The sequence below is a fragment of the Polynucleobacter sp. AP-Sanab-80-C2 genome (assembly GCF_035012965.1).
GTDB lineage: Bacteria > Pseudomonadota > Gammaproteobacteria > Burkholderiales > Burkholderiaceae > Polynucleobacter.
This window is the reverse complement of the sequence record NZ_JAYGQS010000004.1, coordinates 1-115,343: the sequence shown is the minus strand read 5'-3', so window position 1 is coordinate 115,343 and position 115,343 is coordinate 1. Positions and strand designations below refer to the sequence as shown.

Here is a 115,343-nt window from a genome sequence, read left to right as displayed (position 1 = left end):
ACTGCAAATATCTTTAAATCAAACTAATATTGATAAACCCTGGACCTTTGATAAAAACATCCTAACCCACTGGCTATGACCCGGCTCAAAGAACTCCCCCTCACCGCCCTCCAGTTTTATGCAACTGCACCTTATCCATGCAGTTATCTGCCCAATAAAACTGCGCGCTCCCAAGTAGCCACGCCCTCACACTTGATTCATGCAGATGTCTATAACGAACTATTAAATGCAGGCTTTCGTCGCAGCGGCTTATACACCTATCGCCCTTATTGCGATGAATGCAAAGCCTGTATCGCCACCCGTATCTTAGTGAATCCATTTACACCAACACGCAGTCAACGGCGTGCTTGGAAAAAGCATGCAGGGCTACAAGCGTTTGTTTTGAACCTAGGTTATCAAGAGGAGCATTACCAACTCTATCAACGCTATCAAAATGAACGCCATGCTGGTGGTGATATGGATAACGATGACCAAGATCAATACATGCAATTTTTATTGCAAAGTCGAGTCAACTCTCGCATCGTTGAATTTAGAGATGGCCCTCACGATCCACACCCCGGACGTCTGCGCATGGTGAGCATGATTGACATCTTGGAACAAGGCATCTCCTCGGTATATACCTTCTACGATACTGCCGATAGCTCTGCTAGCTTTGGTAATTACAGCATTCTGTGGCAAATCGAACAGGCTCGGATACTCAACCTACCTTATCTTTATCTTGGCTACTACATTCACGATAGTGAGAAGATGTCCTATAAGGCGAAGTACCAACCCATGGAAGGCTTAATTGACGATCATTGGCAAGCCCTGACTGGTTCATAATATCTATTCATGATCGATCGCTATTCATTCTTGCGCCCCTGGCTCTTTTGCCTTGACCCAGAACAAGCCCACAATCTCACGCTGATGAATTTAGACCGTGCTCAACGCTGGGGTCTGCTAGAAAAGTTTCTGACTCAACCGCTTGCAGATCCACGTACATTGTGCGGTATTACCTTTCCCAATCCAGTGGGACTTGCTGCAGGCTTAGATAAAGATGGCAAGCATATTGATGCACTCGCTGCCCTAGGTTTTGGTTTTCTGGAGATCGGCACAGTGACTCCCCGCCCTCAGCCAGGAAATCCAAAACCGCGCATGTTTCGCTTGACGCAAGCTCAGGCCATTATTAATCGTATGGGCTTTAACAATGATGGTGTTGAGGCTTGCGTAGCAAGAGTTCGTCGCTCACGCTTTTGGCAAAGCGGTGGCGTTTTAGGTTTGAACATTGGCAAGAATGCCATTACACCGATTGAAGATGCAGCTAGCGACTACGTATTAGCGATGGATGCCGTTTATGAAATTGCTACCTACATCACCGTGAATATCTCTTCGCCAAACACGCAAAATCTGCGTGCCCTGCAAGGCGAAGAAATGTTACGCACCTTACTTGGCAGCCTGGATGAGGCTCGCAAGCGCTTGAGTGATCGCTTTGGTGTGCGTAAGCCACTCTTTTTGAAAATCGCACCCGATCTGGATCATGGCGATATCAATCTCATTGCTGACCTCTTAATGGAGTTTGGTATAGATGCCGTTATTGCTACCAACACCACCATTGCTCGCGATGCTGTGCAAGGAATGGAGCATGGTCAAGAAATCGGTGGCTTATCCGGTGCGCCAGTTCGCACGGCATCCAACATCGTCATCAAAGCACTCAAGGCAAGACTGGGTAATCATGTGCCCATTATTGGTGTTGGCGGCATTTTGAGTGGTGCCGATGCTAAGGAAAAGATAGCGGCTGGGGCTAGTTTGGTTCAGGTCTATAGCGGCTTGATTTATCGTGGCCCGGACCTTGTCAATGAGTGCGCTAAAGCTTTAAGAAACCACTAAGCAGTCTTAGATGAATGATGGTTACCCGATATAGGGGTTATCGCCTTGATCCTTCATATAATCTCATTTCATAATATGCAATATGGCATGAAATCGCTACAATCATTCCTATGAGCACAAGCAAAACTATCAAAACCTCTAAAAATACCGGGGAAGTTGCTAAAACAGCGATCCAGGTGGTGGAGCGCATGATGAATTTGCTCGATGCCCTAGCGGTTCATGAAGAATCTAGCAGCCTTAAAAACTTGGCTGCGGAAACGGGCTTACACCCCTCCACAGCCCACCGCATCTTAAATGACATGGTTGCCTGCCGATTGGTTGAGCGTGGCGATGGTGGCACCTATCGCCTTGGCTTAAAGCTCTTGGAGCTGGGTAATCTGGTGAAAGCAAGATTATCGGTTCGTGAAGCCGCTCAAGTACCGATGCGCACGCTACACAAACTCACTGGCGAAACAGTCAATCTCTCAGTTCGCCAAGGCGATGAGATTGTTTATATTGATCGCGCCTACAGCGAGCGTTCAGGCATGCAGGTGGTTCGTGCCATTGGTGGACGCGCCCCTCTCCATCTCACCTCAGTTGGCAAACTATTCCTAGCCAGTGATGACGCCAATCAAGTACGGGCCTACGTCACTCGCACTGGTCTCTCAGGTCACACTCGCAACAGCATCACGGATTTAGCTAAACTCGAGTCCGAACTCAATCACGTTCGCAGAGTGGGCAGCGCAAGGGATGATGAAGAATTAGAGCTTGGCGTGAGCTGTCTTGCTGCCGCCATTCTGGATGACACTGGTAAATTGGTTGCCGGTTTATCACTCAGCGCCCCAACCGATCGTATTCAAGCAGATTGGCTCAGATCATTACAAGACACTGCTCTACAAATCTCCAAGGGCATGGGCTTTAAGCCTAAGTCTGCCGAGCCAGGCTCATCTGCCTAGTCAACTCAACTTACATTAAGCGACGAATGGGTTGCGTGCCAGAAGGCATGCGCTCATACCAGTCACGCACACGCACTGCATCAGCAAAACGGGATTGTGTTCCTACAGAATCCAGGAACACCAATAATAGCGGGGTGTTGTTCACACGCGCTTGCATCACTAAACATTTTCCAGCGGCATTAATGAAACCTGTTTTTTGCAAACCAATATCCATGTCGCCAGAACGCACTAGTCGATTCGTATTTAAGAACTTTTGGGGGCGCTTTGCGATCACCATGGTTAAATCTGGCCAAGTGGAATATTCACGAATTAACTTATATTGATATGCTGCATTGAGCATGCGAGTTAAATCTTCAGCAGTCGCAACGTTCTCACTAAGCAAGCCTGTGGGATCGGCAAAATAAGAATGCTCCATGCCCAGCTCTCTAGACTTCCGATTCATGGCATCTACAAAGGCTGTGATACCGCCTGGGTAATTTCTACCCAAGGTATAGGCAGCGCGGTTTTCAGAGGACATCAACGCTAACAACAAGGCTTCTTGACGTGTCAAAACGGTGCCTGCAGCTAGACGTGAAGTGCGATAGATATGCACATCATCTGCATTAATCACCAGGGTTTCATCAAGAGGCAACTTGGAGTCGAGTACCACCATGGCGGTCATCAACTTCGTGATGGATGCAATTGGCAAGCTCACGGTAGGATTCTTTTCGAAGTAGACCTCTTTGGTATCTTGATTGACTACCATAGCTACGCTGGACTTCAGGCTGAGATCATCATGCTGACCACGCAAACCTAGCGCGGTAGCCAGTGATGGGGGCCCAGCAACTGCTGGTGCAGTAGAACGCGTCACAGTAACGCGAACAGTCTTAGGCCTCTTAGGAGACTTCACCACCACTTTAGTAGTTTTAGTTTGGGCTTGAGTTTGCTTTTCTTTGTCTTTACTGGCGGCAATAGCTGGCGCAACACCAAGTGCCCCATAACCGAAAATCAAGGTTAAGACAAAGAGCCAAAAACGATTTAAATGCATCCCAAAAATACCTTCCAAAACTTTCAACATACGGAATGATAATTAATTTCTAAAAGGGAGTCGGATTTCTGCGCCCCATCTTGGTTAACCCCCCAATCTACCCCTCTTGAGCCCCTACTCTGCAATAGTCGCTACCGTGTTCGCCTGACGCTGATTCACCAGCACTACGCCAGTCATTGTCAAACAGAGGCCCAGAGCCATCAGGAGTGTGAATGGCTCATCAAACAAGAGCCACGCCATCAATGCAGTTGTCGGGGGGGTTAGATAGAGCAAACTCGTGACTTTGGTTGCCGCCCCTTTACGGATCATCATGAATAACAAGCTAATGGAGCCAATCGATACAGGAAAAATGGCCCATAACAAAGCGCCCACTACAGAGGCATTCCAAACCATGACGCCTGTTTCAAAGAAATACATACAAAAGAAACATAGCACGGCTGAAACACCAAACTGAATAGAAGACCCAGCGCGAAGATCAAATACTGGGCAGTATTTTTTCTGATAAAGAGTTCCAAAGGTGATCGAGAGTAATGCTGTAAACGCTAGCAGATAGCTAGCCAAAGGGATATGGGCAAAGCCAATCTTTTCAGCCACGACCAAGGCAACGCCTGCAAAACCAAAGCAGAGACCAATCCATTGGCGTGGCGTCACCGTCTCCGAAATCCAAGCAGCAAACCAGGCGGTCAAAATCGGTTGCAGACCAACGATGATTGCCGCCAAACCTGCAGTCATTCCAAGGCGGACTGCAAACCAGACGCCTAATAGATAGCCGAACTGTAAAAGTATTCCTGCGATAGCGATATGCTTGATTTGCGACCAGCTAGGCCAAGAGATGCGCCACACAAGGCTCAAAGCAGCCATTGCGGCAATCACACCCACAAAGCGCCAAAATAGGAAGGTGGCAGGCTCTACATAAGGCATAGCCAAACGTGCAATCACAAACCCCGTACTCCAAATTAATACAAAAATGGGTGCAATGACGTTGTCTAAACCAAGCTTCATGGATAACTTACTGAAAATATTGAGATTTTTGTCTAATCCACGATTTTAGGCTTTTTCTAAAAGCCATCAGCGGTTCTCAAGGAAGCTAAATCCTTGGGTTATGATGCTTTTCACTATTTAAGCCATTTAATTAAGCAAAAATCAGCTATTGACCCTTCAGGTCAGCAAGATCATAGTAGTAAGAGTGCACCCAAAGAAAGAGGCAAAGATGAACTTAACGCCAGAACAAATCGCAGCGGCACAAAAAGCCAATTTAGAAACCTTGACTGGCCTCACAAATCAAGCCCTCCAAAGTATCGAGAAATTAGTTGAGCTCAATTTAGCCATTGCTAAACAAAGCTTGAGTGATAGCGTGAACAATGCCAAGAAAGCATTAGAAGTAAAAGATATTCAGCAACTGCTTGCCCATCAAGCTGAAACCGTTCAGCCGATCGCAGAAAAAATTATTTCTTATAGTCACCATTTATATAAGTTAGCTCATGAAACTCAAGATAACTTCACCAAGTCTGCGGAAAAAGAATTTTCTGCTGGCCAAAAGAGAATGGATGCTTTAGTTGAAGAGTGGGCTAAAAATACACCCGCAGGTTCTGATGCTGCCGTTCAAACAATCAAACAAGCCATTGCTTCTGCAAATCAGGTTTTTGAAACTAGTCATAAAGCGGTAAAGCATGCTGTTGATGTTGCACAAGCGAATCTCAATACTGCTGCCGATACCGTAACAAAAACTGTAAGCTCTGCTGGTAAGACATCGAAGAAAAAATAATTACTGTTTGCACTCTTGTAATACGCCCTCTTAATTTATCAGACACTAACACGCTTCATCAACTCTGCTCGATCTTCAGGTTTCTGGGAATTACCTTCCAAAACTACTTTTCCTCGCTCGACAACATAGTGTCTATTGCACAAGTGAATAGCCTTATGAATATTTTGCTCAATCAACAGAATGGCAACTCCTTGGGCTTTGAGTTCCTCCATCAATCTAAAGATTTCAGTAACAATCATGGGTGCCAGCCCCTCTGTTGGTTCATCAATCAGTAATAATTTGGGATTACCCACTAGTACCCTTCCCATTGCTAGCATTTGTTGCTCACCACCAGATAAAGTATTCCCAGGTTGAGATCGCCTCTCCCCTAATCGCGGAAATCTTTTTAAAACTAATTCAAGTCGCTCTTCAGCTTTCTGTCGTTCAGATGGTGGAACTTGCATGAGTCCAAGCTGCAGATTACCCTCCACACTTAAACCAGGAAATATCCTACGATCCTCAGGAACCAAGCCAATACCAAGTCGAGTAATTTCGTTGGGCGGAAGACTGTTGATAGATTGATTTTCGAAGTAGATCTCGCCCAATGTAGGCTTATACCACCCAGCGATGGTCTTCACTATCGTAGTCTTACCGACGCCATTTCTTCCGAATAGGCCCACAGTCTCTCCGGGTTGAATAGAAAGATTGACTCCTTGTAAGACATGCGACAACCCAAGACTGACATGAACATCATGCATTTTTAGAATCATGCTGTCTCCTCACCAAAGTATGCGGCTTGTACAAGCGGATTAGAGCGAACCTCCTGAGGGCTCCCTTCTGCTAATTTTTTCCCCTGTGCCATCACAATTACCGTCTTCGATAAATCCATCACCAAATCAACATCATGTTCAATTAAGAGGACGGTAATTTTTGATCCCAATTGCTTGATAAGCTCAGCTGTTTCTTGGGTATCCCCTTGAGACATCCCTTGAGTAGGCTCATCTAATAGCAACAGTTTCGGTCTAGTAGCGAGCGTTACCGCAATTTCTAATCGTCTTTGTTGACCATGCGAGAGAGCTCCCGCCAATTGATTACGGGAATCTAGTAAACCAAACTCTACTAACAACTCATCGGCCCTTGCCAATGCAAGCTCGCATTTACTCAAAGGTAAATATAAATAGGATCGCGGATGCAATGTTTGGCTAGCAAGGCGTAGATTATCTATAACTGTGAGATCAAAAAAGAGATTGGTGATCTGAAAAGATCTGGCCATGCCTGAAAATAATCTCTCTTCTGGATTCATGCCAGTCACGTTTTGATCATTCAGAAGTACTGAGCCAGAATCTGGCCTAAAAGTACCACTGAGCAGATTAAATAAGGTGCTCTTACCAGCACCATTTGGGCCAATGATTGAAGTAACCCCAAAAGGCACCACTTCAAAACTGATGTTATCAACAGCAACAAGACCTCCAAATCGTTTACTTAAATTGTTGGCTTTAAGAATAGCTTCAGACTTATTCATCAGACCCCCTTTTGCCAAAATATTTTGTGAATAGACCGGCTAGCCCCTTGGGTGCCGCAATCACAATGACAACAAAGATGAATCCGATCACGATGTGATGATGTGCAGTCCAAGTACCGATAACGGACTTAAATGAAGTGAGCAGAACACTGCCCATGATTGGGCCAATTAAAGTACCGACACCCCCCAGAACAACCGTCACTACAGCATTTCCGGAAACACTAAAGAACATCAATTCGGGAGAAACGAAGCCCCTCAGCATTGGATAAAGTGCACCAGAGACTGCAGCAACCACCGTAGCCAACACAAAGGCAACTTGTTTTGGACCTTTCGATTCATAACCGACGTATGCCAAACGATCCTCGTTCGAATGAATAGCGTGCCAAAGAGATCCCATTGGCGTTGTTAAGAAATACTTCAAGATCACATAGAGGGCGCCAATGGTCAGAAAGGTAATCACAAAAAATGTTCCTGGATCAGCGGCATCCAGAGATCCAAATGGAGTCCAAATACTTAAAATGGGCACTCCCATCATGCCGTCTGAGGCCCCAAGGCTTCGAGTGTTGTAGACCACTTTGGCTGCTACCTGAGCTAGTCCAAAAGTAATTAAGGCGAAGTAGACTCCCTTAGACCTTAATGCAATGAAACTAGCAATCCACCCAAGTAAAGTAGAGCACAAAATCACAACGCAAATTGCCAATGAGAAAGATGGAGAAATTTCTTTCAGAACCAATGCAGATAAATAAGCGCCAAAACCAAAATAGAGAGCTTGACCAAGCGATAACAATCCAACGATTCCAAGCAAGAGGTCCACAGACATTGCTAATCCACCAAAAATTAATGCTTCTGTTGCCAATCTGAGAAAAAAAGTATCGCCTAACAGGGTGCCAACTACAAACAAAATGAGGGATGAGGTTAGTAAAAGCCACTCAATGCAACGAATTGCCCTTACTTGCGGATTAAGCATTTTTCATGCCTCCGTATAAACCACTTGGCTTAAACATTAAAACCAAAACCATCACCGTAAATACCAATGGGTCAGACCAAACAGGTGATATAAACAGGGAAGAAAGCGATTGCAATTGGGTCAGCAAAAGACCGGCAATCACAGCACCTTTAATACTACCAAGCCCACCAACAATCACAACACTGAATGCCAACAAGATGAAATCTCGGCCCATTGTCGGAAATACCGAGTAAATTGGGGCAAGCAATACACCTGCCAAGCCTGCTAGAGCAACTCCGAATGCAAATGTCAGTGCATAAACTCGCATAACAGGTATACCTAATGATGAGCTCATATCCTTGTCATAGGCGGCTGCCCTCACGATTGCACCTATCTGAGTTTTATAGATGAGCATCCAAACGGAGAAAATAAGCACCGCCCCAAATGCCATCAAAAATAGACGATAGTTTGGAAACATCACCCCCAATAATTCGCTTGCACCTGATATTGGCGCACTAGGCTTGATCGGGTTTGCCCCCCAAATGATCTTGTATCCATCCTCCAGAACCATAGCGACGCCAAACGTCAGCAGTAGGGTCAGAATGTGGCGATCTTTGTAATGAAATACTTTTTGAATCAGCAGTCTTTCCATGGCAAAACCAATAGGCACCAAGAGTATCGGGACGATTACTAAACATAGCCAAAATGAAACACCGATTGCCATCAGACTTACGCTGATAAATGCGCCAGCTGCATAAAACTCACCATGGGACATATTAATGACATCGAGTAAGCCGAAAATAATCGTCAAACCCAAAGCCATCAAGATCACAGCGACACCAATTGACAGTCCATTGACTATCTGAGGCGCATAAATATATTGCAAGCTTTCTAACATGAGAAAAGCATTCCTTAAATTAAAATCAGAATTCATTACAACCCTGCACCCCTTTTAAGGGTGCAGGGTTATTCGTTGATTCATTAAAAACGTGTACAAACATCAGGGCCAATAGCCTGATCAGAGGGAACACGTCCAACGATATTGAACTCACCATTTTCTACGCGTACTGCAAACATATCCTGCATAGCCTGATGATCGCCCGCACGCATCTTTTTTGTACCTTGAGGGGTCTGCCAACTGAGATCGTTCATTGCCGCCCGCACTTTATCGGTCTCAGTAGACTTGGCCTTCTCTACAGCAGTCTTATAGAAATATAAGAGGCCATAGGAATCTGCACCATAAAGATCTGGGAGCTTGTTATAGGCCTTTTGGAAATCTGCTACAAACTTTTTATTTGCTGGATTATCTAATTTAGGGGAATAACCAACGCCGGTTACAAATCCATTTGCAGACTTACCAATGGCGCCCATATTTTGTGAGGTAACAGTACCTGATGCGCCCACAATCGTCACGCCCTTGTTAACTCCATACTCATCCATCTGAGTAAATAAGCGAACAGTGTCATTGCCAGCTACTGAGGTATAAATCACATTGGGCTTTGCAGATCTTACTTGGCCAAAATAAGGTGAGTAGTCCTTATTATCCAATGGGGCAAACACTTCGCCAACATCTTTAGCACCTTTTTCAGTAGAAGCCTTTTTAAAGGCGGAAACCGTGCTACGTCCCATTTCATAGTCAGGGCCAATGAAGAAAATATTAGCTTTTGGAATCTCTTTATCGACCCATGCAGCCAAAGCAGCAGATTGCATACCTGCACGAGCATTCACACGAAATACATTTGGTGAGCACTTATCACCAGTAATAGAATCAGCAAATGAAACAGTAGTAGCTATCAGCTTATTATTTCGCTCGGCTAACTGTCCAACTGCCAAAGTTGATCCTGAATTAACCGTTCCCGTTAGAAACTCAACCTTTTCTACCTGAAAAAGCTTCTCTGCTTTTTGGGTCGCAACTGCTGGATTCGCTTCCTCGTCTTCATAAATAAGATCAATCTTACGTCCATTAATACCACCTGCAGCATTAATTTCTTTGGCGGCTAAATCCAATCCCATCTTGACCTGCTCACCAATTGGCGTATAAGTTCCCGACAAAGGCGTGACTACCCCAATCTTAATAGGGCCAGACTGAGCTAAAGCTAAAGAACTGCCCAGACTCAATGCGACTGCAATAGCGATTTGCTTTGTTTTAAATTGATTTTTCATCATTTACCTCTCCTGTAAAAATTAACGCCCAACAAAATTAGGCTGGCGCTTTCCATGAAAAGCTTCAACCCCTTCTTTAAAATCTTCTGAATTACGTAGACGGCTATAACAATGGCCCTCAACTTCGATTGCAGTAGTTAATAAACAATCTTCAGTTTCATTGAGCATCTTCTTTGCTGTTCTTTGTGCCATCGGAGAAAATGCCCGTAATTCCTCCACTAGATTGGCAACTGCATTTGGGAGTTCTGCATCTGGAACACACTCTGTAGCTACGCCCCATTCATATGCTTGTTGTCCTTTGATGCGCCTAGAACGCATAACGATATCCTTAGTTCTTGTAATGCCGACCATTTTTTGCAAGCGCGCAGAACCACCCGAACCAGGAATTTGGCCTAATTTCTGCTCTGGTAAAGCATACAAAGTAGATTCGGCAGCGATCCGGAAGTCACATGCAAGCGATAGTTCAAAGCCGACGCCAAAACAATAACCATGATTTGCAGCAATGACTGGTTTTGTACATCGAGCCGGCGCAGCAATATTCCAGGCTAATTTAGAAACATGTTCAGGTGTCGCCTCAAGAAAGCCCTTAATGTCTCCACCACTAGAAAAATGCTCGCCTTCCGCTCGCAATACGATAATGCGAACACGATTATCCGAGTCAAGCGCTTCAAATGTAGCCCGTAGCTGATCTCGTTGGGGCATTTGAATGACGTTAAACGGCGGTCTCTTGAGAACAATATCAGCCCTTTGATGAGCCTCATCAATCTCCACATAGAAACCATCTAAGTTATCTAGAATATTACTAAAAGGATGCTTCAAAATAGTTGCCATACAGTCTTTCTAGTTAAAAAATTACGCTCTTTCATATTCACCAGCGACTAACATTCGTCGCAATACTTTTCCCACTGGCGACTTGGGAATCTCTTTTACAAAAACATATTCACGTGGACGTTTGAAGTTGATTAAATCCGAGCCACGGCAATATTGATCCAATGCATCTGAATCTACCGAACCAGAGGCTCTGATAAATGCCACTACTTTTTGTCCAAGACGCTCATCTTTTAGGCCAGCTACAGCGACCTCTCCAACTGATGGATGCAGCGATAAAATAGATTCAATCTCAACGGGGGAAATATTTTCCCCGCCAGAAATAATCATGTCATCGACGCGACCGGTAACAAATAAATCGCCATCAACATCGTAGTAACCAGTATCACCAGTAAAGTACCAGCCCTCGCGGATCGTCTTTTGATCAGCATCTGGACGCTTCCAATAACCCTCGAATGCTTCATCTCCAGAAAGGTCGCAAATGATTTGACCCTCCTCCCCAGAAACGACCAACTCTGTTGGCTTAGTTTGTTGTGAGCCCTGATCTAATTTCACTACTCTGATGCGAGCGTTTAGACCTGCCTTGCCAGCACAGCCTGGTTTTTTTACTGCATCCTGGTTGATGGTGTAGGTGTAAATTTCACTAGAACCATAATGATTCACAAATAATAAGGGCCTGAAGGATTCATTCAGTTTTAATAAAAGCGCATCGTGCATCGGTGCTCCTGCGAATCCTAGCTTTCTAACTGACCTTACTCGATTTGAATGAAAGTTTTTAGACTGCAACATATCGTGATAAAGCGTCGGAACTAAGTATAGGTGCGTTACCCCTTCAGACTCAATAAAATCCAATGCCTTATCGACTTCCCAACGTGGGACAGCAACATAGGTTCCATTCACAATACATAATGAGAGTAAGGTGCGCACTCCCATCGTGTGATAAAGCGGCATTACACCAAGAGTTACTTCGCCCATCGCGTATTGGTTTTGTGCTACGTGGGCTATACCTGCAGCCCGCTCTGCACGTTGCTTTCTGGGAACGCCTTTGGGCTTACCGGTAGTGCCGGATGTATATAGCATGACCGAAATATCTTCGGTATGCCCATTTGCATGAGGATCTGTTTCTGCACGAACAATCTGATCAAAATAAATATGGCGTGAAGATGCACTATGATCAGAACATAAGATTACTGGGACTGCTTTGCTAGTCTCAGACTCTAGATAGTTTTCTAGCGATATCTCTTCTACAAATGCTAACTTAACATCAGCATTTTGAGCACAATAATCAATCTCCTCAGACTTCGATCTCCAGTTCAAGGGGACTATAGCTATTCCTGCCATTTGACATGCCCAATGAATGGTTGCTGCCTCATAGCGATTTTGCAAAATCGTCAGAATTCGATCACCTCGACTTAAGCCCCGCTCATAAAAAAACTGTTGGATTGCGCCAATGTGGTGAGACCATTCCCGATATGAATATCGCTTTTGACCATCAACTATTGCTAGCCTGGATGGCTCGCGCTCAACTGCCTGTAAAAATGTTCTACCTAGATCAAGCATGCTGACCTCCATTTGCTTGCGCCCTGAATGATGCAACCTCTAAAACAGCTTCAACAATTCCCACGTATCCAGTACAACGGCATAAATTACCGGACAAGCCTTCGCGTACCTCCTGCTCCGTTGGACGCGGATTTTTCCTTAGCAAATCTTCTGCAGACATCAAAAATCCTGGAGTACAAAAGCCACACTGCAATGCATGATGCTTTCTAAAGGCAATTTGCAAATCAGACATGCCCTCGTTATTGGCAATACCTTCAACTGTTTTAATGGTTGTACCCTCTGCTTGGCATGCAAACATGAGGCAAGAGCGCACAATTTGACCATTCACCTCCACGGTACAGGCGCCACAGACTCCGTGCTCACATCCTGAATGTGTCCCTGTAGCCCCAAGGTCATGGCGAATGAAATCTAATAATGTCGTCCGTGAGTCACAGCTAGCCTCACGAGTCATTCCATTTAAGGTTAATTTGATTAAATGATCTTTCATACCATCACATCATTTCTAAATTCAAAAGCTTGTTGACATGAACTTCTACCTAAAGTCCTCATGAGATGTCGGCGCAAACCCGACGTTGCAGTTGGATCCTCCCTAACCTCAAGAGTCGAAGCAAGTTGATCGATTGCCTGGCATGCATCATCTAATGAATCAGCAGAAAAACGATGAACCTTAACCATGTCATCTATGCCACCAAATCCTACAGTCCAATGACTTCCCTCTTTGATCGAGGCTACGGCTACAACGGCAAAGTCCCCATGACGATAGCCAAACTCAGAGAATCCATAGCCAACCCTATTGGTCTTGATTGGAAACTGAACTGATGTAATCAATTCATCAGAATGGCGATTCGTCTGAAGAGCGCCCAAGAAAAAATCATTTGCTTTTACGGTTCGCTTTCTTTGCTTACTTGCTAGATGGACCGAACCACCCAGGGTGGCTAGAGCCAATACCAATTCAGCGCTAGGATCGGCATGAGCTATCGATCCACAAATAGTCCCACGATTACGGATCGGAGTGTGTGCAATCCATGGAAACATCATTTTCAATAAGGGCTGCACCTCTGAAAGATCGCCCCAATCTTCTAGCTCTGACTGTCTCACACCAGCACCCACATGAAGAGCTCCATTAATAACGTGATAACGCTTAAACTCTTCAATTTGATTGATGTCAATTAGATGCTTTGGATTGGCAACTCGCATTGCCAATACTGGCACTAAGGTTTGTCCACCAGCTAGAATCCGAGCGTCCTCTCCGTGCAGATCTAGAAGCTTGAGAACTTCATCCTGTGATTGCGCAAAGTGCATTTGAAAAGGAGCCGGCTTCATTTACGAACTCCAAATAAACTTCTGAAGAAATTTTGTACGTATGACAAAAATCTCTCCGGTTTAGCGCCCGCTTCTTTTGCAAGTGCTCGGAATAGCTGATCTAACACCAAGCGAATTGCCCCCTCCAGTAGGCGGCTTCCAATAGCCGCTAACTTACCTGAAACCTGCGCTTGGTAGTCATACTTCAATATTGTCATTCCAGCTTCACTGCTCAGTACAACCTGACCCATACCGAGTGCCATCCCTAGTGGACCCCGACCCTCTCCGCCAAGCGAAAAACTGGTAGGCTTTTTGATATTAGTTATATCTACAAGGGCATTAAATTTTGCTTTCGCCACCCCAATTCGAACCACGGCAATACAGTCAAAACGTATACCATCGGCAATAGCCGATTCAGTAATGGACTCGCAACCTGGTATCACCTTTTGCAAACGAGTACGGTTCAGCAAGACATTAAATATTTCATCTGGTGCAACATTCAGCTTTACCTCACCTTGAGCCTTTAGCGGGTAATCAGAGTTCGCTTCTAAGGAAGAGGTTCTGAGGACAATCCTATCTTGTGGAAGATCACCCTTTGATACCAGAAGCGCATGGATGCGACTAGGAGTTGCAGGCAATACGATATCTTCAATATCTAAAGCATCTGAGATTGCATTGGCTATGCAAACTGGGGTACTCATGCTATTTCCCTCGCCGATTCCCTTAGATCCTAGTGGTGTAAACGGACTAGGCGATTCTTGGTGGTAAATTTTTGGGGCAACAATATCACTCGCAGTAGGCAAACGATAGTCTGCAAATGTACCTGATAAGAAATTACCATCACTGCTGTAGACAAACTCTTCTAAAAGGGCTGCCCCAACAGCCTGCGCAAATGCCCCATAAACTTGGCCGTCTGCGAGCGCTGGATTGAGAATTTTTCCAGCATCATGAACTGAAATATATCCATCAATTTTAGGTGAGCAACTAATCGGATCGATCTCAATGCCACAAGCATCCAAAGCAAATCCATAGGCAGCAGATGTATTAATGCGATCATGTTCATCAGGCGCCTGCAATACATCAGCACTCCAGAACTCAGTTTCTTGAAGTGCTAGTAAAACATCTTTACCAAGTGCCTCCTGAACTAAGCCAGGAGACCAATGAAAATTCCCACAGATTCTGGTAAATGGAATTGCATCATTTTCTCGACCAATGACTGAGATATGGCCATTGGCAAATATCAATTGATCAGGCTTGACCTTGAGAACGTGTGCAGCGTAAGCCGCAATCCGTACTTTCAGTTTTTCTGCCGCCAAAAAAACGGTTCCCGCAACTGCCCCAGCAAACCGGCTCGAATAATTACCAGCTGCAATAGACCAGGCATCTTTTGCAGTATCAAAATCAACATTGACTTGGATTTGGGATGGAGAGACTCCAAATACATCAGCCAGTAATTGGGCTATGACCGTTTGATGGCCCTGCCCAGCAGGTGCAGAAGCAATATTAGCGGAGATACTTCCAGAAGGATCTACACTCACTGTTGCTGAAGTAATGGCACCATTTTTTGGTCCTGCCTTTACTCTCTGCTCAGGCGTTAACACTGTAGTGATGTACCCCATATTGGATACCGATGGCTCTACGATAGACGCAATGCCAATACCATACATACGCCCTTCTTTGCGAGCCTGTTCCCTGCGACTTAGAAGCCTTTTGAATTCTGGCGAAGCTTGAAGAGTGTCGAGAGCTTTTTGATAATCTCCGGAATCCAATAGCGCACCGGCTGCTGCTCGATATGGAAATTGATCTTTTTGCACATAATTTAATGAAGCGATTTCTTGATGAGTTTTGCCCAACTGCTTTGCAATCTTATGTACTAAACGTTCAAGCGCAAAATATACTTGCGGGCCACCAAAACCACGAACCAATCCAGTTGGCGTCTTATTAATTAGCACTACGCGATTACGAATTTTTAAATTGCTAATCTGATATGGGCCAGTTACACAGCCGTGCATACGATAAAGCGTTGCAGGCTCTGGAGCGCGTAGATAAGCACCACAATCCTCAATCTGGTCATAATCTAAGGCTAATATTTTTCCATTAGCATCTACAGCGGCTCGCAGATGAGTATGCCTTGATGTTGCTGAGGTGGCAGCCTGCAAATGTTCGAGTCGATCTTCAATAAACTTCACTGGAGCACCTACCTTGCGAGATGCTAGGCAGCAAAGAATGACGTATGGAAGGACTGATTGTTTGACGCCGAAACTTCCACCCGAATCAGGGGGGACATGATGGCGCAATTTTGTTCCCGGCACCTTCAGAGCGGCTGCCATCACTACGTGGAGTGAAAAGGGTCCCATAAAATTTGAAGTTACCTCATAACTTCCATCTGCTGGACGCCACTGAGCCACCACACCACCAGTCTCTAGTGGAGTGCAAGAGTTGCGAGGGTAACGAATATCAACCTCAATAACTTTTGATGCAGCCTGAAAAGCGCTATCCGGATCGCCATATGAAAATGAACGATCTGAGACGCAATTATTTACAATATCTTTATGCAAAATGACGGAGTCACTTTTGAGAGCCTCATCTACATTAACTACTGCTGGTAGTGGCTGGATATTGAGGACAACTCCTTCAGCGCCGTCTTCTGCAAGGGCTCTAGATTCTGCAATGACGATTGCAATTGGTTCACCCACATAGCGCACAAACTCATGAGCTAAAACCCATAGGCGCATTGGCGATTTGACAGCAACCACTAAAGGGTTAGACCATGCTTGCACATCATCAATAGTCAAAACTCCACGCACCCCCTTAATCTTCAACGCAGGAGATACATCAATAGATAAGATCTTTCCATGTGCAATTGGAGATCGCACGATAGCTGCGTACAACGTACCGACCGGCAAAGGAAGGTCATCGAGAAAGCGGCCACCTCCAGTTAGCAATGCAGAATCTTCTACACGCTGGCTGGCTTTTCCTAAATAATGTGTTGTTTGTTCCAAGGGTTTCTTTTCAGCAAAATATGAAGCAACAAAAGCTGAAGGAAGCTTAATAAGCCCTTGAATAGAATGCTTACCCGAGAGTCCTACGACTTACCTTAGAGTCTGATTTTGTACATCAGGTAAACCCTAGGAGTCCAGTTTTGGCGCCTTTTCAACCTGCTGACGATAGAGGCTTGGAGTAACCCCTTGATGCTGCTTAAAGAAACGAGTGAAATGGCCTTGAGCAGAAAATCCCAATTCATCGCCAATGTGAATCAAGCTCTCATCCTTATCTGCAAGAGCATCAAATGCGAATTCCATTCTCAGTACATTGGCAAATACTACTGGTGACAAGCCAGTACAACGCCGAAACAGCTCGAAAAAATGTGATCTTGATAGATTAACGCTCTGGGCAACGGTTGAAATATCGGTAAAGCCTTGCGGGGACGTTCGCATGAGGTGAATCGCCTTACGAATGCGAGGATCCATAAAGGCCAGGGTATTACCAGTATTACGTAAATCCCCAGAAGTAATCACATCGGCGTTCTCCATAAAGCTTAACGTTAACTCTAGCAACATAGATTCAAGCTGGTCATGGGTGATTTGATCTGACCACCACAACTCCATGGAAATCTTCTCTAAAGCTTGTTTTTGATGTGCGCCCAATGTAGAAAGGTTACTCATAAAAAAACGAGGGTGACTACTTGCCAAGAATTTTTTACTAAAGGAGGCCAACCACTTTGGCTCCAGATAAAGGGCCAACAGAACCGGATTACTTCCACCCACTGGGAGATGGAGATAGGAATGCTCTTCCCAGGCATTAATTAATACTGCGTTATTGTCAGTTAGAGGACAATTTTTTCCCCTCACCTGAAAAGCAGTATCTGGACCGCCCACTTTGCACAAAATATGGCAATGATGATGTGCATGGGTTACCAGAGGCGCATCCATTTCCAGAAGCGCCACGCGACCAAACTCACCGTGAAGAAGTCGAATTACCTTAGACATGTTTCAAATCATCTCACAGACCAGGATATTCAGAGAGAGCCCAATTTTATTGCAGCGCAAAAGAACTAGATTTAAAGGATCTTTATTCAGCAGTAGCCCCAGACTGCTTAACCAGAAGCTCCCAGTAAGGAATTTCCTTCTTAATGAATGCGGCAAATTGCTCGGGAGATTGCTCACCGTTTAAAGAGCCCATTTTAGAAAGGCTTTCCGCCACCTCCGCTGAAGCTAATACTTTATTGATTTCTTTATTCAGGGTATTGACTAAGGGAGTTGGCGTTTTTGCTGGGACAAAGATGCCGTACCAATTCTCAACAACAAATTTAGGGTACCCAAGCTCCTTCATTGTAGGTACGTCTGGTAAGTTTTTCGCCCTGACCGCTCCAGTCGTTGCAAGCGCCCTAACCTTGCCACTATTAAGATGAGGAACCATGGCTCCCGTTGACTCAAATGCCATTGGCACCTGTCCAGCCAAGACGTCGGCAATGGCCGGTCCGGATCCTCTATAGGGAATGTGCGTCATATCCAGCTTTTGCTCAAGCTTAAGCAACTCACCTAAGAGATGGTGAGTACTCCCGCTACCAGGAGATGCAAAGCTGTATTTACCCGGTTCCTTTTTAATCAAAGCAATCAGCTCAGAAACTGAATTAGCAGACACAGAAGAATTGACATACAAAACCATAGGCACGGCAGCTACCTCGGCTACAGGTCTTAAACTCACAATCGGGTCATTACGCAGTTTATATAAATTCCGATTAATGACAACACCCGTGCTGTTTCCCAGTAATAAAGTACAGCCATCGCCAGTAGCACTACTCACAAACTCAGTGCCAATGTTGCCGCTAGCACCAGTTTTATTTTCCACAATCACACTGACGTTTAATTGTTTAGATAGTCCAGGAACTAACATTCTTGCGAGAACGTCACTGGCTCCTCCTGGCGGATAAGGAGAAATGATTTTGATCACAGGGCATGGATACTGGGCATAGGTTAAAGGGGCACTGAATCCAAAGCAGATCAAGCCAACAATTTGTATTAAGTTTCTTTTAGCAATATATATAGTGTTCATATCAAGTCTCACTTTTTAACATCTGCTCATAATTAAATTGCTGATCAACTTCAATAATCGACTGCCCTGATCTTAGTGCTTCGACCATTGCCAACTCTTTCATAGCAATAGCATCCGCCTCATCTAATACAGTATTGAGCTTAGCTGCAGGGATTGCTACGAGGCCATTAACATCCGCCACAATCACGTCACCAGGTAAAACAGATATGTTTCCAACTCTAATGGGGATATTCCAAGCCTCTTGAACAATGCGACCTCGGGCAGTAATCGGAACTGTACCTCGGGCATGAACCGGAAAGCCAAATTCTTCACACGTATCGACATCACGGACTGCGCCATCAACTACTACACCAGAGATCTTTTTTTGCAGCGCTCCCATTGAGAGAATCTCACCCCAGCAGTTGTTGTTTAGATCCCCACGGTTGTCAATCACAATGACATCCCCAGGCGATGCCGAAAAGATGGCATCAACCCCGAGATGCGCCTTACTTTGTGCAGCACCTGCAGAAATCATACGGATCGTAATTGCCCTACCGATTACTTTGGTCTTACCCCATTGAGGAACAATGCCAATTACCGCAGCTGCAATTCCCAACTTATCCATTGCATCACTTAAATTTGAGGTTGCTAATTTTTCTAGCCGTCCCCTGTATAGTCGATCAAACTCCTCGGATGTCATCATATCCTCACTTATTTTGAAATTCTGTTATTGATTCTGGAAAATACCTGACGTGCATTACCTTCAAAAATCATTTCCTTCTCTTGATTGCTCAAGCCATCAACCGCATTGAGGTAACGACGGGTATCGTCAAAATAAAATCCGGTATCTGGATCAATATCTTTCACGGCTCCAAATGTTTCGGATGCAAATAGAATATTTTTGACTGGGATGACTTCAGTCAGAAGGTTGATCCCTGGCTGGTGATACACACAAGTATCAAAATAAATATTATTTAGCAGTTTTTGATTGATGTCAGGGATATCCATATCTTTCGCCAGCCCTCGAAAGCGTCCCCAATGATAGGGAACCGCGCCACCTCCATGGGGAATTAAGAAACGCAACTGCGGAAACTGTGCAAACAAATCTGAAGTCAGGCATTGCATAAAAGCGGTTGTATCAGCATTCAAGTAATGTGCACCAGTGGTATGAAAGCAATCGTTACAACTGGTGCTGACATGAATCATTGCTGGTACATCTAAGGCAATCATTTCTTGATAGATTGGATGCCAATAGGGGTGACTTAAGGGCGGATCTCGCCAATGACCACCAGAAGGATCGGGGTTGAGATTAATACCCACAAATCCATATTCATTAACGCACTTGCGCATCTCCGGCAAGCAAGTACTGATATCCACTCCTGGCGACTGCGGCAACATTGCGGCACCTACAAAGTGCTTCGGGAAAAGCTGCGTCACTCGATAACAAAGTTCATTGCAAAGGGCTGCCCATGTTGCCGAGGTATTAAAGTCACCAATATGGTGAGTCATAAAGCTCGCTTGGGGTGAGAAGATCGTGACATCAATGCCCCGCTCTCGCATTCGAGCGAGTTGATTTTCTTCGATAGACTCCCGAATTTCATCATCACTTATTTTTAAATCAGATACCTTGGGACCCAAATGCGGTGTACTTAAATTAGCGACTTGGGCATCTCGCCAAGCCTTTAATGCTTTTGGTGCCGTAGTGTAGTGGCCATGACAATCAATAATCATTTATTGCTTCCCTTTGTAGAGTAACGGGTCGTTAGTTCGGAGCCAAGCCTTGAATGCCTGACTGTTGAATAAATAAATTGAGCCTACCAGTAGAGATCATTTGATCTATAAAATGATTCAAGTATTGAGCAGTTTCTTGACGTGCCAATGGTGTGCCCAAGGCCAGGTTTTCATATCCGATAACATCGGGCAATACTCTTGACCCCGAAACAGAGGAAGCTATTTCAAATAGAATTGCTTTATTGGTAGAGAAACCATCAATCTTCCCGCTTTTTAACCATTCAATTGCCTGTGTAGTTGAGCTTGTCTGTACCAAACTGGCATTAGGAATCAGCGATGGGAGCTCCGCTTGAGAATTGCTTCCAACACTGAAGCCAATGTTGATGTTTGACCGATTGATATCTGCTAGAGAGCGGATGCTACTGTGGGGACCCACCAAATACCCTTTCTCAATCCGAATGACTGTTTTGGAAAACTGAATATATTTGGCACGATCTTGGCTAGCATTCGTGAAGATCAAATCTAGCTCATTATTTTTTACAGCCAAAAGAACATCCGCATTCTTCTCAAACACCACCGGGGTGTAATTGACACCTAATTGAGTAGCAAGACTCTGCCCCAATTCATAGCCAATACCTCGGACCTGATTCGAACTATTGGCTGGCAGAATCGAGGTTGGTGAGCCTTTATATAAGCCCATTCGCAGACTTCCCTGCGGCGCAAGAATGTCCTTGGACGATGAAGCGCAAGCAAGCAGCACCAAGCAAAACAGTGATGAGAGAATCAGCCTGCAACTTCGCCCAAATTTCATTATTTGACCCTGAATTAATCTGGCTGAATATTAGCTTCACGCACCAATTTTTCGTAACGCTTTCGTTCTGAATTTAAATAAGCAATCAATTGAGCAGTGGTTCCTGGGCTGACCTCTCCTCCAACAGAACCTAATCGCTCTGTCATCTCTTTAGATTGCAATGCTTTTTCCACTTGGCTATGGAGCGTCTTCACAATACTGGCTGGAGTCTTAGCGGGCGCAATTAAGCTGTACCAAACGGAAGCTTCAAAACCTGGGAAACCCAATTCTGCCACCGTAGGTATCTCCAGAAATAATGGGGAACGCTTTGCGCTCATAACAGCAACAATCTTGAGTTTGCCACTTTTGACATGAGGGGCCACTTCCAACATATTGACTGCAACCAAATCCAATTGACCTCCAATCAAATCAGTAATCGCAGGAGCGCCACCTTTATAGGGCACGTGCTTTAAAGAAATCCCAGCGGCTTGCTCGAAAAATTTCATGGCCATATGAGGTGTTGCGCCATTACCTGGTGTTCCGTACGTAATGAAATCTGGATTCGCTTTTGCAGCCTTAATCAAATCAGATATTTTTTGATACTTACTATCAGCAGAAGTGGCAATGACTACGGGCACACGTCCGATCATGGCAATCGGCGTAATGTCTTTATCGATATCAAAGGGTTGTGGCTTATACAAGGACATATTGGCTGCCAAAGCATTGGCAGCAACCATCAAGGTATAGCCATCAGCTGGACTATCAATCAATTGCTTAACAGCGATATTAGTGCCAGCACCAGGTTTATTTTCGATAACGATCGATTGCCCCATGGAAGCTGACAAATTTTGTCCTAGAGTTCTAGCAACTAAATCAACGGCACCTCCAGGAGCATATCCAACTAAAACCTTGATGGGCTTATTGGGGTAGTCATGAGCTAGCAGATTGCTAGCAAACAGCAGATTGCTTACAGCGAAAAAGCTGAGAATGATTTTTCTCATAGACATTACTCTTTAGGAGCCCCCGACATTTTCACAATTCCTTCGTAACGCTTAATCTCAGACTGTGAGAACTTTGTAAATTCTGCTACTGAGCCACCATCTACCTGGGCACCAATTCCTTGAAGACTTTTCCGCACTTCAGGATCTTTTAAGACTTTATTAAATGCTGCATTGAGTTTTTCTGTAACATCTTTAGGCGCGCCAGCAGGCAACATTACGCCATACCAAGCATTGGCAACCATCGGTACCCCAGCCTCTTTCATGGTGGGTACATTCGGCAATTCAGGGATGCGTTTATCAGCAGCAACACCAAGGGCTTTTAACTTGCCAGCTTTGATGTTATTCAATGAACCTGTATCAAGCATCATATCGATATGTCCAGCCATCAAATCTATCGCAGCTGGACCGCTACCTTTATAGGGGACATGGCGTATATCTAAACCAGTGACCGTTTTAAATTGTGCACCCGCTAAATGTTGAGACGCGCCAATACCGGCAGAGCCATAAGTAAACTTCCCCGGGTTTTGCTTAGCATCAGAGATGAGGTCTTTCATGCTATTCCAAGGAGATGCTTCAGGTACAACCATGATATTTGGAATGGTGCACACCAATACTACTGGAGTGAAGTCTTTGGCAGCGTCAAATCCTTGATTAGAAAATAAGTGAGGGCCTGCCGCATTCGTTGAGCTTGTTGCCATCAACATCGAGTAGCCATCAGCTTTATCTTGCAGAAAAGCTTGAGTTCCTATATTGCCACCTGCCCCACCTTTATTCTCAACAAATACTGAAACACCGAGCTCCTTGGTCAGAGGTAATGCAAGAATGCGCGCAACTTGATCAGTTGCACCACCCGGCGGCCAAGGCACGAGAAATTTAATCGATTTATCGGGATATGCGGCTAGCGAATTGAGCGCCGCTGCAGTTAATAAACTTGCAAAAATAAAGCGAAGCTTCATAAGACGCCTTTTTGTTTTAAGCTGGCATCCACCCAAGCATCATCATATTTGCCATCATGAATCGATTGGATTGTTTTACGCTCGGTAGTCTCTTTTTCCTTACCCAAGCGAGCGGCCTCAAGCACCAACTCAGGAGCTAAGGCAATAATTCCATCGCCATCACCCAAAATCACATCGCCAGAATGAACTACCATCCCCCCGATCGACACTGGGACGTTGATACTGCCGGGACCATCCTTGTAAGGGCCCCGCATATTGACACCAAGCGCCCAACATGGAAAACGATGTTTCTCAAAGGCTTCCACATCCCGAATCGCAGCATCAAAGACTACACCAATAGCCCCTCTGGATTTGGCAACCGTCATCATGATTTCACCAAACAAAGCGCGGGAGACATCGCCACCCCCATCAACCACCAATACATCACCAGGTTGAAGTATTTGTAAGGCTTTGTGAATCATCAAGTTATCACCAGACCGCACACTTACTGTGACAGCATTGCCACATACAGAAACTGGCGACTTGTTTACAGGCAATATATTGACTGCGCCAATCGTCCTACCCAATACATCACTAACAACAGAAGTTGCCAATCCTGTTAGAGCTACGATCCCCTCTTTAAAGGCTTCTTTTCTAGGGCGAATTTCATAACCATTATTCATGTTGCATTCCTTGTAAAGTGTTTAATCGACTGTTGCGCCTGTGCGCTTCACCAAAGACTCCCAGTAAGGAATCTCTCTGTTAATAAATTGTGTAAATTGTTCTGGCGTACCCGCCACATCACTAGAACCCATCTTATTAAGACTGGCTGCTACTTCCGGCTCTTTCATTGTCGCGTTAATTGCTTTATTCAGTCTTGAAATTAAAACGGATGGCGTTTTGGCTGCCACAAACACACCGTACCAATTTTCAATCACAAAGCTGCTGTAGCCAAGCTCTTTCATGGTGGGTACGTTAGGAAAGTTCTTTGGCCTAACAGCTCCCGTTGTTGCCAATACCCGGATGCGCCCGGATGATATCTGTGCAGCAATCGTGGTGGTTGTCTCAAAGGCAATCGGCACTTGTCCAGCAAGTACATCAGCCATTGCTGGCCCCTGCCCTCTGTAGGGTATGTGCGTCAGATCCAATTGTTTTTCAAGTTTGAGCATTTCTGCCATCAAATGTTGTGGACTACCGCTCCCACCAGATGCATAGCTGTATTTACCTGGATTATTTTTAATCAGCTCCACCAGTTCACCAAGAGTATTTGCAGGTACCGAAGCATTCACATAGAGAACCAAAGGTACTGATGCTACTTCTGCAACTGCTGCCAAATCCTTGGAAGGATTGATTCTTAACTTATATAAATTCTGATTAATGACTACCCCAGTATTATTTCCAAGCAATAAAGTACAACCATCTGAGGCTGAATTCGCCACATACTCTGTTCCAATATTGCTACTAGCTCCACCTTTGTTTTCGACTATGACATTTGTCCCGAGCTGTTTAGCAATTCCTGGCGCAAGCATTCTTGCCAAGATGTCAGTTGTCCCCCCGGGTGGATATGGCGAGACAAATTTAATGGTTGGGCACGGATATGAACTCTGAGCTTTTACATTGAGCACTGATAGCAATAAGCAAAGGCTAATCCCCAGAAATAACTGTCTCTTCATTTTTTATATTCCCTCTTTCTTTGCCTAGCTAAATAAGGCATAGGCTAAGATCTATTCTTTAGTAAAAATATACCTTACATACCCCTCACTCAGCGCATTTCTATATAAAAAGCCTTGAAATGACCAAAAGCCTCAATCGAGAAGAATTATTATTCATTGCCCAGAGTTTTGATCCTGGGGATAAATGTTCTGACTGTCAGTCGCTCAACTGCCAAGGCTGGGAAAGCATCCCGGGTGGATTCATCACTAATTCTCTAGAGTGCATAGGAACCCTGAGGATCGAGAATGCGCCAGAGTGCTGGGAGGAAGATCATCCCAAAGGAACCACGATCTGGTCTAAAGCTGCCCCCATCTCCATCTCCTTTCATCCTTACAACAAGTCTGACGTTTACGAATGTAAGCATTGTCGATCTAAATATCTTCGATATACGGAATGTGGTGGCTACTATGTGGATGAGCGTATTCGAGAACTTAGAGCAGAATTCATTTCATAAGATTCCTGTTCACTGGTGTCACAAATGTAAAAGCCCCGATCTCTCAGGGCTTTTTTGGATACTGCTTCAGAGTGGCTTCTATTTTTAAGCCTTCTTCTTCACTGGGGGTAGGTCCGTGCAATGACCATGCGCCGCCTCAGCAGCCAAGCCGACTGACTCGCCCAGGGTTGGGTGTGGATGAATGGTTTTACCAATATCTACAGCATCAGCGCCCATCTCAATGGCAAGACAAACTTCACCAATCAAATCACCGGCATGAGTGCCTACAATACCGCCACCAATAATGCGATGCGTATTAGCGTCAAAGATGAGCTTCGTAAAACCTTCATCACGACCGTTAGCAATCGCACGGCCACTAGCTGCCCATGGGAATAAACCTTTCTCATAGGCGATGCCCTGTGCCTTGCATTGCTCTTCAGTCAAACCAGCCCAAGCTACTTCAGGATCGGTGTAAGCAACCGATGGAATTTGTTTAGCATCAAAGTAAGACTTCTCACCTGCTGCAGCTTCTGCGGCAACGTGACCTTCATGCACAGCCTTGTGAGCCAACATCGGCTGACCCACTAAGTCACCAATCGCAAAAATATTGGCAACATTGGTGCGCATTTGTTTATCGACCGGAATAAAGCCTCGCTCATCCACTTGAACGCCTGCCTTATCTGCAGCAATCTTCTTACCGTTTGGCGTACGTCCCACGGCAACGAGCACTAAGTCATAAGTCTGAGGCTGCGCAGGTGCGTTCTCACCCTCGAAGCTCACTTGAATTCCATCGGGCTTCACTTCAGCTTTAGCAGCGCGCGTCTTGAGCATGATCTTTTCAAAACGTCCGGTATTGAACTTCTCCCAGACCTTCTCCAAATCACGGTCAGCTCCAGCCATCAGGCCATCCATCATTTCTGCAATATCGATGCGTGAGCCCAGAGTACTATAAACAGTCGCCATCTCTAAACCGATAATGCCGCCACCAATTACCAACATTCTTTTTGGAATGCTAGTCAGTAACAGCGCACCCGTACTATCGACAATGCGTGGATCCTCTGGCAAGAAAGGCAACTTCACTGGCTGACTACCTGCAGCGATGATCGCCTTCTGAAAACGCACGACTTCCTTTTGACCAGTGAGATCTTGGCCAGCACCATTTGTTAACTCCACTTCAACATGGTTTGCATCCAAGAAACGGCCTAAACCACGCACTACTTTTACTTTGCGGGCCTTAGCCATACCAGCTAATCCACCAGTCAACTTCGCGATGACAGATTCTTTATAACCACGCAATTGATCAATCTCAATCTTAGGCGCACCAAATGTGATGCCATGCTTTGCCATGGTTTTTACTTCATCCATCACGGAGGTTGTATGGAGTAATGCTTTAGATGGAATACAGCCTACGTTTAAGCACACACCACCTAAAGTAGCGTAACGCTCAATCAACAGAGTGTTCATGCTCAGGTCCGCACTTCGAAATGCCGCACTGTAACCACCAGGCCCGGCACCGAGCACTAGCACCTCGCATTCGTGATCAACCTTGCCGTTGTATTGACCCGCTTTTGGGGCAGGAGCAATGGCTGCTGTTGCCGCAGCAGGTGCTGGTGCCAAAGGAGTTGGTTTTACAGCAGGCACTGCTGCAGCACTTGCTTCAATCTCAGCAATTACAGTACCTTTGCTCACTTTATCGCCCAGCTTCACTGAGATACTAGTCACTGTTCCAGCAGCGTCTGCAGGCACTTCCATAGTTGCTTTATCGGATTCAAGTACAAGCAATGGCTGCTCTTTCTCAATCACATCACCCACTTTTACTAATACTTCAATCACCGGCACATCTGAGTAATCACCAATATCCGGAACGAGGATCATTTGCTTAGCCATAGATCCTCCTTACAGCGTAGCGCGACGGAAGTCGGCTAGTAGTTGAGCAATATAGACAGTAAAGCGTGTTGCCAACGCTCCATCGATCACACGATGATCTGCAGAAAGTGACAAGGGGCAAATAAGACGTGGCACAAACTGCTTACCATCCCATACTGGTTTCATTGCCGCTTTGCTCACACCCAAAATCGCCACTTCAGGAGCATTCACAATAGGTGAGAAAGAAGTTCCGCCGATGCCGCCTAAGGAGGAAATCGTAAAACTCGCTCCTTGCATTTGATCTGGCTTCAACTTCCCTTCACGGGCAAGTGCTGCTAATTCAGAAGTTTCTTTGGCAAGCTCAAAGATTCCTTTCTTATCAGCGTCTTTGATGACTGGCACCACCAAACCCGTTGGAGTATCTGCAGCAAAACCAATATTGAAATACTTTTTGAGGATCAAATCATCGCCATCGAGCGAGCTATTGAACTCAGGATGTTTTTTCAACGCAGCGACCGCAGCCTTCATTAAGAAAGCTAGCATGGTGATCTTGACGCCCTTCTTCTCGTTGTCTTTATTAGTCATGACGCGGAAGGCCTCTAGATCAGTGATATCTGCGTCCTCGTGATAAGTCACAGCAGGAATCATGACCCAGTTACGTGCCAAATTAGCTGCAGTGAGTTTCTTAATACGATTGAGTGGTTGACGTTCAATCTCACCAAATTTTGTGAAATCCACTTTCGGCCATGGAATCAAATTCAGACCACCCAAGCTTCCACCACTTAAGGCTGCAGCTGCACTAGAACTTCCAGCACCACCACTCATCGCCGCTTTGACAAAAGCTTGAACATCTTCTTGAGTGATGCGTCCTTTGGGACCGGAACCTTTTACCTGGGTAATCGTTACGCCAAGCTCACGTGCAAACTTACGTACTGAAGGGCTAGCGTGACTCATGGCTCCATCCACAGGGGGCGGCGGATTACTCTTCGGAGGGGGCGCTGGCGCCCTTGCAATCGGTGGTTCAACCGCCTTTATAGGTGGCGCTGCTGCTGCAGATACTGCAGCTACAGGTGCCGTAACAGCACCTGATCCACCTTCCAGAATAAGTACCACTGAGCCTTCAGAGAGGTTATCACCTACCTTGATCTTCACTTCTTTAACAATGCCGGCTTGTGATGATGGCACATCCATCGTCGCTTTATCAGACTCGAGCACAACTATAGATTGTTCCTTCTCAATCCGATCGCCTGCCTTCACTAACACTTCGATGACAGGCACGTCTTTATAGTCACCAATGTCAGGCACTTTGATTTCAATTGGAGCACTACTTCCACTGCTACTTGCGCTTACTGGTGCAGACGCAGTTTTACTAGCTGCTGCAGGAGCAGGAGTAGAAGCGGGTACCGAGACCGCTGCACCCTCTTCCAAGGTCATGACGATTGCGCCCTCAGAGAGGCTATCACCCACTTTGACCTTCACCTCTTTCACTACACCAGAGTGAGACGATGGCACATCCATCGTGGCTTTATCAGACTCAAGCACAACTATAGATTGTTCTTTCTCAACCTTGTCACCTGCTTTAACCAGGACCTCGATGACCGGCACATCCTTGTAATCACCAATGTCCGGTACTTTGATTTCAATAATTTGACTCATGAATTAATCTCGTATTAAACCGTCATTGGGTTTGGTTTAGCAGTGTCAATGCCGTATTTTTTGATGGCCTCAGCTAATTTTTGACGATCAAGCTGACCAGCATCAACCAAAGATCGCAAAGCAGTGATCACTACCCAGCGACGATCGACCTCAAAGAAGTCACGGAGTTTTTCACGGGTATCGGAGCGACCAAAACCGTCTGTACCCAATACTTCATAACGGCGATCCATATGCTGAATGGCCGGACGAATTTGCTCAGCAAACATACGCACATAGTCTGTAGCAGCAATGACGGGCCCCGTGGTATCTTTTAAACACTTCTCAACGTGTGAGAGTGCTGGTGCTGCGGTCGGGTTCAAGAGATTGGCACGGTGAACCGTATTCCAATCGCGACCTAATTCCGTAAAGCTTGGGCAACCCCACAAGTCAGATGACACTCCCCAATCTTTGTGCAAGATTTCAGCTGCTTCAATCACTTCACGGAAGATGGTTCCTGAACCGAGCAGTTGCACACGTAATTTTGCCTTAGCGTCACCAACCGACTTGAGCTTATACATGCCCTTAATGATGTCTTTTTCTGCGCCTTTTGGCATTGCTGGATGAGTGTAGTTCTCATTCATCAAGGTGACGTAGTAATAGACGTCCTCCTGAACCTCGAGCATACGACGCATACCATCTTGAATCACTACTGCTAACTCAAACGCAAAAGTTGGGTCATAGCTAATGCAGTTTGGAACTGCAGCACTCCACAGATGACTATGACCATCTTCGTGTTGCAAGCCTTCGCCATTCAAGGTGGTTCTACCTGCAGTGCCACCGAGCAAGAAGCCACGGCTGCGCATATCGCCTGCAGCCCATGCTAAGTCGCCAATCCGCTGGAAACCAAACATGGAGTAGAAAATATAAAACGGCAACATGGGAACACCATGGGTAGAGTAAGAAGTTGCGGCGGCAATCCAATCGCACATACCGCCCGCCTCATTAATACCCTCTTGCAAGATCTGACCAGTCTTATCCTCTTTGTAGAACATCAATTGATCATGATCTTCTGGCGTATATAGCTGACCCAGTTGATTCCAAATACCCAATTGACGGAACATACCTTCCATACCAAAAGTCCGTGACTCATCGGGAACGATAGGCACAACGCGCTTGCCAATCGTCTTATCCCGCACCACCGTATTGAGCATCCGAACAAAAGCCATCGTGGTAGAAATCTCACGGCCTTCAGCGGTTGCTTCTAGTAAGGGTGTAAATGCATCCAATTTAGGTACCGGCAAGCTTTCGGCTTTCGCACGACGTTGCGGCAAATAACCACCCAACTCTTGGCGACGGGCTTTCATATACTCGAGCTCAGGGCTACCTTCAGCAAACTTGACCAAGGGCATCTCGTCGAGTTGCTCATCCTTCACCGGGATCTCAAAGCGATCACGGAAGCGACGCACATCGTCATCGTTCATTTTCTTGGCTTGGTGTGCAATGTTCATCGCCTCACCGGAGCCGCCCATACCGTAGCCTTTAATGGTGTGAGCCAAAATGACCGTTGGCTGATCTTTATGATTTACCGCTGCATGAAATGCTGCATACACTTTATGGGGATCATGGCCGCCACGATTCAGTTGCCAAATCTCATCATCACTCCAGTCGCTGACTAGCGCTTTGAGTTCTGGGGTATTAAATACGATCTCACGGACATAAGCACCATTCTTAGCCTTCATCGTCTGATATTGGCCGTCAACGATCTCGCCGAGACGTTGCATCAAAATACCCTTCTTATCGCGGGCAAACAAAGCATCCCACTGACCACCCCACACGACTTTGATGACATTCCAGCCAGAGCCGCGGAATTCACTCTCGAGTTCTTGAATAATTTTTCCGTTACCACGCACTGGTCCATCTAAGCGCTGCAAGTTACAGTTCACTACAAAAATCAAGTTATCTAACTTCTCACGACCAGCCATACCGATGGCGCCTAAAGATTCTGGTTCATCCGTTTCACCATCACCTAAGAAAGCCCAAACCTTACGACCTTGCTCTTGAATAAAGCCACGGTCTCTTAAATATTTCATGAAGCGTGCTTGATATATCGCCATGATTGGACCAAGACCCATCGACACCGTTGGGAACTGCCAAAAGTCTGGCATCAACCATGGGTGCGGGTAACTAGAGATGCCTTTACCGCCAACCTCTTGACGGAAGTTATCCAGTTGACCGTCTGATAAACGACCCAACATATAAGCACGGGCATAAACGCCAGGGGCGGAGTGTCCCTGGACAAAGATCAGATCGCCACCATGCTCTAGTGATGGGGCATGCCAGAAATGGTTGTATCCAACGTCATATAAAGTAGCGGCAGACTGGAAGGAAGAAATATGTCCACCGACATTGGTGTCTTTATTTGCGCGCAGCACCATGGCCATCGCATTCCAACGGGTATAGGATCGAATCCGGTGTTCAACATTTTGATCGCCAGGCAAGCGGGCTTGATTCTCAACGGGAATCGTATTGATGTAAGGCGTCTCTGCATGGAAGGGTTGATCTACACCATTGACTCGTGCATGAGAAATTTGTTGATCGATGAGATAAGCAGCACGCTGCGGACCTTCGTTATGGATGACACCATCTAAGGCCTGCAACCACTCTTGTGTCTCGCCAGGATCAGCATCCTGAAGATTTTGTTTGCCTAACACTTGCTCAGGAACTGCAGCCATAACTTATCTCCAATAGTTATTTCGTTTAATTCATTCAAATCAACAATAGTTATTTACTTTATAGACAACATTTTAGGAAGGTATATGGGTGTAAACAAGCAATTTTCCACATAATGATAATATTTCTCATAATATGAGATTTTATTGCATTGCAAATAGAATCACAAAGGATCGGCTAAATTCCTATTTAGGCATCCTCATAGGGCAAAATGGGTTAATTCCTATGAAATATCCTGCTTTTCTAAGATTGCTCCTCGCCCCTGTTAACTGGTTACGCAAAATCCGGGGATTTAGGCTCGTTTACACCCCCCTGCTAGCAATCGTGCTGTTTACCGCAGTAATGGGCATTATTTTGGGTACGCTCCATTTGCAGGAAAAAGGACAACAAGAATCTGCCCTATTTAGAGAGCTCTCTTTTGCCAAACAACGTATTCAATTACGCTTTGTAAACAATGCTGACTCTTTAAATACGATTAATCGTGAAATTGCTGCGAGTAGCGAAGATGCAAAGTTAAAACAACTAGTGCGCGAGCAATCCGATGATTTAGTGCTCAATAATCATGAGATTATCAAAATCATTTGGCTTAATGCTGATAACTCTTATCAATGGACCGCCCCAGCAAACAACCCTAAAACTGACTGGATTAGCAAAACACAAAATGAGCGGGCAGTAAATGAGGGCCTCACAAATGCAATAGAGCTTAGCCGAGTGACGAGCAGGACTGCTTTTAGTCAGTTCATTTCACTTAACTTACCGAGCGAGGAATCTCTCGCCAAGGATAGAAGAACCGTCTTCTGGCAAGTGGCTCCTAATATTGTTGGTGGTCAAGCCATCGGTTTCTTAGCCGCACTGTATACCACCCAGGGCATTTTAGATGTCATCCCCAATGAGCTCAAAGCACACTATCGCTTCACCTTGCTGACAGATAACGACAGGGTCTTATCCATCTCCTCTGATCGAGATACACCCAAAAGAGCTTTTAGCAATCAAACGAGTTTAGACATCGGCGTATTAAGTCCAAACCTAGTCTTACGAATTGACACCTATCCTCCACCGACCAATCTGACTTTCCGAATGTTAATCGGTGTGGTCTTAGGTCTTTCTGCTTTCGTTATTTGGAGTTTGTGGTCTGTGCTTAAGCAGATGCAAGTGCGTCAAGAAGCTGAGGCTAATTTACGGACTGAAACCAGCTTTCGTAATGCCATGGAAAATTCCACACCAGTCGGCATCCGTGCGCACGATATGGAAAAGCGCATTACCTATGTGAACCGAGCCTTTTGTGAGATGACTGGCTGGTCGTCAAAAGAACTGATTGGCCTGATGCCGCCCTTCCCCTTCTGGCCCGACTCTAGACGCGATGAGCTCGTAGAAAAAATGAATCGCGCCCTGAAAATGGAATCGGGGATGAAAACTGGTATTGAGGGAGTCGTTTTGCACCGTGATGGCTCTCTGATTGAGACTCGCACTTTTATTGCTCCCCTCATTAATGAAAAAGGAACGCAAACGGGTTGGGTTACTTCCTTAATTGATATTTCTGAACCGAAGAAGATTCGAGAAGAGTTAGCTGCATCACAGGAACGCTTTGTTACTGTGCTTGAGGGTTTGGATGCTGCCGTTTCTGTGGTTGATCTTGAAAACGATCATCTCTTATTTGCCAATCGCTTCTACCGAGAAAATTTTGGGGATGACTCAAAGGGTCACTTTCAGTTAGCAGGTAATGCGAATAATCTGGAGACTTTGCACGATGTCGCGGAAGATTTACAAGACTCCCCTCCAGGCATTCCGACCTCCTTTTTATATCAAGAGTCTGAGTCGGAAGAAATTCAATTAAGTGACGGCAGTAATAAATGGTACGAAGTCAGAAGGCGCTTTATTCCCTGGGTTGATGGGCGCCTTGCGCAACTCTTGATTGCTACCGATATTACGATGCGTAAAGAGGCAGATGATTTAGCACGCCAGCAAGAAGAGCGTATGCAGTTTACGAGCCGCCTAACTACGATGGGTGAGATGGCATCCTCTCTCGCGCATGAGTTAAACCAACCACTCTCAGCGATCTCCAACTATTGCATGGGGGTCGCTAAACGTTTAGAAGGTAATCTAGATCCCGTACTCACCAAAGATATCCTGCCAGCACTTGAGAAAGCATCTGAACAGGCTCATCGCGCAGGCACCATCATTCAGCGCATTCGAGGATTTGTAAAACGCAGCGAGCCGCAAAGTAAATTGACTGCCATTAGCGAAATTATTAACGATGCTGTTGGGCTAGTCGAAATTGAGGCGCATCGCCATCGCCTAACCATTATTTCTCAAATCAGTGAAAACCTTCCTGCGGTAGATGTTGATCCCGTCTTAATCCTGCAGGTTTTAGTCAACCTACTGAAAAATGGCCTAGATAGCACGAGGGAGGCTTATCCCCTTTCTTCTCGTTGGTCCGCTGCTCCCGTCAAAATCAGCGCTGATCTGGATACCAGTATTTTTCCAGCAATGCTGCGTATTCAGGTGAGTGATGGCGGGGCTGGAATCCCAGAATCAGTCTCCCAACGCATGTTTGAGCCCTTTTTTAGCACTAAATCCGATGGCATGGGCATGGGTCTCAATATTTGCCGCTCTATTATTGAATCCCACCATGGCCGACTTTGGGCGGTCAACATCATGGATGCGGAACATACCAAGCTGGCTGGCTGCACCTTTACAATACTTCTACCCCTGGAATCTCCTGAAACTTCGGGTAATGTTTAATCATTGCACTAATTGAATCACCTTGCGAGACCCGATATGAACCTTAGTACCAGCACCAAACCAACCCAGGCAGAAGTTGTCTACGTTGTCGACGATGACGAAGCAGTGCGTGATTCTCTGACCTGGCTTCTGGAAAGCAATGGTTATATAGTGCGTTGTCATGCCAGTGCTGAACGTTTCTTGCAATCGTTACAGAGTACTGATAAGTCCACTATCTCCTGCGCTATTTTGGATGTGCGCATGCCCGGTATGTCTGGCCTCGAATTACAAGAGCGTCTCATTAGTGAAAATTTACCGATGCCAGTTGCCTTCATCACAGGTCATGGCGATGTCTCTATGGCGGTCTCGACTATGAAACGTGGTGCAGTAGATTTTATTGAAAAGCCATTTAAAGAAAATGATCTCTGCAGCTTAGTCGATCGCATGCTCGCTAAAGCACGCGTGGATTACTCACAAGCAAGCCAGCGCAAGATTACCCAAAGTTTACTTAGCAAGCTGACGGGGCGTGAGCGTCAAGTGTTAGAGCGTATTGTTGCTGGGCGCCTGAATAAGCAGATTGCAGATGACCTTGGCATCTCCATTAAGACTGTTGAAGCACACCGCGCCAACATTATGGAAAAGCTGAACGTCAATACGGTTGCCGATCTATTGCGCCTTGCCCTGTCCGACCCACAGCCGAATTAATGCATACAACCTTACTTTAATATTTACCTGTAATGCCTGCTCAATTACTCGACGGAAACGCCCTCTCTAAAAAACTGCGCGCAGAAATTGCTGCCCGTGGTGCGATCGTTACTGCTAAAGGTGTTCGCCCTGGTTTAGCCGTGATCGTCGTAGGTGACAATCCAGCTAGCCAGGTCTATGTCCGTAATAAAGTGAAGGCCTGTGAAGATGTAGGTTTTCATTCTGTATTAGAGCGCTACTCCGCCGAATTAGGCGAAGAAGAATTACTGGCTCGTATTGCTACCTTAAATGCTGACCCTGCGATTCATGGCATCTTGGTGCAACTACCACTACCGGAACACATTGCCTCTGAGCGTGTACTAGAAGCTATTGCTCCAGAAAAAGATGTGGACGGCTTCCATGTAGCCAATGCTGGCGCTTTAATGGTTGGCCAACCTGCATTCAAACCCTGCACTCCTTATGGTTGCATGAAGATTCTGGAGAGTATTGATTACCCTATTCGGGGGGCACGGGCAGTGATCGTTGGCGCCTCCAATATCGTCGGCAAACCCATGGCGATGTTGTTATTACAAGCCGGTGCAACCGTGACTATTTGTAATAGCAAAACACGGGATTTGGCTCATCACACTAAAGATGCCGACATCCTGGTAGTAGCTACCGGAAAATCCAAAATGGTTTCTGGAGATATGGTCAAAACCGGTGCCGTAGTAATTGACGTTGGCATCAATCGCCTGCCCGATGGGAAGCTTTGCGGCGACGTGGATTTCGATGCGGCCAAATATATCGCCGGCTGGATTACCCCCGTTCCTGGTGGCGTTGGCCCTATGACAATCACCATGCTCTTAATGAACACTTTAGAGGCGGCTGAAAAAGCAGCCAAGCCCTAGATCCATTAAGCTAGAGGGATGAATACATCCCTCTCTGCACCTCTGCCCCCTGCATTACAAAATAATCCGCTCCTGACTTTTGGTCGGGGTATTGCCGCTTACTCTGAAATTAAGCCTGAACACATCACGCCAGCGATTGAGTTTCTACTCAAACACGCTCAAGATGCAGTGGATATTGCCACTAATCCCAATACACTTGCAACCTGGGATGATCTTGCTGAACCATTAGAGGATGCAACAGAATCTTTGGGAAGATCTTGGAGCGTGATCTCTCACCTCAATAGTGTGGCGGATACTCCTGAGTTAAGAGCTGCCTACGGAGCAATGCTTCCAGACGTGACTGCATTTTTTTCTAGCCTCGGACAGAACTTAGCGCTGTATCAAAAATTTAAAGAGCTCAGCAAAGGTCCTGAGTTTACTAAACTTAATCGCGCGCAAAAGAAAGTGATTGAGAACTCTTTAAGAGACTTTCGGCTTGGTGGCGCTGAACTCAATGATGCCGATAAACCCCGCTTTGCTCAAATCCAAGATGAGCAAGCTATTTTAGGAAAAGCGTTTTCAGATCACGTCTTAGATGCAACCGATGGTTTCGTTCATCTTGTCAGCAATACATCTGATCTCATCGGCTTACCAGAAGATGTTAAAGCAGCAGCGGCCGATACCGCCCAACAAAAGGGCTTGAAGGGGTGGGCCTTTACCCTACACTTCCCTTCCTATTACCCAATCATGCAGTACTCCGAAAATCGTGAGCTACGCCGCTTAATGTATGAAGCTTATGTCACCCGCTCTTCTGAGCTTGGTCCGCAATACGCCCAGGGCAATATTGCTTGGGACAATACTCAGAATATGCTTGATCAATTGCGCCTGCGTGATGAAGAAGCGCGCATGCTCGGCTTTGCTAATTTCGCCGCGCTGAGCTTAGCTCCCAAAATGGCTAATACGGTTGATGAAGTAGATCTCTTCTTAACAAACTTTGCCAATAAATCAAAACCGTATGCCCAACGGGATTGGGATGAGCTTTGTGCATTTGCGAAAACTGAACTGGGTCTCATTGATGGTGTTCAGCCTTGGGATACGGCATTTGCAGCTGAACGCTTGAAACAAGAGCGCTATTCATTTTCTGAAAACGAGCTTAAGCAATACTTCCCACTGCCTAAAGTATTGGATGGATTATTTGGCGTGATTCAAACGCTCTTCGGTGTCAAGATTGAGGCGGCTGACTTGCCAACCTGGCATGCAGATGTCCAATCATTCTCCGTGAAGAATGCCAAAGGCAATATCGTGGCTTATTTTTACCTTGATCCTTATGCACGCTCTGGTAAACGTGGTGGCGCCTGGATGGATGATGCCCGCGGCCGCAGAGAACTACCCAATGGTGAAATTCAAATACCGGTTGCGTATTTAGTGTGCAACTTTGCACCGCCAGTGAAGGTCGATGGCGTATTGCGTCAACCCACGATTACCCATGATGATGTGATTACCCTATTCCACGAGAGTGGTCATGGTCTACACCATCTGTTAACTCAAGTGAGCGCTCTAGGCGTCTCAGGAATCAATGGCGTTGAATGGGATGCCGTGGAATTGCCTAGTCAATTTATGGAGAACTTCTGCTGGGAATGGGAAGTCCTGGAGAAAATGACTGCGCATGTTGAAACAGGCAAACCATTGCCCCGTGAATTATTTGAAAAGATTTTAGCTGCCAAGAATTTTCAAAATGGCTTAATGACCTTACGTCAAATTGTGATGTCATTAACCGATTGGCGCTTACATTCTCACTTTGATGCAAAGAGTGTGCAGGGACAGGCTGTGCTTGAACTCTCCCGCAAGATTGCCGCTGACTTTAATGTGATCCCACAGCCTGAGATCTCTCGGTGGATTAATACTTTCAGCCATATCTTTGCTGGTGGCTATGCAGCTGGCTACTACAGCTATAAATGGGCTGAGGTTCTATCTGCTGATGCCTACTCCGCTTTTGAAGAGGCGGCCAAACTCACGGGCTCAGTACTTGATCCTAAGACAGGGTCACGTTATCGCGAAGAAATTTTAGAAGTCGGCGGTAGCCGTCCTGCAGCTGAATCCTTCAAAGCCTTTCGCGGACGTGAGCCAAGTATCGATGCCTTATTGCGTCATGGTGGTTTAGCTTAATGACAAGGCAAGCACTAGGTAAATGAAAAACACCTAAGGGTGGTTTTAATAGGTAAGCTTATAGGAGCTGAAATTATTACTTTGGACTTAGTTGCGGGCATGCATTTTCTAATGGCTTACCTGCAATGCGGTCCTTCACCCAAGCAAGATACATTGGCGCTGAAACACCGGGAGTTGTAAAGTGAGATTGCTCCCCAGGTAACTGGTTTCTTCCTACATTCGCACCCATGGCGCACATCTGCTTTTGATAGAGCTCATGCATGATAGGTGGAACAGCGGTATCTTTTGTGCCCCAATAAATCACCACTGGTGCTACCGGCTTCACGGGCTTCACACTTCCATCAATAAATGCTTTTATCCATGCTAAGGAGTTACTAGCCGTAGGCTTCAAGAGGGACTTGTATTGATCTCCATAAGCAAAGTTGAAGGTATCAGCCATCACATGAACACATTTATTGCTGGCCAACCGATTAACTACTTTTGCACCTTCATCAGTCAAAATATCTGTTAATTTCAGATTAGGATTGGCGGCTTGGGCACCCCACAAGCCCATTACATAATGCGCAAATAAAAACACATTCGGAATATTGGCCTGAGTAAATTCATTCATCAGCTTATTAGCACTCGACTCATCAGCCGGCAATTTTGGAAGCATTACTGCTATATCATCTGGCGCCAATGCAACAAACCCAAGGTATTGCAAATTATCTGCAGCAGTACCCTTCAGAGCCTGATAGTCCGGCAGACTTGCAGCCGCAATTGTTGCTCCACCGCCTTGTGACCAGCCATAAATAATCGTCTTCTTACCAGCGCCAACTTCTTTCATAGAGCTAGCCGCTCTTGCAGAGTTGATGGCATCTCTACCATTAGTTCCAGCAACAGCATACTGGTGTTTACCGCCGCCACCTTGACCTTGATAGTCGGTAGCAACTATGACGTAGCCTTCTTTAATAAATTCCTCTACGTTTGGAATACCATAATCAGTCCAAGAGTTCCCATCCATTAAGAAATACTCATTCAAAGGAGAGGTGGGATTGGTAATTTGTGATGGGCCACAATTTTGAGCTGACCCTGTTGTGCCGTGAGCCCACGCCAAGATCGGCCTTCCCTCTTTGGGAGCTTGACCAATAGGGGCTACTATCAAACCCGTTGCGATCGTCTTACGTTCTGCAATATCAGAGGAAATATAGGCAATCCTCCAAGCGTGCGCACCCTTCACCGATGTTTTGATCCTTTCCTTCTTCAGGATTTGTCCCAGCTTACCCTGAGGACTCATTTTGATCACTTCCTCATAAAACGGGGGAACTGGAGGATCGGCGCATACGGTTAAAGAAAGTAATCCCAACAAGGTAGCAAGGACTAAAGAGGTAATTGATGTTTTCATAAATGCCTTATCACTACATTTTTCTATTAATAGGATGAATGCCTGTAACTATACTAAAACCTTCGCTTGATTAAGCTAAGTCTTCTTGATCTCTGAATCAATCCAAGCTGAATGCTTCTCCATCACAGCATTAAATAAGTCTGATTGAATGTGATCGTGTAACCATTTTTTGGTATTGGGAAATGGCATTTCCTCAAAGCTTTTTGGGTTGACCATAGAAAATTGTCTGATAAACGGAAAGATAGCTATATCTACCCAAGTCATTCGGTTGCCTAACAAGTATTGATCTGACCGTAGTGCATCCTCCATAGGTTTTAACATTAAGTCCATTACTTCACTAAGAACTTCTCCTTGATCAAGCTCAGGATATCGATTCGGATATTTATATTGGTCCAATCGTTTTTTAAAGGGGCCATCATTTTTCTCAATCCAAGATTGCGCAGCCTGCTCATTCACAGTCTTCCAGCCATCTGGATCTGATTGATCCAAGGCCCATTTCATGATATCCAAACTTTGATCAATCACTAAGTCGTTCACACAAAAAACGGGTACGGTAGCTTTAGGCGATAACAGCAGCATTGATTTGGGCTTATCTCTTAAAACAATCTCTCTGTGCTCAAACTGAATGCCAGAGTATTTCAAGGCCATACGTGCCCTCATAGCATAAGGACATCGTCGATAAGAATACAAAATAGGCATCATGGGTTCATCACCATTCAACTTGCTTTGGATAAGATGAATTCAGCTCTTACGCTTTTTTGATCTCAGCAATCACTGGGGCATGGTCTGAAGGCTGCTCCCAGGTTCTAGGCTCTTTATCAACGACGCTGGCACTACACTTTTCTTTGAGACCATCGCTTAGTAAAATATGATCGATACGCATGCCAGCATTTCTTCTAAAGCCCATCATGCGATAGTCCCACCAGCTAAATGTTTTAGGCGCCTGCTCAAACATTCTGAAGGAATCGCTCATGCCAAGCTTCAAGAGCTCCTGAAAAGCATAACGCTCTGGAGGGGACACCAGATTTTGCCCTTCCCATGCTTTAGGGTCATGCACATCTTCATCTGCTGGAGCGATGTTGAAGTCACCCAAGAGAGCCAAACGCGTATTCTGTTGCAGCTCCTGAGTAAGCCAGGTCTGTAATGAGTGCAGCCAACTCAATTTGTAGGCAAACTTATCGCTATCTGGCGACTGTCCGTTTGGAAAGTAAGCTGAGACCAGTCTGATGGGCTGCATTCCAGCAAATGGAATGGTTGCAGCTAAGATGCGCTGTTGCTCATCTTCGTAATTGGGAATATTTCTGGTGGGCTTTAAAAATGTAGTGACTGCATCAGAAGCAATCGAGGCCAAAGCAGCCTTGCGCACAATAATGGCAACACCGTTGTAAGTCTTTTGACCCGCAACGAGACTCAGATAGCCCGCTGCCGCTAGCTCTTGATGGGGATACTTATCATCCGTGAGTTTGAGCTCTTGCAAACACAAGCCATCTATCGGCTGTTTCTTTTTTTCCTGATCTTGTAACCAACGAAGTACGTGTGGCAGGCGAACTTTTAAGGAATTCACATTCCACGCCGCAATTCGGATTGAATCAGTCATCTATCCCCAGTTCCTGCAATTTTCTGGTAATGGTATTACGTCCAATGCCCAGACGCTGTGCGGCTTCAACCCGACGACCCCGCGTGACCTCCAAGGCAGCCATCAACACCGCTTTCTCAAAACGTGAGCATAGTGCATCGTAAACCTCTTTATCACCATCCTGTAGCATTTTGACCGCCAAGCGACCAAGAGCACTCTCCCAATCACCAGAACTAGATTTAGCTGTTGCAGGACTGCTTGGCGACGATTCACCATGCAAGACCAGAGGCTGCTCGCTAGCCTGGGCAACAATATCTGCAGGAAGATCACCTACACCAATGACGCTGGCTGGGGTCATCACAGTTAACCAGTGACAGAGATTCTCAAGCTGACGCACATTGCCTGGAAAAGGCATCGCACTCATTTCTTTCAGAACTTCATCTGACAGTTTTTTAGGCTCGACTCCTAAAGACTTTGCACAAGTGAGCATGAAGTGTCTTGCCAAAATCGGAATATCTTCACTACGCTCACGTAAGGATGGCATACGCAAACGAATGACATTAAGACGATGCATCAAATCTTCGCGAAAGAATCCTGCTGCAACTCGCTGCTCAAGATTCTGATGGGTAGATGCAATGATGCGAACATTCGCTTTAATCGGATCTTGGCCACCGAGGCGATAGAAATGACCATCGGTCAAAACACGCAAGAGTCTGGTTTGTAAGTCGAATGGTAGATCTCCAATCTCGCCTAAGAACAATGTGCCACCGTCTGCTTGCTCGAAGCGACCCCGACGCAAGGTCTGCGCCCCTGGGAAAGCGCCGCGCTCATGACCAAATAACTCTGATTCAAGCAGGTCTTTTGGAACAGCAGAAGTACTTAAGGATATAAAAGGACCTTTTGCTCTAGGGCTGTGCTTATGTAAAGCGTGGGCTACCAGCTCTTTACCTGCACCAGACTCACCGGTGATTAAGACCGTTGCATGGGATTGCGCCAAACGACCAATCGCACGGAAGATCTCTTGCATTGCAGGTGCTTGACCAATAATCTCGGTGGATTCTTGTCTCCAAGCGCCAAGTTCCTTGTTGCCTGACTCACTGCGAATGCCCTGCTCTACTGCACGATGAATCAGCTCGACTGCTTTCTCGATATCAAACGGTTTGGTGAGATATTCAAATGCACCGCCTTGGAATGAAGATACCGCAGAATCTAAGTCCGAATAAGCCGTCATGATAATGACGGGCAAGTTGGGATGACTCGCTTTGACATGTTGCAATAAATCCAAGCCATTACCGCGCGGCATGCGAATGTCAGAAATCAACACCTGTGGGGTCTCTTTCTCTAGGGCATTGAGCACATCATTTGGGTTAGAGAAGCTCTTATGCGGAATGTTCTCTCGCGCTAAGGCTTTTTCTAAAACCCAACGAATTGATTGGTCATCGTCGACGATCCAAATTGGTTTCATGATGTTTTCTCCTGCCTACGGTATGGAATTTGAATATGAAAATCGGTACGTCCAGGGCGACTTTCGCAAGCGATAAAGCCCCGGTGTTGTTGAACAAAGGTTTGCGCTAAAGTTAAACCTAAACCACTACCCCCTTCTCGCCCAGAAACTAATGGGAAGAAGATGCGTTCAATAATTTCTTCTGGAATACCAGGGCCGTTATCAATCACGTGCAGATCCATCGCTAACTTATAGCGTTGCTTCGCAATCGTGACGGAACGAGCGACCCGGGTTTTTAATTCGATTTGTGCAACACCCTGGGTAATTTCTTCAGAAAGGGCTTGGGCTGCGTTATGCACAATATTAAGTACTGCCTGAATCAATTGCTCACGATCCCCCATAACATCAGGCAAGCTAGTGTCATAGTTACGAATAATCCTTAAGCCCTTAGGGAACTCTGCCAACACCAAGCTCCGCACTCGCTCCAGTGCTTCGTGGACATTAAAGGCCTCCATAACATGAGCCTTACGGTGCGGTGCTAAAAGACGATCTACTAAAGTTTGTAGACGATCAGACTCTTTGATAATGACCTGCGTGTATTCATGCAAACCTTTTTCAGACAACTCAAACTCCAAGAGCTGAGCTGCCCCACGAATACCACCTAATGGGTTTTTAATCTCATGTGCCAAATTGCGCATGAGCTGTTTATTAGCTTCGACTTGCTGCGTCACACGCTCATCGCGTTCACTACGCAGCTGCTGATCAATGGGGAACCATTCCATCATGATCAAAACGGGATCTTCTAAGGCCGCGATTACCACGTGAGCTGGAATAGAATCTTGGTGAATACTTCCTGGCAAGGAATGCAAGACCATCTCTTGGCGTTGAGCCGATACATGGCCGAGCTTCACTTCGGTAATCATGCTATTCAGAGCCGTGTTATCACCAAATAAGTCGAACACAGATTGACCCTCAAGTGATTTACGCGAGAGATCCAAAGCTGACTCGGCAGCCGGATTCACATAAACCAATTGTTGGTTCTCCGCCTCAAAAACCACGATGGCATTGGGCATCTGATCGAGCAATGTCGGAAAAAAAGGAGCAGCCGAAGCTGCTCCCTTGAACGAATTGCGCAACAAACCTGCGCTCAAGTTCTTTCCTTCGCTTACAGGGAGTAATACATATCAAATTCGATTGGATGGGTAGTCATACGGAAACGTGTGACATCTTCCATCTTCAAATTGATATAGGCATCAATCATAGACTCTGTAAATACACCACCGCGGGTCAAGAACTCATGATCTTTTTCGAGTGCTGCCAAAGCTTCTTCCAAGCTTGCGCAAACGGTTGGGATCTTTGCATCTTCTTCTGGTGGCAAGTCATACAAGTTCTTGTCAGCAGCTTCACCTGGGTGAATCTTATTCTGGACGCCGTCCAAACCAGCCATCAACAAGGCCGAGAATGCCAAGTATGGGTTTGCCAATGGATCTGGGAAACGGGTTTCGATACGACGACCCTTAGGACTTGGAACGTGTGGAATACGAATAGAAGCAGAACGGTTGCGTGCTGAGTATGCCAACTTTACGGGGGCTTCAAAGCCTGGAACCAAACGCTTGTATGAGTTTGTACCTGGGTTGGTAATAGCGTTCAATGCTTTAGCGTGCTTAATGATGCCGCCGATGTAGTAGAGGGCAAACTCTGACAAACCTGCGTAACCATTACCAGCAAACAAGTTTTCGCCATTCTTCCAAACAGATTGGTGCACGTGCATACCAGAACCGTTATCGCCAACTACTGGCTTAGGCATGAAGGTTGCAGTCTTGCCATATGCATGCGCAACATTTTGTACTACATACTTTTGCCAGATAGTCCAGTCAGCACGTTGAGTCAATGTGCTGAACTTAGTACCCAATTCGTTTTGACCTTGACCAGCAACTTCATGGTGGTGAACTTCAACCGGTATGCCCAATGATTCGAGAATCAAACACATTTCAGAACGCATATCTTGGAATGTATCTACTGGAGCAACCGGGAAGTAGCCACCTTTTTTACCTGGACGGTGACCAGTGTTACCACCTTCAACTTCAAGGCCTGATGACCATGGCGCTTCTTCGGAATCAATCTTCACGAAGCAGCCCTGCATGTCAGCGCCCCAACGCACGCCATCAAAAATAAAGAACTCTGGCTCTGGACCAAAGTAAGCTGCATCACCTAAACCAGAGCTCTTCAAATAGGCTTCAGCACGCTTTGCAATAGAACGTGGATCACGGTCATAGCCTTTGCCATCTGAAGGCTCGATCACATCACATGTGATTACCAAGGTAGGCTCTTCATAGAATGGGTCGATATAGCAAGCAGTTGGATCTGGCATCAACAACATATCAGAAGCTTCAATGCCCTTCCAACCTGCGATAGAGGAGCCGTCAAAGGCATGACCACTCTCAAATTTATCTTCGTTAAAAGCAGAGATAGGAACACTCGTATGTTGCTCTTTACCCTTTGTATCTACAAAGCGGAAATCAACGAAAGTACATTCTTTCTCTTTAACTAACTTCATCACATCAGCGACGGTCTTCGTCATGCAAATCTCCTCTATAAACAAAACTCGGAATTCAAACCTAAGGCATACACCCTTGTTCATTCCAGGCATCAACATGCCTATTGGATGTATCTAATTTACTGAAGCAAACAACGGGGAATCCTCATTATTGCACTAATTAAGTGCTTGATTAGCTCTTTGATCGCCTCTAAAAAGGATATTTGCACTACTTTAGTGCAAAATTGACTTAAGAAATTTCATGAATCTCATAGCCCAGCTCTTGGGTGCCCGCTCTTAGGGCAATCCACGCATTTTCTAATAAATTGGCATTGCCCTTGATACCCAATTCAATATGCCGCTGGGCATATACACCGCCCTTAGTAGCATCACCCACAGACGGCAGGCTAAAGACCTTCACGCCTGGGAAGTTAGCTTCTATGCGTTCCATCAGCGGGGTTAAGGTGGACTCAATACCTTTGGGCACAATGAAACTTTGTTCTGCCCAGTTTTCTTGATGAAAGAGATCTTGGTAATGGGTATCCAGACACCAAGCCATCATGGGAGCGGCCATCACTGGAAAGCCCGGAACAAAATGATGTTCCCGAATCCGAAAGCCAGGGATCTGGTTATAGGGATTTGGGATGATGTCACTACCCAGTGGAAACTCACCCATCTTGAAGCGGTGTTGATTTTCTGGAGTATTCAAATCGGCTTTGATTGGATCACCCTCTGCCATCGAGTGAATGCGACCAGCAATGAGCTCTTGCGCCTTAGGATGCAATGCGGTTTTTGTACCTAGTGCTAACGCAGCACATTGGCGCGTATGATCGTCTGGAGTCGCACCAATACCGCCCGTACTAAACACCACATCGCCGCTGGCAAAACTTTGCTTGAGGGTTGCTGTAATTTGCTCTGAATCATCGGCAACATACTTTGCCCACGAAAGACTCAAGCCCCGTTCATTGAGGAGTTCAATGAGCTTACTCATGTGCTTATCTTGACGACGACCTGACAAGATCTCGTCGCCGATCACGATTAAGCCAAATCGTCTTGTGACCCCCTCTGTCGAGGCATCCACTGCTACTGTTTTGATGACATCATCCATGGTATGGAAGTTCCGAATCTACTAAGCGGGTTTCTACTGTTAATGATTTTTCTAATTCTTCTTGTCTCAGCGTTTGCAGCGCATCTAATAGAAAATGGCTAAACCATAAAGCAGCAAACACAAAAATGAGAGAGTACACCCAAAGGGCTACAAAACTCACTACTGGAAACAATACCAAGGCTAACGCAGAAGTAGCCCAGAAGAATGTGGGTACAGCGCCGAGCATGCCCGAGATCACACCCATAGTGAGTAATGACCATCGATATTTTTCTATTAGAAGATCGCGCTCTTCGGTGCTGGCATGCTTAGCTAAGACATCATATGACATGAGGCGCATTGTCAACCAACCCCATAAGAGCGGTGGTAACACTGCTACGAGCGGAGGAACCCACCATACTGGCAAGGTCAGCATCACTAACACTAAACAGATCAGCGCAGACCATAAGGTGTACACCAAGCTACCAAAAAGTCCGCCGCCACGCTTTGCTTCCAAACCATGATATGCAGATTGTCGAGCTACGATCCTAACAATTGCTGGTACGGTTGAGAAGGCAATAAACACTAAGAGGCTGATCGTGATCAGAGGAATGATCAACATAACAAAAAATAGTGGCGCGATCCAAGCTCTGGCATTTTCAAAGCCAGCCCAAATCAGACCTTCCTGGATCCAGCTCGTGAACATGGAAGTCGTGAGGAAAATACTCAATGCTTCCAGCGCTGGGGTCCAAGCAAGCCAAATGAGACTACCCCATACAACAGAAACAATCAGAAATGGTCGCAGACTGAGCCACAGCATGCGTGGATGCATCGTTCCCACCAGTGCAAGTCCAAACGATTTAAATACTTGCTGCAATCCAACCATAAAACTCCTATGACATACCTTGGGTATGTTTACTTTGGTAATAACTCTCTGAATGCGTGTACCAAACACTGCCACTGCTGAGTAATGACATTTTGCGAAACCGTTAAGTTTCGCACGCCTGTGGGATAAACCGTCTTAGGAAAAATCGCCGTCCTAAATAACATATCCCACCAGGGAAAAAGAATGCCAAAGTTACAGCCGCCCAGTACTCCAGGCTTACCAATGGCCTCATGACCATAGCCCACGGCATGATGCATGCGGTGATACATCGGTGAAATCAAGAGATAGCGCGCAGGCCCTAAGTGAATCTTGATATTGGCATGCTGCCAACTTTGAATAAATTGGCTCAGGGCCACGAGTGCAATAAATTGACCAGGAGATACTCCAAACAAGAGTGCAAAAAATGCCATAAATACTGCACGCATGATGTCGTCTAACAGATGATTACGATTATCAGACCAAGCCGTCATTACTGTTTGACTGTGATGCAAGGCATGCAACTGCCACCACCAGTTAAACGAGTGGGCTGCACGATGGTAAAGATAATCGACAAAGTCAAGCAAGATCAGATAAAGCAGAAAGCTCACCACTGGTATCGAGGTAACTCCAGGCCACCAAGACTCTACATTGAAACGATCAAACCGAAAATCGTGCAAGATCGAATCGACCTCAAAGAAAAATCCAGATAAGGTAATGAAGATCAAGCCATGAAAAATCCCCAGCCGATGAAACAAGGTGTAGAAAACATCCGCCTTGCTTGAAATAGCAAAGCGATCTTGCGCTTCTGCAGGATGAAAGCGCTCCCAAGTGCGGAGCACAACCATGATAAGAAAGATTTGAATACAGCCAAACAGAAACCAATCCATGCCATCAAATACATCCTCAGCCCACGACATCAGATCCAATTGATACAACAATGGCCCTACCAGGGTCGAAAAAATCCACTCTTGTAGACTGCCATAGGCGTTTGAGATTGCAGAGGTGATAAAGTTTAAATCCATGCTTTATTTTGACTGATCTGCAGATTTTTTGTGCGCCGCAGGCAATAGACCAAAACAAAAGCCGCGTTGCTTCAGATTAATGATCAATTGCTCTAGCACTGCGGGTGCCCAGGGATCTTTTCTGGACCAAATACCAAGGTGCGCCATCGTGATGTCGCCATCCTGAATATCACGACTCGCCTTCTGCAAGAGTCCAGCGTTAGGGTACTTATCAGAAGGAAGCTCATCCCCCAAGAAACCAGCGGGGGCCCAGCCAATGTGTTGATAGCCACACATCTCCCCCATCCGAATCAAAGTTGGTGAGGTTTTACCTCCAGGAGCACGCCAGATTTTTTGCAATGGTTGATTCGTCATCTCTTGGAAGCGATGATCTACTCTGCGAATTTCCTTGCACATCGCGGCTTCGTTATAAAGCACCGTCACGCCAGCTTTAGGTCCAAATTGTGGCTTTTCAAAAACCTCACCTTTGGGGCCGTCTTTCACGAAATATAGATGGTCGTATGTGTGACTACCAAAGTGATGACCTTCTTTGGCCAGTTCTTGCCAGTAGGGTTTCCAGGCATCGTCTAATGCAAAATCACCACGATAGGTTTTTTCATTCGCCAGAAAAAAAGTGGCTTTGATATTTTGACGCTTCAAAATCTCATCAACCTGATGCGCAACTGACATATTGCCAGTATCAAATGTTAAATAGACTGTCTTGTTGCAACTGGATGTCTGTGCGCTAGAGCCGAATGAAAAACAGCCGAGCAAGAGCGCGGCTGTTAGATAAACGATGTGGTAAACGATGTGATTACGTTTCATCAAAGAACTCCCCTTACTCCCATGGAGCCCTAGGGTAGAAAAATACACCGTGAGGAGATCTTCCCACTGGGATGACGCTCACCAACTTCATCGTGGGTATATCAATTACCCCCGCTTTTTTTGCAAAACGGAATGTCACCCACAGGCTTTTGCCGTCAGGAGTAATTTCCATATCATCTGGACCAGACGGAAGACCAGTAATATCACTCTCCTTCTCGAGAGTTTGCATATTGATCAAGCTGATCGTAGAGGCAATGCGGTTGCTTACAAAGACATACTTTTTATCCCCTAAAGGACGGAAGTTATGTGCACCCTTGCCGGTATAGATTCGCTTAACTTCCTTGCGAGCTTTCCAGTCAATCACTTGTACGAAATCTTCGCCGGTAATACCAACTAAAAGATATTGGTCGCCAGGCGTCATCCATAAACCTGCAGGCACTTTGCCAGTAGACATCACCCACAATACATTTTGAGTTTCAAGATCAATCGCTGCCAGTTCATTAGAGTCTTGTAATGTGATGAAGGCAATTTTGCTATCGGCAGTGAACGCAATATGACTTGGAGTCTTTCCCAACTTTACGGTCTTGGATAATTTCAGATCAGCGCCATTCGCTGCATATATATCAACGCGATCTAATCGATTGCCATTAGCTACAAACCATTTGTGGTTTGGAGAATAGCCAATTTGGTATGGGTCAATAATATTGGGCATACGCCCAGTGATCTCACCGCTTACAGGATTCATCAACACGACATCGTTACCTGCGGCATTGGCAACCAATAAAGTTTTTTGATCAGGCGTCATCATCAAGTGATGCGGCTCTTTGCCAATATAGGTGGTTTTAATAACACGGCGACTTGGCATATCTATCAAACTCACCGTAGCTTCACCTGAATTGAGCACCACTGCTAGTTTAGGTTGTGCCGGTAATGCTGGCACCACTCCAGTTGCGGACATTTCAGCAAATACTGGATAGGGTATTGAAGCAAAGGCAACTGAAACGGCAATAGTGCGAAAAGCTCTAATCTTGATAAATTTGTGCATAAACCACATTGTAAGCAATGGAGAGAGTCAAAAGACCCCTAATAAGCAGTGGAATTGATCTAGCGCAAGCTCGCCAAAACTTTTTCTAAGCGCTTTAGGGACATGGGGGTCGGTGTTTTGAGCTCCTGGGCATATAAGGCCACCCTGAGCTCCTCTAATTGCCAACGAAAATCAGCTAAAGCCTGATCTTCACTCATAGCATATGCAGCTGTACCTTTACTCCCCTGAAGGAGTTTTTGCCATGGTCTTGCCACTGATTCCCAGTCTTTTTGACATTGAGCATCCCTAGAGGGATTGGCACGCATCTTATCAATGCGCATTGCAATCGCTTTTAAATATCGTGGCAAATGGACTAATTGCGCATAGGGAATGTCAGCTACAAATTTGGGAAAGATGAGAGCCTGTACTTGCGACTGAATATCAGCATAAGCACTGGATGATGCTGCTTTGGCTTGCGCCATCTTCTTTTGCAAATCTGCATAAGCTTGCAAAGCAGCCAAAGTATGACGAGAAATCTCTTGGGCAATCAGTGCCAGTCTGGGTTTACCTGCTTGCATTCGGTCGGCAAACTGTTCAGCATTATTTGGCAGAGGCTCAGTCATGAACGCGCGCTCAATCGCCAGATTAAGTATCTGATCGATCAAACCTTCAACTGATCCAACATTGATAAACAGCAATCCGAGCTCGCGAATACCGGGCAACTGTTTTTGCAATGCTTTCAGCGTATCTTTATTGCCCAGGGCAAATAGACGACGTAATCCTTGTATATGTTGCTTTCGAGCCTCCAGCAAATCATCGAATACCTCGAGATCGCAGTATTCGCCACGATCAATCAGCGCGGGATATCCAAATAAAGTTTTATTGCCTTTTTGAATCTCTAAGGTTTCAGGCAACTCTCCAAACTCCCAGCTTCGATAGCCACTCTGCTCGACCTTCCTAGCTCCATCTGGTTGAATGCTTGCTTTAGACTTAGCGCTGGCTTGGGACAACGGCTCAATCCCCAGTTCTGCTTGAGCTACTTCCTGAGCAACTGCCTGAAAGGCATCGCGGGCAGTCTGTCCATATTCTGATCGTAAGCGCGCTAAGTTACGCTCTACTTCTAACTGACGTCCATGCTCATCAATTAAACGAAAGTTCATCGATGAATGTAGCGGCAAGGCCTCGGGTCTGAAATCAGTTCTTTTGATTTCTAGACCACGCTCTTTGCGAATGTCATCGATGAGTTGATCGAGAAAATCACCCACTCCAAATTGCTGTACCTCAAGCTTTCGCTCTAAATACGATTTTGCATAGTCTGGTAATGGCACACAATGACGTCGAATTTTTTGTGGCAAGGTTTTTAGTAAGAGCAGAATTTTTTCCTCGCACATACCGGGCACTAACCATTCACAACGACGACCATCCACTTGGTTGAGTTGTGCCAAGGGAACTACTAAGGTCACTCCATCTTTGGGGCTACCGGGCTCAAAGTGATAAGTTAAATTGAGCTCTGCTCCACCGACCTTCATCACTTTGGGATAGCGGTCTACGGTAATCCCTGCTGCTTCATGGCGCATGAGGTCAGCTTTTTCTAAACGAAGCTGTGTATCGAGGTCAGGAGTCTTTTTGAGATAGGCCCTGAGATCTTCTCGATTACAAATGCCTTTAGGGATACGGGATTCATAAAAGGCAAAGAGCAAATCGTCATCTACCAAAACATCGGGGCGACGTGAGCGGTGCTCAAGCGCTTCGATTTCTTTAATCAGACGCCGGTTATGCCAAAAAAACCCAAACGTACCAGGATATTTTTTCTTAGCGTCTGCTTCGGTCTCGCGTTGCAGTGCTGGCGTATCCATGCGCCCAAACATTTCTTCTTGGACAAGCGCTTGGAGAATAAATAATTCACGGGCTTCTGCAAAATTATGTGGCTCATAGCGTACCCGGCGTCCGTGATAGATCGGCAAGCCATACAAGGTGCCACGCTCAAATGCCAATACCTCACCTTGGCGGTTATCCCAAAAGGGGTCACTCAAGGATTTAATGAGTCGATGAGCTGCCACTTTTTCTACCCATTGCGGCTCTATCTTGGCAATGGTGCGAGCATACATGCGAGTGGTCTCTTGCAACTCACCAGCCAAGATCCAAGCACCGGCTTTTTTACCGATGGTTGAACCAGGCCAAATGAAGGGGCGAATACCTCTAGCCCCAACATAGCCACCTGTCTTGCTATTACGGTCTTGTGATTTTTCATCTTCCTCTTTTTTAGCTACATAGCCTAATAAGCCAGTAAGTAAAGAGAGATGAACTTGTTCATAGGCTGCAGCGAGGCTATTGTCTTTCCAGCCCTTTTCGCCGAGCATGGTATGCAACTGACCATGAACATCACGCCATTCACGCAAGCGACGAGGCGATAGAAATTTACTGCGACACAGATTTTCTAACTGTCGATTGCTATGTTTATGCTGTAAGGCGTCCTGATACCAATCCCAGAGTTTCACAAAACTCAAAAACTCAGAGCGTTCATCCGCAAACTGCAAGTGCGCCTGATCTGCTGCAGCCCCTTGATCCATAGGGCGTTCACGTGGATCTTGTGTAGCCAAGGCAGAGGCAATGATGGTGACTTCTCTCAAGGCATTCTGCTCTTTAGCAGCCAAGAGCATTCTGCCAATACGAGGATCTAGCGGCAAATCAGCTAACTGTTTACCAATCTGCGTTAGCTTAAAACTATGATTGACATCCTTACCATCGCCAACTTGAGCATCATCAAACTCTATTGCGCCGAGCTCATCTAGAAGTTGTACGCCATCAGCAATCGCTCTACCCAATGGCTTATCAATGAATGGAAAGTGTTGAATTTTGGATAAGCGTAGTGAGCTCATCCGCAGCAATACTGCAGCTAGTGAACTGCGTAAAATTTCAGGATCAGTAAATTTGGGACGACTTTGATAATCCTGCTCGCTATAGAGGCGTACACAGATACCATCCGATACACGGCCACAACGCCCCGCTCTCTGATTAGCCGCCGCTTGTGAAATAGGCTCAATCTGCAACTGCTCTACTTTATTGCGATAGGAATAACGCTTCACTCTTGCTAAACCACTATCAATCACGTAACGAATATTAGGAACAGTCAGAGAAGTCTCAGCAACGTTGGTTGTCAAAATAATGCGACGACCGTTTCCAGGGCTAAAGACTCTCTCTTGCTCGGCCACAGATTGACGTGCAAACAAGCTCAGCACTTCTGGATGAAAGCGTTGCTGCAAGACATGGTCTTTACGCAGTGTTTCAGCACAATCTCGTATCTCACGCTCGCCTGGCAAAAAAACTAAAACGTCTCCTGCGCCTGCAGCACCCTCTCGCCAGACCTTGGTAATTTCTTCGGCGACTGCATCTGGAATTTCTTTTGCTGTCTTGGATTCTTTCTTGCCATCAGGTTTTGAATCTGGTTCGAGCGGTGAATATCTTTGCTCTACCGGAAACAACCTGCCGCTCACCTCAATCACCGGTGCAACTTTGCCATTGATGGCAAAGTGCTCAGAAAATCGCTGGGCATCAATCGTGGCTGAGGTAATGATGAGTTTGAGATCGGGCCGCTTGGGCAATAACTGCCTTAAATAGCCTAATAAGAAATCAATATTCAAGCTACGTTCATGTGCCTCATCGATGATGAGCGTGTCATAAGCTTTGAGTTGTGGGTCGCGCTGCGTCTCGGCCAACAAGATGCCATCTGTCATCAGCTTAATGGAAGCGGTGTTGCTGGTCTTATCAGCAAAGCGCACTTGGTAACCCACATCTTGACCAATGGGCGAAGCAAGCTCTTGGGCGATCCGCTTGGCAGTAGCGGTGGCAGCAATCCGTCGTGGCTGGGTATGGCCAATGAGTTTGCCACCGTTGATCGTGCCACGCCCTAGGTCTAAGCAGATCTTTGGTAGCTGGGTGGTCTTGCCTGAGCCTGTCTCGCCGCACACAATGACCACCTGATGGCTTTGCAAGGCATCCTTGATGATCTGACGTTGACCAGAGACCGGCAATTCTTCCGGAAAGCGGATTTCAAGCTTGCGTCCGGTGTTGGAAGCAGGCACAGGCTTGGAGCTGGGTTTGGGTTTTTGTTGGTTTATAGGCTCTTGCACCCTATAATTTTCTCACTATGCCGACAAATGCACCAAACCAGGCCTCAACCGCCGAAGAATCTACCTCCAACTTCCCCTTCGTAGGGTGGTTGCGCGATGTTGCACCCTACATTCATAGCTTCCGCGAAAAGACCTTTGTGATAGCCTTCGCTGGCGAGCTTGTTCAAGAAATTGGTCTTGAGAATCTCATCGAAGATATTGCGATGTTGCATGCCATGGGTATGCGAATCGTTTTGGTTCACGGCATTCGTCCACAGATTGAAGAGCAGCTCATGCTGCGCAAAATTAAGAGTAAGTTTGGCAAGAGCGCCATGAATAGCTATCGAATTACCGATGCTGCTGCTCTAGAGTGCGTGAAAGAAGCTGCCGGAGAATTGCGTCTCGATATTGAAGCGGCATTTAGCCGTGGTTTACCAAACACTCCGATGGCAGGCTCTCGTATCTCTGTTATCTCTGGTAACTTTATTACAGCGATGCCAGTGGGCGTTGTCGAAGGGGTTGATTACATCCATACCGGCTTAGTGCGTAAAGTGGATTCCACTTCAATTAAGTTATCACTCGATAGCAACAAGATTGTGTTGCTCTCTCCGTTAGGCTTCTCACCTACAGGTCAAGCCTTTAACTTAGCTTACGAAGATGTAGCAGCTTCTACTGCTGCAGCGCTCAAAGCGGATAAGTTGATTTTCTTAAGTCCATATGAAGGTCTACACGATGCTGAAGGTGATCTGATTACAGAACTCTCCTTGCCTCAGTTGCAAGACTATATGGTAGAGAACAAAAATCTCGACGTTGGCATGAAGAGTTTGCTCAATATCTCTGGTAGAGCGATTCGTGCCGGGGTGAGTCGGGTTCACTTCTTGCCCTGCAACCAGGATGGCGCCTTATTGGAAGAGCTCTTTACCCACGACGGTATTGGCATGATGCTGGCCTCTTCTGATATTGAGAATTTACGCGAAGCCAATCAAGATGATGTCGGTGGTATCTTGCAACTCACTATGCCGCTAGAAGAAGAAGGGATCTTGGCTGCCCGCGGTCAAGACGTGATTGAGCGTGACATTCAGCGCTTCTCAGTGATTGAGCATGACCGCGTACTCTTCGGCTGTGCTGCCCTGTTCCCATTCCCCAATGGTGTTGGTGAATTAGCCTGTCTTGCAGTAGATCCTGATGTGCAAGGCTCTGGTGATGGCGAGCGTTTGCTAAAACGGGTTGAGATGCGCGCTAAACAAGAGGGTATTAAAAAATTATTTGTTCTGACGACGAGAACAGAGCATTGGTTTCTGAAACGGGGCTTTAAAAGGGCCACAGTGGATGACCTGCCAGAAGAAAGAAAACAAATTTATAACTGGGACCGTAAGTCCATGGTTTTAACTAAAGATCTATAAGAACAAAGAGATATATAAGAAAGGCACTACAGATGGCACGGATGGTTGAATGCATCAAACTCAATAAAGAGGCAGAAGGCTTGGATTTCGCTCCACTTCCTGGTGACTTAGGCAAAAAGATTTGGAATCAAGTTTCTAAAGAAGCTTGGGCTGCTTGGTTAAAGCATCAAACTATGCTCATTAATGAAAATCGCCTCAATATGGCAGATCCACGTGCACGCCAGTACCTCTTAAAGCAAGTAGAAAAATACTTCTTTGAAGGTGGTGCAGATATGGCACAAGGCTATGTACCGCCTGCCGAATAAGTATTGCAATACAGCAAAAATAAATTTCTATAAATACAGTCTCTGTTGTTGACACAGTAAAAGTACAGGCATAGGATGTAATCGTAGTGAGGCAGATATAGTGTCTTGCTACATTGGCGAAAGCCACTTCAAAATGAGCGCATCTATGCGCTCATAGGCTAAGGAACTAAATACCTTCCGAGTGCCTGCGCCATGCAAACCATGGCAAACAACCCGATGGGGATGCCCCGTCGGGTTTTTTTATTTCCTCTTTACGGATTAGAGTGCGATGCGGCTAACACCAGACGCGTTGCTGACCAGCAAGACATTGGCTTTCTCTTTAGCAAATAAGCCGACCGTAATCACGCCAGCAATTTGATTAATCTGAGACTCCATAGTGATGGGATCAGCAATGTGCAAACCAGCGACATCCAAAATCCAAGCGCTGTTATCGGTCACAAAGGGCTCGCTTGGAGTTTGATTGAGGTCAGAGCGAGTATGTTTAGCTAAGCGCAAAGTCACCTTGCCGCCAAGCTTTTCCAGCTCTCTACTGACAATACCTTTGGCTAGCGGAATGATTTCGACTGGGAGAGCAAAATTACCAAGTACCGGAACCTGTTTAGAAGAGTCGCAAATGCAAATAAATTGCTTTGCCATGGAGGCAATAATTTTTTCGCGAGTCAGCGCACCGCCCCCACCTTTAATCATATGGCCAGCAGGATCAATTTCATCGGCACCATCGACATAGGCTGGCAGACTGAGTACATCATTAGGGTCGAGTACCTTAAAACCATGCTTTAGCAATCGCTCAGTCGTAGCATTGGAGCTAGAAACGGTTCCAGAAAAGTGATCCTTATGTGGAGCTAAGGCATCAATAAAGCAATTAGCGGTCGAACCTGTTCCTACACCCAAGATTTGTCCAGCGGGTAGCTTTAGCACCTCGTCTCGAGCAGCTTCGCCCACCATTTGCTTGAGTTGATCCTGATTCATATATCCACCAAACACCTTTACTGGAACTGAGTAATTAATCCATCTATCATATGATATTCACAAGAAATCTACTAAAGCAGACCCCTTAAATAGAGCCATCCAGCCATGAATAGCGCCTCTTCCGCTCCCAGCCAACTCGAGCAACTCAAAAAATTCACTACTGTCGTGGCCGATACGGGCGATTTTGAGCGTATGCAAGTGTTTCAACCTCAAGATGCCACTACTAACCCCTCCCTCATTCTGAAGGCAGCCCAGCAAAGTAATTACCAGTCTTTGGTGAGTGCGGTGAAGGCAGCTCACCCAAGCTTAAGCGTTACTGATTTGGTGGATAACATCTTGGTTGCCTTTGGCTTGGAGATTTTAAAAATTGTGCCTGGTCGTGTCTCAACCGAAGTGGATGCGCGTTTATCGTTTGATACCAAGGCCACAGTTGCTAAAGCAAAACACTTAATTGCCCTATATGAATCTCAGGGCATTGATCGCAAGCGCATTCTGATCAAGCTCGCTGGAACTTGGGAGGGTATTGCTGCTGCTAAACAATTAGAGGCAGATGGCATTCATTGCAATATGACTCTACTCTTCTCGCTGATTCAGGCGGCGGCCTGTGGCGCAGCCAATGCAAAACTGATTTCACCGTTTGTTGGTCGAATTACGGATTGGCATAAGGCGAAACTCGGAAGCAATTGGAGTGATACCTACAATGGTGGTGCGAATGATCCCGGTGTGACTTCAGTAAAGCGGATTTTTCATTATTACAAGCACTTTGGTATTCCAACCGAGATTATGGGCGCTAGCTTTCGCAATACCAGTCAAATCCTAGAGCTTGCCGGCTGCGATCTTTTAACGATTAGCCCTGAGTTATTGGCTGAGTTGAGTGCAGGTACTGCCACAGTAAGTAAGAAATTGGATGGCACCAATGCCCACGCTGCATTAAGTGCTGAGAATATAACGCCACTTAAACTAGATGAATCTAGCTTTAGGCTGCAATTGAATAATGATGCGATGGCAACAGAAAAACTTGCAGAAGGTATACGCAATTTCTGTATCGATACCGAAAAGCTGGAAGCACTGCTAGCAAAGTAATTCGCTAGCAGTAGCTTTGCTTATGTTTAATTTACTTCTTAGCCGTATTGATACCGACCAAAGTATAAGCCCCGCAATAACCAAAGATCCCTGTTAGTAAAGGGATGATTCCAATCCAAGCCCACGGGCCAGTGATACCAAAACCTGCTAAACCCATGAGGGTGACGCCAACAGTCATACGCAAAACACGGTCAGTGTGACCAATATTGCATTTCATATAAGCCCCTTTGTTATTGAAAAAACAACTATTTGGCAGCTTTGTTATTTAATTTGGCAAGGCGCTGTCTTAATGCCTCATACAAGCATACGCCACTTGCTACCGAAACATTCAAACTGGAGACCACACCCTGCATTGGGATACGGACGAGCTCATCGCAGGTTTCTTTTGTAAGACGGCGCATGCCCTCACCTTCAGCACCCATCACGATAGCAATAGAGCCAGTAAGGTCGATGTCATAGATCGACTTTTGAGCTTCATCATCCGTACCAATCAACCAAACACCCGCTTCTTGCATCTCTTTCATACTGCGAACCAGGTTGGTGACAGTAATCACTGGCATGACTTCAGAAGCACCGCTTGATACCTTGCTCACGGTAGCATTTATCGAAGCCGAACGATCTTTCGGAATGACTACCGCATCTACCCCTGCACCATCAGCAACACGTAAACAGGCGCCAAAGTTATGGGGATCTGTCACGCCATCGAGCACTAAAAACAATGGTTTAGCTTGGGTGCCCTCGACATCTTCAATCACTTCGGTAATGGTGCGCGCTATGGTCATTTTTTCAGCTAAAGCAACCACACCCTGATGACGGTCGTGGCCAGTCAACTTTTGAAGACGCTCAGCATCTGCTGCATGCAATCGTTCGCCCAAAATCTCTTCAGCTTGCTTCAAAAAATCTCCCATGCGTCGGTCGCGACGACTAGGATCGAAGTACACCGACTTTAGGCTATCGGGGTCAACACGCAAACGCGCTTGCACCGCATGAAATCCCACTAATATTTGTTTCATCTCTGTGCTTGTTCTTTATATGCTGATTATTTACGTCTGGCCTTGGTATTACGTACTGGCGGTTTTGTGCCTGCAGGCTTGCCGACTGATCTACCGGGTTTACTTGCCTTACCGTTTTTACGACTCGCTTTACTTTTGGACTGGGTTGCGCCCAAGGTACCAGCGGATTTTGCAGCATTAACGTTGATCCCACTGGGCTTTTGAGGCGCTTTATGAGCAGGTCTACTCTTATTAGGTGCCGCCTTTTTATTAGGCCGACCAGTATCGGCAGCCAATAATAATTGACGGCGATTAGAAGATCCACCACTTTCAGCACCGGAGCTCTTAACGAGACTGAATTCGATCTTGCGAGCATCTAAGTCAACACGGCTCACCAATACATGTAAACGATCACCTAAGCGATAACGAATGCCAGTCCGTTCACCACGCAATTCTTGACGGGCTTCATCGTATTGGAAGTAATCGCCACCCAGTTCAGTAACGTGAACCATACCTTCAACAAAAAGATTCTCCAGCTGAATAAATAATCCAAAGTTAGCAACCCCCGTTACGGTACCTGCATACTCTTGACCAAGATGATCTCGCATGTAATAACACTTGAGCCATGCCTCGACGTCACGCGAGGCTTCATCAGCGCGGCGCTCATTAGAGGAGCAGTGAACCCCTAGCTGACCCCAAATTGGTAATGCTGTGTTAGCCCCTTTTGGCGCTCTAGCGCCTCTCGCTGCAATATCTTTCGCATCGCTTTGGGATTTTTTGGCATTGACTGCATTCTCTCTTCCCTTGCCCTTACGCGGTAAGGTCAAATTGAGTGGTACTTTTGGAGGCAATACCGGCGTGTATGGCTTCTTCTGCAAAATTGACTTGATAACTCGATGGGTCAATAAGTCTGGGTAGCGACGAATCGGGCTGGTGAAGTGCGAGTAAGCTGGATATGCCAAACCAAAGTGACCTTCGTTATCTGGTTGATACATCGCTTGTTGCATTGATCGCAATACAACTGACTGCAGCATATTGGCATCAGGTCGATCTTTAATCTCCCGCATCAGCTTTGCATAATCACGAGGTTTTGGTTTTTCACCACCATCCAAAGATAGCCCTGAGGTTCTTAATACTTGACGCAAGGTCATCAACTTCTCTTCAGAAGGTTCGCCGTGAACACGGTACAAGCTGAGATGTTTATTTTTATCAATGAAGTCTGCGGCACACACGTTGGCAGTCAACATACACTCTTCGATTAATCGATGAGCATCATTACGCAGGCGCGGCTCGATTCGCAAAATCTTACCAAGCTCATTGCTAATGATTTGCGTTTCCGTAGTTTCAAATTCGATTGCGCCACGCTTCTCACGGGCTGACAACAGAATCTTAAATAAAGAGTAGAGATTGCTTAAGAGCGGACGGAACTGGGTAAAGCGTGCTGCTTCCGGACCTTTGCTATTAGACAGAATTTCCCAAACAATGTCATAGGTAAAACGTTGTGCAGAATGCATGACTGCTGGGTAAAACTGGTAGGCTAATACAATGCCATTGTTATCCACCACCGAGTCACACACCATACAGAGGCGATCAACATTGGGGTTGAGTGAGCAAAGACCATTCGAGATCTTCTCTGGCAACATCGGAATGACCCGTCTTGGGAAGTACACAGAGGTTGCCCGCAGCAAGCCTTCGTCATCCAAGGGGTGTCCCGGTTTGACGTAATGCGAAACGTCAGCAATCGCGACGATGAGACGCCAAGCTTTAGTCTTGCCGTACATTACTGGCTCACAATAGACAGCATCGTCAAAGTCTCTGGCATCAGCACCATCAATGGTGACTAATGGCACATCACGTAAATCGACGCGACCTTCTAAATCTTCTTGCTGAACTGCATCAGGTAATGCAGCGGCTTCTTTCATGGCAGCGGCGGAGAACTCGTGGGGTACACCGTACTTACGCACCGCAATTTCGATTTCCATACCAGGATCATCAATCTCACCCAAGACCTCAACAACCCGCCCTACTGCCTGACGATAGCTATCTGGATAATCAATAATTTCAACACTAACGACTTGGCCTAACTTGGCCTGTCCTTGACCCTTGGGTGGAATCAAAATGTCATGACCGATACGCTTATCTTCAGGCGCAACAATCAAAACACCATTTTCATTTAAGAGGCGGCCGATTACGACCTTATTGGCATGCAGAACGACTTCAACAATCTGTCCTTCTGGGCGACCACGACGATCCGTTCCCAATACTCTGACATTGACTCTATCGCCGTGCATGACACGGGACATCTCTCTTTCGGAGAGGAAAATATCTTCACCACCATCATCGGGAATAACAAATCCGAATCCATCTCGATGCCCTTGAACTGTCCCTAAACGATCAGCCTCGCGGGGCACCAAGTCTTTTGCTTTACGCATTTAATTCCTTCGGCAATACATGCCCTATCTATATATCTACTGATATCTATTTTTGTTATGAATAAGGCTACTGTATCAAACCATCAAGTCTGAAGGGAAAAAGCCAAAATGGGGTTGAAATAGCCCAAAAACACCCATCCCTCTATAATAGAGGCATGCCCAGGTGGCGAAATTGGTAGACGCACCAGCTTCAGGTGCTGGCGATCGTAAGGTTGTGGGGGTTCGAGTCCCTTCCTGGGCACCAAACACTCCTTCTAGTCCTGATAGCTCTTATATGGGGACGAATCAGCCTAAATTCAATAGCGCTTAGATTCCCATGTTTCTATGGAGAATCTTCCCCTTCATTTCTTCCCAAAGACTTTCAAAATCGTCTGTTTTTTCCTCGGAGAGTTTTACAGGATCGTAGATCTGGCCAAAGACAATGGATTTCCTTTTCACTAGGGTCTTCTCAAACTCTGTCAAACCAATAGGCTTATCTTCCATGTCGCGGGTGAGTTCTGCAGAGCAAACAATCGCCTCTTCATCATCCTTATCCACTACGGCAAATTCGATGAATTGCTGGGTCTTATCTACGATGACTAAGGTACCGCGAGCATAAGTCACTGCATCATGTTGCTGGACGATATACGCCAGGAATTGATCTTCCTCTGCTCTTTCCATTTGTAGGTCGTCGATGAAGAATAGATATTGATCACCATCGCTATTGACTAAGGTAAAGACCTTAGGCGTAACGCCATGACCTAAAACTAGGTTACGGTAATAAGTGGAGACTTCTACTGCCAGGTTTTCTGAAAAGAGATGCATGACAAATTCATTAAAGTTTTTAAATTAAGGTTTTTCAATTAAGCCAAGTTCTTTTTTAAGAATGCCATGGTTCTTTCCCAAGCTAAGTTTGCTGCAGCCTCGTTATATTGCAATGGTGGCATACCGCGACTATCTGCCTTTGGATTAGCAAAGGCATGCTTAGCATCGTAGCGATAGAACTCATGCTGGATATTCGCCTCAGTTAACTTTGTATCTAGTTGATCAACGCCCGAGATGGCAAAGAAATCATCATGGCTAGCCCAGTGCGCCATCATTGGCTTTGTGATCGCTTTGGCATCTACATATTCCAGCGGAGGGTAACCATACCAGACCACCGTGCCATCAAGCTCAGGAACATGACAGGCGGATAGTACGGTTAATGCACCGCCCATACAAAAGCCAGTGACTGCTACTTTTTTGCTACCAGTAGCCTTGAGATACTGAACGGCACCACGAATATCTTGACCCGCTGCATCACTAAAGTTCAGATCTCCCATGAGGTGCTCTGCTTCTTTAGCTTCTAGAGCGAGTTTGCCGCGATATAAATCAGGCACTAGTGCACGATACCCTGACTTAGCCAAGCGATCGGCTACAGCCTTCACCTCACTATCAAGCCCCCACCACTCCTGAATAACGACCACCCCTGGAGTATGAGATTGATCTGTTGGCTCTGCCAAGTATCCATTGACTGATTGCCCATCGGGTCTTTTGTATTCGATCATGTGTGCTCCTTTATTTATTTCTGACTATTGGATTCATTACGCGTTCTTCGTTTTGGTATCCGAATGAATATATCCTACCAGCCAGAACGTGAGCAAGCCACAGGCTACCGCCCCATATCCAACCAGGTTGTAGTGCTCCATCTTACCGTCTGCCGTGATGGTTACGACTACCCCAGCCAGTACCGAGGCAATGCCTGAGGCAAGCATCTGAACCGAACCTACCAGGCTCATAAAAGTCCCCCGAATCTTGGGCTCGACTAACTGACTCACCATTGCCATAGCCGGAATCATGCGACCAGAGATGAGGATAAAGAAAGATGTGGAATTAATTAACACCACCCATAAAGGGACGGGGACTAAATTGGTCGTCACGATCAGCGGTATCAAACTGACTATTGCTAGGATTCTGAATACGCGTACTTTGCCATACTTATCTGCCATATGACCAATCAAGCGGGAGCTCATTAAGGTTGCGACCCCACCGCATAAATAGATCAGAGAAATATAGGACTCAGCCACACCCACATTGGCAGTGAGATATAGCGCGATATACGGAATCACTGAGAATCCCGTCAACATAATTAGGCCCATGAACACAAAAGCACGCAAGTGGTGATGGGCAATCAAGATGTCATAGATTTGTCTAAAACGACCTCCCTCATGAACATGATGAAGATGCCCAGAAATCTTAGGAATATTGCCATAACCAATATACAAAACGAGAGTGGAGATCAAACCAATAAACATAAATGGCGCACGCCAACCTAAAGAGTCGATGTGATTGGCTAAAAATAAACTCAAGGGAACGCCGGCAACAGTCGAGACCGAAAATGCTGCCATCACAGTACCCAAGGCTTTACCACGACGTTCAAACGGAATAGAGTCAGCCACGATAGTTTGAACAAGTGAACCCAAGATCCCACCGAAGGCCCCTGCACAAGCACGCGCAATAAATAGTAAATGGTAGTTCGGTGCAAAACCACAGGCTATTGTTGCAATGATGAAGCAAACATATAAACGTAGGAGTAACTGCCGTCTCTCAAAGCGGTCGACATAGTAAGTTGCAAATATTCCCGCAATTGCTGCCGCAAAAGTATAGGAAGATAACAATAAGCCAAACTGATGAGTATTGATTGAAAACGCTTTAATGAACTGAGGCCCTAAAGGCATCATGATCATAAAATCCAAGATATGCGTGAACTGAATTCCGGCTAATGCAAAGAGAAAAAAACGCTCTCGCTTAGGGGATTCAAAAAGATTAGATGGCTGGTTCAAGGTCTGCTTTACACGCGCTGGTCAATATGCCATTATCCCCCTTGAATCCCAATCCTGCCGACCCCTTACCTGCCTAGATCATGACTACATTTGCCGAACCAGTTCTACAAACAGCCGTACTAGGCATCCCCGTGATACCGCTTATCACGGATGTTTTCTTTGGAGTCTTGGGCCTGATTGCGATTCTGGTCTTTCATGGTAGCTGCATTAATCACATCATCATGCGCTTTGATAGAAGGACCGAAAAAAATCAAAGTCAGGGGCAATATAACCGAGTGTTTATACACTTTTATGCCTCATTTATTTTGATTGCCTGCGTGCACATTTGTGAAATTGTGATTTGGTCTGTTTACTTAATTGCGCTCAATTTGATTCCGAATGGAATCGAGGCTTTGATATTTGCAGGTAGTTGCTATACCACCGTAGGATTTGCAGCTGATTCCTTACCTGCAGGTTGGAAAAGCTTGGCTTTCTTTATTGCATTTTCTGGTCTCTTTTCAATCGCCTGGACCACCTCGGTCATGATCGGAATGACTGAAGCCTACAAAAAAGCCTGGGGACAAAAGTACAGCCGGAGTCGCATTAAATCTTCTTGATGTAATACCCATATACACAACGATTGCCACCTCTAGATGGGTTATGAGTATCGAAAATCACACCATTAATCACAGTCGTGAGGTGCTTGGAGACCTTAACGATCAAAGTGCCTAATGGAAGCTCTTCGGTCCTGAGGTGAACCTGGCAACCAGCTCCTACTTTCATGGTGGGAACCCATTCAAAGCCATGACTCAAAATGTAATCATGAAACACATTGCGATGATTACCATTTCGCGGTGATGAACCCCTGCGGACAAGATGTCTTGATAGCTTATTATCTCGCTCGTTAGCGTATCGTTCATTAGCCTCACCCAGATCTTGATAGACTTGTAGATAAGGAAGATTCGCTGCAATCGCAATCGATCTTACAACGCAGTCGCCAGCGCTACCTTTAAAGCCAGCTTCACCTCTGCCACCATCATGATATTGAAATGGAAAGGCTTGGCTTGAGCGTTTGAGAAGAGAGAAAGGATTTAAGAAACTAAACATACTTATTTATGCAATTGGTAAATAAAAAATGGACTTGCCTTGCGACAAATCCATCTCTTTTTACGGGCAAATGCGAATTACTTCGCTTGCGCCTGCTTCACTTTCAAACGCCATGCATGCAAGAGTGGCTCAGTGTAGCCATTAGGCTGCTCTAGACCTTTGAAGATCAAATCACTAGCAGCTTTAAAGGCATAAGAGTCTTTGTAGTTTGGCATCATTGGTTTGTACAAAGGGTCGCCTGCATTTTGCATATCAACAATGCTAGCCATGCGTTGCATTGCTTCCTCTACTTCTGCCTTAGTGACGTATTTGTGTAGCAACCAATTGGCAATGTGCTGACTAGAAATACGCAAAGTTGCGCGATCTTCCATTAAGCCTACGTTGTAAATATCAGGCACCTTAGAGCAACCTACACCTTGGTCAATCCAGCGCACTACATAACCCAAGATACCTTGGCAATTATTATTGAGGGCTTCGCGAATCTCCTCTTTAGTCCAATCAGGATAGAGCGCAATTGGCACAGTCAAGAGATCGTCAGTTAAAGCCTCATACTCAGCCGCAGTATCTTCTTTCTCCATCTCTTCTTGAATCTTGGCCACATTAACTTGGTGATAGTGCATAGCATGCAAAGTGGCAGCGGTAGGCGATGGTACCCAAGCCGTATTGGCTCCGGCTAGAGGATGCGCCCCTTTTTGTTCTACCATCTCCTTCATCAGATCTGGCGCAGGCCACATACCCTTACCAATCTGTGCACGGCCACGTAGACCACAATCCAATCCTGCCAATACGTTACGGCGCTCATACGCTCCGAACCATTTGGCAATCTTCATTCTGCCTTTGCGAACCATGGCACCACCATACATACCGGTATGCATTTCATCACCGGTGCGATCTAAGAACCCAGTATTAATAAACGCAACGCGAGCACCAGCTGCAGCAATAGCAGCTTTAATATTGACGCTCATACGGCGCTCTTCATCCATGATGCCTAATTTGACAGTGTTCTCGGGTAAACCCAGTAATTTCTCAACACGGCCGAAGAGCTCGCTAGCAAACGCCACTTCTTCTGCGCTGTGCATTTTTGGCTTCACAATGTAGACAGAGCCCTTGCGTGTATTGCCAATGGCCTGAGTTGCTGGGCGATTGATGTCATACAAAGCAATTAATACGGTAACTACGGCATCTAAGATACCTTCGTAGATTTCCTTACCTTCGCTAGTAATGATGGCTGGGTTAGTCATCAAGTGGCCAACGTTGCGAAGGAATAAGAGTGAGCGGCCATGCAGCGTCACAATGCCATCTTTTGCATTGGTTGCGCCTATACCTGCTTTATATTGACGATCTGGGTTCAGTTTGCGGGTAAATGTTTTACCACCCTTACTGACTTCTTCAACCAAGGTGCCTTTGAGTATACCCAACCAGTTCTCATAAGCAAGTACTTTGTCATCGCCATCAACTACAGCTACTGAGTCTTCTAAGTCCAAGATGGTTGAGAGTGCTGCCTCGAGCACCACATCATTGACTCCAGCTGGATCAGCAGCACCAATAGTTTTAGTCCTATCGATTTCAATATCAATATGAATGCCATGATTGCGCAACAAAATGGATGATGGTGCAGAAGCATCGCCCTGATAGCCCACGAACTGTTTTTCATCAACCAAGCTAGTAGTGCTACCGTCTTTTAATTTAACGGACAGTTTTTTATCTACAACGCTATAGGCCACTACATCGCGATATAAAGCCCCAGCCAAAGGAGCGGATTCATCTAAAAACTGACGAGCAAAGGCAACTACCTTTGCACCTCGAATCGGGTTGTAAGCGCCATCCTTAGTGGCACCTTCTGCTTCAGAGATCACGTCTGTGCCATATAAAGCATCATACAAAGATCCCCAACGGGCATTAGCAGCATTCAAGGCATAGCGCGCATTGAGAACTGGAACAACAAGCTGAGGGCCAGCTTGGAGAGCTAGCTCATCATCCACATTCTGAGTGGTAGCCTTAATCGTGGCAGGAACATCCTCGATATAACCAATTTCTTTTAAATATTTGCGATACGCAGGCATATCTTTAATTGGGCCTGGATTGGCTTTGTGCCATTTATCTAGATCAAGCTGTAAACGATCGCGCTTTGCCAGTAAAGCTTCATTTTTTGGAGTTAAGTCTGTAACGATTTCATCAAAACCCTTCCAAAAATCAGCACTCTTAATGCCAGTTCCAGGAAGCACTTTGTCTTCAATAAAACGATACAAGGGGGTTGCTACTTGAAGGCCATTACAGGTAGTACGCGCAGTCATGTGATTCATTTCTTATGCAAAAGTTAAAAATTGGGTTTACTTAGTTTCTTACTTCGTTTTTTACTTCATTTCTCACTTCCTTACTGAATCAAATATTTTCCATCAATCCTGAAAGGGATGTTGGAGAAGAATGGTTTCATCACGCTCTGGTCCTGTAGAAACCATTGCGATTGGCTTACCAGCCACTTCTTCAATACGGCGCAGGAAATTTTGCGCCTCTACAGGTAGCCTACCCCACTCCCGAATCCCAAAAGTGGTGCCTTTCCAGCCTGGGAAATCTTCATAGATTGGCTCACATCGAGCTACTGACTCTGCGCCCCGCGGCAATACATCTAACTTCTTGCCATCGAGCTTGTAGCCCACGCACAAGCGAATGGTTTCGAGGCCATCGAGCACATCCAACTTGGTAATGCACAGACCTGACAAACCATTGATCTGAATCGAGCGCTTCAAAGCAGCAGCATCTAACCAGCCAGTGCGACGGGGACGACCGGTAACAGAACCAAATTCCTTACCAACTTCAGCAAGACGAATACCAATAGGATCTTGTCTTGCTGGATTGTCATGATCATAGAGCTCGCTTGGGAATGGGCCCGCACCAACACGCGTGCAATAGGCCTTCGTAATACCCAAGATATATTGCAGTGAATCAGGGCCAACACCAGAACCCGCCGCGGCATTGCCCGCTACGCAGTTACTAGAAGTGACGTATGGATAAGTGCCGTGATCGATATCGAGTAAGGTACCTTGCGCACCTTCAAATAAGAGATTTTGACCGGCTTGCTCGGCAGCATATAAAGCGCTAGAGACATCGACTACCATTGGCTTGATGCGCTCTGCATAAGACATCGCTTCAGCAAGTGTCTTTTCATAGTTGACAGGCTCAGCACCGTAATAGTTGGTGAGCATGAAGTTGTGATACTCCAAGTTCTCACGCAATTGCGCTGCAAACTTTTCTGGATAGAACAAATCTTGGACGCGCAAAGCACGACGTGCCACTTTATCCTCATAAGCTGGGCCAATACCACGCCCGGTTGTACCGATCTTGGCTTCCCCACGCTTTTTCTCACGCGCATGATCAATTGCTACGTGGTACGGGAGAATCAAAGTAGTGGCTTCGGAGATTTTTAGACGAGATTGGACATCTAAACCGGCATCTTCAAGCTCGCCGATTTCTTTAAAGAGCGCCTCTGGTGACAGCACCACACCATTACCGATGTAACAGATCACCTCTTTATGCATAATTCCAGAAGGAATCAAACGCAAAATCGTTTTCTTACCACCAATGATTAAGGTATGACCAGCATTGTGACCACCCTGAAAGCGCACGACTGCTCGAGCGTGATCAGTTAACCAATCAACTACCTTACCTTTGCCTTCATCACCCCACTGGGTGCCAATGACAACGACGTTACGACCTTTTGCTTGCTGCTTTGAAGACATATTGAAATCCAAAAAGATAATGACAAATTAGGTTAAGTGATTACTTGATTAATCAATCGATTGCTACTGACTTTAGTTCTTCTTTACTTCCCAAGAGTTACCCTGCTTCACCAATGCTCGATCACATTCATATTCAGCTACCTCAACGGATTCACCGGCAAGAACCTGAATCACTACTTCACCACGATTGCGCAATTCAGTGATGGCATTTTCTAAGGCCACATCCTGAACCCAAGGTGCAAGGATAGCGAATTTACGAACCTGTAAAGGTGACAAGCTAGCTAATGTGAGTAGATCCAAGGAAAATCCGGTAGCAGGCCGGGAGCGACCAAAGGCCTGACCCACCTGGTCATAGCGGCCGCCTCTAGCAATCGGTTGTGGCAAGCCATCTACATAAGCTGCAAACATCACACCGCTGTGATATTGATAGCCACGCAGATCAGCTAGGTCAATGCTGAGCTCTATACCTACATTAGCATTTGCTGCAGAAACTATCCGCTCTAAGTCTGCTAATGCCTGATCAATAGCAGCATGCTTCGGTAGCACCTGCTTTGCCTGAGCTAGCACTTCAGCGCACGGACCATTTAATTCTGTCAATGCAAGCAAAGCGTCAGCAATCTTGGCAGGCAAACAGGTTGCCCATTGTTGTAAACGAGGGCGATCCTTGGTCTGCAAAAGGCCATATAAAGTTTCAATGGTTTCTTTAGCGAGCTTTTGATCAGCCAAAATACCAGTCAAGATGCCAGCGTGTGACAAATCTAAATACACCTTTTTGAGACCAGCTACATCCAGAGTCTTGAGCAATAAGGTAATAGCTTCAAAGTCCGCTTCCCAATTGGCGCAGCCATAGATCTCTGCACCTAATTGCAATTGTTCGCGTGATGAGCTACCTACGGGGGTGCGTGCATGCGCAACCGAGCCTGCATAGCAAAGCCGAGTAACACCTGCCCGATTTAATAAGTGCGCATCGATACGCGCGACTTGCGGAGTGATATCCGCACGTAAGCCCAAGGTGCGACCTGATAATTGATCAACCAATTTGAAAGTTTGCAAATTGAGATCAGAACCCGTGCCAGTTAAGAGTGAATCCAAGAACTCCAAAATTGGAGGAGCCACTAATTCGTAGCCATAGGATTGATAAAGATCCAAGATGGCACGACGCAAAGACTCTACCTTGCGAGCCTCAGCTGGCAAAACGTCTGCAATATCTTCAGGAAGTAACCAACGATTCATGATCTGAATGATTCGCTTTCTTATTTTTTATGCAGAAACTTGAAGAACTCACCATTCGGCTCCACCACCATCACATCTTTCTTATCCTTGAAAGAGTTACGGTAGGCCTCTAAGCTCTGATAGAACTGCGCAAACTGTGGATCACGTCCAAATGCTTCGGCATAGAGTGAGGTGGCCTTAGCATCTCCCGCCCCTTTGATCTTTTGAGCATCACGATAGGCTTCAGCCAAAATCGTATCGCGCTGACGCTCTGCATTAGCGCGAATTTTGTCAGACTCTGCTGCACCAGTAGAGCGCAACTCATTGGCTACACGCTTACGCTCAGCCTCCATCCGGCGATAGACTGAATCACTAATCTCAGCCAAGAGGTCAACGCGTTTTAAGCGGACATCCACAATTTCTACGCCAATATCAGATGCATCAACCGCGACCTTCTTGCGAATACCTTGCATCACTTCTTCACGCTGATCAGAAATCAATTCACGGACTGTGCGCTTGGTGAACTCTTCATTTAATGCGGATCGCACTAGTTGCGTTAAGCGATCTTGCGCCAGGCGCTCATCACCTTTGAAGCTAATGAAGAATTTACGAGGATCAACAATGCGCCACTTCACATAAGAATCTACGAGCAGATTTTTCTTCTCAGCAGTAATGAAGCGCTCTGCCTCTGGATTATCAATTGTCAAAATACGACGGTCGAAGAAACGCACACTCTCAAATGGACCTGGATACTTCACCTGCAGACCCGGTTTCTCAATCACGCGCACGATCTGACCAAAAGAGAACACAACGGCGAACTTGCGTTGATCCACAACAAAGATACTGGAAGACAGTACATAGACGAGCGCAATAAATGCAACCGCAGCGACGATCAGACGATTAGCATTCATTAACGGCTCTCCCGATCACGACTACGCAAACCATCGCGCTTATCCGCTGACCTATCATTACTAGAGCTTGGGCTTACTACAGGCGCTGCAGTAGTTGGCGCAGGATTATTAAGCCCTGTTGCTCCACCCACTGTGACAGAACCAGTTGGGGTACTAGAAGAAGTTGGGTTGCCTTGATTAACAGGAGCGCCAGTAGCTTGTGCGGTCTCTGCGCTGACCTGCGCAACAATCTTATCGAGCGGCAAATACAACAAACTATTGCTCTTGGTCGTATCAACCAAAATCTTAGTCACGTTGTTATACATTTCGCGCATCGTATCGATATACATGCGATCACGAGTCACTTGTGGCGCCTTTGAATATTCCACCAAGATTTGCTTAAAGCGAGTTGCATCACCCTCTGCAGTAGCTACTACACGAGCCTTATAGCCCTCTGCCTCTTGAATTAAGCGAGCTGCAGTACCCTTAGCGCGCGGGATGATGTCATTGGCATAAGCCTGGCCCTCACTCTTTAAGCGTTCTTGATCTTGACCAGCCTTCACCGCATCGTCAAATGCAGCTTGCACTTGTTCTGGTGGTTGTACGTTTTGTACCGTAACGCTCGTGACATAAATGCCTGTCTTATAGCTATCTAAAATCTTTTGAATCGAATTGGCAAGATCAATACCAATCTTCTCGCGCCCTTCGTACAAAACAGTATCCATCTTGCTACGAGCGACAATCTCGCGCACGGCTGTTTCAGCAGCTTGGATGACTGCAGCATCAGGATCACGATTGTTAAATAAATAATCAGTTGGGTCTTTTAAGCGGTATTGCACAGCGAAACGCACATCAATAATGTTTTCATCTTCAGTCAACATCGAAGAGTCTTTTTGATTAGTCGCTTTAATCAGTACCGGACGGCCCACTTCAACGGAGCGCACGCCCGAGAGATTGACTGTTTCAGCAGACTGGAGCGGCCATGGGAAATGCCAATTAATACCAGGCTTAGCGGTGTAGTCGTATTTACCAAAACTCAGAACAACTCCCGCCTGACCTTCTTGGATAATGAAAAAACCACTGCACACCCAAAAGAAGAGGAAGATCGCCAGCGCTACTAGCGGACCACTCTTGGAGCTAAAGGGGTTTGTGAAATTAAAGTTTGGTCCAGCAGAACCACCACCGTTACCACCACGCTGTGATGGCGGAGGAATATCGCCACTGTTGGGTTTTTTAGCAGAAGCGGGTGAATTCGTACCTGGCTTTTTCTTACCGCCAAAGATACCGGCAATCTTGTCATTGAAATCGCGCCACAACTCATCCAAATCTGGTGGACCATCTGGCTTGGTTGGCTGCTTATTTGGCTGACCTGTTGGTGGATTTTGATCAGGCTCTACTTTTGGAGCTTGCTCATTGCCCTGCCCTTCTTTGGCATCCTTGGAATCTTTGGATCCGTTGTTGTGGCTATTGCCCCAACCTGGATCATTGACCGAAAAAAGGTCTAAAAATTTACGCATCATTAGAAAAGTAGCTTCGGTTAGGAATCGGATTAAATTCGGATGACTCTGGTCGTTCAGGTAAAGGTGCTAAAAACTCGTCCGGGGCCAGTTGAGTCTTAGCACGGTTGTGTTCACTCCTCATTTTATCAGTCATTTGGGAGCATTCCGCCAAGGCTGACCTCATTAAATCAAGGCCTAAGCCTGTTTGGGCTGAGAGGAAAACTTCGCTCGGAAAACCTTGGTTATCCCGCTCTAAAACAGCCCCGCGGGTGAAGGTTTGAGGCATTAAATCGATCTTATTCATCACCTCAATGCGCGGGATGTCGTCAGCCCCGATTTCTTGTAAAACCGCCTCAACTTCCGCTTTTTGCTCCCTGGCAACTGGGCTGCAGGCGTCAATTACATGCAATATCAGGTCGGCATGGATCGTTTCATCCAGAGTAGCCCTAAAGGCCTCGACCAACTGGTGTGGCAAATCGCGGATAAATCCGACGGTATCTGACACCACAATCGAGCCTACCCCCTCTAAATGGACTCTTCTAGAAGTGGTATCTAAGGTGGCAAAGAGCTGATTAGCAGCATAAGTGCCCGCCTTGGTCAACGCATTGAACAACGTTGATTTACCAGCATTGGTATATCCCACCAAGGAAACGGAGAACACATCCTGACGATTGCGCGCCCTTCTTTGGGTTCTTTGCTGACGCTGTAGTTTTTCTAATTCATTTTCAAGGCGCTTAGCTTTGGTCGCCAACATCCGGCGGTCTAACTCCATCTGGGTTTCACCCGGTCCACCGCGCACTCCAATACCACCCCGCTGACGCTCTAAGTGACTCCAAGCGCGCACGAGGCGAGACATGCGATAACGCACTTGCGCTAATTCGACTTGGGTCTTACCGATGTGGCTTTGCGCGCGTTGACTAAAGATATCCAAAATCAAACCCGTGCGATCCATCACATGACGACCAATATGACGCTCTAAGTTCCGCTGCTGGGTCGGGGATAAAGGATGATTGAAGATAGCTAATTCAGCGTCATGCTCTTCCATCACCCGCTTTAACTCATTCGCCTTTCCAGAACCGATGAATAAAGCGGGATCGGTTCTACCCTTTCGCGCAATGACGCTCGCTGCGGGAATAGAACCAGCGCTATCAGCCAAGAGGCTGAGTTCAGCCATACTGTCTGCAAAATCTTCGCGTCCGGTATCCACACCAACCAGAACGGCGCGTGCCGCATCTACACCAGTTTTATACAGAGCTAGCTTCTTCTACACGGAAATCAATCGCACGAGCAGGAACGATCGTGGAGATTGCATGTTTGTAAACCATCTGCGTTACGGTATTGCGCAGTAGTACAACGTATTGATCGAATGACTCGATATTGCCTTGCAATTTAATACCATTCACAAGATAGATTGAAACAGGAATATGCTCTTTGCGCAGTGCATTTAGAAACGGATCCTGCAGCAATTGGATTTTGTTGGGGTTGTTATTACTCATACTGCTCCTTATTTATTTTTGACTTGCTTTATTTTGGGAGTCTTGCTTTTTGCTGATTATTTTTTTACTAAATACCTCTAAAACTGTTGTTACCCAGCTATCTATATTGGGCTTAATTACATAAAAATCAAGGCTTGATTACTTCCAAGATAAAAGCTTATCCCAAACTAGCGCTTTTTGCCCTTTTTACCTTTATCTGCATCGACGTAGGGGTTTTTGGCGGTATTCATCTGAATCCGTAAGGGCGTACCGCGCAGCTTAAAGACATCCCTAAAGCGACCTTCTAGATAGCGTTTATAGCTATCGGTCACGCCACTCAATGATGTTCCATGGATCACAACGATCGGAGGATTCATGCCCCCTTGGTGTGCATAACGCAATTTAGGGCGACCCATACCAACCCGTTTTGGCTGCTGGTGTTCCACTGCCTCTTGCAGAATACGGGTCAAACGTGGGGTTGGCAATTTCGCCATGGCCGCTGCATAAGCAGCATCCACATCTTTAAAGAGCTCTTTTAAGCCAGTCCCTTTTTTCGCAGAAATCGGATGGACGTTAGCAAAGTCTAGAAAGCGCAACTTTTGCGCAATCTCTAAACGGGCACGTTCTTTGACGTATGAATCGATGCCATCCCATTTGTTGACGGCAACAACCAGTGCACGCCCTGCTTCCACAATAAATCCTGCGATATGCGCGTCTTGCTCAGAAATATCTTGCTGAGCATCGAGCATCAGAATCACCACATTGCAATCAGCAATCGCTTGCAAGGTTTTAACCACAGAGAACTTCTCAATCGCTTCAAAGACTTTTCCACGGCGACGCAAGCCTGCCGTATCCACCAAGATATACGGCTTGCCATTCCGCTCAAACGGAACTTCAATCGCATCACGGGTGGTTCCTGGCATATCGAATGCAATGACGCGCTCCTCACCGATCAATTTATTGATCAAGGTCGACTTACCCACATTAGGACGACCTACTACTGCAATCTTCATCGGACGATTTGGATCGCTCGCTAATTCTGCTTCGTCTGGCTCGGGGATGCCTAATGAATCAAGTGCATCGTCAATCAGGCCACGAACACCATCACCATGCGCAGAAGAGATCGGGAACGGCTCACCCAAACCAAGCTCATGAAAGTCTGCAGTGACAACCCCTGCTTGCATACCTTCGGTTTTGTTCACCGCCAGAATGATGGGCCTACCAGTCTTACGTAAGAAGTCGGCAATCACGCGGTCTTGTGGCGCCATACCCAAGCGGCCATCTACCAAGAAAATCACAATGTCAGATTCAGCGACCGCTTGTTTCGTTTGCTTGGCCATCTCGGCAACAATGCCGGTCTTTGCAACCGGCTCAAAACCACCGGTATCCACGCAAATAAATGCACGCTCGCCAATACGGCCTTTGCCATAGTGACGATCTCTCGTTAAACCAGAAAAGTCTGCAACTAAGGCATCACGTGAACGCGTTAAGCGATTAAAAAGTGTCGACTTCCCAACATTGGGGCGACCGACAATTGTGATGACTGGATTCATTTTGGACTGTACGCTGCAATTTTTCCACCCTGAGATTGAATCAAGATGAGGCCACCCACGGCAATAGGGGCGGCTGAGATTGGACTACTGTCGTGACGAATACGTGCGACCATCTCGCCATTCGCCTGAGAAAATGCATGCACATAACCTTGCGCGTCACCCATAAGTAATACTCTACCCACTGCTAAAGGCTCACCGACATCACGGAAAGTCAGCTGGGTGTTTTCCCAAGCCTGAGTGCCGTCCTTAGTGACAAAAGCAGTGACATACGATTTTTCATTGGCAGAGAAGACTAATTCAGTGCCTTGAGTAGTACCGGTGTAGCTCGAGTAATCTTTAAACCACAAGAGATTGCCAGTGCGGGCTTGACCACAACCAATGCGGCCTTGATAGGAGACAGCGCAAATAATATCGCCTTGCATGCTCGGCTTGGCAGTCACATCATTCAAACGCTCGATCTCAGAAAAGCCTTTTGGAAAGGACACTGGGGTTTCCCAAACTAAACCGCCATTAGCCATTGCAATCATGCCAAAGCGTCCACCAGCAAAACCAGTCACGATCACTTCATTATTGATTGGCAACATACCATAGCCAACACGCAAGGACAATGCTGATTGTTGGCGTTGATAGATCCACTTACGCACGCCAGTTTGGGTATCCAAACCAATGAAGCGGTTGTCCAGCGCACGAATGACTACCACGCCACCGGCAACTACCGGCTCACTCAATACTTCGCTACCGACATTGACATTCCATAAAGGCTTACCGCTATCGTCATAGGCATACACATTACCCTTAATACTCACAGCAACGGTAACGCGGCCATCTGAACCAGGACCAATCGCCAAACGTTCAGGAACCGATACCTCCCAGACTTTGTTGCCGGTTGCCAAATCAATTTTGGCTAGGTTGCCACGATGTGAGGCTGCATAGACTGCATCACCCGCTACGACCGGATGAAAGTTAAAGGTTTCTGATGAACCAACGCTCGTAGACCAAACCGGCTGCAAATCGAATTGGTTAGTGACTGGTACCAGTTCTGCAGGCTTGCGCACGCGTGAACCGCCTGAACACGCGACCAAAGCGGTGGCAACCACCCCAATCAGCAGGGCGCTGCTAATGAGTTTTACTGCACGCTTCACTGAAACCTTCATTGCGAAAATCACTGAGCAACTCCTCCAACAGCATCTAACTTCACCTTCAGGAGGCGACGCGCCTCTTCAGGAAATTCTTTTGCTTGATCTAATGCTTTCCAAGCGTCTTGATAGCTGGCTTTTGCTTCTGCATTTTTCTTCTGCGCCAAATACCAATCACCCCGTCGCTCAAGCCATAGGGCTTCAAAACCAGCTACCGGCTTATCTTTGAGTATTTGATCGGCTTCAGCAAAATCCTTTTCACTACCTTGTTCAATCAATTGCGATACCAAACGCAACTTAGCTAAAGCTAGATAGCCATCATTCGAAGCATTCTTAGCAGCCCAGCGCAAATAATCTAGTGCTTTAGCATTGTCACCAGCATCCGCTGCGATGCGCGCCGCAATTAAACTCGACATCGGTGCATAAGGGGTGCGAGCATAGTCTTTTTGCAAATCATCCGCAGCACGCAAGGTTTGATCTTTATCGCCCTTAGCAATCGCGCCCACCATGGTCTCGTATAACTTCGAAGCTTCGAGAGCCTGGCTATTACGCCACCACTGATATCCGCTATAGGCGGCATAAGCAAATAAAGCCACAGTCACCACACCCGTTATCAGGTTGCGATACTTTTGCCAAAATGCTTTGAGTTGGTCTAACTGTTCTTGTTCTTCTAGATCTAAAGGCATGTCAATCCGAGCTGATTTCGTGGTTAATTTCGTTCTTCATTTCTTGATGAATGTAATGACTACTAAGCCATTCTATTCGGAGGCGCCTACCAGAGCGTCAATTACTGCTTCCAGTACACCTTCTAGGGGAATAGACTGCTGTTCACCTGTGCCCCGCAAGTCTTTGAGTTGAGCCTCATTTTTGGCTAATTCATCAGGGCCGATAATGACGGCAAAGGCAGCGCCACTGGCGTCAGCCTTCTTCATTTGAGACTTAAAGCTGGCAGACTGACCATCTGGAGGACAGAAAAGGATAGTGTCAATACCAGCGCTCCGTAAACGCTCGGCAATGATCATGGCGGTAGTTAAAGTCTCGCCACCTTGATGTAAAACAAAGACATCGCATTGGGCTTGGGCTTCAGGCAAGGAGCCAGAAACCTTCATCAATTCCAGAACACGCTCCATACCCATAGCCCATCCACAAGCTGGCGCTGCTTTACCACCCATGCGCTCGATCAAAGGATCATAACGACCACCACCCGCAATCGTACCCTGCGCGCCTAACTCATCGGTAATCCACTCAAATACGGTGAGGTTATAGTAATCCAAGCCACGTACTAGACGCGGATTAATCTTGCAAGGGATATTGTTCGCCTTAATTAAGGCTTGCACTGCATTGAAATGCGCCAACGATGCCTCACCCAAGAAATCCAATAACTTGGGGGCACCTTCAATCAAGGCTTGCATCTCTGGATTTTTAGAATCCAAAATACGCAAAGGGTTGGTGAGTAAACGACGCTGTGAATCTTCATCTAACTGAGATTGATTTTTCTCAAAGTAAGTCACTAAGGCGGCACGATGCTCAGCGCGCTCATTGGCTTGACCTAAAGAGTTGATCTCCAGGCGAACACCCTTCAGACCTAACTCATCCCACAGACGTTGACCCATGAGAATGATTTCAGCATCGATATCGGGACCAGCAAAGCCCAGCGCCTCAATCCCAAACTGGTGGAACTGACGATAGCGACCACGCTGTGGACGCTCATGACGGAACATCGGGCCGGTATACCAAAGACGCTTAGGTCCTTCGTAGAGCAAATTATTTTCAATCACCGAGCGCACAAGTGCAGCAGTACCTTCAGGACGCAAAGTGAGTTGCTCGCCATTGAGACGATCCTCAAAGGAATACATTTCTTTTTCAACGATGTCGGTCACTTCACCAATACCTCGCTGAAATACCGCAGTCGCCTCCACAATCGGCGTTCTCAAAAACTCATAACCATAGGCGCGCGTTAAATCCCGCAAGACGTGCTCAAGATGAGCCCACGGCGCAGCATCAGCTGGCAGCAAATCATTCATGCCACGTAAACCATTCATCTTCTGAACTTTGGTTTGCGCTGCTTGGGCTTTTGCGTCTTTGCTTTGGTCAGTCATTCTTCTTATTCTTCTACTTATTTAGCTTTATTAATTCTTGGTAGTGTAGTTTTGTTTGACGTAGTCGTCGACGATGACCTGAAAATCTTGGGCAATGTTTTCACCACGCAAGGTCTTGACTTTAACGCCATCCACAAACACCGGAGCTGCTGGCGTCTCGCCTGTTCCTGGTAAGGAAATCCCAATATTGGCATGTTTGCTCTCACCTGGGCCATTGACGATGCAACCCATCACTGCCACATTCATATTCTCCACGCCAGGGTGAGATTTCTTCCAAATCGGCATCTGTTGGCGCAAATAGGATTGAATATCGGCGGCCAACTCTTGGAAAGTCGTACTCGTGGTTCTACCGCAACCAGGACAAGCAATCACCATGGGTGTGAAATTACGCAAGCCCATGGTTTGCAAAATCTCTTGTGCAACGATCACTTCGTTTTCACGAGGAGCACCAGGATCAGGTGTTAATGAAACCCGAATCGTATCGCCAATACCCTCTTGCAACAAAATGCCCATTGCTGCAGTTGAAGACACAATGCCTTTACTGCCCATCCCGGCTTCAGTTAAACCCAAGTGCAATGGGTAGTCAGAGCGACGCGCAAGATCACGATATACCGCCACCAAGTCTTGCACATTACTCACTTTGCATGACAATAAAATTTGATTGGGGTTCATGCCAAGCTCAACGGCTTTTTCTGCAGACTGCAAAGCAGATTGAATCAAGGCTTCAATCATCACCTCTTGCGCTGTCTTCGGGTTGGCTAAGGCCGCATTGCTATCCATGATGGAAGCCAATAGGTCTTGATCTAAGCTCCCCCAGTTCACACCAATCCGAATGGGCTTATCGTATTTACACGCTGCTTCAATCATTTGCGCAAACTGTGGGTCACGCTTTGCGCCCTTACCCACATTACCTGGATTAATGCGGTACTTCGAGAGCGCTTTAGCGCACTCTGGGTAATCATTCAATAACGTATGGCCGTTGTAATGAAAGTCACCAATCAATGGCACCAAGACATCCATCTTGTCCAACTGCTCCCGAATATAAGGAACTGCTGCTGCTGCCTCCGGAGTATTCACCGTGATACGCACCATCTCCGAACCAGCACGTGCTAACTCTTTCACCTGAATCGCTGTACCCACTGCATCAGCAGTATCCGTATTGGTCATCGATTGCACGCGCACTGGCGCATCACCACCGACAGTAATGATGTTGGTTTTCCAAGCAACGCTTGCTTGACGGGTCGCCCGTTTAGGCGCTGGACCTAAAGGTAAATTCGGTAGTGGTGACAAAGAACTATCAGAACTCATGAGGATCCAATCTTTAATTTAACTTTTTAAGCCATTCTATTGGCTGCGTATTGGAGTACGCAGCGGGCTCTTCATCAGACTCTACTTCAGTAAGTTCAATCTCAGTCTTATGCACAGCCCGTTCGCGCACTCGTGTGCGGTCGACTACATCACCAGCCAACTGACCACAGGCGGCAGCAATGTCATCACCCCGAGTCTTGCGGACTGTTGCCACCATACCCGCATCTAACAGAATGCTAGCAAAGGCATTCACGCGCTGAGCCGAGGAGCGCTTGAGACCAGACTCTGGAAATGGATTGAATGGAATCAGATTAATTTTGCACTTGATGTTTTTGAGTAAACGCACCAATTCTTTTGCCTGGATGTCAGAATCGTTTACACCATCGAGCATGCAGTATTCAAAGGTCAGGAAATCCCTGGGCGCAAATGGTAAGTAACGCTCACAAGCATCAAGCAACTCGCGTAAGGGATATTTTTGGTTAAGCGGCACCAATTGATCACGTAAGGCATCGTTCGGCGCATGCAATGACACTGCTAATGCCACTGGACAATCTTGTGCCAAACGATCAATCATGGGTACAACGCCTGAGGTCGACACGGTAACGCGACGACGCGATAAGCCATATGCTCTGTCATCAAGCATTAAACGCAGTGCAGAGACTACATTGTCATAGTTCAGCAATGGCTCGCCCATACCCATCATCACTACATTAGAGATCACACGACCCGTGTGTTCCCAACCCGGGGTTGGATATTTTTCAATTCTGCGCACAGCCTCTGGATCATTGCGCAAAAGATGCTCAGCAAACCAAAGTTGGCCAATGATTTCACCAGAAGTCAGATTGCGAGAAAAGCCTTGACGTCCAGTAGAGCAAAAGCGGCAGTTGACTGCACAACCTGCCTGAGAAGAGATGCACAGCGTGCCGCGATCATCTTCAGGAATAAAAACAGACTCGACCGCATTACCCGCACCCACATCTAACAGCCACTTACGGGTGCCATCGTGCGCGTGCTCATCTTTAATCACGGGAAGCGAGAGGACTTCGGCTTTATCGAGCAATATCGCTCTAAAGCTTTTTGCTAAATCACTCATGTCATTGATGTCGGATATACCGCGTTGGTGTATCCACTGCATGAGCTGCTTCGCCCGAAAGGGCTTTTCATTTAACCCCGCGACATACGCTGCCATTTGGTCAGCGTCAAAATCTAAGAGATTTACGCGCGGGGAGGTCAATGCGCCTACTTATGAATCAATAGGTGTTGATTAACGATTGAAAACATTCATGCCTGGGAAGAAGAATGCAACTTCCACAGCAGCTGTTTCAGGAGCGTCAGAACCATGAACAGCGTTGGCATCGATGCTGTCAGCAAAGTCAGCACGGATAGTGCCTTTGTCTGCTTTCTTTGGATCAGTGGCGCCCATCAAATCACGATTCTTTGCAATCGCGCCTTCGCCTTGCAATACCTGAATCATGACTGGACCAGAAATCATGAAGCTCACCAAATCTTTGAAGAAAGGACGATCTTTGTGAACGCCGTAGAACTGCTCAGCTTCGGTTTGTGACAAATGCGCCATTCTGGAAGCAACGATCTTCAAACCAGCGGATTCGAAACGGTCATAGATTTTGCCGATGACGTTTTTAGCGACAGCATCAGGTTTGATAATAGAAAGGGTGCGTTCAATTGCCATTCAAGACTCCAGTAGTAATTTCAAAGGTATTTTGTTGGGTAGGGCTGATTTAGGCTTAAATTCCACTTAAACAGCTTCTCTACCTCAACGACCCCCGAATTATACATTGCCTGACCGTATTTACCCCTATATCTGTAGGGCTAAGCCCTTGAATTTACAAGACATAAGCCCTTAATTAGTAGGTCTTTTCCTGGGGGGCTTGAAATTGGGGCATTTTGTCTATACTTACTGTCAACAGCCCTTGATGGGCTCTTGTTACAACTATGAAAATGAAGGAGTCAATATGAGTGATCTGAACTCTTACGGCTTTGGCCAGACCGGCTCAATTAGCAACATCCAGATACGCAACCGCGTATTGCGCAATACCTATGCCCTGTTGGCCCTGTCCATGGTTCCAACTGTGATTGGCGCATGGCTAGGCGTAGCGATGGGTCTTAACCTGTTCTCTGACAGCCCTTTCTTAGGTTTTATCGTATTTATGGCAGTGGCTTTTGGATTCTTCTGGGCCATTGAAAAGAATAAAGAAACTGGCGTGGGTGTACTCCTACTGCTAGGCTTTACCTTCTTCATGGGCATCATGATGTCCCGCCTGATTGGCTTCACCCTCAATAGCTACAGCAACGGTGCGACCCTCATCATGTTGTCCTTTGGCGGTACAGCAGCTATCTTCGCCACTATGGCAACTATTGCTACTGTGAGCAAGAGTGACTTTGCTGGCATGGGCAAATGGTTAATGGTGGGTGTATTGCTCTTGATCGTGGCTTCACTCGCTAACATCTGGTTGCAATTGCCTGCTTTGATGTTGACTGTGATGGTGCTGGCTATCGCAATCTTCTCCGCCTTCATCCTCGTTGACGTACAGCGAGTAATTAACGGCGGTGAGACTAACTACATCATGGCTACCTTGGCTATTTACTTAGATGTGTACAACGTCTTTACCAACTTGCTAGCCCTCTTGGGTATTGTTGGTGGCGATCGCGACTAAAAACTTTAGTGTGATGTCCTCTTAAGGCGCCTGCGGGCGCCTTTTTTATTCACTGCTTTTCTACTGATTTGTCAGTAGAAATTAGCTAGCTACAAACATACTCACCGCAAAAGCGAGTGCAATCAAAATCAATAGGATTGCAAAACTATCTGAGGTTTTCATGATGCGCTCCAGGGATCTTCAGTCGTTAACAGCAATATTTCACTGTACGATTTCAATCTACGCTCCTGAAAGGCAACGCTTTCACTGCACTGCACCGCATCTATGCGCAATGCACTACATTGGCGCTGGAATAGCCAAAAAAGTCTCTAAATCAGGGATTTAGAGCACCTTTGAGCGCTCAAAGACAGCGATTGACTCGACATGCGAGGTGTGTGGAAACATATTGACGATACCCGCCCCTTTGAGAGTGTAGCCGGCCTGATGACACAAGATGTCTGCATCTCTGGCTAAAGTTTTAGGGTTGCAAGAGACATACACAATGCGCTCTGGCAGCAAATCACTTTTCTGCAGATGCAATTGGGCGAGCGCTTTACTCATTTCCATCGCACCTTCACGCGGCGGATCCATTAACCAGCGCTCTGCTTTGCCCCAGGATGCAATGGTTTCGGTGGTGACTTCAAACAAATCACTTTGCATAAATCGGACCTTGCTTGGTAAACCATTATGTTCGGCATTAGCCTTAGCGCGAGTCGTTAATGTTTCTAGACCCTCAATCCCCAAAACCTGTTTTGCTTTGCGCGCTAGCGGCAAGGTAAAGTTACCAATCCCGCAAAATAAGTCGAGCACATGATCGGTTTCTTTGACTTCCAACAAGCGAATCGCTCTACTCACTAAAGTGCGATTCATCATGTGATTAACCTGCGTAAAGTCCGTAGGTTTAAATGGCATCTCGATTTCAAAGTCAGGTAGACGATAGCAAAGCTTGCCGGTCTCCGGGTAAAACGGAGCAACCGTCTCAATCCCTTTGGGTTGTAGCCAGATCCAAACCTGATGTTCATCTGCAAACGCTCGTAGGAGTTGCTCATCTGCTGTTGTTAAAGGCTGCAAGTTCCGAAAGACTAAAGCAGTAACGGGCTTGTTTTGCTTAGGGTCATCAGAATGGGGATCTGCTGGCTCGCCGACAGCAATTTCAATTTGTGGCATGCGATCAACAATCGATAAGCCCATGACCAATTTGCGCAGCTCAGGCAAGAGATCAGATACGTGCTGAGGCAAGATCTCACAAGCGAGCATGTCAGCAACATAGCTACTTTTGCCCTCATGAAATCCAATGAGTACAGTCCCTTTTTTAATTGAGCGATTGACTGCACTGAGTCGGGCACGATGGCGATATTCCCAAGTGGGGCCACCCATCGGGCGAAAAATTTCTTCGGGCTGTACTTTAGCGATGTGGCGCAAATCATCTTCGAGCACACGTTGCTTTATGGCGACTTGCGCACGAATATCTAAGTGCTGCATTGTGCAGCCCCCACAGACGCCAAAGGCTGCGCACTTGGGTTCTGCTCGAAAGACTGCAGGCTTGAGAATGTCGCGTACCTTGGCTTTACTAAAGCGGGCTTTATCGCTAGTGATGGTGTAGGTGACAAGCTCAGTAGGGAGTGCGCCTTGAATGAAGATGACTTTACCGCTCTGCCCTTGTTCTATTTCTGCTTCATTGGGTGTTAAACGGGCGATCCCTTGGGCGTCTAAATCAAGTGCTTCAACTCTTACTGGCTCAGTCACTTCAAGATTGACTGGCTTCTCTCCTCTACGCATCCGGTGCGAAACCTTGGAGATATTCTTGCCACTGACTACCGTTTGGCTCTCGAGCTTCTTTTTCTAGATAAGCTTTCACAAAATCAATCTCTTCTTGGTATTCCTCAAGAGAAAATCCGCCACGCAGTAATTGAAAGCGGCAATACATAAGATAGGTATTTACAACATCGGTCTCGCAATACCGCCGAATGTCATCGATCTTACCTTCTTGATAAGCAGGCCACACTTGACTGCCATCCATACCCATCTTTCCTGGAAAGCCGCAGAGCTTTGCCAAGCCATCTAATGGCGCATTGGCTCTGCCATTAAATTTAGCCAAAAGATCCATCATGTCAAGGTGACGCATGTGATAACGACTGATGTAGTTGTTCCATTTAAAGTCACGGCTATCAGCCTCTTGGCTCTCACCCATTTCCCAATAGCGTGGCGCCTGAATGTGATTTGCAAGCGCGCGATAATGCAAGACAGGCAAATCAAAACCACTACCATTCCAAGAGACTAGTTGCGGCGTGTACTTCTCAATTAAGTCAAAGAAGGCTTGCACTAACACCTTCTCATCATCTTGGGGTGTGCCTAAGGTACCCACTTTAATTTGCGGTGTACCCTCTTTGGTCGTTCTCCGAATCACACAAGAGATCGCAACAATTTTTTGTAAAAACAGGGGCAGAAACTCACTACCAGTTTTAGCGGCGCGCTCAGCCATGGCTTTAGCGGCAACTTCGGCATCGCTCATCGAATCTGGATAATCTTCCAGACGACGCAAACCTGCTACATCAGGAATGGTTTCAATATCAAAGACAAGAACGGTGGCCATAGCCTATTGCCTTATCGCCGCAGGCTTACTGCAAGTACGGCGTTGGATTGACTGGCTTGCCGTTGACGCGTAATTCAAAATGGAGCTTAGGAGAATTGGTATCGGTATCCCCCATCTCGGCAATCTTCTGACCCTTGCGCACGCTATCGCCTTCTTTTACCAAGAGTTTGCTGTTGTGTGCGTAAGCCGTGAGATAAGTGTTGTCATGCTTCACAATGACTAAGTTGCCATAACCACGCAAACTGTTGCCGGCATAAACGACTTTGCCATCAGAGGCTGCCAATATGGGCTCGCCCACTTTGCCAGCAATGTCGATCCCTTTATTGGTTTCGTTAAATTCGCTCGTCACTTTACCTTTGGCGGGTGAAGATAAACGAATGCCAGGCTCTGCCACCACTTCGGGTTTAGCAGGCTCTGCTGAAGCAGGGGCATCTACAGATTTTTTCTCAAGAGGTGCAGCGGGCTTAGCACTGGCTGGCGCTTTAACCAAAACCAGATCACCCACTTCAATCACATTGGGATTAAAGCCTGGATTGGCAGCAGTATTCCACTGGGCTACATCCCGTGGAGCCTGACCGTGATCTAAAGCAATACGCGCTAAGGTGTCACCCTTTTTGACGCGATAGTAACCAGGAGGCGCTGGCTCATACGCAACAGACCCCCCAGAGCGATCAGTCACATTCGCAGGTTTAGTGCGAGGAGTAGAGCATCCTGCGATCAGTACTGCGGATGCCAACAGGATTGTGATCAGAAAGCTGCTAGATACATTAGTCATGGAATGAGAGATAGGATTAACGAGTCGCGATTTCATACTACCCCTGATTGTAAGGGGACAAAAAAGACCCCGTCCAGCACAGTTCTTTGATAGCGTTGGGAGCTCATTCTCTCCACCATCACCAGTTGTTGCTCTTTTTCGTTTTTGGCAACCGGAGCTACCAAGCGTCCACCGATAGCCAATTGATCCAGCAAGGCATCAGGAATCCCTAAACCTGCCGCTGCCAGAATAATCCCGTCAAAGGGGGCGGCTTGTGGCAAACCCAAAATACCGTCGCCATAAATCAGGCGTAAATTATTAATCCGAAATGGGCGCAGTTTTGCCCTAGCCAGATCGTGCAGCGAACGAATGCGCTCAATGGAATAAACCTCATCGGCCAATAAACTCAGCACCGCTGCTTGATAACCACAACCCGTACCAATTTCCAGGACTTTGCCCAGGGGGTGTTTGGGTTTATGCAGCAACTCAATCATGCGCGCCACAACCGATGGCTTAGAAATCGTTTGCTCGTGCCCAATTGGTAATGCCGTATCTTCATAAGCTTGCGCGTGCAAACCCGCGTCCATAAATGCATGACGTGGAACAGTAGCAATCGCCTCTAATGTTTTGCCATGTTTTACACCGGCAGCATGTACTTTTGCTGCTAGTGCTTGCCGATAGGCGGCAAATCGCTCGGTGGGTGCCTTCAAGCGCGATCCCAACCATTCGCTCGCATCGCCGCTAAACGCGCGTGATGCGTTAAATCTAATTGCATAGGGGTAATCGAAATGCAACCATCAGTAATCGCATGAAAATCGGTCCCTTCGGAACCTTCCTTTACTTCGCCTGCCGCACCAATCCAATAAATCTTCTCACCGCGCGGGCTGTCTTGCACGACAACTGGCTGAGAGTGGTGGCGATTGCCCAAACGGGTCACACGCCAGCGATTGAGATTTGCATAAGGACGATTCGGAATATTGACGTTGAGTAAAGTTGCAGTGCCATCGTTATGCGAGAGCTTGGATGCCAACATCTGCACTACGACATCATGCGCTGCTTTAGCGGCATCTTCAATACGATTCCAGCCCCGATCAATTTGGGAGAAGGCAATGCCAGGCACACCAAACATCACACCCTCAATTGCCGCAGCTACTGTACCGGAATACAGCACATCTTCACCCATGTTCTCGCCTTGGTTAATCCCTGAGATCACTAGATCAGGTTTTTCATCCAAGAAACCAGTCATTGCCACATGGACACAATCAGTCGGGGTGCCGTTAATAAAGAAGAAACCGTCACGTTCACCGCCAGCCACACGATGAATCGAGAGCGGTCTTGAAAGTGTGAGTGAATTCGAAGCACCGCTATGGTTTTGCTCTGGAGCAATCACGGTAATACGACCTAAAGGGCACACCGCATTGACTAAAGCCAATAAACCAGGAGCCAAATAGCCATCGTCATTCGATACCAGAATATGGGGTTGTTTAGACATCACTACACCAGTCCTGGCTTGTGCTTTCCGCGTGATCTCATGGCTGCATAAATCACTGGTAACACTAATAAAGTGAGGACTGTTGTAGTCACCATACCACCCACAATCACCAGAGCAAGCGGACGCTGTGCTTCAGAACCAATTGAATGTGACAAGGCAGCCGGCAAGAGACCAAGTCCCGCTAACATTGCGGTCATTAACACAGGGCGCACACGTAATGCTGCGCCATCAACCATCGCATCCTTCATGGCGCCATGCTCTTCCGCTACGGTTTTATTAATATAAGAAATCAGAATCACGCCATCCTGAATTGCAATTCCAAACAGTGATAAGAACCCAAATAGCGCAGAAATACTCAAGGTTTCACCACCGAGATGCAAAGCGATGATGCCGCCAATAGCAGCAAACGGAACGTTGATCAATACAATGACTGCGTCACGGAAATTACCCAAGGCAGTCACAAGTAATAAGAAGATCGCCACCAGAGTTAATGGAATGATCACCATTAATTTTTGTTGTGCTGCCTTCATCTGATTAAACTGACCATCCCAAGCAATCATGTAATTCGTAGGCAAGGAGATGTTCTTTTCCACTAAGTACTTAGCATCTTCGACAGCGCTACCTAAATCACGACCACGCACACTAAAGATCACCGCAATGTAGCGCTTACCTGCTTCGCGGTAAATAAAGAAAGGACCATCGGTGAGCTGTACTTTGGCAACCATTGCCAAGGGTACTTTTTGACCGTTTGGCGTATCTACCAATAAATTAGAAACATCCGGAATGTCGTTACGACTAGCTTCATTCAAACGTACCGCAATACCAAAGGTTTTCTCATCTTCCAAGAAATTAGTAACGGGTGCACCACCAATGGAGTTAGCCACCACCGTCTGAATATCACTTACATTGACGCCATAACGCGCAGCCTTATCGCGGTCAATTTGAATATTTAAAGTAGGTTGACCTAATTCTTTGAGGATATTTTCATCCTCGATACCGCGCACTTTCTTGAGCTGCGCCACGACTTCGTGGGCTTTCTGACTCAAGACTTCGAGATCGGATCCAAAGATCTTGACGGAGTTCTCGCCCTTCACGCCAGAGAGCGCCTCATTGACGTTATCTTGAATATATTGCGAGAAACTGTAATTCACGCCAGGAATCTTATCGAGTTCAGCCTGCAAGTGTTTAATCAAGAGATGTTTATTAGTGCCTTTAGGCATCTCTTCCGGTGCTTTCAAATACAGACCGTACTCTTGGTTAAATACGCCCGTCGAATCTGTGCCGTCATCTGGTCGACCAATTTGGACTGCTACCTTTTCTAGTTCAGGCTGCTTTAGAAAGGTTTCGCGTAACTGGTTAGCGACTTTAATGGAGTAATCCAGATCTACTGTATTAGGCAGAGTCACCCGCAGCCAAATATTATTCTCTTCAAGCGTTGGCAAGAAGGCGGTTCCCAAACGGGTTGCGCTCAATAAAGTCAACCCAAGGATGAAAATAGAAACAGCGATGACATGGCGTGGATGATCCATCCAGTTACGCAACAAGGGGCGATAGCGCTTGAGCATCCAGGAAATAAACTTTGGTGGCTCATGATGAAAATTTTCACCAAAGACATAGGACATTGAGGCCGGCAGGAAGGTCAAACTCAAAATAATTGAAGCAACCAAAGCAAAGCCCATCGTGAAGGCCATGGGCTTAAAAATAATGCCCTCAACACCACCCATTAAAAACAAGGGTGAGTAGGCTACGATGATGATGCTAGTTGAATACACCATGGCACGTTGTACTTCGCTCGTTGCCAAAATGATGCTTTGATTGACCCGCTTACCACCCTCTTCCATATGACGCATCACATTTTCGGTGATGATCACGGCTGCATCCACAATCACACCAAAGTCAATCGCCCCCAATGAAATCAGGTTTGCTGGCACATTAAAGAGATACATCATGATGAATGAGAAACACAGTGCCAGCGGAATCACTGCAGCAACCACTGCAGCTGCGCGTAGATTACCTAAGAATACATAGAGTAATACCAAGACCATGGTGATCCCAAAGAACATGGTGTGCTTAACCGTGCCTACAGTGATGTCAAGAAGAACTTGACGGTCATAGAATGGTTTTACCTGTATACCAGGTGGCAAGATGTGATTATTGATATTGGTAACTTTTTCACGAACGCGAGCCAAGACTTCAGAGGCGTTCTCACCCCGACGTAAATACACAATACCTTCTACTGAGTCTGGATTGTTATCAAACTGAAAGAGACCCAAACGTGGTGCATTACCAATCTGTACTGTTGCCACATCGCCAATGCGCACAGGCACACCCTTATTTACAGCGATGATGACTTGTTTAATATCTTCAATATTTTTCAATAAGCCCACACCACGCACCACAAATTGCTGTTCACCACTAGGTAGTACACCGCCACCGGTATTGTCGTTAGCCTTAGATAAAGCCTCGATTAATTGTGGAACAGTAACGCCCTTGGACTGCAAACTCTCTGGACTCACAATCACTTGATATTGACGCACCTTGCCACCGAACGAAGATACATCGGCGATTCCTGGGGTCTGCTTGAGTTCTTTGTAGATTTCGTAGTTTTGTAGGGTCTTGAGGCGAGTAGGCGATGCGTAATCAGAAGTCACTTGATAGCGCAAGATCTCACCCGTCGCATCTGAATCTGGGCTAACACTAGAACTCACGCCTGGCGGGAACGTGACATTACCTAAATTGGTAATGAATATTTGGCGCACCTTAAACGGATCAGCGTTGTCATTAAATTTAAGTGTGACAACCGATAAACCAAAAAGAGATACTGAGCGAAATGCTTTTACACCCGGAATACCCGCTAAGGCATTCTCAACCGGAATGGTAACTTGTTGCTCAACTTCAGTCGTACTTCTACCAGGCCATTGAGAGATCGCTTGGATCGTCAGCGGCGCAACGCCAGGATATGGCTGAATCGGTAACTGTTTTAAGCTAAATGAACCGAGCACCAACAGCACCGCTGCGGCAAATAGAATAATGACGCGCTTATCTAAAACTCCCCGAATGAAGGAGGTAACAAAACTCAATTATTCCTCCTGCTTAGCAAAACGGTCGTTCAGTAAGACAGCGCCATCAGTTAACACTTTCATACCAGGCTCTAGACCTTCAGTAACTGCAAAACGCTTACCATCGAGGTCATACCCTTTTACAGCAAAGCGACGGAAAGTATCTGCACCCGTTTTGATGATGGCGTAACGCATCTCACGTACCCGTACAATTGCTGATTGCGGAACGACGACTGCCTCTGACTCACCCGTTTTGAGTCGGGCATTAACGTACATATCTGGGCGCAATAGTCCATCAGGATTTTCAACATCGCAGCGAATCAACAAAGCATGAGTCTCTGGGTCAATCGCCGGCGCAATGTAGTTAGCGGTAGCAATAAACTCTTTGTCTGGATAGGACTCTGAGCGCAGAATCATCGTCTGCCCTTTTTGAATCTTACGAATATCTTGCTCGTATACATTACCTAAGAACCATAGCTCTTTAGGATTAGCCAAGGTTACCAAGACATCGCCCGCATTCACAATTGAGCCGGGATCAACAGCGCGCTTGACGACTACCCCTTGTAATGGTGAGCGCATGACCAAGTTGTATTGAGTTTTTCCTGTCTTATCTAAAGACTTTATATCGCCATCACTCGCACCTAAATTACGCATCCGGTTTGCGGCAGCCTGTTGTGTGATTTGAGCATCCCCCAACAGGTCGCTCATTGTCTTATTGGCTTCCAGCACTTTGGACGTTTTTGATGACAGCAGATACTCTTGTTGTGCCGAGAGGAACTCGGGGCTGTACAACTCAATAATAGGCGAGCTCACTTCCACTTGAGCACCATCAAATGCGTAAATGCGCTCCACCCTACCAGGAGCCCTAGCGGAGAGCACTTTCGATTTTTCAGCATTAAATGCTAAACGGCCAGGAACCTTCAGCTCGACCGCAACTTGTACTTTTTGCGCATCTTGGAATACATAGATACTGGGATTGAGTTCCACGCCTGGCAACTTAAGCTCCATTGCGCCAGTACTTTCAATCGACAGTGATTTACTACTCTTCTCCAATTTGACTGGACGGTTCACGTTCACAAACAAACCAATCACAATACCGAGCATCAGAATAGATACGCAAATCAATATCAAGCGCAGGCGAGCGCGAGTCTCTAATGGCAATGCCCAGTAAGAGCGATGGATCTCATTCGTATTAGCTTCAATACGAGCGACAAACCTGTCCTTGAGCTTCTTAGCCTCTTCAGTAGCGCGCTTTAGGATGTTCAGTAACTTGTCCTTCAAAACAACTCCTTAAAAAGGTTCTTTGCCAGCAGATACCAGCAATACTGCCTGGGCCTGCATTAGATTTGCCTCAGCCAAAGCCAACTGCACCTCTAAATTACGCAACTGTGTCTGGGCAGTCAACAAATCATTAAAACCTTGACCATTATTGGAATATTGAACCAAGCCTACTTTATATGCTGCATCCGCCTGCGGGACTTGTCTCTCTTTTAAAAACTGGGTTTGAACCTTGGCCTGCTCATAAGCAGCATAAGCGGTATTGACCGCCAAAACAATCTGTTGGCGATTAGAAATGTTGCCAGCTTCAGCAGAGGCTTGATTGCGCTGCGCCTGCTCTACCCCATACTTCTCTTTGGTAAAGAAATATAGAGGAATAATCAGGTCTAATTCAAACTGGTAATACAAGGCACCGTTGTTCGATGCAAAGGGACCGCGTGGCGTATAGGAGGAACCAATCACCTGAAAATCTGGCAAGTACGCTTTCTTGGCAAGGTCCACACCCTTACGCGCTGCATCTAACTGCAAGGCAGAACTCTTTAAGGCTGGGTGACTACTCTCTGCATAGTCCTCTAACTCCACTAATGTTGGTACGCCGGTCATTGCGCGACGTACATCACCCCGCAGCACCAACTTTTCTCGAGAGTGTCGACCTACTAAAGTATTGATGTTGTTGATCGCTACTTGAAGCTGACGGTCAACGTTGAATTGATCTGCCTCGGCAGCACTTTGCGCAACTTGCGCATTCAGGTATTCAACATAAGCGGCAGCATTATTTGCATAACGTGCTTTGGCAACATTCTTAACCATCTCTAGGCGAACTACAGACTCCTTGAGAACTTGCAATTGTTTTTGTGCAGCGAGTGCGTTGTAGTACAAGCTTGAGAGCTGCGCACCCAATTGCAAATACGTTGCTTCAGACTGCGCTAGCAATGCCTCAGCATTGGTGTCGGCAATATTGGCTGCCAAACTTCGCTTACCCGGAAACTGAAACGGCTGTGCAATCGAGATGGCATTGTTATTACTCACGTTAGGATTAGTACCTGCAGCACCCAAAGCTAATGGGGATCCTACTGGCATGCCTGACCACACTAGTCCAACTTGAGGATTGGCAGGGGCTGCAATCTGAGGCACAGTTGCTTTGGCAGATAAGTAGGATTCACGCAAAGATGAGAGCTGAGGATTATTAATCTTCATCTCATTCCAAAGCTGACGCAGATCCATTTCAGTGGGACCGCTTGCAACAGGCTTGGCATAAATCTTGGGTGTATTGGCTTTTGTTACTGGCGCAAATAATTCATTTGCTTTAGAAGGCTTGTCTTGACCGCTTAACTGAGCACCAATTGAGGGCGGAGTACTTAATGGTGCATCGCTAGTTTGGACGGTGACACTTGCTGGCGGAGTATCACTACCAGTAGACTGAGCAAAGGCGGCAGAAAAAGCAGAAGCAAAGAGAGCAAAAGTGATTCTTTTGACTATGAATACTGCGCTAATTTTGCTTGTGCCGTGAATCAACAAATGCGGCCGCCTCTAGATCAATAATGCTGTTTTTATAGCCCCTGATGCAGATTTTGATCACGCATCTACCTGTTACAGGGGGTTTAAAGGATTATAGGGTAGAAAACGCAAATGTCGAATTATTGACGATTGCTATCTCTTTGATTCTAAAGATAATAATGAAGTCTTCAGGACGTCCACACCCCGCCAAACCCTTAAAACTCAGCATGAATCCTGAAAGACACGATATTTACAGGGCCACGGGCAGAGTTATAGGCAGGATTTTGAATATGCTGAAAGTTCACGCCGCCAAGAACATTTTTCACAAGCAGGGCGTTGTAGTACACCTCGCCGATACGCTCTGGGCGATAAGAAATAGTCTGCGATGCGCTCGCATAGTCACCAATAAAGTAAGACACGCCACCTGCTTGTAGATAGCCTCTTCTGTAACTCGATAGGCCGTTTTGCATCATCGAGATTCCGATACTATCGCTTGGACGACTCCAAGAAGTGCCATTCATACCCATACCCACTGAGACGGAGTTATCGGCTTCAGTGAAAGACATCGTTTCTGTATGACCATCGGATGTGAATGCGCGGCCATAGATACCCAAGTCATGAGTCAGCGCTTGTTCCCCATGAATACCAACACCCGTTTTGTATTGGTAGTTGTTACGTACGTTGTTAATCGCTTGCGTGCCTTGCGCATTATTAGCAATCACATAATTGCTTGCATCCTGAAAGCGCGCCAAGATCATTCTGTTGCGATAAGCTAAGACGCTCACCTTACCTGGCAGATCAGCAATATGGTGCTGACGCTCTACTTCCACCTGGTCACCGTAGGTGTTAAAGATTTGCCAGTTCAGATCACGACCATTGGGGTTTTTTGGTGCCAACATGCGTGAGGCGCGCAAGACCCAATTATTTAAATACCACTCGCCCGCCAAACCAGTACTGTAGCCACGGGCATCAGCAGCATAGTCATACGCCAGATAAGTCATATTGCCCCAGTTCATAAACTGGATGCGGGGATCTTTTGCATAACGACTATCGTCAAAAATATCTAAAGTAGAAAATTGACCGGCAGTAATCACCACTCGATTGCTGCTGACGGTTTGCGTAATTTGATTCGCATCATCCTCAAGCACCACCTTATCGCCCTCTTGGTTGATGGTATGACGCAAGAATGCGCGTGCAGAATAAAACTTGGCTTGAGCGCCACCCGCTTTGGTAGCCTCACCGTTTGTAAAGCCGCCAAGACCCGTTAGGCCAGAGAATGGCACACCAGAAATCACTTCTGGGTTGAAATAAAAATCGGTGTCAGGTGCCAAGCGCGCACCAAAGAACAAAGTACCAGACCAGGTATAGCTCATTGACTTCAGAGCACTCATACTATTAAGACCTGAATAGCTGGAGGTGAAATTGTTATAACGCTGATTGATATAAGTGCTTTGACCGTGAATATTGACGGGCAGACCAAAAATCTCACCTTCAGTTGGTAACCAAGAAAGGTCGTTAGCAAAACTGGCAATTTGGTCAGCGCCTGACCCTGCCCTCTGCGCAAACGCAGAAGCTCCAAGAAAAGTGCACAAAATGCTCAACAGGAGAAGGAGATAAAACTTGCGGATCATTCGCGATGTCTTTGGGTGCCAGTGCATCAAAACACTGGCTACATACCGGTAGAGAAAACTAGACCTTCACACCGAAGATTAAAACCCCAGTGTGGCGTAGCCCAAATTATCCCCAAAAAGGAGCAATTTACCTAGTTTTTATGTCTCAGGCATGACAAAAGTGTCATGCCTGGCGGGGGATGCGCCTCAGTCTTTGAGACCCAATAGTTTTGCTGGGTTCTTTTTCATCATCTTATCGATGTCTGTTTGTGACACACCTGCAGCTTTAACTGCTGCAATTTCATTCTCAACACCATCTGGTGGAGTCATCATGCCTTGCTGACCTAAGTCAGTTGAAAGTACTAAATGGTCTGCGCCAATTTCTTTGACCGCTTTAGCAACCACGGTGGCATCAACCTTTTCCCAATGCGTCATCCATTTGTACTGCGCTGTAGGACCGGTCATAAATTGCAGGTAGCAAATTTCAATATAGGCGCCCATGGAAGTGACTTGCTTAGCTTGCTCCCAAGATAGGCCTGGGATATTGGTTAGGCCATGGGTAATTAAAATATTTTTCACGCCCAATTCTTTTGCGCGCTTGACTACTGCCACTACTTCTTCTGCAGAGATGTGACCTGTCGCCAGAATCAAATCCTCACGAGCAATGATTTTTAATACTTCTTCAAGCTCTGGTGTGACTTGGCCATTAGGCGCAACCACGATGCCAGATTGGTTCTTATCAACTAAGGTCTTGACATGCTTATCAGAGTCAAAGGTAGGTAGCCATACCACTTTGCCGCGACCACCAGACATCCGGTGCATCCACTCCACTGCAGAAGGATTTACACCGCCAACGGATTTATTTAGAACAATACCGCCCCACACTTCAATGCCGGGGACTTGTTGCATTACTAAAGCAGCGCGATCATTGGTAGTGACCACATGGTTTTTAATCACAATACCGCGCATACCTTTGCGACGAGCAATAGTGGCTAACTCGTAATCGGTTAAGGATCTACCAAATACATCTGGATCAGGATGCACGTGCATATCAATCACACCTGCTGCAGGACTCACTTTTGGTGGTGGCGGCGGAAAGCCTACTTGTGCCTGAGTCATATTTGAGGTCAATATCAAACCAGCACTCATTAAGCCGGCTACTAAGACCTTGGTGGACTGAAATTTACGCATGAGTCATCTCCCTGATTAAACTACTTTTTTGTAATCAGTTGACTCTAATGCATCTATCGCAAAGGGTATTTAAGTAGTTCCCCTAGGCGATGCGGTCATACAGTGTCTAGCAGCAACTCATCCAAATAAGTCACTGTGACTTCCCAAGCGAGCAAGTCTCAATGTTTGATGATCGGGCTTCTTATAAATCAGTAGGACATCGGGCTTAATATGACATTCACGATGACCTTGCCACTCACCAATCAAATAATGGTCCCGCGAATGAACTGGCAATATTTTGTCTAATCTCAAAAGGTCTATGGTTACCAATAGAAGTTGCTCAATATTATTTTTATGTTTTGGGTTTGCATAGATTCGTTTGAAGTCTCTTTTAAATACAGAAGATCTTTCAATCATCCGCATGTAAATCCGCCATCAGTGCTTTACTGGTTTTAAAACGTTTACCTTTTCCCGCCTCGAGCTCGGCTATTGCTTTTCTGGTCCTGGCATTGGGAACCTTTACAGCAAAGGGTAGTTGCTTTTCATCTGCTATTCGCAACATCAGCATTCGAATTGCATCAGAGATAGATAGGCCCATTGCCTCAAGCGCATCGGAAGCCCTGTTCTTTGTGGCCATATCAATCCTGGCCCGGACATAAGTATCGGCAATAGTCATTTGTCTCTCCTTGCAAAGGGAATATACGAAGTATCATTATGTAGTCTCATTGTGACTACATTTTAACACAAAATGAGCCATAAAAAAGGGGGCTCAGAGAGTGATAGAAGGACGATACAGCTGCGAACTTATTCGTACCGGAACAACGCTTGCTTTAATGCTTATCGCTTCAAATCACGATAGAAGTTTTCGTGAACCCCATACCCCATCAGCACAAGCTTAGATCCATCAAGACTGACGGAATAAGCTAACAACATCTGCTGCGTTAGATGTCTAAATTTAAATACCTGGATACCTGTTAAATCGCCTTTTTTCATCTCACCCTGAGATGGGTCAGCAACTATGCTCTTGACGGTATCATCAAGAGTCTTTTTCTCAGCAGGCGATATCTTCTTAATAGCCCTATCAAATCTAGGTGTCGTAAATACAATCATCCGAATTTATAGGGATTTAGATTGCCAACCTTCACCTCTTCGATGCTGACCAACATATCCTGCAACATATGAACTGGTAAGTCAGGATTCTCCTCTGCGACTTTACCTAAACGAGCCCAATACTCAATCTGCTTAGGAACGGAGCGATGCATTGCCTGTGCATAAGGCTTTGCATCCTCTACTAAAAGATCAGATAACTTGATAGCTATAGCCATAATTACCCCTCAATAAATATAGATGTAATTTAACACAAAAGGTTGCAATTTGCAACCTTTTGGCATTTGAGGAATTTAGGAAATAAAAGACTAACGACGATCCATGAGAGCCCTGGCCAAGGTACCTGCATCCACATACTCGAGCTCCCCACCCACCGGAATACCGCGTGCAATACGTGTGACCTTAATGCCTTTGGCTTTTAGCACTTCACCAATGTAATGGGCTGTTGCTTCGCCCTCACTCGTAAAGTTCGTTGCTAGCACCACTTCTCGAATCGGCACACTAGTATCTGGGTTCTCTATACGAGTGAGTAAGCGATCAAAATGAATTTCATTAGGACCCATACCATCGAGTGGTGAGATGCGACCCATGAGGACAAAGTAATTGCCCTTAAAACTCAAAGTCTGCTCTACCATCACTTGGTCAGCAGGCGTTTCTACAATACACAGCAGTGATGGGTCACGACGACCATCAGAGCACGTGCTACAGATTTGCGTTTCTGAAAAAGTATTACAACGGGCGCAGTGACCAACGGTCTCGACCGCTTCGCCTAATGATTGAGCAAGCACTGCTGCGCCATTGCGATCATGCTGTAATAAATAAAAGGCCATGCGCTGAGCCGATTTAGGACCCACTCCAGGCAATACCCGCAATGCCTCGATCAAGCGACCGAGTGCATCTTGAGGTGCTTCTATGCGCGCCATCTATTTAGGTAGTGAAGAAAAAACTAACAAGGTCAATTAGAACGGCAACTTAAAGCCCGGAGGCATTGGCATGCCAGCAGTAGCGCCTGACATCAATTGCCCGCTAGCCGCTTCTACTTGCTTAAATGCATCTGTATAAGCAGTAACGATTAAGTCTTCTAACATCTCACGGTCATCCATTGCGCCTGGATCAATCTGCACCCGCTTGATCTCGTGCTTACCAGAGACGGTCACCTTGACTAAGCCACCAGCAGCTTGACCAGTAACTTCTAGCGCAGCCAATTGCTCTTGCGCTACTTTCATCTTCTCTTGCATCTGCTGAGCCTGTTTCATGAGACCAGCAAGTCCACCTTTCATCATCGCTTTATTCCTCAGTACTTATGTTGATTGCTTATGTTGATTACTTATGTTGCTTACTATGATTAATACTTATGAATGAATTTAAAGAGGCCAGATTACAGTGGCTTGACTGAGCCACCAACGACTTTAGCGCCAAACTCTTTTTCTAATTGCTGAATAAAAGGATCGGCAGCAATCAATTGCTCAGCATTCATTCTTTTTTCTTGATGAATCTGTGCATCTACTTTGGCAACCGTCTTACCTTCTACTTCACCTTTTTCAATCACGATCTTGACTGTCTTACCAAAGTGCGCAGTCAGTGCATCAGCTAGGCGGGCGATAGAAGCCTCGGAGGCTAACTGCGGCATTGGAGTCAGAATGCTTGCTTTCACAGCCGCAGGGGAATCTGCCCAATCTTGTAACTCTGTCTGAAATGCCAATTGCTGCACTAAACCTTTGACTGGTAACTGACGCATCAAGCTATGCCAATCGGGACGCTCGGCAGGGTTACCAACTGCGCTAGCGGCAGCGACCGGGGCAGTTGCAATAACAGGAGTAGGAGTAGAAGCAGAAGCAGAGGCAACCGACTTAGCGCTTGCAGATGCTGGCGCTACTTTAGCGGCAGGCGCAGAAGCTACAGAGGATGAACGGGCAGTATTAACTGGTGGTGCCGATGGTGCTGAAGGTGTGGGAGTAGAACCTCCTCCACCACTATTACTATTTCCAGGACGAAACGCCAGCATGCGCAAAAGTGTCATGGCAAAACCAGTTTGCTCATCGGGTGCGAGCGATAGGTCAGGACGGCTTGTAATCGTAATTTGGTAGAAGAGTTGTGCTTCTTCTTTGGTGAGTTGTCCTGCTAAGCGACGAATCTCACCTGCTTCTGGCCAATCCTCTAAGACAGACTCTGGCACGACTTGGGCTGCTGCAATTTTTTGCAACAAGCTAGATAAGTCTTGTAACGCCAATGAGAAAGACATGCTGCGCTCACCCATTTCATTGGCAACTGCCAAAAGGCTTGCGCCATCTTTGGCAATGATGCAATCTAAAATCCGAATGAGGTATGCATCATCTAATGTGCCGAGCATACCGCGCACCGATTCTTCGGTGACCTTACCTGCAGCATAAGCAATTGCTTGATCTGTGAGTGATAAAGCATCGCGCATCGAGCCTTGCGCTGCTTTTGCTAAAACACGCAGTGCATTAACTTCATAGGTGACTTTTTCTGCGGCGAGTACTTTCTCTAAGTGCTCAACGATCAGTGGTACTGGCATTTGCTTGAGATTGAACTGCAAGCAACGCGACAAAATGGTCACAGGGATCTTTTGTGGATCCGTAGTAGCTAGAATAAATTTAACGTGCTCTGGCGGCTCTTCTAATGTTTTGAGCATGGCATTAAAGGCATGATTGGTGAGCATATGCACCTCGTCAATCATGTAAACCTTATAGCGACCATTACTCGGTGCGTAGGCTGCTTTTTCCAGAAGTGCAGCAATATCATCTACACCGCGATTACTCGCTGCATCCATCTCGATGTAGTCAACAAAGCGACCTTCATTAATCTCTAAGCAAGATGGACATTTGCCGCAAGGCTCTGAAGTCATCTTGCCCGATCCATCCGATCCTGTGCAATTGAGCGCTTTAGCCATAATGCGCGCAATCGTGGTCTTACCGACTCCACGAGTACCCGTAAAGAGCCACGCATGATGTAAGCGACCCTGATCTAAAGCATGGGTTAAGGCTTTCACCACATGGTCTTGCCCCACCAATTCGGAGAATGTTTTAGGGCGCCACGAACGGGCTAATGCCAGTGCTGTCATGTCCTACATTCTAACAAGCTAAAATGGAAGAGGATGGGCCTCCCCGCATGGTGGGTTGGATAACCTGGTCAGGTCGGGAACGAAGCAGCCAAACCCAATTTCTGCCAGTGCCGGGGGTTTGGCTCATCCACCCCCAGCCTGCCATTACTGCCATTACAAAGTGAGATCAAACATCCCTAATTGATGGGAATATAGGTCTGAGGTTTATTGAGATCGTAAAACTGCACCTCTTTGGCATTGGGATCAATCTTCTTAAAGTCAAACGCCAACACATTGGTGCTTTCAAACATCTTGACGTAATACATCCGATTTTTATTATCAGCAACCACAGTCCATTCTGTAATCTCAATGCCACCTGCCCCGCCACCATAAGCATTGCTTGCAGGCAAGCTAATCGCACCAGGAGGAATATCAAAGCTACCCAGAATATGCCAAGCGGTATTGGTATGCTGAGCAGTCGAGTAAGTAGTTGGTACGGACTTGGTTAAAAATAGCGCACGAATAAAGCGACTCGGACTGAGGTAGTCTCCTGGTAGGCCATGCAAACCGCTACCTGAGCTTGGTGGAACAAAACTAGCGCCATTAACCACCAAAGCATTGCGCTCAACATTGGTCAGATTTGCGTAGTTACCAATATTGTTGAGCTGCTCTCGAAAGGCAGGATCATTGGTCATCACCCCAGTTGGGTTATCGGTCATCACTAACTCGCCTTTCAGATACTCAATAACTAGGCTCTTACCCATCGCATCATGCAAGGTCATGCGGACAGGTGCCGATTGATTATGAAATGCCGGAATGATGGAGCGATTCACCAAAATCTTTGGAAAGCCGGCTTTGACTTCATCAATCGTTGCATAGTTGGTCAAGGCATAAGTGAGCATCTGCACTGACGCAATACTCTTCGCGGAATCGGCTGCTGGCACCGCCTGAAATACCGCGGTATTGGGAGCATTGAGTAAGCCACCGACCAAACCTTTTTCATTCATACCATCAACGAGTACTGGCAAACCCAAACCATTCATACCAGCGGCGGTATATTTAGCCGTCCAATTAAGACCTGTACCGGGTTTGCTATCCACGCCCACACCTTGCATAGCCGTATTTTTAGGAATAAGGGTGAGCTGCGACTTGAGCGCTAAACCAAACTCCATCGTTCTGCCATACACGTAACCGTTGTCATTGCCTTTGAGCAAAAAGCTTGTACAGGCATTACTGATTAAAGGTGTAAATGCCAAAGAAGCGCACACGCTAGTGGCGACGATTTTCTTGGTGAGTTGATTCTTCCAATTTTGTTTAACTTGATTTTGCACAGCTACCCCTTTTGTTGAAATGAGATGTTCTAATATTTTTACAGAAAGCAAAAGCGCGCTTAGGAATTGAGCGGATATTGGCAATGAATCGCCGGTCTATTAACTGGGCTATTGATATAGACCCATAGAGTTGCCAAGATCACGATAACCGCTAGCGCGAAGTATTTAGTTTTAGCTTGATTCATAGTGATTAGATTAACACTAGAATAGTTCAGGCATCGAGCTCGATCTTAAATAAGCTGCATGTGATCTGAAAGACTGGCTTCACCAGCCCCTTAATGATCTAGAAAATTATGGTCGATGAGTCAAAAGCCAATCTTTAAGCGCTAAATCAATTTTTGTTTGCCAACCCGCACCCGCCGCTTTGAATTGCTCTATGACTTCAGCCGATAAACGAATCGTTGTGAGTTTTTTGGGAGACTTACTCACGCTACCGACGGGTCTGCCACGCAATCGTTTCGCAAAAGCCTCTCGACCTTCACTTTCAGAAACAATCTTGCCACCTATACTCCACACAGCGCGCGCTAGATCCTCATCTGTTAACTCTGGGGCATCATCAGGATCAACCCACTCAACGCTGGTATTTTTTCTTTTCACGTTCATTTGCCTTCCTCATCGAGATCACTCTCATTTTCTTGTCACGCTTCGTCCAGACAAGCACAGTGAGACGATCATCTAAAAATCCGTACGTTATATAACGATGCTCACCATAATGACAGCGGGCATCCTCAATAGTTGCTGCAGCATCGGCAAAGACCTCTTCTGCACGAGCAAAATCCAGGCCACGCGCTATAAGAGTTTGTAAACGTTTCTGCGGATCAAACTCTATTGATCGATTTAATTGTAGTAACAAATTATTCGGCAATCAAGTAATTATTTGTAAATACAAACAATTAAAGAATGTGGAGGGTGCGCAGAATTCCCCAAATCATCCAAATGATTGCCAAAACTAGGACAGTTCGAGCGTCAAGCTGGATCTTGAATAGTTGTAACTGTCTGTGAGAACACTCAATAGATACGCGCAAAACTAACCTCCTATATAGAAGGTTTCAGCGTAGAGATATCACAAGGTAATAAATAGGGATGAAAGATGAATTGAGTGTAGGAAAGGAATTAAGCTTCCTACGCTCAATTCCTAAAGATTGCTTTTACAAATCTAAATGGCTGTCAAATAACTTATTACGGGTTGTTGTGAAACTATGAACCAGAGTAGAGGTGGAAAAGTTCTTGCTTAGAATGAGTTTGGGAAATGGAATAGTATTAAAAGTAATAAGTCATTACATACGCCCCCAATGTCGAATACAGGAAAACCTTGCCCTTTCTGCACTCTGCCTGCTGAGCGGATCATTAATTCCAACGCATTTGGGGTGACGATTCGAGATGGCTTCCCCGTCTCACTCGGCCATACATTAGTGATCCCCAAAAGACATGTTGGCTCCTGGTTTGAAATCAGCCAAGAAGAGCAGCAAGCCTTAATGGAGCTACTCACAAAAGCTCAAAAAGTTCTGGAACAAGAATTTAATCCCGATGGTTACAACATTGGAATTAACGATGGGCCGGCAGCTGGCCAAACGGTTCCTCATTTGCATATGCACCTCATTCCAAGATATAAGGGCGATCAAGAGGATGCTAGAGGTGGAGTGAGATGGATTATTCCTGAGAAAGCGAAGTATTGGAAATGAGTTCCGCGCCATCAGCCGAAGAGCAACTAGACTTCCTTACAAAAATCCAAAGACTCTTTAATGAGAGTGACTTTAGCTCTACTTATAAATACGCCCTTCTCATTTCTCTAGCGGACCTGGCAATTGAACTAGGCAAAGAGGATGACTCCCCGCTTGAATTGAGCAATAGACAAGTCGCCGAGAGATTTATTGAGCTGTATTGGCAACAAGCTACTCCCTATAAGACTTCAGAATCAAATGAAAGTGGCATTCTTTTCCAAAACAATGGTACTCAGGCTGCAATTGTTAAGGCCATTAGTGAATTCAGGCAGCAAAACAACTGCAATTCTTCGCAGACCGCTAAGCGCTCAAAGGAATATAGGAAGTTAGTGACTTCGGTTGCCTCAACAGCAGCAAAGCAGCCAATTAACTACTTACAAAATGTTGGTGGAGGAACCCTGCCTTTCTTATATGAGCGCAATCCGAACTCCATAACCCTTAAATCTGGGGTCGCCTATTGCTTGAGAAGATTCCAGCCATTAATTCAGCAGTTAGCTAGAAGTAGGTGGACTGACTTCATTAAGAAGAATACGAAAAACATTTCAATCCTCGGAGAGAAAGACGATCTCAACAGTTTCTTATTTGAAACCTCAAGAAAAACTCTAGCCTTCGTATGTAAAGGTCTAAAAGAGCTTTATGGAAACAAATGCTTTTATTGCAATAAATCAACATCAGAGCTTGAGGTTGATCACTTCATCCCCTTCTCCCTCTATCCCAGAGATTTAATGCATAACTTTGTCTTGGCTTGTCCCGCATGTAATAGAAGCAAATCAGACACCCTGGCTGCGAAAATGCATTTAGATAAGTGGGTTGAATTGATTACCAACAATTCCGAGGCGGTTGCAAAGATCGGGGAGCAAGCTGGAGTTTCTTCTAACTTGGAAACTAGTCTTGCGATTGCTAAATGGGGTTATGAAAGCGCTACCCTAAGTAATGGACTCACATGGAATAAGCAGGGCTCTTACGATAAACCAGACTAACTCTTCAGAAATAAATCTGGAATCTAGCTGGCTACTGAACTAATTAGCCACTAGAAAAATACCCCCTTCATACTTGAAGGGGGTGTTATCTGATTTAATGCAACAGCAGTTGATTCATGCGCTTGACAAAACTGGCCGGATCATTGAGCTGACCGCCTTCAGCCAATAAGGCCTGGTCAAACAAGAGATTGGTCCAATCATCAAAATGCTGATCATCGCCTTTGAGTTTTGCTAGCAATGGATGCTCTGGATTAATCTCCAATATGGGCTTCATATCCGGGGCATTTTGTCCTGCTGCTTTGAGCATGCGTAGTAAGTTACCAGAGAGCTCATTCTCATCAGCAATCAAACACGCTGGGGAGTCTGTTAAGCGGAAGGTCACACGCACATCTTTAACCTTTTCCTCCAAGACTTTTTTCATGCGCTCAACTAAGTCTTTGAACTGCTTCTCAGTCTGCTCATGCTCTTTCTTTTCTTTTTCGTCACTCAGACTTCCTAAATCTAAGCCGCCCTTAGCAACGGATGCCAATTGCTTGCCATCAAACTCAGTAATGAAGGAAAGCATCCACTCATCAACACGGTCAGATAACAAGAGGACTTCAACGCCTTTCTTGCGGAAAATCTCTAAATGCGGACTGTTTTTAGCTGCGTTGAAAGTTTCACCCGTGACATAGTAAATCTTATCTTGGCCTTCTTTCATACGCGAGACATATTCAGCTAAAGATACTGTCTGCTCAGCCGAATCAGTATGGGTGCTGGCAAAACGAAGGAGCTTGAGAATACGTTCTTGATTTGCTTGATCTTCGCCAACGCCCTCTTTGAGCACTTGGCCAAATTGCGTCCAGAACGTGCGATATTTTTCTTTCTTAGCCTCATCTTGATTATTAGCAAGTTCTTCAAGCATGCTCAGCACTCGCTTGGTAGAGCTTTCGCGAATAACCTTAATATCACGAGACTCTTGCAAGATTTCGCGGGAGACGTTTAGTGGTAAATCAACTGAATCAATCACGCCCGTGACAAAGCGTAGATACATTGGCATGAGCTTTTCAGCGTCATCCATAATGAAAATGCGTTTGACATACAGCTTGATACCGCCACGCTTATTGCGATCCCACAAATCAAACGGGGCTTTGCTCGGCACATAGAGTAGCTGGGTAAATTCACTCCTACCCTCCACTCGATTTAATGAATAGCACAGCGGGTTTTCATAATCATGCGATAGGTGCTTATAAAACTCGTTGTACTGCTCTTCTGTAATTTCTGACTTGTTACGAGCCCATAGCGCGGAAGACTGGTTAATGCTTTCTAACTCATCCTTTATAACCTGCTCTTTTTTATCAGCATCCCACTCCTCTTTACGCATCTGGATCGGCAATGAAATATGGTCTGAGTACTTGCGAATAATCGATTTAAGCTGATAGCTATTTAGGAAATCATCCTCTTCTTCGCGTAAATGTAAGGTAATAGAGGTGCCACGCTGCGGACGATCAATCGATTCAATCGTAAATTCACCAGAACCATCTGATTCCCAGCGAACGCCATCAGCTGCAGGCAAACCAGCGCGACGGGTATCCACGGTAATGCGATCAGCAACGATAAAGCCAGAATAAAAGCCTACACCGAACTGACCAATGAGGGCGGCATCTTTTTGCTGATCTCCAGAGAGCTTGGAAAAGAATTCTTTGGTGCCAGAACGGGCAATCGTGCCCAGGTTATTGATCACCTCTTCTCTACTCATGCCAATGCCATTGTCGGTAATGGTGAGGGTTCTGGCAGTCTTATCAAACTCGACTTTAATCTTGATGTCAGGGTCATCGCCATGCCAATCGGGGTGGGCAATACCTTCAAAACGCAACTTATCAGCAGCATCGGAGGCGTTAGAGATGAGTTCGCGTAGGAAAATTTCCTTATTGGAATATAAGGAGTGGATCATCAACTGCAGAAGCTGCTTTACTTCTGCCTGAAATCCTAAGGTTTCTTTAGTAGCAACAGTCATTTTTAGAATCCCATAAAAATATGAACTTTTAGGTATTTGGGGATGATTTTGCCAATTTCAAGGGCATTGCAAGATTACTTAGGCCGGCTTGTCACCTTGCAAGGTAATTCTGAGCATTAATCTTTCAAAGCCGTGATAGTCATTAATTGGGTTGTGCAATACACAGCGGTTATCCCAAAGCGCAATGGCATTTTTAGTCCAAGAAAACCGGCAGGTAAATTCAGGCTTGATTTGGCGCTCAAAGAGAAAGTTCAGTAAAGGCTGGCTTTCTTCTGGGCTCATCCCTTTGATGCCAATAGTATGAGCAATATTAATAAATAGGGATTTCTTACCAGTTTCAGGATGGGTTCTGACAATGGGATGCTCGGCTAGTAGCACTTCATTCGCTTTTGCGCTGCCATCATTTTTGATGCGATCTTCCCGCGTTTTAGAAACATCTGCCTTAGCTGAACTGCTAATACCAATCAGACCATCGAGCAATTGTTTCATCGTGCTAGATAAGGACTCATAAGCTAAATACTGATTGGCAAACATAGTGTCGCCTCCGTAAGGCGGAATTTTTTGAGATAGCAGCATAGAAGCCTTGGGGGGAACCTTGAGATAGGTAGTGTCCGAGTGCCAAATACCGCCAAAATTAACTTTCTCATGTTTTAATTTTTTCACTTCAATAATCATGGGGAATTCATTAAGTCCTTTTACAAAAGGATACTTAATGGGCTTACCTATTAAGCGAGCAAAATTGAGAAAATGTTTTGCGTCAATATCTTGATTACGTAAAAAAATTACTTGGTGATCTAAGAAAGCTTGTTTAATCGAATGAATTTCTTCTGAAGAAAGTTTCTGTTTCAAATCGATGCCACTAATCTCTGCACCTAAAGCACCAGAAATTTTTTTGATCGTTATATTAGCCATTTAGGGACTCCATCATCACTGCATAGAATTCGAATAAAGGAATGATTTCCCCATTCTTTATTTCTCAATTACTTTGAGTATACTGATTCAAATCAACCAGTTAAGCACCTGCTAAAGGAAATACTACATGAGATTAGGAATACTAAAAAAGGTCATTTTCTCTGCCCTACCTTTCCTTTTTATTGGTGGACCTATCTCAGAGCTGCGGGCAGATGAGTTCCCTAGCAAGCCCGTGAAGATTTTGGTTCCGCAAACACCTGGCGGCGCCTCAGATGCCTTAGCAAGAATTGTGGCTCAGAAATTAGGTGAAAAGTGGCAGCAATCGGTAGTGGTTGAAAATCGCCCAGGCGCTGGTGGTAATGTAGGAATGGAGTTTGTCGCTCTCGCACCTGCAGATGGCTATACCTTGCTGATGAGTTACGCAGGTTCTCACGCTATTAATGGCGCCCTTTATAAAAATTTACCGTTCAATGTGGAACGGGACTTCACCCCCGTCGCCACACTTGCAGTTTTACCTTTTGTCCTCACCAGCAAACCTAACGCACCTTTTAAATCAGCCAAAGAATTAGCGGAGATGGGTAAAACAAAAATCTTCACTTTTGGTTCTGCCGGTAATGGATCAGTCAATCATTTGCTGGGCGTGATGTTCAATACCACTGCTGGCATCAAGATGGAGCACATTCCTTATAAAGGTGCTGCTCCTGCCATGCAAGATTTGATGGGTGGACAAATTGATATCGTATTTACTAGCTTACCCTCGGTTGCAGGATCAATTAAGTCCGGAACCCTGCAAGCAGTTGCAGTGACTAGTGGTGTGCGATCCAAAAACTTTCCTACCATTCCAACTATTGCAGAATCGGGTTTTAAAGATTTTGATGTCACTCCCTGGTTTGGCTTATTTGCTCCAGCAAAAACGCCGCCCAATGTCATTCGCAAAATCAATCAAGATGTAGCGGAGGTTCTGCGAAATCCTGAAGTCATTGAGAAATTTAATTCTCAGGGTGCCGATCCTTTCATCACGCAACCCAACGAATTTGCCTTAATCGTCAAAAAAGATATTCAGAAATGGGGAGAAGTTGTCAGAACCTCAAAGGCGCAGATTGATTAATAAGCGAGATTCAGATGAGTTGCTTTTATTTTTCAAAGCTTCTTCTAGCTAAGTCATTTGATATTGTATTTCCGCCCTCTTGGATTACCAAGCATGCAACAATCGGCATCGCATGAATCAAGGTATGTTTTGCTTTACTCTGCAGCACAAAGGCATCAAAACTAATTTTTTGTATTAAGATCATTCGAACGATAAGCTTTGAACCATAAGCTGAAGATGAGGGTATATGCTTTCCGCGCAAGATAATGCATTTCTGGTCACTAGTGAACCCAATACGCCGATGGGTAATTATTTACGCTGCCATTGGCATCCGGTAGCTCTTTCAGAAGAAGTAGCAGCGCCGGATTGCCCTCCTATTCGCGTCAAAGTCATGGGTGAAGACCTATTACTGTTTCGGGATACCAATGGCAAAACCGGTTTAATCGAACCATTTTGCGCACACCGTGGCGCAGATCTTTTCTTTGGTAGAAATGAAGAGTGTGGCATTCGCTGTATCTATCATGGCTGGAAATACGACATTCACGGTAACTGTATTGATATGCCCAATGTCCCTAAAGATGCTGCCTATCATGGGAAGATCAAAATTAAAGCGTATCCCACGCAAGAGTTTGCTGACATGGTTTGGGCTTATATGGGTCCTGCAGACCTACAACCCAAAGACGTTCCCCAACTTGAAGTTGGCCTTGTTCCCCCTAATCAACGCTATGTCACTAAACGCTTAATCGAGTGCAATTGGGTGCATTCGATGGAGGGCGCATTAGATACTGCGCATTTCTCGTTTTTACATATGCCAGCCCCAGCATTTCTTAAAGACGACACTACGAATATTGCTGCTGATGAGAAACGCATCCGCTGGTTGCGCAATGACCCAGCCCCCCGTTTTAAGATCATTGAACATGCCGTGGGCTTTCTGATTGGTGGCGCTAGAAATGCTGATCCAGGAGACCACTATTGGCGCCTTACTCAATACATGTTGCCAACCCATTCCATCACTCCTTCAGCAATGCCCAATGAAACCTACTATGGTTACTCTTGGACGCCCATCGATGATCATCATTGTTGGATGTATGTCTATGCTTGGCATCCAGAACATCCCATTCCTGATGAAGAACGCAAAAAATATATCCAAGGTGGTTATGGGCAATTTGCAAAACTAGGCCCAGGCTATGTCCCTCTGCGCAACCGCAGCAATCAATATCTGATGAGTCGTGAAGAGCAAAAAACAATTACATTTACCGGAATTTCAGGAATTGCTGAGCAAGACCAGATGGCTCAAGAAAGTCAGGGCTATATTGTTGACCGCACCAAAGAAAATCTATCACCTACTGATGTTGGCATCATTCGTTTTAGAAAAATCTTATTAGAAGATGCGAAGGCTTATGCCAATGGCAAGAAACCGGAGTCTCCTCACCTGCCTGATGAATATTGTCTACGCGGCGGTGGAGCGCATACGAAAGCCAGTTTGTCCTTAGAAGAAGTAATGCAAGAGCGCTTTGACTCCACCACGGGAAAGGTTCATGATGCCAAGCACTAATATTTTTACTGTACTTTTTTTTAGTCTGATTACCTGCTTCTTTAGCATAAGTAGCTTTGCCCAAAATTATCCCAATAAACCCGTGACAGTAATCGTGCCTTTTTCTGCTGGCAGTGCTAGTGATGTGGTAACTCGTGTATTACTAGATAAGGTGAGTAACAATACTGGCACCCGTTTTGTATTTGATAATCGCCCGGCAGCAGGCGGTAATGTTGGAACTGCAGCGCTGGTGCGAGCTGAACCAGACGGCTATACGATTGGAATTAGCACCTCTGGCCCCCTGGCGATTAATAAAATCTTAAATCCGGATCTGGGTTACGACCCTGAAAAAGAGATTCAAGGCATCGCTGTGTTTGCAGTGTTGCCAAATGTGATTGTGGTGAGCTCAACCCTCAATATCAATACTCTTGGTCAGTTAAATGACTATGTACGAAAAAATCCTGACGTAGGTTATGGTTCTGTTGGTAACGGCAGCTCTCAGCACTTAGCCGGCGCCTACTACGAACAACTTGTTGGCGCCAAAATGTTGCATGTGCCCTATCGTGTTACCGCCAATATGGTGACCGATCTGGTAGCTGGTCGCGTTCCAACGAGTTTTCAGTTATTTCCCAATGTCGTTGGACAAATTAATAGTGGCAACGTCAAAGCACTAGCGGTTGCCTCTAATAAACGCTTAGCCGCTATTCCCGATGTGCCCACCGCCGCTGAAGCGGGCCTCAAAGGCTATGAATCTGCTGCTTGGTTTGCGCTCATTGCACCCAAAAACACCCCAAAATCTATTTTAGATAAGCTCAATAAGGATGTGAACCAAGCCTTGTCTGACCCCACAGTGCGTGCGAAGTTTTCAGAGCTTGGGGCAGAACCGATGATTGGCCCACCAGAAGATCTCAATAATTTGATGGCATCTGATATTAAGAAGTGGACTGCGATTATTAAAAAGGGTGGTATTACTTTAGAAAAATAATCTGCAGGCGGGATTACTCTTTTTTAAGTTCAGCCGACTGCACTACTGGTCGCAAACTAACGAGTTCTTTGGCAATAAATCCAGTGGCGGCAACTCCCGTGAGATTGGTAATGGGCTGAATGGATATTGAGTTTAATTTTTCTAATAACTCTGGGTTTTTGAGAGCCTTAGTTGTCGCCAATATCAAGGTATTATTCACTTGAGGCGACAGACCCTCAGGTGCTGAGACAATATTCCATAAAGCCGCTTGGAAATCTTTTAAGCCCGTTACCTCATTTACGGTCGGCACATCAGGAATCAAAGGAGATCGCTTAGAGGCCGCAATTGCAACAATTCTTAACTTTTCAGCACGATGTTGTTGAATTAATGAACCTAATGTGTCAACCGTCATATTGACTTGATTGCCAATCAAAGCAGGGATTGCTTGCGCGCTTCCTCTAAAAGGAATGTGCTGGATATCTAGCCCGCCTAATTCATACTTCAAGCGCTCTCCGACAATATGCAAATACGTTCCCTCTCCTGCTGACCCATATTGCAACTTGCCTGGGTTGATACGTGCATATTCAATGAACTCTTTCAAGCCCCCTTTGGTTGTTGGGCTTACTGCAAACACAATAGGCGCATCCCCAACCACGGCAATTTCTGTAAAGTCTTTGATGGAATCATACTGAGGCTTTGGATTAATTAAGCTGTACAGCACATGAGTGGAAGCAGTTCCAAATAACAAGGTATATCCATCTGGGGCGCTGTTTTTCACTTCTAAACTTCCAATTGCGCCACTGGCCCCGCTTTTATTATCGACAACTACAGTTTTTCCCAATTGAGTCGACAAAGCCTGTGCGTACTGTCTTGCAAATTGATCGGTAGGACCACCTGCAGGAAACGGCACTACTAAACGAATTGGTTTAACGGGGTATGCAGCAGATGGGCCTGCGGTCTGAGCAAAGCTCGCCGAGACGGCCAAATAAGATACCAACACCCATAACAGCGATTGCATCACTTTCATTACGATCTCTTATAGTTTTCCGTCATTCCAATTTTCTGCTGGCATCGGCGGCTCCGCAATAAAGCCAGCCGATTTAATGGACTCAATAGCGCAGTATTCATCTTTATCTGATGCATCACCACTAATTCCAACGGCGCCAATTGCTACTCTGTCTTGATTCACAATCAACACACCGCCTGGGGTAGGAATAAATCTGCCACCAGATGCAGCTGATAAAGCTGCTTGAAAACTAGGCCGATCAGATAATCTATCTCGGATAGTTCTAGTTGGCATTCCCATCCCAAGAGATGCCCAAGCTTTACCAATGGCAATATCGTGACGCAAGATACCACAACCATCTTCTCTTTTAAAAGAGACTACATGCCCACCAGAATCCAATACCACCACTGCCAATGGCAAAAGTTGATGTTTTGAACGCAATCTTAGAGCCTCATCAATGATCCGTTCAGCATCAGCTAAAGTAAGACTTGAATGATTTGCAATGAGCTTTTCAGCCATGGTTTTTGCTCCGGTTCACTAATTACTTTTATTTTTTAAAGCTTCTTCTAGCTGGGTAATTTTATTTTGCATTGCAGCCATCTTGGCATTGAGCGCGCCCACATTTAAGAAGGTTTCATCCGCTACAGGTGCTTTGAGGTTGTTACCCCAACCTAGCCAAGCTGAGTCATATACTTTGACCTTCTTAAAGCCTAAAGTCTTTAATACCACTGCCGTTTCAGCAGCGCGCACCCCGCTTTGGCAATACACCACTGTCTCTTTATCAGGATCGAGATTGGCATAGAGTTTTTTAAGATCTGTTTGATTTTTCAGTGCCATACCGGAGTTATCAGCAACCTGTTTTTTACCTAACTTAATCGCGGTTGCTGGATCTTGCCAGTTATCCTCAAAAGGAATGTTGATGGAATTGGGAATATGGCCACCGCGTATGGCTCTGACATCTTTGCCCGAAAATTCATCAGGGGTTCTGGCATCAATAATTTGCACAGACTTTGATTGAGCAATCTTGAGCATCTCCTCATTGCTAACTACTAACTGAGGCTGAGCTACTAGTGCGACGGATACCGGTGGTAAGGCTTGGCGCTCTTTTTGCATTGGTAAACCCGCTTGCTTCCAACCATCAATGCCATCGTGATAAATCTGCGCATTTTTTCCACCAAAGTAATTAATAGTGTACAAACCAAAATAGGCATAGGGATTGCCCCGCGCACCATAAACTACAATATCTTTATTCACATCCAATCCGGCACTGTTAAAGAGCTTCTGGATTTGTTCTGTAGGAATGTAGTCTTCCTTATTTGGATCGCGAAGTGTGCCACCGACTTCACCAATATTGATTGCGCCTGGGATGTGGCCCTCTAAATAACTCTTTTCATCACGCACATCCCAAATGATCGCACCGCGCGCAACTGCCTGCTGCATCTGATCGGTTTGGATGATGGCTATTTTTTGCTGAGCAAAAGCCAGGGAAAAAATAGATGCTAATACGATTGCTAAGATTGTCTTCACAGGAATTCCTTTGGGTTAATGGGGTTAACAATACACCAAGACATCAATTTCTAGAATAGTGCCATCTATTTATATGTTGCTAGTGCTGGACACTCACATTCAGATGATATCTAAGCACAATAAAAGTGCGAGGTGAAAGTGCGAAGCGGTAATTTTTACGGCTCTATCGGCGCGGTAATTCACATATTCACGTAATTGGATGAAATTAGTTACTTATTAAGCCTTTACAAGTGTAAGGCTTTGCTTTACACTTTGCTTTAAATCTTTAAAATAGATGGATGATTGAATCGTTTATACACAAAGGTTTAAAAGAGTTATTTGAAGACGGAAAAAGCATCAAGATTCAGAAAGCATTAGCAAACAGAATCATTCGACGTTTAGACGCCATTGACTCTGCTAAATCGCTAGATGATCTCAAGGTGCCGGGTTTTAATTTTCATGGCTTAGAAGGAGTTCCAAAACGCTATAGCATTCATATAAATGGCCCCTGGTGTCTCACCTTTGAATGGCGCGATGAGAATGCTTATCGACTTAACCTAGAAAACTATCACTAATATCATGCGAAAAAGATTACCTACCCACCCTGGCGCCATCTTAAGAGAGGATGTCTTTCCAACTCTTGGCATATCCGTCACAGAGTTTGCAAAGCATCTTGGCATCTCTAGGCAGACCCTTCATGCTGTTTTGGCGGAAAAAAGCTCGATCACTCCTGAGCTTGCTTTACGCATTGGCGCTTTCTTAGGTAATGGCCCACAACTCTGGATTGAGATGCAGTCTAAATATGATTTGTGGCAGGCAGAGCTTAAGTTGAAAAAAGTATTGCCCAAAATTACCTTATTCAAGCATTTGTTAGCTGCCTAGCTTTGCACTCATCACAGTAGTATTTGCCATTTTTCTCCCAAGCTTGAATACCGAGCTTCTTAGTGCACCAGTAGCAATATAGATTTGTTGAGGGAATAAATTTCCTACTTGCTAAATCTGGCAACTCAGAATTGACTGCATATTGCGATAAATGAACTTCAACTGCCTTGGGCTTTAACAGCGCAATTATCCATCTCCAAGTCTTGGGGATGAGTCGGTAATGAAAGATTGCGTAGATGCAAAATATCCCCAATAAAATAAAACAACTGTTAGTGGGTTTTGCGCCATCCACTCCAAGATAGCTATTACCGCTAGGTAAGCAATATAAAGACCAAGGATTGCCATGAGATACGGCCAGATGGCGGCCAATATCAATATCGAAATGATGGTGCCAATGATCGAGCCACCACTACCACCGGAGTCATTGTTACCATCATCATAATCAGACATGAGTTCTTCCCTTTAAGCGATTAGACCAATGCCAAACTTGGTTCGCTTAATGGAGCACTGCCTCCGATACCTCAGGCTTTGCCTCAGGGTTCTTCTTTTGGTTTGACACCAAGAACTCTTTCGTTTCTAGCGCGACCGTAAGATAAGCGTCGGTAGCATTTCTAAATGCTTCATGAGCATCTTCTTTGCTAAAAATATAGGTTAGGCTAAAGATCAGATTGTCTGCATCTTCACCATCAACTGTGACGGTATTGCCGGCATCGTTATCAACTACCCGCAAGCCCCTACAGAACTCTGGTTTCTCGCCATCCACCCAACTCATATCGAGGCGATCTATATCAAACCGCAGGCTACGAAATAAGTTATTGATAGTAAAACGGGCACCATTTAAGTATGTGTAATCACGCATAAGACCTCCAATATCAATTGATTAATCTCTACTACTCAATTATCAAGATTGGGAGGTTCAAATAATGAGCTTGTGGTCTCTTTTTGATCCATTTGCCCAATAAAAAACCCACCAAATGAACTGACCCCCAAAAGTTGGACGCTATGTCCAACCAAGGGGGTTTTGTTTTATGAGCAAGTACAGCAAGCAGTTCAAGCTAAAGGTAGTTAAAGAGTTTCTAAAGTCAGGTGGTCTTAAGCGGGT

106 protein-coding genes, 1 tRNA gene, 1 other RNA gene and 1 pseudogene (1 of these 109 running past the window's edge) are annotated in these 115,343 nt (G+C 45.9%); 24 read left to right on the top strand and 85 right to left on the bottom strand.

Going from position 1 to position 115,343, the window contains the following annotated elements:
• The 4 genes from aat to VC178_RS07635 form a co-directional block, all read left to right on the top strand.
• Positions 1–79: the 3' end of a leucyl/phenylalanyl-tRNA--protein transferase gene (gene aat, locus VC178_RS07650; RefSeq protein WP_323482108.1), read on the top strand. The gene continues 659 nt to the left of window position 1, outside the view; 79 of the gene's 738 nt are visible here — the last part of the coding sequence; its start codon lies beyond the left edge, outside the window; its stop codon occupies positions 77–79.
• On the top strand, positions 76–822 hold the full coding sequence (locus VC178_RS07645) for an arginyltransferase (RefSeq protein ID WP_215294855.1): 747 nt from the start codon (positions 76–78) through the stop codon (positions 820–822). The genes aat and VC178_RS07645 overlap by 4 nt, the downstream gene beginning before the upstream one ends.
• A gap of 9 nt (positions 823–831) precedes the next feature.
• Positions 832–1,866: a quinone-dependent dihydroorotate dehydrogenase gene (locus tag VC178_RS07640; RefSeq protein WP_323482107.1), complete on the top strand. Its 1,035-nt coding sequence runs from the start codon at positions 832–834 to the stop codon at positions 1,864–1,866.
• A 110-nt stretch (positions 1,867–1,976) separates the two neighbouring features.
• Positions 1,977–2,801, top strand: coding sequence for an IclR family transcriptional regulator (locus tag VC178_RS07635; protein WP_216176585.1), 825 nt, complete (start codon positions 1,977–1,979; stop codon positions 2,799–2,801).
• 10 nt (positions 2,802–2,811) lie between these two features.
• Here the strand turns inward: VC178_RS07635 and VC178_RS07630 are convergent, their stop codons facing one another.
• Together VC178_RS07630 and VC178_RS07625 are read right to left on the bottom strand one after the other, a co-directional pair.
• Complete coding sequence (locus VC178_RS07630; RefSeq protein WP_323482106.1) at positions 2,812–3,858, bottom strand: serine hydrolase; 1,047 nt, start codon at positions 3,856–3,858, stop codon at positions 2,812–2,814.
• An 84-nt stretch (positions 3,859–3,942) separates the two neighbouring features.
• On the bottom strand, positions 3,943–4,830 hold the full coding sequence (locus VC178_RS07625) for a DMT family transporter (protein ID WP_215318123.1): 888 nt from the start codon (positions 4,828–4,830) through the stop codon (positions 3,943–3,945).
• A gap of 208 nt (positions 4,831–5,038) precedes the next feature.
• On the opposite strand from VC178_RS07625, the gene VC178_RS07620 reads away from it, so the two are divergent.
• On the top strand, positions 5,039–5,593 hold the full coding sequence (locus VC178_RS07620) for a phasin family protein (protein WP_215318125.1): 555 nt from the start codon (positions 5,039–5,041) through the stop codon (positions 5,591–5,593).
• A 38-nt stretch (positions 5,594–5,631) separates the two neighbouring features.
• On the opposite strand, the gene VC178_RS07615 is transcribed toward VC178_RS07620, so the two are convergent.
• The 19 genes from VC178_RS07615 to VC178_RS07525 form a co-directional block, all read right to left on the bottom strand.
• The gene (locus VC178_RS07615; RefSeq protein ID WP_215318127.1) at positions 5,632–6,342 is read right to left on the bottom strand and encodes an ABC transporter ATP-binding protein; all 711 of its coding nucleotides are present in this window, start codon (positions 6,340–6,342) and stop codon (positions 5,632–5,634) included.
• The gene (locus VC178_RS07610; RefSeq protein WP_215318128.1) at positions 6,339–7,094 is read right to left on the bottom strand and encodes an ABC transporter ATP-binding protein; all 756 of its coding nucleotides are present in this window, start codon (positions 7,092–7,094) and stop codon (positions 6,339–6,341) included. Before VC178_RS07610 ends, VC178_RS07615 begins: the two co-directional genes overlap by 4 nt.
• Positions 7,087–8,061: a branched-chain amino acid ABC transporter permease gene (locus VC178_RS07605; protein WP_323482105.1), complete on the bottom strand. Its 975-nt coding sequence runs from the start codon at positions 8,059–8,061 to the stop codon at positions 7,087–7,089. Before VC178_RS07605 ends, VC178_RS07610 begins: the two co-directional genes overlap by 8 nt.
• Entirely contained in the window at positions 8,054–8,938 is an 885-nt protein-coding gene (locus VC178_RS07600; protein ID WP_215320870.1) for a branched-chain amino acid ABC transporter permease, read from the bottom strand. The genes VC178_RS07605 and VC178_RS07600 overlap by 8 nt, the downstream gene beginning before the upstream one ends.
• An 83-nt stretch (positions 8,939–9,021) precedes the next feature.
• Positions 9,022–10,206, bottom strand: a complete 1,185-nt coding sequence (locus tag VC178_RS07595) for an ABC transporter substrate-binding protein (protein WP_251372004.1) — start codon at positions 10,204–10,206, stop codon at positions 9,022–9,024.
• A gap of 18 nt (positions 10,207–10,224) precedes the next feature.
• Complete coding sequence (locus VC178_RS07590) at positions 10,225–11,034, bottom strand: enoyl-CoA hydratase/isomerase family protein (protein ID WP_215318136.1); 810 nt, start codon at positions 11,032–11,034, stop codon at positions 10,225–10,227.
• Between the two features lie 21 nt (positions 11,035–11,055).
• Positions 11,056–12,591, bottom strand: coding sequence for an AMP-binding protein (locus tag VC178_RS07585; protein WP_323482104.1), 1,536 nt, complete (start codon positions 12,589–12,591; stop codon positions 11,056–11,058).
• Positions 12,584–13,078 carry a (2Fe-2S)-binding protein gene (locus tag VC178_RS07580; RefSeq protein ID WP_416350544.1) on the bottom strand — a complete coding sequence of 165 codons (495 nt, stop codon included), beginning with the start codon at positions 13,076–13,078 and terminating at the stop codon, positions 12,584–12,586. The genes VC178_RS07585 and VC178_RS07580 overlap by 8 nt, the downstream gene beginning before the upstream one ends.
• The gene (locus tag VC178_RS07575) at positions 13,075–13,914 is read right to left on the bottom strand and encodes an FAD binding domain-containing protein (protein ID WP_323482103.1); all 840 of its coding nucleotides are present in this window, start codon (positions 13,912–13,914) and stop codon (positions 13,075–13,077) included. Before VC178_RS07575 ends, VC178_RS07580 begins: the two co-directional genes overlap by 4 nt.
• Positions 13,911–16,895, bottom strand: coding sequence for a xanthine dehydrogenase family protein molybdopterin-binding subunit (locus tag VC178_RS07570; RefSeq protein ID WP_251372005.1), 2,985 nt, complete (start codon positions 16,893–16,895; stop codon positions 13,911–13,913). The genes VC178_RS07575 and VC178_RS07570 overlap by 4 nt, the downstream gene beginning before the upstream one ends.
• A 126-nt stretch (positions 16,896–17,021) precedes the next feature.
• Positions 17,022–17,882 (bottom strand): helix-turn-helix domain-containing protein, encoded by an 861-nt coding sequence (locus VC178_RS07565; RefSeq protein WP_215318147.1) that lies wholly within the window; start codon positions 17,880–17,882, stop codon positions 17,022–17,024.
• 82 nt (positions 17,883–17,964) lie between these two features.
• Positions 17,965–18,948 carry a tripartite tricarboxylate transporter substrate binding protein gene (locus tag VC178_RS07560; protein ID WP_323482102.1) on the bottom strand — a complete coding sequence of 328 codons (984 nt, stop codon included), beginning with the start codon at positions 18,946–18,948 and terminating at the stop codon, positions 17,965–17,967.
• Position 18,949: 1 nt separating this feature from the next.
• Entirely contained in the window at positions 18,950–19,630 is a 681-nt protein-coding gene (locus VC178_RS07555; protein WP_323482101.1) for an RraA family protein, read from the bottom strand.
• 8 nt (positions 19,631–19,638) lie between these two features.
• On the bottom strand, positions 19,639–20,658 hold the full coding sequence (locus VC178_RS07550) for an amidohydrolase family protein (protein ID WP_323482100.1): 1,020 nt from the start codon (positions 20,656–20,658) through the stop codon (positions 19,639–19,641).
• Positions 20,659–20,689: 31 nt separating this feature from the next.
• Entirely contained in the window at positions 20,690–21,358 is a 669-nt protein-coding gene (locus VC178_RS07545; protein WP_323482099.1) for a transporter substrate-binding domain-containing protein, read from the bottom strand.
• A 125-nt stretch (positions 21,359–21,483) separates the two neighbouring features.
• Positions 21,484–22,449 carry a tripartite tricarboxylate transporter substrate binding protein gene (locus tag VC178_RS07540; protein ID WP_323482098.1) on the bottom strand — a complete coding sequence of 322 codons (966 nt, stop codon included), beginning with the start codon at positions 22,447–22,449 and terminating at the stop codon, positions 21,484–21,486.
• A gap of 5 nt (positions 22,450–22,454) precedes the next feature.
• Positions 22,455–23,405: a tripartite tricarboxylate transporter substrate binding protein gene (locus tag VC178_RS07535; protein ID WP_323482097.1), complete on the bottom strand. Its 951-nt coding sequence runs from the start codon at positions 23,403–23,405 to the stop codon at positions 22,455–22,457.
• Positions 23,402–24,067 carry an RraA family protein gene (locus tag VC178_RS07530; protein ID WP_323482096.1) on the bottom strand — a complete coding sequence of 222 codons (666 nt, stop codon included), beginning with the start codon at positions 24,065–24,067 and terminating at the stop codon, positions 23,402–23,404. The genes VC178_RS07535 and VC178_RS07530 overlap by 4 nt, the downstream gene beginning before the upstream one ends.
• A gap of 21 nt (positions 24,068–24,088) precedes the next feature.
• Positions 24,089–25,057 carry a Bug family tripartite tricarboxylate transporter substrate binding protein gene (locus VC178_RS07525; protein WP_215294873.1) on the bottom strand — a complete coding sequence of 323 codons (969 nt, stop codon included), beginning with the start codon at positions 25,055–25,057 and terminating at the stop codon, positions 24,089–24,091.
• Between the two features lie 119 nt (positions 25,058–25,176).
• Here VC178_RS07525 and VC178_RS07520 point away from each other — a divergent pair, with 119 nt between their 5' ends.
• Positions 25,177–25,551 carry a hypothetical protein gene (locus VC178_RS07520; RefSeq protein ID WP_323482095.1) on the top strand — a complete coding sequence of 125 codons (375 nt, stop codon included), beginning with the start codon at positions 25,177–25,179 and terminating at the stop codon, positions 25,549–25,551.
• Between the two features lie 84 nt (positions 25,552–25,635).
• Here VC178_RS07520 and lpdA read toward each other — a convergent pair whose 3' ends face one another.
• From lpdA to aceE, 3 genes are read right to left on the bottom strand one after another with little or no spacing between them, the layout of a single operon-like run.
• Positions 25,636–27,417, bottom strand: a complete 1,782-nt coding sequence (lpdA, locus tag VC178_RS07515; RefSeq protein WP_323482094.1) for a dihydrolipoyl dehydrogenase — start codon at positions 27,415–27,417, stop codon at positions 25,636–25,638.
• A gap of 9 nt (positions 27,418–27,426) precedes the next feature.
• Entirely contained in the window at positions 27,427–29,052 is a 1,626-nt protein-coding gene (gene aceF, locus VC178_RS07510) for a dihydrolipoyllysine-residue acetyltransferase (protein WP_323482093.1), read from the bottom strand.
• A 14-nt stretch (positions 29,053–29,066) separates the two neighbouring features.
• Positions 29,067–31,763, bottom strand: coding sequence for a pyruvate dehydrogenase (acetyl-transferring), homodimeric type (gene aceE / locus VC178_RS07505; protein WP_323482092.1), 2,697 nt, complete (start codon positions 31,761–31,763; stop codon positions 29,067–29,069).
• A gap of 223 nt (positions 31,764–31,986) precedes the next feature.
• On the opposite strand from aceE, the gene VC178_RS07500 reads away from it, so the two are divergent.
• From VC178_RS07500 to VC178_RS07485, 4 genes are read left to right on the top strand one after another with little or no spacing between them, the layout of a single operon-like run.
• Positions 31,987–34,503 carry a PAS domain S-box protein gene (locus VC178_RS07500; RefSeq protein ID WP_323482091.1) on the top strand — a complete coding sequence of 839 codons (2,517 nt, stop codon included), beginning with the start codon at positions 31,987–31,989 and terminating at the stop codon, positions 34,501–34,503.
• 36 nt (positions 34,504–34,539) lie between these two features.
• Positions 34,540–35,187, top strand: a complete 648-nt coding sequence (locus VC178_RS07495) for a response regulator transcription factor (protein ID WP_215294883.1) — start codon at positions 34,540–34,542, stop codon at positions 35,185–35,187.
• 32 nt (positions 35,188–35,219) lie between these two features.
• Entirely contained in the window at positions 35,220–36,074 is an 855-nt protein-coding gene (gene folD / locus VC178_RS07490; protein WP_323482090.1) for a bifunctional methylenetetrahydrofolate dehydrogenase/methenyltetrahydrofolate cyclohydrolase FolD, read from the top strand.
• A gap of 18 nt (positions 36,075–36,092) precedes the next feature.
• Entirely contained in the window at positions 36,093–38,219 is a 2,127-nt protein-coding gene (locus tag VC178_RS07485) for a M3 family metallopeptidase (RefSeq protein WP_323482089.1), read from the top strand.
• 76 nt (positions 38,220–38,295) lie between these two features.
• Here the strand turns inward: VC178_RS07485 and VC178_RS07480 are convergent, their stop codons facing one another.
• The 12 genes from VC178_RS07480 to hrpA form a co-directional block, all read right to left on the bottom strand.
• Positions 38,296–39,603, bottom strand: coding sequence for a lipase family protein (locus VC178_RS07480; RefSeq protein WP_323482088.1), 1,308 nt, complete (start codon positions 39,601–39,603; stop codon positions 38,296–38,298).
• 75 nt (positions 39,604–39,678) lie between these two features.
• Entirely contained in the window at positions 39,679–40,302 is a 624-nt protein-coding gene (locus VC178_RS07475; protein ID WP_323482221.1) for a glutathione S-transferase, read from the bottom strand.
• A gap of 49 nt (positions 40,303–40,351) precedes the next feature.
• The gene (xth, locus tag VC178_RS07470) at positions 40,352–41,200 is read right to left on the bottom strand and encodes an exodeoxyribonuclease III (protein WP_323482087.1); all 849 of its coding nucleotides are present in this window, start codon (positions 41,198–41,200) and stop codon (positions 40,352–40,354) included.
• Positions 41,193–42,644, bottom strand: a complete 1,452-nt coding sequence (gene ntrC, locus VC178_RS07465) for a nitrogen regulation protein NR(I) (RefSeq protein WP_215294892.1) — start codon at positions 42,642–42,644, stop codon at positions 41,193–41,195. The genes xth and ntrC overlap by 8 nt, the downstream gene beginning before the upstream one ends.
• On the bottom strand, positions 42,641–43,762 hold the full coding sequence (gene glnL / locus VC178_RS07460; RefSeq protein WP_370624045.1) for a nitrogen regulation protein NR(II): 1,122 nt from the start codon (positions 43,760–43,762) through the stop codon (positions 42,641–42,643). The genes ntrC and glnL overlap by 4 nt, the downstream gene beginning before the upstream one ends.
• A 26-nt stretch (positions 43,763–43,788) precedes the next feature.
• A complete protein-coding gene (gene glnA, locus VC178_RS07455; protein WP_215294896.1) occupies positions 43,789–45,204 on the bottom strand; it encodes a type I glutamate--ammonia ligase in 1,416 nt (471 codons plus the stop codon).
• 205 nt (positions 45,205–45,409) lie between these two features.
• Complete coding sequence (locus VC178_RS07450; RefSeq protein ID WP_323482086.1) at positions 45,410–46,267, bottom strand: competence/damage-inducible protein A; 858 nt, start codon at positions 46,265–46,267, stop codon at positions 45,410–45,412.
• Entirely contained in the window at positions 46,260–47,129 is an 870-nt protein-coding gene (locus VC178_RS07445) for an EI24 domain-containing protein (protein WP_323482085.1), read from the bottom strand. The genes VC178_RS07450 and VC178_RS07445 overlap by 8 nt, the downstream gene beginning before the upstream one ends.
• 29 nt (positions 47,130–47,158) lie before the next feature.
• Positions 47,159–48,130 carry a sterol desaturase family protein gene (locus VC178_RS07440; protein ID WP_323482084.1) on the bottom strand — a complete coding sequence of 324 codons (972 nt, stop codon included), beginning with the start codon at positions 48,128–48,130 and terminating at the stop codon, positions 47,159–47,161.
• Between the two features lie 3 nt (positions 48,131–48,133).
• Complete coding sequence (locus VC178_RS07435; RefSeq protein ID WP_323482083.1) at positions 48,134–48,934, bottom strand: polysaccharide deacetylase family protein; 801 nt, start codon at positions 48,932–48,934, stop codon at positions 48,134–48,136.
• 13 nt (positions 48,935–48,947) lie between these two features.
• On the bottom strand, positions 48,948–49,892 hold the full coding sequence (locus tag VC178_RS07430) for a cytochrome D1 domain-containing protein (protein WP_323482220.1): 945 nt from the start codon (positions 49,890–49,892) through the stop codon (positions 48,948–48,950).
• A gap of 146 nt (positions 49,893–50,038) precedes the next feature.
• Complete coding sequence (gene hrpA / locus VC178_RS07425) at positions 50,039–54,088, bottom strand: ATP-dependent RNA helicase HrpA (protein ID WP_323482082.1); 4,050 nt, start codon at positions 54,086–54,088, stop codon at positions 50,039–50,041.
• Positions 54,089–54,105: 17 nt separating this feature from the next.
• On the opposite strand from hrpA, the gene argA reads away from it, so the two are divergent.
• Together argA and VC178_RS07415 are read left to right on the top strand one after the other, a co-directional pair.
• On the top strand, positions 54,106–55,470 hold the full coding sequence (gene argA, locus VC178_RS07420; protein ID WP_215294908.1) for an amino-acid N-acetyltransferase: 1,365 nt from the start codon (positions 54,106–54,108) through the stop codon (positions 55,468–55,470).
• Between the two features lie 32 nt (positions 55,471–55,502).
• Complete coding sequence (locus VC178_RS07415) at positions 55,503–55,775, top strand: oxidative damage protection protein (protein ID WP_215294910.1); 273 nt, start codon at positions 55,503–55,505, stop codon at positions 55,773–55,775.
• A 258-nt stretch (positions 55,776–56,033) separates the two neighbouring features.
• Here VC178_RS07415 and rpiA read toward each other — a convergent pair whose 3' ends face one another.
• Positions 56,034–56,744, bottom strand: a complete 711-nt coding sequence (gene rpiA / locus VC178_RS07410; protein WP_215318192.1) for a ribose-5-phosphate isomerase RpiA — start codon at positions 56,742–56,744, stop codon at positions 56,034–56,036.
• Positions 56,745–56,849: 105 nt separating this feature from the next.
• On the opposite strand from rpiA, the gene tal reads away from it, so the two are divergent.
• Positions 56,850–57,827, top strand: coding sequence for a transaldolase (gene tal / locus VC178_RS07405; RefSeq protein ID WP_323482081.1), 978 nt, complete (start codon positions 56,850–56,852; stop codon positions 57,825–57,827).
• Between the two features lie 31 nt (positions 57,828–57,858).
• Here tal and VC178_RS07400 read toward each other — a convergent pair whose 3' ends face one another.
• From VC178_RS07400 to rnr, 3 genes are read right to left on the bottom strand one after another with little or no spacing between them, the layout of a single operon-like run.
• A complete protein-coding gene (locus tag VC178_RS07400) occupies positions 57,859–58,044 on the bottom strand; it encodes a DUF2892 domain-containing protein (protein ID WP_215294914.1) in 186 nt (61 codons plus the stop codon).
• A gap of 28 nt (positions 58,045–58,072) precedes the next feature.
• Positions 58,073–58,840, bottom strand: coding sequence for a 23S rRNA (guanosine(2251)-2'-O)-methyltransferase RlmB (rlmB, locus tag VC178_RS07395; protein WP_215294915.1), 768 nt, complete (start codon positions 58,838–58,840; stop codon positions 58,073–58,075).
• Between the two features lie 26 nt (positions 58,841–58,866).
• A complete protein-coding gene (rnr, locus tag VC178_RS07390) occupies positions 58,867–61,251 on the bottom strand; it encodes a ribonuclease R (protein WP_323482080.1) in 2,385 nt (794 codons plus the stop codon).
• 157 nt (positions 61,252–61,408) lie between these two features.
• Here rnr and VC178_RS07385 point away from each other — a divergent pair.
• Positions 61,409–61,495 (top strand) — tRNA-Leu (locus VC178_RS07385).
• A 62-nt stretch (positions 61,496–61,557) separates the two neighbouring features.
• Here the strand turns inward: VC178_RS07385 and VC178_RS07380 are convergent.
• The 3 genes from VC178_RS07380 to VC178_RS07370 are packed head-to-tail and all read right to left on the bottom strand — an operon-like array spanning position 61,558 to position 64,052.
• Positions 61,558–62,055: a hypothetical protein gene (locus VC178_RS07380; protein ID WP_323482079.1), complete on the bottom strand. Its 498-nt coding sequence runs from the start codon at positions 62,053–62,055 to the stop codon at positions 61,558–61,560.
• A 38-nt stretch (positions 62,056–62,093) separates the two neighbouring features.
• Positions 62,094–62,777: a dienelactone hydrolase family protein gene (locus VC178_RS07375; RefSeq protein WP_323482078.1), complete on the bottom strand. Its 684-nt coding sequence runs from the start codon at positions 62,775–62,777 to the stop codon at positions 62,094–62,096.
• Between the two features lie 36 nt (positions 62,778–62,813).
• Positions 62,814–64,052, bottom strand: coding sequence for an MFS transporter (locus tag VC178_RS07370; protein WP_323482077.1), 1,239 nt, complete (start codon positions 64,050–64,052; stop codon positions 62,814–62,816).
• A gap of 80 nt (positions 64,053–64,132) precedes the next feature.
• Here VC178_RS07370 and VC178_RS07365 point away from each other — a divergent pair, with 80 nt between their 5' ends.
• Positions 64,133–64,648, top strand: a complete 516-nt coding sequence (locus VC178_RS07365; RefSeq protein ID WP_215318221.1) for a hypothetical protein — start codon at positions 64,133–64,135, stop codon at positions 64,646–64,648.
• On the opposite strand, the gene VC178_RS07360 is transcribed toward VC178_RS07365, so the two are convergent.
• From VC178_RS07360 to ndk, 15 genes are all read right to left on the bottom strand, one after another.
• On the bottom strand, positions 64,635–65,138 hold the full coding sequence (locus VC178_RS07360) for a hypothetical protein (protein ID WP_323482076.1): 504 nt from the start codon (positions 65,136–65,138) through the stop codon (positions 64,635–64,637). The two genes, VC178_RS07365 and VC178_RS07360, sit on opposite strands and share 14 nt — an antisense overlap.
• A gap of 77 nt (positions 65,139–65,215) precedes the next feature.
• Complete coding sequence (locus VC178_RS07355) at positions 65,216–67,432, bottom strand: malate synthase G (protein WP_323482075.1); 2,217 nt, start codon at positions 67,430–67,432, stop codon at positions 65,216–65,218.
• Between the two features lie 102 nt (positions 67,433–67,534).
• A complete protein-coding gene (locus tag VC178_RS07350) occupies positions 67,535–68,875 on the bottom strand; it encodes an adenylosuccinate synthase (RefSeq protein WP_323482074.1) in 1,341 nt (446 codons plus the stop codon).
• A gap of 72 nt (positions 68,876–68,947) precedes the next feature.
• A complete protein-coding gene (locus tag VC178_RS07345; protein ID WP_323482073.1) occupies positions 68,948–70,108 on the bottom strand; it encodes an ATP phosphoribosyltransferase regulatory subunit in 1,161 nt (386 codons plus the stop codon).
• 20 nt (positions 70,109–70,128) lie between these two features.
• The gene (hflC, locus tag VC178_RS07340; RefSeq protein ID WP_215294929.1) at positions 70,129–70,998 is read right to left on the bottom strand and encodes a protease modulator HflC; all 870 of its coding nucleotides are present in this window, start codon (positions 70,996–70,998) and stop codon (positions 70,129–70,131) included.
• A complete protein-coding gene (gene hflK, locus VC178_RS07335; protein ID WP_323482072.1) occupies positions 70,998–72,497 on the bottom strand; it encodes an FtsH protease activity modulator HflK in 1,500 nt (499 codons plus the stop codon). The genes hflC and hflK overlap by 1 nt, the downstream gene beginning before the upstream one ends.
• A complete protein-coding gene (gene hflX / locus VC178_RS07330) occupies positions 72,487–73,728 on the bottom strand; it encodes a GTPase HflX (RefSeq protein WP_323482219.1) in 1,242 nt (413 codons plus the stop codon). Before hflX ends, hflK begins: the two co-directional genes overlap by 11 nt.
• Complete coding sequence (hfq, locus tag VC178_RS07325; RefSeq protein ID WP_215294932.1) at positions 73,721–73,972, bottom strand: RNA chaperone Hfq; 252 nt, start codon at positions 73,970–73,972, stop codon at positions 73,721–73,723. Before hfq ends, hflX begins: the two co-directional genes overlap by 8 nt.
• 167 nt (positions 73,973–74,139) lie before the next feature.
• A complete protein-coding gene (der, locus tag VC178_RS07320) occupies positions 74,140–75,504 on the bottom strand; it encodes a ribosome biogenesis GTPase Der (protein ID WP_216125601.1) in 1,365 nt (454 codons plus the stop codon).
• Positions 75,501–76,670 (bottom strand): outer membrane protein assembly factor BamB, encoded by a 1,170-nt coding sequence (gene bamB, locus VC178_RS07315; protein ID WP_323482071.1) that lies wholly within the window; start codon positions 76,668–76,670, stop codon positions 75,501–75,503. The genes der and bamB overlap by 4 nt, the downstream gene beginning before the upstream one ends.
• Complete coding sequence (locus tag VC178_RS07310) at positions 76,667–77,326, bottom strand: YfgM family protein (RefSeq protein WP_323482070.1); 660 nt, start codon at positions 77,324–77,326, stop codon at positions 76,667–76,669. Before VC178_RS07310 ends, bamB begins: the two co-directional genes overlap by 4 nt.
• Before the next feature lie 72 nt (positions 77,327–77,398).
• Positions 77,399–78,739 (bottom strand): histidine--tRNA ligase, encoded by a 1,341-nt coding sequence (gene hisS / locus VC178_RS07305; RefSeq protein WP_323482069.1) that lies wholly within the window; start codon positions 78,737–78,739, stop codon positions 77,399–77,401.
• A 30-nt stretch (positions 78,740–78,769) separates the two neighbouring features.
• Positions 78,770–80,047, bottom strand: a complete 1,278-nt coding sequence (gene ispG / locus VC178_RS07300) for a flavodoxin-dependent (E)-4-hydroxy-3-methylbut-2-enyl-diphosphate synthase (RefSeq protein WP_323482068.1) — start codon at positions 80,045–80,047, stop codon at positions 78,770–78,772.
• Positions 80,048–80,060: 13 nt separating this feature from the next.
• Entirely contained in the window at positions 80,061–81,236 is a 1,176-nt protein-coding gene (gene rlmN, locus VC178_RS07295; protein WP_416350547.1) for a 23S rRNA (adenine(2503)-C(2))-methyltransferase RlmN, read from the bottom strand.
• A gap of 75 nt (positions 81,237–81,311) precedes the next feature.
• Entirely contained in the window at positions 81,312–81,737 is a 426-nt protein-coding gene (gene ndk, locus VC178_RS07290; RefSeq protein WP_215294943.1) for a nucleoside-diphosphate kinase, read from the bottom strand.
• 283 nt (positions 81,738–82,020) lie between these two features.
• Between ndk and VC178_RS07285 the strand changes: the two genes are divergently transcribed.
• Entirely contained in the window at positions 82,021–82,722 is a 702-nt protein-coding gene (locus VC178_RS07285; protein WP_323482066.1) for a Bax inhibitor-1 family protein, read from the top strand.
• Between the two features lie 321 nt (positions 82,723–83,043).
• On the opposite strand, the gene rlmD is transcribed toward VC178_RS07285, so the two are convergent.
• The 17 genes and pseudogenes from rlmD to dnaX all read right to left on the bottom strand — a co-directional run bounded on the left by rlmD (position 83,044) and on the right by dnaX (position 100,343).
• Positions 83,044–84,480 carry a 23S rRNA (uracil(1939)-C(5))-methyltransferase RlmD gene (rlmD, locus tag VC178_RS07280; RefSeq protein ID WP_323482065.1) on the bottom strand — a complete coding sequence of 479 codons (1,437 nt, stop codon included), beginning with the start codon at positions 84,478–84,480 and terminating at the stop codon, positions 83,044–83,046.
• Positions 84,473–85,294, bottom strand: coding sequence for a 3'-5' exonuclease (locus VC178_RS07275; RefSeq protein WP_323482064.1), 822 nt, complete (start codon positions 85,292–85,294; stop codon positions 84,473–84,475). Before VC178_RS07275 ends, rlmD begins: the two co-directional genes overlap by 8 nt.
• Before the next feature lie 25 nt (positions 85,295–85,319).
• Positions 85,320–86,105: a peptidoglycan DD-metalloendopeptidase family protein gene (locus tag VC178_RS07270; RefSeq protein WP_215294951.1), complete on the bottom strand. Its 786-nt coding sequence runs from the start codon at positions 86,103–86,105 to the stop codon at positions 85,320–85,322.
• Positions 86,102–86,725: pseudogene (locus VC178_RS07265) on the bottom strand (protein-L-isoaspartate(D-aspartate) O-methyltransferase); the annotation flags it as partial. The pseudogene VC178_RS07265 and the gene VC178_RS07270, both read right to left, overlap by 4 nt.
• A gap of 29 nt (positions 86,726–86,754) precedes the next feature.
• Entirely contained in the window at positions 86,755–87,540 is a 786-nt protein-coding gene (gene surE, locus VC178_RS07260; RefSeq protein ID WP_323482063.1) for a 5'/3'-nucleotidase SurE, read from the bottom strand.
• 2 nt (positions 87,541–87,542) lie between these two features.
• Positions 87,543–90,620 (bottom strand): CusA/CzcA family heavy metal efflux RND transporter, encoded by a 3,078-nt coding sequence (locus tag VC178_RS07255; RefSeq protein WP_323482062.1) that lies wholly within the window; start codon positions 90,618–90,620, stop codon positions 87,543–87,545.
• Positions 90,621–91,880, bottom strand: a complete 1,260-nt coding sequence (locus VC178_RS07250) for an efflux RND transporter periplasmic adaptor subunit (RefSeq protein ID WP_323482061.1) — start codon at positions 91,878–91,880, stop codon at positions 90,621–90,623.
• A gap of 9 nt (positions 91,881–91,889) precedes the next feature.
• A complete protein-coding gene (locus VC178_RS07245) occupies positions 91,890–93,395 on the bottom strand; it encodes a TolC family protein (protein WP_323482060.1) in 1,506 nt (501 codons plus the stop codon).
• 194 nt (positions 93,396–93,589) lie between these two features.
• The gene (locus VC178_RS07240; RefSeq protein WP_323482059.1) at positions 93,590–95,005 is read right to left on the bottom strand and encodes a carbohydrate porin; all 1,416 of its coding nucleotides are present in this window, start codon (positions 95,003–95,005) and stop codon (positions 93,590–93,592) included.
• Between the two features lie 186 nt (positions 95,006–95,191).
• Positions 95,192–96,175: a DUF6282 family protein gene (locus VC178_RS07235; RefSeq protein ID WP_216176656.1), complete on the bottom strand. Its 984-nt coding sequence runs from the start codon at positions 96,173–96,175 to the stop codon at positions 95,192–95,194.
• Positions 96,176–96,292: 117 nt separating this feature from the next.
• Positions 96,293–96,577 carry a type II toxin-antitoxin system YafQ family toxin gene (locus tag VC178_RS07230; RefSeq protein ID WP_216176658.1) on the bottom strand — a complete coding sequence of 95 codons (285 nt, stop codon included), beginning with the start codon at positions 96,575–96,577 and terminating at the stop codon, positions 96,293–96,295.
• On the bottom strand, positions 96,564–96,830 hold the full coding sequence (locus VC178_RS07225; RefSeq protein ID WP_216176660.1) for a type II toxin-antitoxin system RelB/DinJ family antitoxin: 267 nt from the start codon (positions 96,828–96,830) through the stop codon (positions 96,564–96,566). Before VC178_RS07225 ends, VC178_RS07230 begins: the two co-directional genes overlap by 14 nt.
• A gap of 161 nt (positions 96,831–96,991) precedes the next feature.
• Positions 96,992–97,264, bottom strand: coding sequence for a type II toxin-antitoxin system RelE/ParE family toxin (locus tag VC178_RS07220; RefSeq protein ID WP_215294966.1), 273 nt, complete (start codon positions 97,262–97,264; stop codon positions 96,992–96,994).
• Positions 97,261–97,479 (bottom strand): TA system antitoxin ParD family protein, encoded by a 219-nt coding sequence (locus VC178_RS07215; protein WP_215294968.1) that lies wholly within the window; start codon positions 97,477–97,479, stop codon positions 97,261–97,263. Before VC178_RS07215 ends, VC178_RS07220 begins: the two co-directional genes overlap by 4 nt.
• A gap of 90 nt (positions 97,480–97,569) precedes the next feature.
• Positions 97,570–98,184 (bottom strand): recombination mediator RecR, encoded by a 615-nt coding sequence (gene recR / locus VC178_RS07210; RefSeq protein ID WP_216125552.1) that lies wholly within the window; start codon positions 98,182–98,184, stop codon positions 97,570–97,572.
• A gap of 36 nt (positions 98,185–98,220) precedes the next feature.
• Positions 98,221–98,544 carry a YbaB/EbfC family nucleoid-associated protein gene (locus VC178_RS07205; protein WP_323482058.1) on the bottom strand — a complete coding sequence of 108 codons (324 nt, stop codon included), beginning with the start codon at positions 98,542–98,544 and terminating at the stop codon, positions 98,221–98,223.
• Between the two features lie 95 nt (positions 98,545–98,639).
• A complete protein-coding gene (dnaX, locus tag VC178_RS07200) occupies positions 98,640–100,343 on the bottom strand; it encodes a DNA polymerase III subunit gamma/tau (RefSeq protein WP_323482057.1) in 1,704 nt (567 codons plus the stop codon).
• 32 nt (positions 100,344–100,375) lie between these two features.
• On the opposite strand from dnaX, the gene ffs reads away from it, so the two are divergent.
• Positions 100,376–100,474: signal recognition particle sRNA small type (ffs, locus tag VC178_RS07195), an RNA gene on the top strand.
• A gap of 45 nt (positions 100,475–100,519) precedes the next feature.
• Here the strand turns inward: ffs and VC178_RS07190 are convergent.
• The 3 genes from VC178_RS07190 to VC178_RS07180 form a co-directional block, all read right to left on the bottom strand.
• Positions 100,520–101,653 carry a linear amide C-N hydrolase gene (locus tag VC178_RS07190; protein ID WP_323482056.1) on the bottom strand — a complete coding sequence of 378 codons (1,134 nt, stop codon included), beginning with the start codon at positions 101,651–101,653 and terminating at the stop codon, positions 100,520–100,522.
• A 291-nt stretch (positions 101,654–101,944) separates the two neighbouring features.
• On the bottom strand, positions 101,945–102,256 hold the full coding sequence (locus VC178_RS07185) for a BrnA antitoxin family protein (protein ID WP_216176670.1): 312 nt from the start codon (positions 102,254–102,256) through the stop codon (positions 101,945–101,947).
• The gene (locus VC178_RS07180) at positions 102,225–102,506 is read right to left on the bottom strand and encodes a BrnT family toxin (protein WP_323482055.1); all 282 of its coding nucleotides are present in this window, start codon (positions 102,504–102,506) and stop codon (positions 102,225–102,227) included. The genes VC178_RS07185 and VC178_RS07180 overlap by 32 nt, the downstream gene beginning before the upstream one ends.
• A 439-nt stretch (positions 102,507–102,945) precedes the next feature.
• Between VC178_RS07180 and VC178_RS07175 the strand changes: the two genes are divergently transcribed.
• Complete coding sequence (locus VC178_RS07175; protein WP_323482054.1) at positions 102,946–103,335, top strand: HIT family protein; 390 nt, start codon at positions 102,946–102,948, stop codon at positions 103,333–103,335.
• Complete coding sequence (locus VC178_RS07170; protein ID WP_323482053.1) at positions 103,332–104,354, top strand: HNH endonuclease; 1,023 nt, start codon at positions 103,332–103,334, stop codon at positions 104,352–104,354. Before VC178_RS07175 ends, VC178_RS07170 begins: the two co-directional genes overlap by 4 nt.
• A gap of 94 nt (positions 104,355–104,448) precedes the next feature.
• Here VC178_RS07170 and htpG read toward each other — a convergent pair whose 3' ends face one another.
• Together htpG and VC178_RS07160 are read right to left on the bottom strand one after the other, a co-directional pair.
• On the bottom strand, positions 104,449–106,350 hold the full coding sequence (gene htpG / locus VC178_RS07165) for a molecular chaperone HtpG (RefSeq protein WP_323482052.1): 1,902 nt from the start codon (positions 106,348–106,350) through the stop codon (positions 104,449–104,451).
• Between the two features lie 78 nt (positions 106,351–106,428).
• Positions 106,429–107,262 (bottom strand): TauD/TfdA dioxygenase family protein, encoded by an 834-nt coding sequence (locus VC178_RS07160; RefSeq protein ID WP_323482051.1) that lies wholly within the window; start codon positions 107,260–107,262, stop codon positions 106,429–106,431.
• Positions 107,263–107,389: 127 nt separating this feature from the next.
• On the opposite strand from VC178_RS07160, the gene VC178_RS07155 reads away from it, so the two are divergent.
• From VC178_RS07155 to VC178_RS07145, 3 genes are all read left to right on the top strand, one after another.
• Positions 107,390–108,370 carry a tripartite tricarboxylate transporter substrate binding protein gene (locus VC178_RS07155; RefSeq protein WP_323482050.1) on the top strand — a complete coding sequence of 327 codons (981 nt, stop codon included), beginning with the start codon at positions 107,390–107,392 and terminating at the stop codon, positions 108,368–108,370.
• 226 nt (positions 108,371–108,596) lie between these two features.
• Positions 108,597–109,904, top strand: a complete 1,308-nt coding sequence (locus VC178_RS07150; RefSeq protein WP_323482049.1) for a Rieske 2Fe-2S domain-containing protein — start codon at positions 108,597–108,599, stop codon at positions 109,902–109,904.
• Between the two features lie 82 nt (positions 109,905–109,986).
• Positions 109,987–110,868 carry a Bug family tripartite tricarboxylate transporter substrate binding protein gene (locus tag VC178_RS07145; protein ID WP_323482048.1) on the top strand — a complete coding sequence of 294 codons (882 nt, stop codon included), beginning with the start codon at positions 109,987–109,989 and terminating at the stop codon, positions 110,866–110,868.
• A 13-nt stretch (positions 110,869–110,881) separates the two neighbouring features.
• On the opposite strand, the gene VC178_RS07140 is transcribed toward VC178_RS07145, so the two are convergent.
• Genes VC178_RS07140 through VC178_RS07130 form a run of 3 tightly spaced genes read right to left on the bottom strand, consistent with a single transcriptional unit; the run spans position 110,882 to position 113,380 of the window.
• Positions 110,882–111,874: a tripartite tricarboxylate transporter substrate binding protein gene (locus VC178_RS07140; RefSeq protein ID WP_323482047.1), complete on the bottom strand. Its 993-nt coding sequence runs from the start codon at positions 111,872–111,874 to the stop codon at positions 110,882–110,884.
• 9 nt (positions 111,875–111,883) lie between these two features.
• Positions 111,884–112,372: a GlcG/HbpS family heme-binding protein gene (locus VC178_RS07135; protein ID WP_215318260.1), complete on the bottom strand. Its 489-nt coding sequence runs from the start codon at positions 112,370–112,372 to the stop codon at positions 111,884–111,886.
• Between the two features lie 18 nt (positions 112,373–112,390).
• Entirely contained in the window at positions 112,391–113,380 is a 990-nt protein-coding gene (locus VC178_RS07130) for a sulfurtransferase (protein WP_323482046.1), read from the bottom strand.
• A gap of 278 nt (positions 113,381–113,658) precedes the next feature.
• Between VC178_RS07130 and VC178_RS07125 the strand changes: the two genes are divergently transcribed.
• Both VC178_RS07125 and VC178_RS07120 read left to right on the top strand, forming a co-directional pair.
• A complete protein-coding gene (locus VC178_RS07125; protein ID WP_215294995.1) occupies positions 113,659–113,934 on the top strand; it encodes a type II toxin-antitoxin system RelE/ParE family toxin in 276 nt (91 codons plus the stop codon).
• Between the two features lie 4 nt (positions 113,935–113,938).
• Entirely contained in the window at positions 113,939–114,241 is a 303-nt protein-coding gene (locus tag VC178_RS07120) for a HigA family addiction module antitoxin (RefSeq protein ID WP_215294997.1), read from the top strand.
• Between the two features lie 186 nt (positions 114,242–114,427).
• Here VC178_RS07120 and VC178_RS07115 read toward each other — a convergent pair whose 3' ends face one another.
• Together VC178_RS07115 and VC178_RS07110 are read right to left on the bottom strand one after the other, a co-directional pair.
• Positions 114,428–114,691: a hypothetical protein gene (locus VC178_RS07115; RefSeq protein ID WP_323482045.1), complete on the bottom strand. Its 264-nt coding sequence runs from the start codon at positions 114,689–114,691 to the stop codon at positions 114,428–114,430.
• A gap of 46 nt (positions 114,692–114,737) precedes the next feature.
• Entirely contained in the window at positions 114,738–115,100 is a 363-nt protein-coding gene (locus VC178_RS07110) for a hypothetical protein (protein WP_323482044.1), read from the bottom strand.
• Between the last annotated feature and the right edge of the window lie 243 nt (positions 115,101–115,343).

Coding starts and splice junctions, on each gene's coding strand:
- VC178_RS07645 (WP_215294855.1), top strand. CDS start 76: ATGACCCGGCTCAAAGAACTCCCCCTCACCGCCCTCCAGTTTTATGCA.
- VC178_RS07640 (WP_323482107.1), top strand. CDS start 832: ATGATCGATCGCTATTCATTCTTGCGCCCCTGGCTCTTTTGCCTTGAC.
- VC178_RS07635 (WP_216176585.1), top strand. CDS start 1,977: ATGAGCACAAGCAAAACTATCAAAACCTCTAAAAATACCGGGGAAGTT.
- VC178_RS07630 (WP_323482106.1), bottom strand. CDS start 3,858: ATGTTGAAAGTTTTGGAAGGTATTTTTGGGATGCATTTAAATCGTTTT.
- VC178_RS07625 (WP_215318123.1), bottom strand. CDS start 4,830: ATGAAGCTTGGTTTAGACAACGTCATTGCACCCATTTTTGTATTAATT.
- VC178_RS07620 (WP_215318125.1), top strand. CDS start 5,039: ATGAACTTAACGCCAGAACAAATCGCAGCGGCACAAAAAGCCAATTTA.
- VC178_RS07615 (WP_215318127.1), bottom strand. CDS start 6,342: ATGATTCTAAAAATGCATGATGTTCATGTCAGTCTTGGGTTGTCGCAT.
- VC178_RS07610 (WP_215318128.1), bottom strand. CDS start 7,094: ATGAATAAGTCTGAAGCTATTCTTAAAGCCAACAATTTAAGTAAACGA.
- VC178_RS07605 (WP_323482105.1), bottom strand. CDS start 8,061: ATGCTTAATCCGCAAGTAAGGGCAATTCGTTGCATTGAGTGGCTTTTA.
- VC178_RS07600 (WP_215320870.1), bottom strand. CDS start 8,938: ATGTTAGAAAGCTTGCAATATATTTATGCGCCTCAGATAGTCAATGGA.
- VC178_RS07595 (WP_251372004.1), bottom strand. CDS start 10,206: ATGATGAAAAATCAATTTAAAACAAAGCAAATCGCTATTGCAGTCGCA.
- VC178_RS07590 (WP_215318136.1), bottom strand. CDS start 11,034: ATGGCAACTATTTTGAAGCATCCTTTTAGTAATATTCTAGATAACTTA.
- VC178_RS07585 (WP_323482104.1), bottom strand. CDS start 12,591: ATGCTTGATCTAGGTAGAACATTTTTACAGGCAGTTGAGCGCGAGCCA.
- VC178_RS07580 (WP_416350544.1), bottom strand. CDS start 13,078: ATGAAAGATCATTTAATCAAATTAACCTTAAATGGAATGACTCGTGAG.
- VC178_RS07575 (WP_323482103.1), bottom strand. CDS start 13,914: ATGAAGCCGGCTCCTTTTCAAATGCACTTTGCGCAATCACAGGATGAA.
- VC178_RS07565 (WP_215318147.1), bottom strand. CDS start 17,882: ATGTCTAAGGTAATTCGACTTCTTCACGGTGAGTTTGGTCGCGTGGCG.
- VC178_RS07560 (WP_323482102.1), bottom strand. CDS start 18,948: ATGAACACTATATATATTGCTAAAAGAAACTTAATACAAATTGTTGGC.
- VC178_RS07555 (WP_323482101.1), bottom strand. CDS start 19,630: ATGATGACATCCGAGGAGTTTGATCGACTATACAGGGGACGGCTAGAA.
- VC178_RS07550 (WP_323482100.1), bottom strand. CDS start 20,658: ATGATTATTGATTGTCATGGCCACTACACTACGGCACCAAAAGCATTA.
- VC178_RS07545 (WP_323482099.1), bottom strand. CDS start 21,358: ATGGGCTTATATAAAGGCTCACCAACCTCGATTCTGCCAGCCAATAGT.
- VC178_RS07540 (WP_323482098.1), bottom strand. CDS start 22,449: ATGAGAAAAATCATTCTCAGCTTTTTCGCTGTAAGCAATCTGCTGTTT.
- VC178_RS07535 (WP_323482097.1), bottom strand. CDS start 23,405: ATGAAGCTTCGCTTTATTTTTGCAAGTTTATTAACTGCAGCGGCGCTC.
- VC178_RS07530 (WP_323482096.1), bottom strand. CDS start 24,067: ATGAATAATGGTTATGAAATTCGCCCTAGAAAAGAAGCCTTTAAAGAG.
- VC178_RS07525 (WP_215294873.1), bottom strand. CDS start 25,057: ATGAAGAGACAGTTATTTCTGGGGATTAGCCTTTGCTTATTGCTATCA.
- VC178_RS07520 (WP_323482095.1), top strand. CDS start 25,177: ATGACCAAAAGCCTCAATCGAGAAGAATTATTATTCATTGCCCAGAGT.
- lpdA (WP_323482094.1), bottom strand. CDS start 27,417: ATGGCTAAGCAAATGATCCTCGTTCCGGATATTGGTGATTACTCAGAT.
- aceF (WP_323482093.1), bottom strand. CDS start 29,052: ATGAGTCAAATTATTGAAATCAAAGTACCGGACATTGGTGATTACAAG.
- aceE (WP_323482092.1), bottom strand. CDS start 31,763: ATGGCTGCAGTTCCTGAGCAAGTGTTAGGCAAACAAAATCTTCAGGAT.
- VC178_RS07500 (WP_323482091.1), top strand. CDS start 31,987: ATGAAATATCCTGCTTTTCTAAGATTGCTCCTCGCCCCTGTTAACTGG.
- VC178_RS07495 (WP_215294883.1), top strand. CDS start 34,540: ATGAACCTTAGTACCAGCACCAAACCAACCCAGGCAGAAGTTGTCTAC.
- folD (WP_323482090.1), top strand. CDS start 35,220: ATGCCTGCTCAATTACTCGACGGAAACGCCCTCTCTAAAAAACTGCGC.
- VC178_RS07485 (WP_323482089.1), top strand. CDS start 36,093: ATGAATACATCCCTCTCTGCACCTCTGCCCCCTGCATTACAAAATAAT.
- VC178_RS07480 (WP_323482088.1), bottom strand. CDS start 39,603: ATGAAAACATCAATTACCTCTTTAGTCCTTGCTACCTTGTTGGGATTA.
- VC178_RS07475 (WP_323482221.1), bottom strand. CDS start 40,302: ATGCCTATTTTGTATTCTTATCGACGATGTCCTTATGCTATGAGGGCA.
- xth (WP_323482087.1), bottom strand. CDS start 41,200: ATGACTGATTCAATCCGAATTGCGGCGTGGAATGTGAATTCCTTAAAA.
- ntrC (WP_215294892.1), bottom strand. CDS start 42,644: ATGAAACCAATTTGGATCGTCGACGATGACCAATCAATTCGTTGGGTT.
- glnA (WP_215294896.1), bottom strand. CDS start 45,204: ATGACGAAGACCGTCGCTGATGTGATGAAGTTAGTTAAAGAGAAAGAA.
- VC178_RS07450 (WP_323482086.1), bottom strand. CDS start 46,267: ATGGATGATGTCATCAAAACAGTAGCAGTGGATGCCTCGACAGAGGGG.
- VC178_RS07445 (WP_323482085.1), bottom strand. CDS start 47,129: ATGGTTGGATTGCAGCAAGTATTTAAATCGTTTGGACTTGCACTGGTG.
- VC178_RS07440 (WP_323482084.1), bottom strand. CDS start 48,130: ATGGATTTAAACTTTATCACCTCTGCAATCTCAAACGCCTATGGCAGT.
- VC178_RS07435 (WP_323482083.1), bottom strand. CDS start 48,934: ATGAAACGTAATCACATCGTTTACCACATCGTTTATCTAACAGCCGCG.
- VC178_RS07430 (WP_323482220.1), bottom strand. CDS start 49,892: ATGTCCGCAACTGGAGTGGTGCCAGCATTACCGGCACAACCTAAACTA.
- argA (WP_215294908.1), top strand. CDS start 54,106: ATGCCGACAAATGCACCAAACCAGGCCTCAACCGCCGAAGAATCTACC.
- VC178_RS07415 (WP_215294910.1), top strand. CDS start 55,503: ATGGCACGGATGGTTGAATGCATCAAACTCAATAAAGAGGCAGAAGGC.
- rpiA (WP_215318192.1), bottom strand. CDS start 56,744: ATGAATCAGGATCAACTCAAGCAAATGGTGGGCGAAGCTGCTCGAGAC.
- tal (WP_323482081.1), top strand. CDS start 56,850: ATGAATAGCGCCTCTTCCGCTCCCAGCCAACTCGAGCAACTCAAAAAA.
- VC178_RS07400 (WP_215294914.1), bottom strand. CDS start 58,044: ATGAAATGCAATATTGGTCACACTGACCGTGTTTTGCGTATGACTGTT.
- rlmB (WP_215294915.1), bottom strand. CDS start 58,840: ATGAAACAAATATTAGTGGGATTTCATGCGGTGCAAGCGCGTTTGCGT.
- rnr (WP_323482080.1), bottom strand. CDS start 61,251: ATGCGTAAAGCAAAAGACTTGGTGCCCCGCGAGGCTGATCGTTTAGGG.
- VC178_RS07380 (WP_323482079.1), bottom strand. CDS start 62,055: ATGCATCTCTTTTCAGAAAACCTGGCAGTAGAAGTCTCCACTTATTAC.
- VC178_RS07375 (WP_323482078.1), bottom strand. CDS start 62,777: ATGATCGAATACAAAAGACCCGATGGGCAATCAGTCAATGGATACTTG.
- VC178_RS07365 (WP_215318221.1), top strand. CDS start 64,133: ATGACTACATTTGCCGAACCAGTTCTACAAACAGCCGTACTAGGCATC.
- VC178_RS07360 (WP_323482076.1), bottom strand. CDS start 65,138: ATGTTTAGTTTCTTAAATCCTTTCTCTCTTCTCAAACGCTCAAGCCAA.
- VC178_RS07355 (WP_323482075.1), bottom strand. CDS start 67,432: ATGACTGCGCGTACTACCTGTAATGGCCTTCAAGTAGCAACCCCCTTG.
- VC178_RS07350 (WP_323482074.1), bottom strand. CDS start 68,875: ATGTCTTCAAAGCAGCAAGCAAAAGGTCGTAACGTCGTTGTCATTGGC.
- VC178_RS07345 (WP_323482073.1), bottom strand. CDS start 70,108: ATGAATCGTTGGTTACTTCCTGAAGATATTGCAGACGTTTTGCCAGCT.
- hflC (WP_215294929.1), bottom strand. CDS start 70,998: ATGAATGCTAATCGTCTGATCGTCGCTGCGGTTGCATTTATTGCGCTC.
- hflK (WP_323482072.1), bottom strand. CDS start 72,497: ATGATGCGTAAATTTTTAGACCTTTTTTCGGTCAATGATCCAGGTTGG.
- hfq (WP_215294932.1), bottom strand. CDS start 73,972: ATGAGTAATAACAACCCCAACAAAATCCAATTGCTGCAGGATCCGTTT.
- der (WP_216125601.1), bottom strand. CDS start 75,504: ATGAATCCAGTCATCACAATTGTCGGTCGCCCCAATGTTGGGAAGTCG.
- VC178_RS07310 (WP_323482070.1), bottom strand. CDS start 77,326: ATGCCTTTAGATCTAGAAGAACAAGAACAGTTAGACCAACTCAAAGCA.
- hisS (WP_323482069.1), bottom strand. CDS start 78,739: ATGACTGACCAAAGCAAAGACGCAAAAGCCCAAGCAGCGCAAACCAAA.
- ispG (WP_323482068.1), bottom strand. CDS start 80,047: ATGAGTTCTGATAGTTCTTTGTCACCACTACCGAATTTACCTTTAGGT.
- rlmN (WP_416350547.1), bottom strand. CDS start 81,236: ATGGCAGCGTATGTCGCGGGGTTAAATGAAAAGCCCTTTCGGGCGAAG.
- ndk (WP_215294943.1), bottom strand. CDS start 81,737: ATGGCAATTGAACGCACCCTTTCTATTATCAAACCTGATGCTGTCGCT.
- VC178_RS07285 (WP_323482066.1), top strand. CDS start 82,021: ATGAGTGATCTGAACTCTTACGGCTTTGGCCAGACCGGCTCAATTAGC.
- rlmD (WP_323482065.1), bottom strand. CDS start 84,480: ATGCGTAGAGGAGAGAAGCCAGTCAATCTTGAAGTGACTGAGCCAGTA.
- VC178_RS07275 (WP_323482064.1), bottom strand. CDS start 85,294: ATGGCCACCGTTCTTGTCTTTGATATTGAAACCATTCCTGATGTAGCA.
- VC178_RS07270 (WP_215294951.1), bottom strand. CDS start 86,105: ATGAAATCGCGACTCGTTAATCCTATCTCTCATTCCATGACTAATGTA.
- surE (WP_323482063.1), bottom strand. CDS start 87,540: ATGTCTAAACAACCCCATATTCTGGTATCGAATGACGATGGCTATTTG.
- VC178_RS07240 (WP_323482059.1), bottom strand. CDS start 95,005: ATGATCCGCAAGTTTTATCTCCTTCTCCTGTTGAGCATTTTGTGCACT.
- VC178_RS07235 (WP_216176656.1), bottom strand. CDS start 96,175: ATGCGTAAATTTCAGTCCACCAAGGTCTTAGTAGCCGGCTTAATGAGT.
- VC178_RS07230 (WP_216176658.1), bottom strand. CDS start 96,577: ATGCGGATGATTGAAAGATCTTCTGTATTTAAAAGAGACTTCAAACGA.
- VC178_RS07225 (WP_216176660.1), bottom strand. CDS start 96,830: ATGACTATTGCCGATACTTATGTCCGGGCCAGGATTGATATGGCCACA.
- VC178_RS07220 (WP_215294966.1), bottom strand. CDS start 97,264: ATGATTGTATTTACGACACCTAGATTTGATAGGGCTATTAAGAAGATA.
- VC178_RS07215 (WP_215294968.1), bottom strand. CDS start 97,479: ATGGCTATAGCTATCAAGTTATCTGATCTTTTAGTAGAGGATGCAAAG.
- recR (WP_216125552.1), bottom strand. CDS start 98,184: ATGGCGCGCATAGAAGCACCTCAAGATGCACTCGGTCGCTTGATCGAG.
- VC178_RS07205 (WP_323482058.1), bottom strand. CDS start 98,544: ATGATGAAAGGTGGACTTGCTGGTCTCATGAAACAGGCTCAGCAGATG.
- dnaX (WP_323482057.1), bottom strand. CDS start 100,343: ATGACAGCACTGGCATTAGCCCGTTCGTGGCGCCCTAAAACATTCTCC.
- VC178_RS07185 (WP_216176670.1), bottom strand. CDS start 102,256: ATGAACGTGAAAAGAAAAAATACCAGCGTTGAGTGGGTTGATCCTGAT.
- VC178_RS07175 (WP_323482054.1), top strand. CDS start 102,946: ATGTCGAATACAGGAAAACCTTGCCCTTTCTGCACTCTGCCTGCTGAG.
- VC178_RS07170 (WP_323482053.1), top strand. CDS start 103,332: ATGAGTTCCGCGCCATCAGCCGAAGAGCAACTAGACTTCCTTACAAAA.
- htpG (WP_323482052.1), bottom strand. CDS start 106,350: ATGACTGTTGCTACTAAAGAAACCTTAGGATTTCAGGCAGAAGTAAAG.
- VC178_RS07160 (WP_323482051.1), bottom strand. CDS start 107,262: ATGGCTAATATAACGATCAAAAAAATTTCTGGTGCTTTAGGTGCAGAG.
- VC178_RS07155 (WP_323482050.1), top strand. CDS start 107,390: ATGAGATTAGGAATACTAAAAAAGGTCATTTTCTCTGCCCTACCTTTC.
- VC178_RS07150 (WP_323482049.1), top strand. CDS start 108,597: ATGCTTTCCGCGCAAGATAATGCATTTCTGGTCACTAGTGAACCCAAT.
- VC178_RS07140 (WP_323482047.1), bottom strand. CDS start 111,874: ATGAAAGTGATGCAATCGCTGTTATGGGTGTTGGTATCTTATTTGGCC.
- VC178_RS07135 (WP_215318260.1), bottom strand. CDS start 112,372: ATGGCTGAAAAGCTCATTGCAAATCATTCAAGTCTTACTTTAGCTGAT.
- VC178_RS07125 (WP_215294995.1), top strand. CDS start 113,659: ATGATTGAATCGTTTATACACAAAGGTTTAAAAGAGTTATTTGAAGAC.
- VC178_RS07120 (WP_215294997.1), top strand. CDS start 113,939: ATGCGAAAAAGATTACCTACCCACCCTGGCGCCATCTTAAGAGAGGAT.
- VC178_RS07115 (WP_323482045.1), bottom strand. CDS start 114,691: ATGTCTGATTATGATGATGGTAACAATGACTCCGGTGGTAGTGGTGGC.
- VC178_RS07110 (WP_323482044.1), bottom strand. CDS start 115,100: ATGCGTGATTACACATACTTAAATGGTGCCCGTTTTACTATCAATAAC.